The sequence below is a fragment of the Acinetobacter seifertii genome, from assembly GCF_000368065.1.
Taxonomy (GTDB): Bacteria; Pseudomonadota; Gammaproteobacteria; order Pseudomonadales; family Moraxellaceae; genus Acinetobacter; species Acinetobacter seifertii.
Map to the genome: position 1 here is coordinate 97,083 of NZ_KB851199.1, position 115,343 is coordinate 212,425.

Annotated in this window: 104 protein-coding genes and 3 pseudogenes (1 of these 107 only partly in view); 53 read left to right on the forward strand and 54 right to left on the reverse strand. The window is 39.5% G+C overall.

Features of this window, described 5'->3' with window-relative positions:
• Positions 1–1,197 (reverse strand): multicopper oxidase domain-containing protein (locus tag F985_RS26050; RefSeq protein WP_004698669.1); only part of this gene is annotated, 1,197 nt, incomplete at its 3' end.
• A gap of 83 nt (positions 1,198–1,280) precedes the next feature.
• Entirely contained in the window at positions 1,281–1,622 is a 342-nt protein-coding gene (locus F985_RS05435; RefSeq protein WP_000853608.1) for a hypothetical protein, read from the reverse strand.
• Positions 1,623–1,771: 149 nt separating this feature from the next.
• On the opposite strand from F985_RS05435, the gene F985_RS05440 reads away from it, so the two are divergent.
• A complete protein-coding gene (locus F985_RS05440; protein ID WP_001221580.1) occupies positions 1,772–2,455 on the forward strand; it encodes a heavy metal response regulator transcription factor in 684 nt (227 codons plus the stop codon).
• On the forward strand, positions 2,445–3,821 hold the full coding sequence (locus F985_RS05445) for a heavy metal sensor histidine kinase (protein ID WP_000149039.1): 1,377 nt from the start codon (positions 2,445–2,447) through the stop codon (positions 3,819–3,821). The genes F985_RS05440 and F985_RS05445 overlap by 11 nt, the downstream gene beginning before the upstream one ends.
• Positions 3,822–3,898: 77 nt before the next feature.
• Here F985_RS05445 and F985_RS05450 read toward each other — a convergent pair whose 3' ends face one another.
• Entirely contained in the window at positions 3,899–6,238 is a 2,340-nt protein-coding gene (locus tag F985_RS05450; RefSeq protein WP_004698673.1) for a heavy metal translocating P-type ATPase, read from the reverse strand.
• A 281-nt stretch (positions 6,239–6,519) separates the two neighbouring features.
• On the opposite strand from F985_RS05450, the gene F985_RS05455 reads away from it, so the two are divergent.
• Together F985_RS05455 and F985_RS05460 are read left to right on the forward strand one after the other, a co-directional pair.
• Complete coding sequence (locus tag F985_RS05455; protein ID WP_000689221.1) at positions 6,520–6,900, forward strand: copper resistance CopC family protein; 381 nt, start codon at positions 6,520–6,522, stop codon at positions 6,898–6,900.
• 67 nt (positions 6,901–6,967) lie between these two features.
• Positions 6,968–7,849, forward strand: coding sequence for a copper resistance D family protein (locus tag F985_RS05460; RefSeq protein WP_002035490.1), 882 nt, complete (start codon positions 6,968–6,970; stop codon positions 7,847–7,849).
• 265 nt (positions 7,850–8,114) lie between these two features.
• Here F985_RS05460 and F985_RS05465 read toward each other — a convergent pair whose 3' ends face one another.
• The 7 genes from F985_RS05465 to F985_RS05490 form a co-directional block, all read right to left on the reverse strand.
• Positions 8,115–9,164, reverse strand: coding sequence for a DUF932 domain-containing protein (locus F985_RS05465; RefSeq protein ID WP_000951143.1), 1,050 nt, complete (start codon positions 9,162–9,164; stop codon positions 8,115–8,117).
• 54 nt (positions 9,165–9,218) lie between these two features.
• On the reverse strand, positions 9,219–9,515 hold the full coding sequence (locus F985_RS05470) for a hypothetical protein (RefSeq protein ID WP_000553831.1): 297 nt from the start codon (positions 9,513–9,515) through the stop codon (positions 9,219–9,221).
• Between the two features lie 91 nt (positions 9,516–9,606).
• On the reverse strand, positions 9,607–9,936 hold the full coding sequence (locus tag F985_RS05475) for a hypothetical protein (protein ID WP_001068164.1): 330 nt from the start codon (positions 9,934–9,936) through the stop codon (positions 9,607–9,609).
• A gap of 58 nt (positions 9,937–9,994) precedes the next feature.
• On the reverse strand, positions 9,995–10,693 hold the full coding sequence (locus F985_RS05480; protein ID WP_001985473.1) for a hypothetical protein: 699 nt from the start codon (positions 10,691–10,693) through the stop codon (positions 9,995–9,997).
• Positions 10,694–10,774: 81 nt separating this feature from the next.
• Positions 10,775–11,800: a J domain-containing protein gene (locus F985_RS05485; RefSeq protein ID WP_000942646.1), complete on the reverse strand. Its 1,026-nt coding sequence runs from the start codon at positions 11,798–11,800 to the stop codon at positions 10,775–10,777.
• Between the two features lie 70 nt (positions 11,801–11,870).
• A complete protein-coding gene (locus F985_RS25845; protein WP_000682545.1) occupies positions 11,871–12,017 on the reverse strand; it encodes a hypothetical protein in 147 nt (48 codons plus the stop codon).
• Between the two features lie 100 nt (positions 12,018–12,117).
• Positions 12,118–12,381, reverse strand: coding sequence for a hypothetical protein (locus tag F985_RS05490; RefSeq protein ID WP_000790976.1), 264 nt, complete (start codon positions 12,379–12,381; stop codon positions 12,118–12,120).
• Positions 12,382–12,927: 546 nt separating this feature from the next.
• Here F985_RS05490 and F985_RS05495 point away from each other — a divergent pair.
• The 6 genes and pseudogenes from F985_RS05495 (at position 12,928) to F985_RS05515 (ending at position 19,137) form a co-directional block, all read left to right on the forward strand.
• Positions 12,928–13,143, forward strand: coding sequence for a hypothetical protein (locus tag F985_RS05495; RefSeq protein ID WP_000489165.1), 216 nt, complete (start codon positions 12,928–12,930; stop codon positions 13,141–13,143).
• Positions 13,144–13,504: 361 nt separating this feature from the next.
• Positions 13,505–14,617: a hypothetical protein gene (locus F985_RS05500; protein WP_000235770.1), complete on the forward strand. Its 1,113-nt coding sequence runs from the start codon at positions 13,505–13,507 to the stop codon at positions 14,615–14,617.
• A 749-nt stretch (positions 14,618–15,366) separates the two neighbouring features.
• A pseudogene (locus tag F985_RS0104140) lies at positions 15,367–16,601 on the forward strand (hypothetical protein).
• Between the two features lies 1 nt (position 16,602).
• Entirely contained in the window at positions 16,603–17,583 is a 981-nt protein-coding gene (locus tag F985_RS05505) for a hypothetical protein (protein ID WP_000170392.1), read from the forward strand.
• 18 nt (positions 17,584–17,601) lie between these two features.
• A complete protein-coding gene (locus F985_RS05510; protein ID WP_004698687.1) occupies positions 17,602–17,877 on the forward strand; it encodes a pyocin activator PrtN family protein in 276 nt (91 codons plus the stop codon).
• A gap of 51 nt (positions 17,878–17,928) precedes the next feature.
• Positions 17,929–19,137, forward strand: a complete 1,209-nt coding sequence (locus F985_RS05515) for an IS256-like element ISAba26 family transposase (protein ID WP_000343018.1) — start codon at positions 17,929–17,931, stop codon at positions 19,135–19,137.
• A 46-nt stretch (positions 19,138–19,183) separates the two neighbouring features.
• On the opposite strand, the gene F985_RS05520 is transcribed toward F985_RS05515, so the two are convergent.
• Positions 19,184–20,332, reverse strand: a complete 1,149-nt coding sequence (locus F985_RS05520) for a tyrosine-type recombinase/integrase (RefSeq protein ID WP_000534873.1) — start codon at positions 20,330–20,332, stop codon at positions 19,184–19,186.
• A gap of 134 nt (positions 20,333–20,466) precedes the next feature.
• On the opposite strand from F985_RS05520, the gene dusA reads away from it, so the two are divergent.
• Both dusA and F985_RS05530 read left to right on the forward strand, forming a co-directional pair.
• On the forward strand, positions 20,467–21,483 hold the full coding sequence (gene dusA / locus F985_RS05525) for a tRNA dihydrouridine(20/20a) synthase DusA (RefSeq protein WP_004698689.1): 1,017 nt from the start codon (positions 20,467–20,469) through the stop codon (positions 21,481–21,483).
• 335 nt (positions 21,484–21,818) lie between these two features.
• Positions 21,819–22,328: a hypothetical protein gene (locus tag F985_RS05530; RefSeq protein ID WP_004698691.1), complete on the forward strand. Its 510-nt coding sequence runs from the start codon at positions 21,819–21,821 to the stop codon at positions 22,326–22,328.
• 1 nt (position 22,329) lies between these two features.
• On the opposite strand, the gene F985_RS05535 is transcribed toward F985_RS05530, so the two are convergent.
• The gene (locus F985_RS05535) at positions 22,330–23,235 is read right to left on the reverse strand and encodes a LysR family transcriptional regulator (protein WP_081401236.1); all 906 of its coding nucleotides are present in this window, start codon (positions 23,233–23,235) and stop codon (positions 22,330–22,332) included.
• Positions 23,236–23,368: 133 nt separating this feature from the next.
• Here F985_RS05535 and F985_RS26295 point away from each other — a divergent pair, with 133 nt between their 5' ends.
• Positions 23,369–23,440, forward strand: coding sequence for a hypothetical protein (locus tag F985_RS26295; protein ID WP_223848716.1), 72 nt, complete (start codon positions 23,369–23,371; stop codon positions 23,438–23,440).
• Between the two features lie 77 nt (positions 23,441–23,517).
• On the opposite strand, the gene F985_RS05540 is transcribed toward F985_RS26295, so the two are convergent.
• From F985_RS05540 to F985_RS05570, 7 genes are all read right to left on the reverse strand, one after another.
• Positions 23,518–24,279 (reverse strand): tRNA threonylcarbamoyladenosine dehydratase, encoded by a 762-nt coding sequence (locus F985_RS05540; protein ID WP_004698695.1) that lies wholly within the window; start codon positions 24,277–24,279, stop codon positions 23,518–23,520.
• Between the two features lie 329 nt (positions 24,280–24,608).
• Positions 24,609–27,365: an aconitate hydratase AcnA gene (gene acnA / locus F985_RS05545; protein WP_004698696.1), complete on the reverse strand. Its 2,757-nt coding sequence runs from the start codon at positions 27,363–27,365 to the stop codon at positions 24,609–24,611.
• 124 nt (positions 27,366–27,489) lie between these two features.
• Positions 27,490–28,302, reverse strand: coding sequence for a TatD family hydrolase (locus F985_RS05550; protein ID WP_004698697.1), 813 nt, complete (start codon positions 28,300–28,302; stop codon positions 27,490–27,492).
• Positions 28,302–29,243, reverse strand: coding sequence for an RsiV family protein (locus F985_RS05555; protein WP_025469054.1), 942 nt, complete (start codon positions 29,241–29,243; stop codon positions 28,302–28,304). The genes F985_RS05550 and F985_RS05555 overlap by 1 nt, the downstream gene beginning before the upstream one ends.
• A gap of 87 nt (positions 29,244–29,330) precedes the next feature.
• Positions 29,331–30,173, reverse strand: a complete 843-nt coding sequence (locus F985_RS05560) for a hypothetical protein (RefSeq protein WP_004698703.1) — start codon at positions 30,171–30,173, stop codon at positions 29,331–29,333.
• 69 nt (positions 30,174–30,242) lie between these two features.
• A complete protein-coding gene (locus tag F985_RS05565; protein ID WP_004698705.1) occupies positions 30,243–31,835 on the reverse strand; it encodes a peptide chain release factor 3 in 1,593 nt (530 codons plus the stop codon).
• A gap of 227 nt (positions 31,836–32,062) precedes the next feature.
• Positions 32,063–32,926 (reverse strand): heme oxygenase-like domain-containing protein, encoded by an 864-nt coding sequence (locus F985_RS05570; protein ID WP_004698707.1) that lies wholly within the window; start codon positions 32,924–32,926, stop codon positions 32,063–32,065.
• Positions 32,927–33,256: 330 nt separating this feature from the next.
• Here F985_RS05570 and F985_RS05575 point away from each other — a divergent pair, with 330 nt between their 5' ends.
• Positions 33,257–33,829, forward strand: a complete 573-nt coding sequence (locus F985_RS05575) for a TetR/AcrR family transcriptional regulator (RefSeq protein ID WP_025469055.1) — start codon at positions 33,257–33,259, stop codon at positions 33,827–33,829.
• Between the two features lie 170 nt (positions 33,830–33,999).
• Here F985_RS05575 and F985_RS05580 read toward each other — a convergent pair whose 3' ends face one another.
• The 5 genes from F985_RS05580 to F985_RS05600 all read right to left on the reverse strand — a co-directional run bounded on the left by F985_RS05580 (position 34,000) and on the right by F985_RS05600 (position 40,820).
• A complete protein-coding gene (locus F985_RS05580; RefSeq protein WP_004698713.1) occupies positions 34,000–34,563 on the reverse strand; it encodes a TetR/AcrR family transcriptional regulator in 564 nt (187 codons plus the stop codon).
• A 607-nt stretch (positions 34,564–35,170) separates the two neighbouring features.
• Positions 35,171–37,225: a bifunctional diguanylate cyclase/phosphodiesterase gene (locus F985_RS05585; RefSeq protein ID WP_004698714.1), complete on the reverse strand. Its 2,055-nt coding sequence runs from the start codon at positions 37,223–37,225 to the stop codon at positions 35,171–35,173.
• A 330-nt stretch (positions 37,226–37,555) separates the two neighbouring features.
• Positions 37,556–38,572 carry a ketol-acid reductoisomerase gene (ilvC, locus tag F985_RS05590; protein ID WP_004698717.1) on the reverse strand — a complete coding sequence of 339 codons (1,017 nt, stop codon included), beginning with the start codon at positions 38,570–38,572 and terminating at the stop codon, positions 37,556–37,558.
• Between the two features lie 32 nt (positions 38,573–38,604).
• A complete protein-coding gene (gene ilvN / locus F985_RS05595; RefSeq protein WP_004698718.1) occupies positions 38,605–39,096 on the reverse strand; it encodes an acetolactate synthase small subunit in 492 nt (163 codons plus the stop codon).
• Positions 39,096–40,820, reverse strand: coding sequence for an acetolactate synthase 3 large subunit (locus F985_RS05600; protein ID WP_004698721.1), 1,725 nt, complete (start codon positions 40,818–40,820; stop codon positions 39,096–39,098). Before F985_RS05600 ends, ilvN begins: the two co-directional genes overlap by 1 nt.
• A 503-nt stretch (positions 40,821–41,323) precedes the next feature.
• On the opposite strand from F985_RS05600, the gene F985_RS05605 reads away from it, so the two are divergent.
• From F985_RS05605 to F985_RS05635, 7 genes are all read left to right on the forward strand, one after another.
• On the forward strand, positions 41,324–41,668 hold the full coding sequence (locus tag F985_RS05605; RefSeq protein ID WP_004698723.1) for a DUF4124 domain-containing protein: 345 nt from the start codon (positions 41,324–41,326) through the stop codon (positions 41,666–41,668).
• Positions 41,669–41,855: 187 nt separating this feature from the next.
• A complete protein-coding gene (gene leuS, locus F985_RS05610; RefSeq protein ID WP_004698724.1) occupies positions 41,856–44,480 on the forward strand; it encodes a leucine--tRNA ligase in 2,625 nt (874 codons plus the stop codon).
• A 27-nt stretch (positions 44,481–44,507) separates the two neighbouring features.
• Complete coding sequence (locus F985_RS05615) at positions 44,508–45,017, forward strand: LPS-assembly lipoprotein LptE (protein WP_004698727.1); 510 nt, start codon at positions 44,508–44,510, stop codon at positions 45,015–45,017.
• Between the two features lie 20 nt (positions 45,018–45,037).
• On the forward strand, positions 45,038–46,027 hold the full coding sequence (gene holA, locus F985_RS05620) for a DNA polymerase III subunit delta (RefSeq protein ID WP_004698728.1): 990 nt from the start codon (positions 45,038–45,040) through the stop codon (positions 46,025–46,027).
• A 108-nt stretch (positions 46,028–46,135) separates the two neighbouring features.
• Positions 46,136–47,473: a MacA family efflux pump subunit gene (locus F985_RS05625; protein ID WP_004698731.1), complete on the forward strand. Its 1,338-nt coding sequence runs from the start codon at positions 46,136–46,138 to the stop codon at positions 47,471–47,473.
• 2 nt (positions 47,474–47,475) lie between these two features.
• Positions 47,476–49,470, forward strand: a complete 1,995-nt coding sequence (locus F985_RS05630) for a MacB family efflux pump subunit (RefSeq protein WP_004698732.1) — start codon at positions 47,476–47,478, stop codon at positions 49,468–49,470.
• A 22-nt stretch (positions 49,471–49,492) separates the two neighbouring features.
• A complete protein-coding gene (locus tag F985_RS05635) occupies positions 49,493–50,887 on the forward strand; it encodes an efflux transporter outer membrane subunit (protein ID WP_081401244.1) in 1,395 nt (464 codons plus the stop codon).
• Positions 50,888–50,955: 68 nt separating this feature from the next.
• Here F985_RS05635 and F985_RS05640 read toward each other — a convergent pair whose 3' ends face one another.
• The 3 genes from F985_RS05640 to orn all read right to left on the reverse strand — a co-directional run bounded on the left by F985_RS05640 (position 50,956) and on the right by orn (position 53,350).
• Positions 50,956–51,759 (reverse strand): enoyl-ACP reductase FabI, encoded by an 804-nt coding sequence (locus F985_RS05640; protein WP_004698737.1) that lies wholly within the window; start codon positions 51,757–51,759, stop codon positions 50,956–50,958.
• Positions 51,760–51,895: 136 nt separating this feature from the next.
• Complete coding sequence (locus F985_RS05645) at positions 51,896–52,627, reverse strand: Bax inhibitor-1/YccA family protein (protein ID WP_004698738.1); 732 nt, start codon at positions 52,625–52,627, stop codon at positions 51,896–51,898.
• Positions 52,628–52,783: 156 nt separating this feature from the next.
• Positions 52,784–53,350 (reverse strand): oligoribonuclease, encoded by a 567-nt coding sequence (gene orn, locus F985_RS05650; RefSeq protein ID WP_004698740.1) that lies wholly within the window; start codon positions 53,348–53,350, stop codon positions 52,784–52,786.
• 125 nt (positions 53,351–53,475) lie between these two features.
• Here orn and rsgA point away from each other — a divergent pair, with 125 nt between their 5' ends.
• The 4 genes from rsgA to secB all read left to right on the forward strand — a co-directional run bounded on the left by rsgA (position 53,476) and on the right by secB (position 55,803).
• Positions 53,476–54,534 (forward strand): ribosome small subunit-dependent GTPase A, encoded by a 1,059-nt coding sequence (gene rsgA / locus F985_RS05655; protein WP_004698743.1) that lies wholly within the window; start codon positions 53,476–53,478, stop codon positions 54,532–54,534.
• Positions 54,535–54,631: 97 nt separating this feature from the next.
• Entirely contained in the window at positions 54,632–55,048 is a 417-nt protein-coding gene (locus F985_RS05660) for a rhodanese-like domain-containing protein (RefSeq protein ID WP_004698745.1), read from the forward strand.
• A gap of 11 nt (positions 55,049–55,059) precedes the next feature.
• Positions 55,060–55,317, forward strand: coding sequence for a glutaredoxin 3 (grxC, locus tag F985_RS05665; protein ID WP_002114715.1), 258 nt, complete (start codon positions 55,060–55,062; stop codon positions 55,315–55,317).
• 27 nt (positions 55,318–55,344) lie between these two features.
• Positions 55,345–55,803, forward strand: a complete 459-nt coding sequence (gene secB, locus F985_RS05670) for a protein-export chaperone SecB (RefSeq protein ID WP_004698753.1) — start codon at positions 55,345–55,347, stop codon at positions 55,801–55,803.
• Between the two features lie 67 nt (positions 55,804–55,870).
• Here secB and F985_RS05675 read toward each other — a convergent pair whose 3' ends face one another.
• The 13 genes and pseudogenes from F985_RS05675 to F985_RS05735 form a co-directional block, all read right to left on the reverse strand.
• Entirely contained in the window at positions 55,871–56,527 is a 657-nt protein-coding gene (locus F985_RS05675; RefSeq protein ID WP_004698754.1) for a 4'-phosphopantetheinyl transferase family protein, read from the reverse strand.
• Between the two features lie 112 nt (positions 56,528–56,639).
• Positions 56,640–58,049: a ribosome biogenesis GTPase Der gene (gene der / locus F985_RS05680; protein ID WP_004698756.1), complete on the reverse strand. Its 1,410-nt coding sequence runs from the start codon at positions 58,047–58,049 to the stop codon at positions 56,640–56,642.
• A 187-nt stretch (positions 58,050–58,236) separates the two neighbouring features.
• The gene (gene bamB, locus F985_RS05685) at positions 58,237–59,382 is read right to left on the reverse strand and encodes an outer membrane protein assembly factor BamB (RefSeq protein WP_004698758.1); all 1,146 of its coding nucleotides are present in this window, start codon (positions 59,380–59,382) and stop codon (positions 58,237–58,239) included.
• Complete coding sequence (locus F985_RS05690) at positions 59,382–60,080, reverse strand: YfgM family protein (protein ID WP_002053293.1); 699 nt, start codon at positions 60,078–60,080, stop codon at positions 59,382–59,384. The genes bamB and F985_RS05690 overlap by 1 nt, the downstream gene beginning before the upstream one ends.
• 28 nt (positions 60,081–60,108) lie before the next feature.
• Entirely contained in the window at positions 60,109–61,401 is a 1,293-nt protein-coding gene (gene hisS / locus F985_RS05695; protein ID WP_004698759.1) for a histidine--tRNA ligase, read from the reverse strand.
• Complete coding sequence (gene ispG / locus F985_RS05700; RefSeq protein WP_004698760.1) at positions 61,398–62,513, reverse strand: flavodoxin-dependent (E)-4-hydroxy-3-methylbut-2-enyl-diphosphate synthase; 1,116 nt, start codon at positions 62,511–62,513, stop codon at positions 61,398–61,400. The genes hisS and ispG overlap by 4 nt, the downstream gene beginning before the upstream one ends.
• A gap of 21 nt (positions 62,514–62,534) precedes the next feature.
• Entirely contained in the window at positions 62,535–63,326 is a 792-nt protein-coding gene (locus F985_RS05705; RefSeq protein ID WP_004698761.1) for a helix-turn-helix domain-containing protein, read from the reverse strand.
• Entirely contained in the window at positions 63,317–64,117 is an 801-nt protein-coding gene (pilW, locus tag F985_RS05710; protein ID WP_004698762.1) for a type IV pilus biogenesis/stability protein PilW, read from the reverse strand. Before pilW ends, F985_RS05705 begins: the two co-directional genes overlap by 10 nt.
• Positions 64,118–64,132: 15 nt before the next feature.
• Positions 64,133–65,365, reverse strand: coding sequence for a dual-specificity RNA methyltransferase RlmN (gene rlmN / locus F985_RS05715; protein WP_004698763.1), 1,233 nt, complete (start codon positions 65,363–65,365; stop codon positions 64,133–64,135).
• A 122-nt stretch (positions 65,366–65,487) separates the two neighbouring features.
• Positions 65,488–65,919 (reverse strand): nucleoside-diphosphate kinase, encoded by a 432-nt coding sequence (ndk, locus tag F985_RS05720; RefSeq protein WP_000963851.1) that lies wholly within the window; start codon positions 65,917–65,919, stop codon positions 65,488–65,490.
• Between the two features lie 113 nt (positions 65,920–66,032).
• Positions 66,033–66,233 (reverse strand): Fe-S cluster assembly protein IscX, encoded by a 201-nt coding sequence (gene iscX / locus F985_RS05725; RefSeq protein ID WP_004698764.1) that lies wholly within the window; start codon positions 66,231–66,233, stop codon positions 66,033–66,035.
• A gap of 99 nt (positions 66,234–66,332) precedes the next feature.
• Positions 66,333–66,884 carry a phosphatase PAP2 family protein gene (locus F985_RS05730; protein WP_004698765.1) on the reverse strand — a complete coding sequence of 184 codons (552 nt, stop codon included), beginning with the start codon at positions 66,882–66,884 and terminating at the stop codon, positions 66,333–66,335.
• A gap of 24 nt (positions 66,885–66,908) precedes the next feature.
• A pseudogene (locus F985_RS05735) lies at positions 66,909–67,337 on the reverse strand (glycosyltransferase); the annotation flags it as partial.
• Between the two features lie 75 nt (positions 67,338–67,412).
• Between F985_RS05735 and F985_RS05740 the strand changes: the two are divergent.
• The gene (locus F985_RS05740; protein ID WP_000343018.1) at positions 67,413–68,621 is read left to right on the forward strand and encodes an IS256-like element ISAba26 family transposase; all 1,209 of its coding nucleotides are present in this window, start codon (positions 67,413–67,415) and stop codon (positions 68,619–68,621) included.
• Positions 68,622–68,654: 33 nt separating this feature from the next.
• Here the strand turns inward: F985_RS05740 and F985_RS05745 are convergent.
• Together F985_RS05745 and F985_RS05750 are read right to left on the reverse strand one after the other, a co-directional pair.
• Positions 68,655–69,533, reverse strand: a pseudogene (locus F985_RS05745) (glycosyltransferase); the annotation flags it as partial.
• Positions 69,534–69,671: 138 nt separating this feature from the next.
• Entirely contained in the window at positions 69,672–71,855 is a 2,184-nt protein-coding gene (locus F985_RS05750; protein WP_004698768.1) for a carboxy terminal-processing peptidase, read from the reverse strand.
• 192 nt (positions 71,856–72,047) lie between these two features.
• On the opposite strand from F985_RS05750, the gene nagZ reads away from it, so the two are divergent.
• Together nagZ and F985_RS05760 are read left to right on the forward strand one after the other, a co-directional pair.
• The gene (gene nagZ / locus F985_RS05755) at positions 72,048–73,067 is read left to right on the forward strand and encodes a beta-N-acetylhexosaminidase (protein ID WP_004698769.1); all 1,020 of its coding nucleotides are present in this window, start codon (positions 72,048–72,050) and stop codon (positions 73,065–73,067) included.
• A 334-nt stretch (positions 73,068–73,401) separates the two neighbouring features.
• Entirely contained in the window at positions 73,402–74,244 is an 843-nt protein-coding gene (locus F985_RS05760) for a class I SAM-dependent methyltransferase (RefSeq protein ID WP_004698770.1), read from the forward strand.
• Positions 74,245–74,300: 56 nt separating this feature from the next.
• On the opposite strand, the gene F985_RS05765 is transcribed toward F985_RS05760, so the two are convergent.
• Complete coding sequence (locus tag F985_RS05765; protein WP_004698771.1) at positions 74,301–75,614, reverse strand: alpha/beta fold hydrolase; 1,314 nt, start codon at positions 75,612–75,614, stop codon at positions 74,301–74,303.
• A gap of 299 nt (positions 75,615–75,913) precedes the next feature.
• On the opposite strand from F985_RS05765, the gene F985_RS05770 reads away from it, so the two are divergent.
• Entirely contained in the window at positions 75,914–77,179 is a 1,266-nt protein-coding gene (locus F985_RS05770) for a glutamate-5-semialdehyde dehydrogenase (RefSeq protein ID WP_004698773.1), read from the forward strand.
• Positions 77,180–77,283: 104 nt separating this feature from the next.
• On the opposite strand, the gene F985_RS05775 is transcribed toward F985_RS05770, so the two are convergent.
• The 5 genes from F985_RS05775 to edd all read right to left on the reverse strand — a co-directional run bounded on the left by F985_RS05775 (position 77,284) and on the right by edd (position 83,635).
• Positions 77,284–78,912 (reverse strand): NADP-dependent glyceraldehyde-3-phosphate dehydrogenase, encoded by a 1,629-nt coding sequence (locus tag F985_RS05775; RefSeq protein WP_004698776.1) that lies wholly within the window; start codon positions 78,910–78,912, stop codon positions 77,284–77,286.
• A 144-nt stretch (positions 78,913–79,056) separates the two neighbouring features.
• The gene (locus F985_RS05780) at positions 79,057–79,569 is read right to left on the reverse strand and encodes a gluconokinase (protein WP_004698777.1); all 513 of its coding nucleotides are present in this window, start codon (positions 79,567–79,569) and stop codon (positions 79,057–79,059) included.
• Between the two features lie 17 nt (positions 79,570–79,586).
• Positions 79,587–80,945: a GntT/GntP/DsdX family permease gene (locus F985_RS05785; protein ID WP_004698779.1), complete on the reverse strand. Its 1,359-nt coding sequence runs from the start codon at positions 80,943–80,945 to the stop codon at positions 79,587–79,589.
• 186 nt (positions 80,946–81,131) lie between these two features.
• Positions 81,132–81,761 carry a bifunctional 4-hydroxy-2-oxoglutarate aldolase/2-dehydro-3-deoxy-phosphogluconate aldolase gene (gene eda, locus F985_RS05790; protein ID WP_004698780.1) on the reverse strand — a complete coding sequence of 210 codons (630 nt, stop codon included), beginning with the start codon at positions 81,759–81,761 and terminating at the stop codon, positions 81,132–81,134.
• A gap of 20 nt (positions 81,762–81,781) precedes the next feature.
• Entirely contained in the window at positions 81,782–83,635 is a 1,854-nt protein-coding gene (gene edd / locus F985_RS05795; RefSeq protein WP_004698783.1) for a phosphogluconate dehydratase, read from the reverse strand.
• A gap of 760 nt (positions 83,636–84,395) precedes the next feature.
• Here edd and F985_RS05800 point away from each other — a divergent pair.
• From F985_RS05800 to F985_RS05825, 6 genes are all read left to right on the forward strand, one after another.
• Positions 84,396–85,598, forward strand: a complete 1,203-nt coding sequence (locus F985_RS05800; RefSeq protein WP_025469058.1) for an acetate/propionate family kinase — start codon at positions 84,396–84,398, stop codon at positions 85,596–85,598.
• Positions 85,599–85,633: 35 nt separating this feature from the next.
• A complete protein-coding gene (gene pta, locus F985_RS05805; RefSeq protein ID WP_004698788.1) occupies positions 85,634–87,778 on the forward strand; it encodes a phosphate acetyltransferase in 2,145 nt (714 codons plus the stop codon).
• A gap of 225 nt (positions 87,779–88,003) precedes the next feature.
• The gene (locus F985_RS05810) at positions 88,004–89,527 is read left to right on the forward strand and encodes a fumarate hydratase (RefSeq protein WP_004698789.1); all 1,524 of its coding nucleotides are present in this window, start codon (positions 88,004–88,006) and stop codon (positions 89,525–89,527) included.
• An 82-nt stretch (positions 89,528–89,609) separates the two neighbouring features.
• Entirely contained in the window at positions 89,610–90,164 is a 555-nt protein-coding gene (locus F985_RS05815) for a hypothetical protein (RefSeq protein WP_004698791.1), read from the forward strand.
• A 4-nt stretch (positions 90,165–90,168) separates the two neighbouring features.
• Entirely contained in the window at positions 90,169–90,687 is a 519-nt protein-coding gene (locus F985_RS05820) for a hypothetical protein (RefSeq protein WP_004698793.1), read from the forward strand.
• A gap of 289 nt (positions 90,688–90,976) precedes the next feature.
• The gene (locus F985_RS05825; RefSeq protein ID WP_004698794.1) at positions 90,977–91,531 is read left to right on the forward strand and encodes a DUF2059 domain-containing protein; all 555 of its coding nucleotides are present in this window, start codon (positions 90,977–90,979) and stop codon (positions 91,529–91,531) included.
• A gap of 24 nt (positions 91,532–91,555) precedes the next feature.
• Here the strand turns inward: F985_RS05825 and F985_RS05830 are convergent, their stop codons facing one another.
• From F985_RS05830 to tig, 4 genes are all read right to left on the reverse strand, one after another.
• Entirely contained in the window at positions 91,556–92,272 is a 717-nt protein-coding gene (locus F985_RS05830) for a DUF2846 domain-containing protein (protein WP_004698797.1), read from the reverse strand.
• Positions 92,273–92,420: 148 nt separating this feature from the next.
• On the reverse strand, positions 92,421–93,734 hold the full coding sequence (clpX, locus tag F985_RS05835; RefSeq protein WP_004698798.1) for an ATP-dependent Clp protease ATP-binding subunit ClpX: 1,314 nt from the start codon (positions 93,732–93,734) through the stop codon (positions 92,421–92,423).
• 101 nt (positions 93,735–93,835) lie between these two features.
• Positions 93,836–94,441, reverse strand: coding sequence for an ATP-dependent Clp endopeptidase proteolytic subunit ClpP (clpP, locus tag F985_RS05840; RefSeq protein WP_000289452.1), 606 nt, complete (start codon positions 94,439–94,441; stop codon positions 93,836–93,838).
• A 193-nt stretch (positions 94,442–94,634) separates the two neighbouring features.
• Positions 94,635–95,969: a trigger factor gene (tig, locus tag F985_RS05845; RefSeq protein WP_004698800.1), complete on the reverse strand. Its 1,335-nt coding sequence runs from the start codon at positions 95,967–95,969 to the stop codon at positions 94,635–94,637.
• A gap of 415 nt (positions 95,970–96,384) precedes the next feature.
• Here tig and F985_RS05850 point away from each other — a divergent pair, with 415 nt between their 5' ends.
• From F985_RS05850 to rdgB, 7 genes are all read left to right on the forward strand, one after another.
• Positions 96,385–98,658, forward strand: a complete 2,274-nt coding sequence (locus tag F985_RS05850) for a TonB-dependent receptor (RefSeq protein ID WP_004698801.1) — start codon at positions 96,385–96,387, stop codon at positions 98,656–98,658.
• Positions 98,659–98,765: 107 nt separating this feature from the next.
• Complete coding sequence (locus F985_RS05855) at positions 98,766–99,449, forward strand: Fe2+-dependent dioxygenase (protein WP_004698804.1); 684 nt, start codon at positions 98,766–98,768, stop codon at positions 99,447–99,449.
• Positions 99,450–99,908: 459 nt separating this feature from the next.
• On the forward strand, positions 99,909–101,606 hold the full coding sequence (leuA, locus tag F985_RS05860) for a 2-isopropylmalate synthase (RefSeq protein WP_004698805.1): 1,698 nt from the start codon (positions 99,909–99,911) through the stop codon (positions 101,604–101,606).
• 83 nt (positions 101,607–101,689) lie between these two features.
• On the forward strand, positions 101,690–102,850 hold the full coding sequence (metX, locus tag F985_RS05865) for a homoserine O-succinyltransferase MetX (protein ID WP_025469059.1): 1,161 nt from the start codon (positions 101,690–101,692) through the stop codon (positions 102,848–102,850).
• Positions 102,850–103,443, forward strand: coding sequence for a methionine biosynthesis protein MetW (gene metW / locus F985_RS05870; protein WP_001217230.1), 594 nt, complete (start codon positions 102,850–102,852; stop codon positions 103,441–103,443). The genes metX and metW overlap by 1 nt, the downstream gene beginning before the upstream one ends.
• Positions 103,440–104,027 carry a tetratricopeptide repeat protein gene (locus F985_RS05875; protein ID WP_019458061.1) on the forward strand — a complete coding sequence of 196 codons (588 nt, stop codon included), beginning with the start codon at positions 103,440–103,442 and terminating at the stop codon, positions 104,025–104,027. Before metW ends, F985_RS05875 begins: the two co-directional genes overlap by 4 nt.
• Positions 104,028–104,188: 161 nt before the next feature.
• Positions 104,189–104,815, forward strand: a complete 627-nt coding sequence (rdgB, locus tag F985_RS05880) for an RdgB/HAM1 family non-canonical purine NTP pyrophosphatase (RefSeq protein WP_004698813.1) — start codon at positions 104,189–104,191, stop codon at positions 104,813–104,815.
• A 188-nt stretch (positions 104,816–105,003) separates the two neighbouring features.
• On the opposite strand, the gene F985_RS05885 is transcribed toward rdgB, so the two are convergent.
• Positions 105,004–105,879, reverse strand: coding sequence for an AEC family transporter (locus F985_RS05885; RefSeq protein WP_025469060.1), 876 nt, complete (start codon positions 105,877–105,879; stop codon positions 105,004–105,006).
• 253 nt (positions 105,880–106,132) lie between these two features.
• On the opposite strand from F985_RS05885, the gene F985_RS05890 reads away from it, so the two are divergent.
• The 4 genes from F985_RS05890 (at position 106,133) to F985_RS05905 (ending at position 109,731) form a co-directional block, all read left to right on the forward strand.
• Positions 106,133–106,351 (forward strand): Sec-independent protein translocase subunit TatA, encoded by a 219-nt coding sequence (locus tag F985_RS05890; RefSeq protein ID WP_004698818.1) that lies wholly within the window; start codon positions 106,133–106,135, stop codon positions 106,349–106,351.
• Between the two features lie 11 nt (positions 106,352–106,362).
• The gene (tatB, locus tag F985_RS05895; RefSeq protein ID WP_004698822.1) at positions 106,363–106,800 is read left to right on the forward strand and encodes a Sec-independent protein translocase protein TatB; all 438 of its coding nucleotides are present in this window, start codon (positions 106,363–106,365) and stop codon (positions 106,798–106,800) included.
• A complete protein-coding gene (tatC, locus tag F985_RS05900) occupies positions 106,797–107,567 on the forward strand; it encodes a twin-arginine translocase subunit TatC (protein WP_004698824.1) in 771 nt (256 codons plus the stop codon). The genes tatB and tatC overlap by 4 nt, the downstream gene beginning before the upstream one ends.
• 178 nt (positions 107,568–107,745) lie before the next feature.
• A complete protein-coding gene (locus tag F985_RS05905; protein ID WP_004698827.1) occupies positions 107,746–109,731 on the forward strand; it encodes a PhoX family protein in 1,986 nt (661 codons plus the stop codon).
• Between the two features lie 70 nt (positions 109,732–109,801).
• Here F985_RS05905 and F985_RS05910 read toward each other — a convergent pair whose 3' ends face one another.
• The gene (locus tag F985_RS05910) at positions 109,802–110,581 is read right to left on the reverse strand and encodes an NRDE family protein (RefSeq protein WP_004698828.1); all 780 of its coding nucleotides are present in this window, start codon (positions 110,579–110,581) and stop codon (positions 109,802–109,804) included.
• A gap of 93 nt (positions 110,582–110,674) precedes the next feature.
• Between F985_RS05910 and lgt the strand changes: the two genes are divergently transcribed.
• The 7 genes from lgt to msrA form a co-directional block, all read left to right on the forward strand.
• Positions 110,675–111,493, forward strand: a complete 819-nt coding sequence (gene lgt, locus F985_RS05915) for a prolipoprotein diacylglyceryl transferase (protein ID WP_004698831.1) — start codon at positions 110,675–110,677, stop codon at positions 111,491–111,493.
• 73 nt (positions 111,494–111,566) lie between these two features.
• The gene (locus tag F985_RS05920) at positions 111,567–111,926 is read left to right on the forward strand and encodes a hypothetical protein (protein ID WP_004698833.1); all 360 of its coding nucleotides are present in this window, start codon (positions 111,567–111,569) and stop codon (positions 111,924–111,926) included.
• An 11-nt stretch (positions 111,927–111,937) separates the two neighbouring features.
• Complete coding sequence (locus F985_RS05925; protein ID WP_004698836.1) at positions 111,938–112,300, forward strand: hypothetical protein; 363 nt, start codon at positions 111,938–111,940, stop codon at positions 112,298–112,300.
• 117 nt (positions 112,301–112,417) lie between these two features.
• Positions 112,418–113,260, forward strand: coding sequence for a thymidylate synthase (gene thyA / locus F985_RS05930; protein ID WP_004698837.1), 843 nt, complete (start codon positions 112,418–112,420; stop codon positions 113,258–113,260).
• A 44-nt stretch (positions 113,261–113,304) separates the two neighbouring features.
• Positions 113,305–113,814, forward strand: coding sequence for a dihydrofolate reductase (locus F985_RS05935; protein WP_004698840.1), 510 nt, complete (start codon positions 113,305–113,307; stop codon positions 113,812–113,814).
• A 14-nt stretch (positions 113,815–113,828) separates the two neighbouring features.
• On the forward strand, positions 113,829–114,884 hold the full coding sequence (locus F985_RS05940) for a DUF4105 domain-containing protein (protein ID WP_004698841.1): 1,056 nt from the start codon (positions 113,829–113,831) through the stop codon (positions 114,882–114,884).
• Positions 114,885–114,984: 100 nt separating this feature from the next.
• Positions 114,985–115,343 carry the 5' portion of a peptide-methionine (S)-S-oxide reductase MsrA gene (msrA, locus tag F985_RS05945; protein WP_004698848.1) on the forward strand. Its footprint extends 166 nt past the window's final position, so 359 of the gene's 525 nt are visible here — the first part of the coding sequence; it begins with the start codon at positions 114,985–114,987; the stop codon falls past the right edge of the window.

The window sequence follows — 115,343 nt, forward strand, 5'->3', positions numbered from 1 at the left end:
CATACCTTTCATTGAAGACATATCATGATCCATTCCTTTCATTGAAGACATATCATGATCCATTCCTTTCATTGAAGACATATCATGATCCATACCTTTCATTGAAGACATATCATGGTCCATTCCCATATCTTCCATCGTCAGTAAAGCACGGGGACGAGGTGTCGGCATCGTAGTACTTTTTACAAGTGAAGTATTTTCATCATGTAATGTACCAATAGAAAAACCACTTCGATCAATAGATTCAGCTTCAATCTGATAATTTGCTTGTTTCGGTTCTACAATAACATCATAAGTCTCAGCTGTTCCTATCCGGAATTCATCCACTGGCACGGGTTTTACTGGTTGTCCATCTGCGCTGACTACTGTCATTTTCAGATTAGGAATTCTTACATCGAACAAAGACATTGCCGAGGCATTAATAAACCGAAGACGTACTTTTTCTCTAGCTTTAAAATTTCCAGTCCAATTTTGTTCTGGAGTCTTACCATTCATTAAAAACGTATAGTTTGTTACATCAGACATATCTGTCTTAAGCATTCGCATCTGATTCCACATGGAACGATCTTTCCATGTTGCCTTTAAACCGTCTCTTTTAATCTGCCTAAAAACATCAAAAACTGTTTCTCTTCGATTCTGGTAGTAATCAGCTTCTTTCTTGAGATTACTCATAATCTGACCACTAGTAGAGTTGTGAAAATCAGAGAGTAAGACTACGTAATCTCTATCAGCTTTTTCTCCGGCCGTTAAAGGTACTTTATTTTTGGGATAAATGACTAAAGGGCCATACAGACCATCTTGCTCTTGACCTTTACTATGCGAGTGATACCAATAGGTTCCATTCTGACGAACCTTGAATTTATATTCATAGGTTTTATTTGGTGCAATACCATCAAACTGGTTGAACCCAGGTACTCCATCCATGATGCCAGGTAAAATTAAACCATGCCAATGAATTGAAGAATCTTGGTTTTTCAACTTGTTGTGTACACGAATAACGGCATCATCGCCTTCCTCAAACTCAAGAAGAGGCGCAACAAACTTACCATTTACAGTAATTCGTTTTAGAGGCTTTCCTGTAATATTCACCGTCTGTTCAGCAATTGTTAAATCATATTCTTTAACCGCTGCCATAACCCAAGTCGACGAAAACAATCCGACTCCTATTAAAAGGACATGACTTAATTTTCTAGACATTTATTTTCACCTATCTATAGTTAATTGAGGGCTAAGCAGGTGGATAAAATACTTTTCCCTCAATATCTTATTTCGCGTATTAATTATTTATTTGGCATATTCATTTGAGAATGGTCCATCTCACCCATTTTAGAATGATCCATATTCATCATCTTAGAATGGTCCATATTCATCATCTTAGAATGGTCCATTTGGGACATATCAGACATTTGGCTGTGATCATGCTGACTATGATTCTGTTGATTTTCCTTATCTTCTTTCATATCACAAGGTTTTTTGCATTTCTCTTGCGCTTTTGAATTTACTTTAACTTCTGTACTTAAAGTATTTTTCTGTTGAGCATCAGCAGCCCAAGATTGGCTTCCAGCAATTAAAGTCCCAACACACATAAAAGCAGTTAAGCCACGACGGAATAGAGTTTTCATTGATTGCTCCAAAAATAAATTTTATATAACTAACTTATAGGTTGGAACCGGACATCTATGTGACTTGAAAATGACATTTTTGTAATCTACATCGCATCCTGTATTTATAACGTTATTATGGTCTTAATATGCGATACGGGGCTTAATAAATGAGAATCTTACTAGTTGAAGATGAACAAAAAACTGGTGATTATCTAAAGCAAGGTCTTTCTGAAGCAGGATATATTACAGACTGGGTTACAGATGGCTTATCAGGTAAACATCAAGCTCTTTCAGAAGAATACGATCTAATTATACTAGATGTAATGTTACCGAAGTTAGATGGCTGGAATATCATTAATGATATTCGCAAAAGTGGCAAAACTATGCCTATCCTTTTTCTCTCAGCTCGTGATCAAATTGAAGATAGAGTTAAAGGCCTGGAACTAGGAGCTGATGATTATCTCGTTAAGCCTTTTGCTTTTGCAGAACTTCTTGCCCGAATTAAAACCTTACTTCGTCGCGGTCAACAAAAGGAAGATAGCAATATTATTACAATTGCTGATCTTGAACTTGATCTTCGTAAACGTCGCGTCACACGTGCTGGACAAAGAATTGACCTTACAGCTAAAGAGTTCGCATTGATGGAATTATTTATGCGTAGACGTGGAGAGATTCTACCTCGTGCTCTTATTGCTTCTCAAATATGGGATATGAATTTTGATAGTGATACCAATGTTGTAGAAGTCGCTATTAAACGTCTAAGAAATAAAATAGATAGTAATTTCAGTCCTAAGTTGATCCAAAACATCCGCGGAATGGGGTATGTCTTAGAGGTAGAAGATGACTCATAAACTGTTTAATGCGATCAGTTTCCGTATTGCGATCATTTTTTCATTATCTACCATTATTATCTTAATGATTATGGGGCTGGTCATTCATCAGCTTGTTATGCATCATTTTGAAACTCAGGACCGCACTCAGCTAGAAGGGAAAATTCAGCTTTTAGAAAATTTACTGGAACAGAATCCGAAAAACACCGATGAACTAAAGATATATTTAAAAGATGCTTTAGTTGGTCATCATGATCTAATTGTCCAGATTGAACGCCCAACTGGCCAAATCATTTTTAGTTCAGCACCTGCCGTTATAAAGGCTCAAACATTAGTAAAGTCTAAACATATCCCTTGGATAGAGTGGGAAATTCAAAATAAAACATACCGTGGCTTAGTTTATAAAAAATCGTTTGATAAAAATATGAGTGTTCCAACTGCTCAAATTATTGTTGGAATCGATACCTCCGAACATCAACATTTTTTAAACGACTTTAGACGACAATTGTTATATATCGGAGTTGTGGGCACAATTTGTTTAATGTTTTTAGGTTGGTTTGCCGCATGGAGGGGCTTACGTCCAGTTCAGAAAATGGCAAAAGTTGCAGAAGGCATTTCAGCTCAGCATCTATCTGAACGATTAGCGGTCGATAATACACGCACTGAACTAAAATCATTAGCCATAGCCTTTAACGATATGTTAGATCGGCTAGAAACGGCTGTAGAAAAACTCTCAGATTTTTCATCTGATCTGGCCCATGAAATTAGAACACCTATTAATAATTTAATGACTCAAACTCAAGTATGTTTATCTCGTAGTCGGGATATTAATACTTATCAGGAAGTCCTCTTTTCTAATCTGGAAGAGTTTGAACGTTTGGCTCGAATGGTTTCAGATATGTTATTTCTTGCAAAGGCAGAGCATGGCCTACACTTACCAAACCTACAACAGGTCAGCCTAGTAAAAGAGATTTCTGCTTTATTTGACTTCTATGATGCTATCGCTGCTGAAAAGGGAATGTCCCTAGAACAAAGTGGACAAGGATACGTAAAAGGCGATCCCTCAATGTTACGTCGTGCACTGAGTAATTTACTATCAAATGCGATCAAATATGGTAAACCTGATTCAATAATTAAGATTAATTGCCGACAAAATATTGATACCACTATATTCACAATCGAAAATGAAAGCTCACCAATAACATCTGAACAGCTGAATCGATTATTTGACCGTTTTTACCGTACGGATGCATCCAGACAAAGAGTTGAGGAAGGCACAGGTTTAGGTCTAGCAATTACCAAGTCAATTCTTGATGTACATGGCGCAACGATTCAAGCAGACTATAACAACGGTCGGATAGTTTTTAAAATAACTTTTAAAAACTAATTTTTGTAAATAAAAGACAACTGACTACTCATTTCCAGTATCTAAAAAATTATGAGTAGTCAGAAAATGATCCTTTCTTAACTACGTAGCCTTAAAGCATTACCAATAACCGATGCTGAACTTAGGCTCATTGCTAAAGCTGCGATCATAGGAGAAAGTAGCCAACCAGTAAATGGATATAAAATACCCGCGGCTAAAGGGATGCCTAATGCATTATAAAGGAATGCAAACATCAGGTTTTGCTTCATATTTTTAATAGTGGCCTCTGACAGGGAGCGAGCGATCTCTATACCTCGTAAATCACCTTTGACTAAAGTGACTTGAGCACTATTCATAGCCACATCTGTTCCAGTCCCCATTGCAATACCAATATCCGCTTGAGCTAAAGCTGGGGCATCATTGATACCGTCACCTGCCATTGCAACCATTCTTCCTTCTTTTTGTAATTTATTAACCAGTTCCAGTTTATCTGCTGGTTTAACTTCTCCGTAAACTTCATCAATACCTAATTTAGCTCCAACTGATTTTGCAGTAGTTAAACCATCTCCTGTGGCCATTATAATTCTTAATCCAGAATTCTTCAGAGCATGCACAGCTTCAGGTGTACTGACTTTGATTGGATCTGAAACAGCCAATAGTCCTACGAGCGTCCCATCAACAGCCAAATGCATAACACTTGCGCCTTCTGCTCTTAATTGCTCAGCTTGAGGGATATATGTATCAACTGATATGCCGAGTTGTTCCATTAAAGCTGTATTGCCTAATGATAATTGTTGTCCATCTAACTCACCCTTAACACCAATTCCAGAACCTGACTCAAAAGATGTTGGTGTTGTTAGTACAAGATTTCTTTCACGGGCAGCCTGTACAATTGCATCCGCTAATGGATGTTCACTACCTTGATCCAAGCTGGCAGCTAATCTGAGAACTTCATTTTCTTCATATCCAGATAAAGCAATGACCTTATCAAATGAGGGGCGACCTTCTGTTAAGGTCCCTGTTTTATCAATAATTAATGTATCAATCTTACGTAAATTTTCTATTGCTGCAGCATCACGGAAGAGTACGCCATTGGATGCACCACGACCCGTTGCCACCATGATTGACATTGGTGTGGCTAATCCTAAAGCACACGGACAAGCAATAATTAAAACTGCGACAGCATTGATTAGTCCGTATACCCAACTCGGTTCTGGTCCAAATATTCCCCACCCAAAAAAGGTAAGGATAGATATACCGATCACCACCAGTACAAACCAGCCAGCTACCTGATCTGCCATTCTTTGCATAGGGGCTTTAGAACGCTGAGCTTGCGCTACCATTTGAACTATCTGTGAAAGTACTGTTGAAGAACCGACCTTTTCCGAACGTATCACTAATGAACCGTTCATATTCATTGTCGCACCGATTACTTGGTCACCTATACGTTTTGTTACTGGAACTGGCTCTCCCGTTAACATTGATTCATCAATAGAACTTGAACCTTCTGTAATTATTCCATCAACGGGGACCTTCTCACCTGGTCGTACTCTCAGTAAATCTCCAACATGTACATGGGAAAGTGGGATATCTTCCTCTGTGCCATCTTCATTAATTTTTCTTGCGGTTTTCGGTGCCAACCCAAGTAAAGATTTTATTGCTGACGAAGTTTGCGAACGTGCCTTTAACTCAAGAACTTGACCTAATAAGGTCAGTGAAATAATTGCGGCTGTTGCCTCAAAATATACAGCAACACGCCCCATAGAGATGAAAGACGCTGGGAAAACTTGTGGGGCTAGGGTTCCAACGACACTATAAATAAATGCAGCTCCAGTCCCAATTCCAATTAAAGTCCACATATTCGGACTACGATTTAAAATTGAATGCCAACATCTAACAAAAAATGGCCAACCTGCCCAAAAGACGATAGGTAAAGTAAGAACAAGTTCAATCCAGCTTTGTACCTTCATCTCAAACCAGTTCAACTGATGACCAAACATCGCCAAAAATATGATAATGAGGGTTAACGGTAAGGTGTACCAAAATCTTCTTTTGAAATCTTTAAGTTCAGGATTATCATCGGCTTCATCTAGATTGGGAAGTAATGGTTCTAGTGACATACCGCAAATCGGACAGTTACCAGGATGATTTTGTCGGATCTCCGGATGCATTGGGCAAGTATAAATTGATGAGGTATTTACACTATCTGAGTGTGTATCCATCTTATTTAGGGAGACATTTTCGGAAACAGATCTATCTTCTTTAGCAATGTAAAAAGTAGGATCATGCTTAAATTTTATCTGACATTTTTCACTACAAAAGTAAAAAGTCTTATTGCCAACTTGTTCATGAAATTTAGATTCTTCTGTTACAGCCATGCCGCAGACAGGATCCTTTAGTACGTTATTTATAGTTTTCTTTTCATGATGATGGTACATATAGAAACCTCCTTCATATTTGATTTTAAAAAATTAATTACCTTCGTGCAGAAATACATTTCTGATTATTTGAGTATTTAATGAACATTATTCTTGATAAAGTCAGTGTAACACTTGTGAGTTTTTAATTCTAAAAATGACAAAAATGTAATTTTGGAGTCATCAAGACGTTGCTCTCTTTCTTAAATAATAAGCATACAAAGAGTGATGACCAACTCGATCAATTTAGGAATTTCACTGGGTCATTACTTAGCACGTACTAATTTTTAAAAGGTGATGAAATGAAAATTTTCCAAAATAAAGTGTCAGCTCTACGTAATGTACTAGTAGGTGCGACTATGGTTGTAGCTGCTTCAAGCGCATTTGCTCATGTCAAACTTGAAAGTGCCACTCCAGCTATTAATGCATCTGTAGCAAGTCAGCCAAAAAATATAACTTTAAATTTTGGTGAAGAAGTCATGTTAATGAATGTCAAATTACTTGATGCTCAACGTAAAGACATCCCTTTAACTTATCAGATAACTCATGATTTAAAAAAATCATTTGAAGTAGCAGTACCTAAACTTAAGAAAGGTAAATACACAGTGGTTTGGACCACAATGGGTACTGATGGCCATAACATGAATGGCGAATATAGCTTCACTATTAAATCAGCGAAATAACTATAGAGCATCAATAGTCTATATGCCAGCAGCTTGCTGGCATATTGCTATCGCAGGGAGGAAAAATATGAATCCTGAAACTTGGATATATGCAACGTGGCTGATTAAAGTCGTTTTATATTTAGGAATAGCATTTGTTGTTGGTGGTGCCTTTAGCTATTTTCTACTGGGACGTTATGTAGAAATCAGGGAAACTCTTCTAAAGTACATTACTATTGGTGCAGGATTAGGCTTTATTTCAAGCACTTTAGGCTTCTTTGTTCTTATAGGAAGTTTTGCCAATACAGGTCTTTCAGGAATGTGGGACAGTAACTACATTAATATCTTAATAAATACTCCCACTGGGCATATCCATATCATCCGCTCAGTTAGTTTTGCACTTTTATTGTTATTTATGATTGTAAAGCTTAGTAAAGGGACTATCCAAGTTTCCAAAGTAGAAGGAACAATTTTTACCATCCTACTTATCCCCATGGTTTTTAGTTTTTCACAATTAGGCCATGTCACAAACTTGCCCTTTTTCGCTCAATTCTTATTATCAATACATGTCCTTGTAATGTCCTTATGGATGGGATCACTTTTTCCTTTATGGAAAACAAGTAAAAAAATTACTGGTCTTCCATTAAAAGATCGCATGCACTTATTTGGGAGAATCGCAGCATTTGTTGTGGGAATACTACTCGCTTGTGGTGCTAGTATTGCTCTGTTACTCATTAAAGATTTCAATACTCTACTAAATACTCCTTATGGGCATGGTTTTATTATTAAGATCGCATTTGTTCTAAGCATTTTATTATTAGCTGCTTTCAACAAATGGTATTTTACCCCTCGCTTACAAGACCCGAAATTTGCCAGACAGTTGGGCTATGCCATTTTATTTGAAATGTCATTAGGCCTAATGATCCTTTTAACGACTGGATATATTACAACTGTAGTGGGAATTGATTAAATAGGTATATAGTAATTTAAAAAAGTAAAATGAAAAAAATTATCTGATTCTGCTTGATTTCATCATTGGTTCAATCCTTGATATTTTTTCTAACTCCATAAGCTTTACTATTGTAAGTAGAGTGTAGTGTAAGACTGTAGAGTCTCAGATCTTTTAAAATATAGGGGTAAAATTACTTACCCCATAATCTGCCCATGTTTTTATAAATTAATTACATGATTTTCTGTAATTCATGTATAAATAAACTTAAACAAATAATCATAACTTATACAACCATTCTTAGTGCCTGTTCCAGCCCGCGTTGTTTAAGGTTGGCTCCTACCCCAAACCATGCTGAATCTAATCGGTGATCTTTTGAGATCGCACGTCGCTCATGATCAACAAACTCGGTAATACTACAAAGCAGTCCATACGCCGTATCTTTAGCTGAAGCTAACTCGGCACCACGACCATGCCCGTTAAACATGGTCATGACCTTAGACATCGCACGTCCATTTGGCTCAGTTTTATTGTCGGTTTTGGATGAGTTGATTTGTTTAGGCGTAGCTACATTACGGTAGAACTGAATGATACTTTCATCTTGTTCAGCAATATTCAGGTTTGTATTATTGAACACTGCATCGAAGTAAGCTGCTGCTTCCTGCTGGGTGACTTTACGCTGGCTGAGCTGCTTCATTTCATACATGTGCTCGTCCCATGCATGAACCGAAATACCCAATTGCTGTTTAATCTTTTCAGCATCAAACTTGGTACTGTGTGGAACTTTCACCACACCTGCACTACTATTCTGCCCACGTAAGGCAATCGCTAAGGTGTTATTACACACCACACGTACACTTGTAAATTGCGCCGTGGTGGCTAATGTCCCATCACATGCTGTTGCCAGAAGGATATAACCATTACTCACATCCTTTCCTTTCAGTGCTGTTGATTGTCCAGTCGTAGCCAGTGCCCAGAACTTACGACCACCTTTCAATACCCCTGCTGTTTCCAGTTCAAAGCCTGATTGTTCTGTCAGGTCTTTATAGAAGTTTAATATCTCCATCGGTTGCACCTCCTGATAACGCTGACTTACCACTGATAGCGGCGCATGAGTATCTGAACGATAAAGGACTCTCTGATCTTCATACGGCATGATGATGTTTTGTCCACGTTCATTTTTTGTCATATAGCTGACATTGGATGATTCAATTCGCCAATCCATCCCTGCTTGTTGTGCCCATACTTCTAAAGGTTGATTTCTAGTGAGTTGATTGCCCAAACCATGCCAAGGGGTTTGACCTACAAAAGCCATTGTTTCAACTTGATGTGCCATGATGTTTTTCCTATTAAGTGATTTAAATAATTTGATTAAGAGTTTGGGATGAAGTTAAGAAAAGCTTGATTGCTGGATTTCAAAATGTTGCAGACACTGCTCACACTGATAATGCAAGGACACTGTATTGTCTTGATGCTGGACGTAGAGCAGAAACATGCCCCCTACAACTAAACCAACAAAGCCACCGACTAGTGGGTGAATAGGACTACGTTTTGACAATTGCATACAGGCTGCTGCCAGAGACATGGGGGAGAATGATGAAAGTTTTGCAAATACACCTTGATGGCTTTGTTCTGACTGCCGTAGTAATTTCAGATGTCTCGAATGGCAGTAAGGACATTGATGCATAGTCGTCTCCTCTCAATAAAAGGCATAAAAAAAACCACAAGCAAATGCTTGTGGTTTGATTGAGCTTTATGTCGTTTTAGATTAAGTCAAATTAACGAGTTACTTTTGGAGTCGCTAAACCTTTCTTGCTACAAGGTTGGATACTTTCAATATATTGACCATCTCCAGTGTCTTTAAAGAAACCATGTTTTGATTTGATTTCTAAACATTGCCCCTTCTTAAAAGGTTTAACTTGTGGAACGACTTTAGCTGGTATAGCGTAGCTATTTAAAATGACTTCGCCTTTAGTAGTTGGAAAAACCACCGATTCTTCGCCGTAATAGACATTGGCTTTAAGTGTAATCTGCTCAGTTTTAGCAAAAGCAATAGAACTGAGTGAAAGACTTAAAATTCCACATGCGATAAGTTTGATTGGGTTCATGGTATTTTCTCTGATTAAGTAAAGTAATAATTAAACGAATGCTACAGACCAGCTTTAATTAGTGACCAAAGCATGGCTGGTATCCTTCGTGAAGGACTTGATTGCTGTTCTTATCCCAACTCACCACATACCAAGTACATTGGTAACGGTCAGAGTCCCATGCAGTACGATAGGTCATGGTATTACCTTGCTGGCTCCATCCTTCAACTCGTTTACTCACCTGATCTGGACTTGAGCGGCCCCATACATTCATGAGATGTGACGCTAACATTTGATCAATATTCGGGATGGTTGACTTTAAATCAGCTGGAGCAGATTTGATTGGCTTTAATCCATAGCGAGAAGCATTGGAACTTAAGGTTTTCCCTTCATGGTACTCACCATCAACTTCTGAACTGAGATTACCTAGACTTGTATCTTGTGCTTTTGCCTGATCAACCGCGGCTATTGCCCCCGCAACAACCTCATCTTCAGCTTGTGAATGAGCAGATTCTGATTCCGGGTTTTCCACCATACTTTCAATTCCAGTGAAACCTGATTCAACGGGTTCCGATGCTGCTTGTGTTGTGGCAGATTGATTTTGTACCTTAGATTGTTCTAAAGCGAGTTGTGCTAACTGAAGTTCAGTTTGTCGTTTTTGATGTTGATTAAATAAAATACCGCCTGCAATTAACACCGCCATCATGACTACAGTTAACAACCAATATAACGGTGGTATCTTTTTAGTTGAGTTAGTGCTGTTCTTTATCATATTCATATCATTACCTTGAAATAGAGGATATACGGCGCTTTAGGGCTGCCTTCACTGGGGTAATATGTAAGTAAAAATTCTTTATTTTCAGTTATTGTCCAAATAGCTTTTTAATAAAGCTCTTGCTTCATTCAGTTGCTGTGCCTGACTTTCAATCAACTGACGAACAGATTCAGGTAAGTTCTGGTATTTATCGGGATGGAACTCAGCCATCTTTTTTCGGTAAGCAGATTGTAAGTTCTGCTCAGTCAGTGAATTAGGCTGAATATCAAGAAGTTTGCACGCTTGAAGTTGTCCACCGTTGAAAGTAGAAGTAGTAGACTGATTCATTTCATCAGCCAGACATTGATAGATAATTTTGACCAGATCAGGAAATACGGCTTTAGAAACATTGGATACACGACATAAATGGGTCATGAAGAGATCCGCCTGATTCTGCTCAACCTGACCCAGTGCCATGGCATAAACCAGTTGTTCGATCATCTCCGTACGAAGCTTGTAAGCCAGCACATCTTTCAGTTCTGCAAAGCGATGTAATAATTCTTCATATTCAAAGTTGGGATGTTCAGTCAGTAACCTTTTAATATAGTGCTGTGATGCTTCATCATTCAGCTTTACAAAATGTTTAGATATTGCATGACTAGATTCAGGATTCCACTTACCCATATTGAATGTGATGAAATAAGCAAACAGATCAATAATTACCTTCAGTTCTGCATCAATCTGTGGTGGAGCCCGATCGGTTTCTGTTTCACCCTGACAAACTTCATTTAGAAATGAAGCCAATGTTCGTACTGTGCCCTTATCCAGTTGGGTAAAGGTCAGGGTTTCTATACGATTCAGTACGATGCCATGATTAATGACGCCAATATCTGCCTCGACATGATGAATACTTTTAAAGAGATAAACCGCTTCATCTCCAAAGCTTTCTTTATAAAAGAGTCCTGTCGCCGTCACACAAAGTCCAGCTTTAGCACTGCCAAATACCGTATCGTCAATTAGCATAAGGATTTCATCTGGATGAATTCCTTGAGGGAGATAACTCATAGCCCCTTGCAATTTTTTATAAGGAATAGCGGGTGCAAAATAAATATTGTCACTCGCTCTTAACATCAACATCCAACGGCTTTTCTGGAGTGATTCTCTCGATATGATTGTCATGGCAACTTCCCCAATTTAGCGACTAAAACAACCAACGTAGAAAATCAGCAGGCCAAACAAGTGCCCGACCCAAAGAATATGAACCAGAATAAATAGGGTACTGCCAAATCAAATACAGCCAATAACCAATCACAATGGTGAAATAAAGGCCAATCAATGGATGTTTCATTGTAAATTCCTCATTTTTTTAGGTAAGCCTATCCAACCCACTGCTCTATGGCAGCAGGTGAGATCAAAAGACAAACTAAGATTTAATGTGAATACGAGCTCTAAAGTTTATGTGCACATTGCTGACCAGACTTAAAAGACACCTCTTCGAAATCCTCTGGCATCCTGACTTGCATCATGCCAATCGCCTCCAGCTTTTCTTCACCATAATGTTCTTCCATCCTGTCGTAGAAGCAGGAACAGAAACTGCGACTTCCTCCCGTATTCCTACAGCTTTGTTTCATACCCTTTTCGAAATCAGAAGAACAACCAGTAACCAACAAAATACTGACACCTACCAAACCCATCAAAATTTTATTTTTCATCATTTTATCCAGTGACGTCGTCATGGAGCTTAGGCTTTTTTAGGCAACACGAAGCCTTGCCATGGTGTAGCTCACATGACATTTTTTTAAGTAAATTTTTAGACGAAAAGATCTAAAGCTTGAGAAACTAGAAGTTCATCAAATCCTATTAAAACTAATCAGGCGTTATAAAAAGAATATGCATAGCCAACTCCTTTATATTGGGAGTTCTGCCAAAGCATTAGAGAATTATGGTGGCAGAACGAGAAAGGGTTGACAGACCGGATTGGATTGACACCAGCACACTCGAAAGTGTCCCTCTCCCGTCCTACCGCAACGGGAGGAGACGAGATGTACCCTCAAAATTATTCCTCAGAAGGAATAACTCTGATGCAACCCAATAAAACGGTCTGTCAAAACCGACTGGCAATGTGGCCAGCAAGCAAAGGATAATGTGCAATATTTAAGGTGTCAATGATCTATCGACTAAGTCGTAAAGTGATTGTTATTGTTTTTCATTAGATTAATTCTTTAAACTAACCATTAGGTAAATTTAAGGATGATTCAGTGTTTCGGTTAAAGTGTCTTGGTGGTCCACTGTATGGACAAGAATATTCTCATGCTCAGGATGAGTTTATTTTTAAAGACAAACAGACAGGAAAGCAGACGCGTTATCGAAAGCAGGCTTTAAACTTCACCCCACCCCAAGAGTTCTTTATAGCAGAGTCAATTTCTACAACCGTAGCCTACAATCTTGCATTGCAATTAATGAAACGCTATTGAGACCTTTTAGTAATACAAAGACATACTATTAACTAACCAATAATGAGTGATTTTCTAGCACTTGATTCAGTCCATAATAAATTTATAATCCAGTAGAATGCTTCACAGTACTACAAGTTTAGTCCAACAATTATAACTCTAAGCTACATTTTGATTTTGACTACTTTTCACCCAAAACATCGCAAGTCGGTACAGAATCATCATAAGTCGGTACATAAATGGAGTGCAGTTTAACACCTAACACCCCTCTACAAATGCTCATAATTCACTCTCAAGTTAAGCTAAATCATTTTTAAATTATAAGTAGTTACGACTTATAATATATGCACTTCTTTTAAAATGAATAAGTGAACTTGATTACATGGCAACTTCAGCTAAAAAAAATGCTAAGGCTAAACAAGAAACCACATCTACGAGTAACATCAAAAAACTTATTGGCTTAATTGACCAACTTGAAGAACATATTATTAAAAGACATAAATTTCCCTATGGTTTGCCATCAGCCTATGCCGAACACTACAAAGCTTATTTACCCGAACAAATGGAACCTATCAGTGAAGAAATGACGGATAATGACCGAAAGTGGTTTTATGAACAGCTTGATCAAGGCTTATTAAAAGAATCGCCAGAACAAAAGGCTCTCCGTCAACAGGCATGGAGATTACCCCCACCATTACTTCGAGGTAAATCGGAAATTTACATCTACATTCCCGAAGAGGACCGACTTGCCCGACACTATGGCGAAATCGCGACTGAAATTCGTAAATTCAAAAACTTGGTATCAACTAAAACCAGAATATTCAAAAAAACAGCACAACAAGCTGAGAAACATTTTGAAGAAGCATTTCGTCTCTACTCCAAACATTATGATTGTTCTTTCTATATCTACACGCTACCAGAAGATATCTATAAACAGATTAGGCAATCTCAATTAGCCCGAAACAGCCATAAAAAATCCCAGAGGGTAAAAAAAACTTACCTCTCACTTGTTCAACGTTTTATTACCAGTAATCAAAAAACTTACTCAAGTATGGATACGGTTCTAGGAGCCATTGAGCAGCAAGCTATCTCAAAAATTCCAGAATACCTCACTCAAGAATACAATGCTGAAATAGAACATTGTTTACGAAAAAAAGAAGAAGCTGAATATTTTCTTTTTGCAGCTCGAAATGATCTATCTACAGCTGAAGTCAAAGAAATTGAAGAATATGGTAAAAAAACTGTAATCATACAAGCTCAGAACCGTGATCAACCCCTAACTTCTTTTGCAGGTCGCCCTATCGAACGTTATAAGGAAATAAGAGTATTTTATCAGAAAAAGATTTCTGCCTTAGAAACTCAAAAAAGTAAAATTAGAACCGACGATCAGAGAATGAAGTTACTGAATAGCGCTAAATCTTGGTTAAAGGAAAGCGAGCCAAGCCTATATGATGCGCTGAACATTTTTATAGAAAAGAAAGGTAGAAAACTTTAGAATTCCCCTCCCACCCCAATAAAAATCCGATCACTCACATAATTTATTTAGAGCCTGTTAGTTCTACACTGACATGCTCTTAAAAAAAATTAATAAATTTTTAAAAGAGTAATAATTACAATGAAATTTCTATATTTTAAAGATTTTAAATACATATATATCAGTAGCTTAAATAAATTCTTCGCAGATTTTTAGAGGGTGCTTAATTTTTTTCTAGAATTTCCCTTATGCAATCAAGCATACAAAACTTGCTACATAAGGAACCAATATGACCAACTCAAACCTAAGCCAGCAACACATCAAATTAATAAGTACATTCAATTGGAAGCTTAGCAATTTACGGGTGTGGGTCACCCGAAGAATAGCTCAACGAAGCCATTTAAATGCTGCATAACGCAGGACATCACAACTTTTAAAAAGTCCTCGTATTACCGTCATTTTTTGGTAGAGCATTCTCGAAGTAAAGTGCAATCGGCTTTTCGGTTTAAATACAATTGTAATAAGTAATATTAGATATATGTAATTAATCTACTAGATACTTATTGTCATAAGCAGTGTGCCTTAGCAAATACTGCTTATAGATTAGATTGATTTAATTGTGTATCCATTTGAGATGAATACACTCCAGATAGATTAGCCAATATCCACTCTACGCCTACCCTAATGGACATTTCTAAACGATGTCCATAGGGAGAGCATTTACCTCATGACGCCTGATACGTAATTAATTATTTGTATGTAGGTATACTATGAAATCTCTGAACAACACAGCTAAACCAATTCTTCCACCTATCGCACAGTTCTCAGTTGCAGATAGAGATGCATTCCTAGAACAGCTCAAGGAAGATTTTTCAACTCATGAGTACATGACAGAAAACGGTAAGATTAAAGTATTCAAAACGAGTATAAACCCTGAAGTTGAAAAAATGCTCAGTCGTGTTGAGTTCATCAAGTATTTTGAGAAAGAGCGCCCAATCGCTACTCTTAAATCTGTTCAAAGTTTTAAGGGCAAAGAGCAACTACGTGTTGAATATGCGAAGGATATTCCACTTTTGCTTAAGTGCCAGCTTACAACAATCTTTGTGTCTGCTCACTCTGGCAATTACAAGATGGGCATAGAGTTACAGGCCTTTAAGGATTCATTCTTAGAACTTTCAAAGGAAGAACAATATACCCTTTATGAATTTTCTCTGATCAATCAGTGTTACACATCTGAACAGGCTCAGGCTTATGTTGCAGCTTTAATTAAATTTCAGAAGTTGTTTGCAATAAGAATGAGCAGTGCCTCAATTCGTAAACAACTTTCGAATCGTGCTAGTAATCGACGCCGTTCTAAAGAGCGTTGTGTTGAGCTTGTAGAGACTCTACTCAAGATCCATTCTCGAATCCTTGTTGTTCGAGTAGACCTAGGATTAATACGCGATCCAGCTAAGCTTCAACAGCTTGCTATCTCAACTGATTTTGCTCAGGCTGAACATGATAGTGAGTTTATGCAAGAGTCTTTTATTCGGTTCTATGATGCATCTAAGCATAATCAGCTTAAGCAAGCGCTCGGGTATATCCTGCGTATTGAACACACCCCAACCAAGGGATTCCATGGACATCTTTATTACTTCTTCAATGCCAATGACCATCGTGAGGACATCACGTGGGGCAATATATTGCTGAGAAATGGAGGGTTGCTACAAACAATCTTGGGACTGCTTTTATCTGCAATATGAAGAAAGATGAGTACCGCTATCGTGCCTTAGGCATTTTGGAGTATACCGACCATGAAATGCTTAAGAATCTCAAGGCTACGTTTGACTACATATGCAAAAATGATCAGTACTTCGCCTTTACTAATGGAGAACAAATTCGGAGCTTCCGAACAAGCCAAATACCAAAAGTTCCTGCTACCAAACTTGGCCGTCCACGCAAGTTCGAGCAACTTAACCTACTAGACTCTGATCAGTCAGATGATGCTCAAGTAGGAGGACAGTAACATGACTAAGTACGCATCAGATGCTTTACTTGCAGCTACACATTCGTCATGCAGCATTCAACCTATTTGGGCTTACGATCTGATTGGTTCTGAGAAGTCAGCAAAAGCTCTTGGGAGATCAAAAACTACAAGCATGTTTGCAAAACAAAATTCTCAAAATAGTAATCAGGCATTATCTCTCAGTAAACCTGTTGAGTTGATTAGATCAGCATATCCATTAGTGACAGGCTCCCCTGTCACTAATGGGATGTTATCTGTTCGACTAAAGCCAGAGAACGAATTGTTTATTCAGTTTATTAAACATATGGGGCCTATGCTTAATGGGGGGATTTACTGCCACGATCAGTATTTTTCTAATCAAATTACGGGCTACCAATATATGCTCAACACTAGGCAGTTTAGTGAGGATTTAACAGCTTGGAATACAGAACAAAGTCGTGCTGAAGAGTTATTTGATTCGACAATGAAGGTTCTATTCAGAGACTACGCAGGCTTCGAAACACATGAGCTATATTTGCCAATGCTATTTACGCTTTCAGCGAATACTCCAATGTATTCGAAACAACAATATTTAGATCAGCAGAAAAAAGAGATGATCGCCATTTTCCTTAATGAAGGTGGAAATAATGAAATTATTGCCGTATTTTCGAAATGGGAACTTACACCCCAAGGACAATTAGCACTTAGGCTGGTGTTTTTACTGGAACGCCAGTTCATAGATGATCCTGTTGGTTCTTCTGATGAAAATGCTTTCATTGCCTTACGAGGTAATCTGGAAGGCCTATTTAATTGCAAAGCATATCCTGTATCTATGCCATTAAACGGGTTTATGCAAACTAATCATTTTTTTAAAAGTGATCCAAGGTGCAAAGATCTTATTAAGCTGCTCAAAACGTACCTGATAGGCAGTGATGCAGTCCTTCGAATTTGGGATACACAGTCCAATTTTGATGTGTTGTATTCAAAGTTTAAAACTAACTAGTTAAGAGGCTATTTCACAATGGGTGCATTCCAGTTAAACACCGCTGATTACCTATTTATGAAATATCGCTCTATGACTGTCGAATTAATGAGCATAGTACAAGACTACTATCCTCACTTAAGCAAGGCAGAGGCGCTGAGAAAGGCAAATAATCAAGAGTTTCCTTTCTCTGTCTTTAAAATAGATTCAAGCAAACGCGCACCATTTCTGGTGCACGTTAAAGACTTGGCTGATATCTTAGATAAGAAGTATTCTGAAGCTGCTAAAGAAGGGACTGTTCTAAATTTTGTGTAAGTACTTAATTTTCATTTATCCTTCAGAGGATAATTACAAAAGGTACTTCACATGGATGAAGCAACAATCAAAAGTATGGCTGCCGAATTGGCTAAAGGTCTAAAAACACCAGAAGACTTAAACCAAATGACAGCAGTCTTTAAAAAATTCATGATTGAAACTGCACTCAATACTGAACTTTCAGACCATCTCGGTTATGAAAAGCATCAGCCCAAGAAAGGCTCAAATAGCCGTAATGGGTTTAGTTCTAAAACCATTACAACTCAAGATGGACAACTGGCTTTAGATATTCCCCGTGATCGAGAAGGTTCATTTGAGCCACAAATTATCAAAAAGCACCAAACACGCATCACCAGTATGGATGACCAAATCCTCTCACTGTATGCAAAAGGAATGACTAATAGGGAAATTGTAGCCTTCTTCAAAGAAATGTACGATGCCGATGTGTCAGCATCTCTCATCAGCAAAGTTACCGATGCTGTGATTGAGCAAGTGACTGAGTGGCAAAATAGAGCCTTAGATAGCCTTTATCCTGTTGTCTATCTTGACTGTATTGTTGTCAAAGTCCGTCAGCACTCCAATGTGATTAACAAGTCCGTATACCTTGCTTTAGGCATCAATATGGATGGGCAAAAAGAATTACTGGGTATGTGGATTGCTCAGACAGAAGGTGCCAAATTCTGGCTGTCAGTCATGACAGAGCTAAAAAATCGAGGAGTACAGGACATTCTTGTTGCCTGTGTAGATGGATTAAAAGGCTTCCCTGACGCGATAGCCTCTGTTTACCCTCATACTGATATTCAACTGTGTATCGTGCATGTTGTACGCAATAGCCTGAGATTTGTAAGCTGGAAAGACTACAAAGCTGTTACGTCGGGTCTGAAAGCGATTTATCAGGCAAGTACAGAGGAAAATGCTTTAAAATCCCTAGACATCTTCTGTGATCAATGGAATCACCAGTATCCCAAAATTGGAGAATCCTGGCGGGCCAATTGGGAAAATATCCGAACGATCTTTAGCTATCCAGCCGAAATACGTCATGCAATTTATACAACAAATGCGATTGAGTCGTTGAATAGCGTAATACGCCATTCAACGAAGAAAAGGAAAATCTTTTCATCTGATGACTCAGTAAAGAAGGTCATTTACTTAGCAACATCAAATGCTGCGAAGAAATGGACGATGCCAATTCAAAATTGGCGTTTAGCAATGAATTGGTTTACGATTCAGTTCGATGATCGATTAAAAGATCATTTATAAAAAATGGAACTTACACAAAATAATTTACAGGCTCCTAAAGACTTTGCTACGTTTCATCAATGAGGCGTAGCACCTCTTCCAATTGAATTACATTTCGCCTTGACTTCACAGAAACATACCGCTGTAAGCTCCCCCAAGAATCATGCAAACTTACTTTCTGAATTTCAGGAATAGTAAAACTTTGTTCTGCAAGTCTCGTACAACCTTCATGTCTCAAATCATGAAAATGTAAATCCTCTATTCCCAATATTTTACATGCTTCGCGAAACTCTTTTCCTATGCTTTTGGGATTCAAAGGTAATAAGAGTTGTTCATCATATCCTAATCGAAGCATACGACTCCGCACTTCATTATCTAATAAAAGTTCAATTATTGTTTTACAAGGTTCCAACACATCAAAAGACTTGTGATTACCTTTAGAACCGTTCGGATTTTTCAAATCATGAACTTTCCATGAAGAGTTGTAAGAATCATAATCTTGCAGCCATAAGCGTGTTAACTCTGCTTCACGTCTACATGAAAAAATTGCGAACCAAATAATTAAATGCATTGGATACTTAGTACCGTATTTATTTAACTTCCAACGCTCAGCAAAAAGTTTTGTTAAAGCAATTAACTCTTCCTTTGTAGGAAGCCTATCTCTCACTTTACTAGACGAGATTTGACGAGTTTTTCTAAGCTGTGCTGTAGCTTTATCGAAGTTACTTAAATCAACTTCCATACCCCACATAACAGATGCATGAGATAGAACACCTCTAATATGTAAAAGCTCATGCTGCTGTGTACTTGTTGCAATAGGTTCTAAACCAAGATTAGGCACGCCTCTTCGTCTTAGAGCCACATGCTCAGCCAAATGTATCGAATGTATTTTTGTGATAATATTGCGCGCAATTGGCAACTTCTTAATTAAGAGTAGAGAATAGCGTTTCGTCCTGCCGTACTCGCTCCCAACTTCATCCAAATATTTATCTATGGCATCTGACAAAGTTAGATCAATCAGTTGTTCTTTGCCAAGTAAAATGTCTGGATTTTCTTGAATCTCAACTTCTCTTTTTTTAAGCCAGTTTTCTGCCACTTTTTTTGAATAAAATGTTTTGCTTTCAGAATAAGCAGGATAACCTTTTTTGTTGATCCGGATAGCAGCTCGGTAACTAACACTTCCATCTGCACTTTTTCTGGCAGTAATTGACCCCATAATTTTACACCATGAACCATTTTTTTCATTATGGTGTAAATTCTGGTGTAAATGCAAACCGATTAACGCAGCTAAACATGAGTTCCCACAGATTCAAACAGGTTGCAAAACACTGATTAAAGGTATGATTTTTAATGACTATTAACAAAACCATTGAAACTATTAAATCTCCAAGAATCAGTGTAGCCCCAATGATGGACTGGACTACAAAGGATTACCGATTCTTTGCAAGGTTGTTTAACCCAAACGTTGTGCTGTATACCGAAATGGTAACGACAGGCGCGATTTTATTTGGCGATGCAAAACGCCACTTGGACTATAACGCTCAAGAACACCCGATCGTACTGCAACTCGGTGGTTCAAACCCACAAGAACTTGCCACTTGTACAAAAATGGCTGAAGACTGGGGGTATGACGAAGTCAACCTGAATGTAGGTTGCCCAAGTGACCGTGTACAGAATAATAAAATCGGTGCATGTTTAATGGCAGAACCAGACTTGGTCGCTGAATGTATTCATAGCATGCAAAAAGCCGTGAATATTCCAGTAACGGTAAAGCACCGTATCGGTATTGATGATATGCAGTCTTATGAAGAAATGCTGCACTTTGTAGATACTGTTGCGGCAACGGGCTGCACGCACTTTGTCGTCCATGCCCGTATTGCCATATTGAAAGGTTTGTCTCCGAAAGAAAACCGCGAAGTACCACCTCTACGCTATGAAGATGTTTACCGTTTAAAGCAAGAACGCCCACATCTAACTATTGAAATTAATGGTGGTATTAAAACTTTTGCTGAAACTCAAGCTCATTTACAGCATGTTGACGGCGTGATGATTGGCCGTGAAGCCTATCACAACCCTTACCTACTTGCTGAGCTCGGCCAACTCTGGAACTTAGAAGCACCAGACCGTTTCGATATTATGGAACAAATGCTGCCTTATATCGAGCAACGCATGGCTGAAGGTGCACCACTCTCTATTATTACCCGTCATATTTTAGGTTTATTTCAAAACTTACCGGGTGCACGTAAATGGCGTCAGGCATTGAGCGGTGGAAATGCGAAAACTTTAGCTGATGTAGAGAATGCAATTCGAAACATGCAAGCTGCCATCATTCGTACTGAAGAATATGTAAAAGAGCATCAGGTTTAAGCGCGCTCAGCGCCTTTAAATTGTAAGAAAATGTGGCATTTTAAATCAGAGACTTAGATTTTGAGTATATTCGCAAATGTCGGCTCAAAATATTTAAATTTAAGCTCTGATTAATTATTTAAAATGAATAATATCAAGTAATTAAATTTGACTGATTTCAGCCATCCTTTTAACTAGGCTTTTTTTCTTAGTCAGAAATAAAAACTGGAAAAAAGATACGTTATTACATAACATAAACAAAACTTTTAAGTTTGGGCAATTAGTATCTCTGAACGCCACAGGTAGGTGGTGATTTTCTAAATACGGATATAGGTAGTACGGGTAGAGATTTCACGATGATTATTTATGACGGACAAGTAGCTGATAACTATATGTATCAGGATTCAAATCAGGCAGCGATTGTTGTATCACACAGCACACCAAGCCTTCCTTATCCCTTCACCATGAAACCCAATAATCACCGCACTGAAAGCAACACCCCTCCAGCCATAGATGTAGAAAAATTCGTAGCAAAATTAGAAAGTGTTACCTCTAGACGCAGTAAAGCTCGTTGTGCACGTAGCATTCGTCTTGCACTTGAGTCTGCTGGTGCCGATGTTGAAAACCATCCAATTGCAGCATCTGATTGGGGTGATACCCTGAAAAAGATCGGCTATAAAGAAATTGATCCAGCTTTTGATGAGCCGCAAGAAGGCGACATTTACATCATTCATAGAACCCGCAATCACGTTTATGGGCATATTGCTGGTTACACAGGTAGTGAATGGGTTTCTGACTTTAAACAAAGCAGTTATGACGTCTATAAAGATGATAGCGTTACTTATACTTACTACAGATTAGGCTAATTCATTTTTTAAGATAAAACATTTGATGAATTTGCTCGGCACAGCGTTGAATCATTTCATCATGATCTTTTCTATAGACCAACTGAACTTCTGAAAGTGACAAATAATCTGCCAAAGGTAATAGCTTGACCTGATGGGGCAATATTTTCTCAAACTCTTGGGGAACAATGCTAATACCCAAATTTTCAGCGACTAACTGTAATTGGCTTAACTTACGTGATTGGATCATTGCTGCTTTAGGCCAGAAGCCAGCCCCTACACACAAGTTTGAAACCAAATAGCTTAAACCGCCTCGTTTAGAATGTGGTGTAGAAACAAAATACTCATCTTTTAGGTCTTTGACTTGAATCTCTTGTTTACTTGCAAATTTAGCATGATCAACATGCACAGCCACCATTAAAGGTTCTTCATATAGCTTAATAATACTAAGCTCATCTAAAGTGTGCCGAACGGGCGGCCGAATAAAACCAATATCAATTTCTCCACTCATTAAAGCTAGAATTTGATGCTCAGACGACAAAGTATTTATCTCAAAATTTATATGATTGGCTAAGCTAATTTCTTTTAATATATGAATCTTTCTCTCATCCATAATAATACTGCTCGAGTGAGCAATTTTAATCTGGCGATTTTTTCCTTCAGCAATATTCTTAGAAACTCCAATGATTTCATTTAAATAGTGCATATTATTTTTTATTTTTTTATAGAAAACCTCTCCTGCCGTTGTAAGCTTTACTTTCTTATCAGTGCGATCAAATAGCTGAAAGTCAATTTCTTCTTCTAATAGCTTCATTTGTCGACTTAAAGCAGACTGAGCAATAAAGAGCTTTTCTGAAGCAGCAGTAAAACTCCCTTCTTCTACAATTTTTATAAAATATTGGAATTGTTTTAATGTGAGCATTACCATCTCAAAATTAGATTATTAGGTCTATTTTCTATATTAGATTAGATAGATTGCCTTCGCTAGAATTTTATCAAGACCACTCACTTGATTGAATTATTCATGAAGTATTTTAAAGGTTTCACCATCTTTACTGTCGTTGTTCTACTTTTATGGTGTTTTAAATTTTACGATCAGCAGCTTCCAACACAGCCCAAACACGACACTATAGAGCTATATGATTAAATAGCTTTTCTCAAAAATAAAAGGCATGCACTCATATAAGCGCATGCCTTTTCAATATTTAAATTAGGCTTTCTTTAAATCAAGCTTTTTCAAAACTTCAGCCACAGCAATCATGGCAAAACTTGAAGTCACCACTACTGCGGAACCATAACCACCACAGCGGAGGCCAGCTGATGGGCAGACGTCTGCACTAGAAAATGGGTTGTCGATAGAATAAACACAAGTAATACCAAATTTCTCTTTTGGCTTTTTGCAGATGCCACGAGCACGAAGTTGACTACGTAGCTTAGCTAACATTGGGTCTTGTTCTGTTTTTGATAAATCAGCCACACGAATTTTAAGTGGATCAAGCTTACCACCCGCTCCGCCCGACACAATCAAAGGTATTTTATTAAAACGACAATGCAGCATTAAAGCGAGTTTTGCTTTAACGTCATCGATGCAGTCCAACACAATGTCTGGTACAGGGTTTAAAAGCTCTGTGACATTTTCAGGTGTTAAGAAATCATCAATAATATTAACTTTAATACGCGGGTTAATTTGACGACAACGCTCCGCCATAATTTCAACTTTTTCACAGCCCAAAGTTGATGTCATTGCCGGTAGCTGACGGTTCACATTTGATGCTGCAACCACGTCCATATCTACCAGCGTGATCTCGCCAATACCTGTACGCGCTAAAGCTTCTACCGCCCAACTACCAACACCACCAATACCAATCACCATCACATGACTTTTTTCATAGTGCTGGAACGATGAATCACCATAAATTTTGGCTACACCTGCAAAACGGCGGTCATATTCATCTTGTTGGAGATCGGTCATTGCTACTCTTTGAGGGGATATAAAACACGGGGAGTATTTTACTGCTTTTCAAAACCAAATTGCTACTTGGCACTAGCCAGCTATCTGATTGGTGCCAAAGCCATTCACAGCCTGTCGAGCATCGACAAGATACTGTTTTTGCAAAACGTAAGATACTAATTAATATTGAACAGGTTCTGTGAATGGCAATGGTTTTGCCTACTTTTGCCGAAACAAAAGTAGGGTTATGAGCTACTGCTATTAGAATTTTTTACGGGAGGACCCCGTCGTGATAATTCTTCCAATACCAACCAATAAAAATATTGATTGGTATTAATCTCAAGACAACATTAACCAGCAATCAAATTCCGCAGTACATAATGCAAAATACCACCAGCCTTAAAGTACTCCACCTCATTTAACGTATCAATTCGACATAACACATTAAAATGGCTGGCTACTCCATTTGGCCCTTTCACATCAACTTCAAGAATTTGATGAGGCTGAATACCATCCGATAAACTACGGATTGAGATGACCTCATGACCAGTTAAGTTGAGGGACTGTCTAGTTTGTCCATCAACAAACTGGAGTGGCAACACCCCCATACCCACCAAGTTTGAACGGTGAATACGCTCAAAACTTTCGGCAATCACGGCTTTTACACCTAACAAGTTCGTTCCTTTGGCAGCCCAGTCACGTGAAGAACCCGTTCCATATTCTTTACCAGCAATAATCACAAGCGGCGTATTCTCTTGTTGATAACGCATTGCTGCATCATAAATGGCAAGCTTCTCACCACTTGGTACATGAATAGTATTACCGCCTTCTTCACCGCCGAGCATTTCGTTTTTAATACGAATGTTGGCAAAGGTACCTCGCATCATGACTTCATGATTACCACGTCGCGAACCATAAGAGTTGAAGTCTTTTGGCTCAACACCTTGCTCTTGTAAATATCGGCCTGCCGGACTGTCTTTTTTGATATTACCTGCTGGCGAAATATGGTCAGTTGTTACCGAATCACCTAGCACTGCCAAAATACGTGCCTGTTCAATATTTTTAATCGGTTTTGGCGGTTCACCAATCCCTTCAAAGAACGGCGGATGGCGAATATAAGTCGAGTCATCAGCCCATTCGTAAGTTTTACTTTTTGGAATCTGAATCGATTGCCAGCTTTCATCACCATCAAATACTGCAGCATATTCTTTGTGGAACATGTCAGTATTTACTTTTTGCAGCACTTCATCAATTTCTGCTTGGCTTGGCCAGATATCTTTTAAGTAAACAGGTTGTCCATCTTTACCTTCCCCGATGGGTTGCGTCGTTAAGTCGGTACGAATATTACCAACTAAACCGTAAGCAACTACCAAAGGTGGCGAAGCAAGCCAGTTTGTTTTAACTAATGGGTGTACACGCCCTTCAAAGTTACGGTTACCAGAAAGTACAGACGCTACGTTTAAATCATGACACTGAATTGCATCTTCAATAGGTTCAGGTAGAGGACCTGAGTTACCAATACACGTTGTACAACCATAACCCACCAAGTTATAGCCCAACTCATCTAAATATGGCGTAAGCCCAGCAGCCAACAAATAGTCCGTCACAACTTTAGAGCCGGGTGCAAGTGAGCTTTTTACCCATGGTTTACGCTGCAAGCCTTTTTCAATGGCTTTTTTAGCAAGTAGACCTGCTGCCAGCATGACACTTGGATTAGAAGTATTGGTACATGAAGTAATTGCTGAAATAACGACATCGCCATGATTTAAAGGATACTTTTCTCCATCAATTACACAAGACGGGCTTTCATGCTGAATATTGGCTTTGGTCGCTTCTACAGCCGTACCACCACCGCCTTCATTTTCCAAACGCTCTTTAGCTTCTTTTACAGGCTTTAGATTTAACTCCATTAAGGCATTAAATGTTTTAGGCACTTCTGACAACAATACACGGTCTTGTGGGCGTTTTGGACCAGCTAGACTTGCCTGAACCGTACTCATATCTAAACTTAACGTATCGGTGAAAACTGGTTCATCGCCAGCATTACGCCATAAGCCTTGCGCTTTGCTGTACGCTTCAACCAATTCAATACGGTCACTTTGACGACCAGTTAATTTCAAATAGCCCAAAGTCACTTCATCGATTGGGAAGAAACCACAAGTCGCACCATATTCAGGTGCCATATTGGCAATAGTTGCGCGGTCAGCAAGTGGTAAGTCGGCTAAACCGTCTCCATAAAATTCTACAAATTTACCCACCACACCTTTTTGGCGAAGCATTTGAGTAATAGTGAGCACCAAGTCGGTCGCTGTAATCCCTTCTTGTAATTTACCTGTGAGTTTAAAACCAATCACCTCAGGAATAAGCATAGAAATAGGTTGGCCTAGCATGGCAGCTTCTGCTTCAATACCACCAACGCCCCAACCCAATACACCTAAACCATTAATCATCGTGGTATGCGAGTCTGTACCGACCAAGGTGTCAGGGAAAGCAAAAGTTTGGCCGTTATCTTCACCGAGCCATACTGCTTGAGCTAAATATTCTAAATTGACCTGATGACAAATACCTGTACCCGGAGGCACGACACTAAAGTTATTAAATGCAGATTGTCCCCAACGCAAAAATTGATATCGCTCACCATTACGTTGCATTTCAATTTGAACGTTTTCTTCAAAAGCCTGATCATCGGCAAAATGGTCAACCATCACAGAGTGGTCAATGACTAAGTCTACAGGTGATAACGGATTAATTTTTTCAGGGTCTCCACCCGCTTGTGCCATTGCTGCTCGCATGGCAGCCAAGTCAACCACAGCCGGAACACCAGTAAAATCCTGCATTAAAACCCGTGCAGGTCGGTACTGAATTTCTTGATCTGAACTACGGGTTTTTAACCACTCTGCTAAAGCATGAATGTGTTCGGTTTTAACGCTATGCTGATCTTCAAACCTTAATAAGTTTTCCAACAGTACTTTTAATGATTTCGGCAGTTTGGCAATCTCACCTAGCTTTTTCTCGGCTTGGCTTAAGCTAAAAATCTGATAATTGCTGGAACCTACTGTTAGCGTCTGTAGAGCATTAAAACTATTGATATTGCTATACTTAGCCATTGGGTTATCCTCCCATGTCTGGCAATGTTATTTTTCACGTTTTTACATGTTGTTTTCTTACTTTAAGCTTCTTTTCTAATCGCTGTGTTTTGTTTTAGTTAATATTTTTAATCTTTGATTTTTATTACGATAATTTCAAAGCAGATAAAGAGTTTTTCCACAGTTTTTCGGCTAAATCTGACTCAGCCATATTTAAATTTTCGGCCAAACTTTTGAGTACAAACGGTAAGTTTACAGGAGTATTGCGAGTACGCTGCTCAGCAGAGGTTTGACAGCAAAGTGGTGTCATATCCGGGCAGTCCGTTTCTATTACCAAATGCTCGGCACCTATAGCTTGCACAACGGTATGAAGCTTTTTCGCATTTGGGTTAGTCACTTGTCCCGTTACACCAATTTTAAAACCGAGTTTAATTAGCCCTTTTGCCTCTTCTACACCACCACTAAAGGCATGTGCAATTCCACCGAGTTTAAACTTATGCGCTTTTAATAATGCAAGCACATCGCCATGTGCTTTTCGAATATGAAGCAGCACTGGTTTTTGGTATTGCGTTGCCATTTCTAACTGGTCAGCAAAATACTGCTTTTGCTTAGCATATATATCGGGCTGCTTATGTTCTTTCAAGAAAGTATCTAAGCCAATTTCACCTACGGCTACACACTCTTCTTGCTGTAAAATTTGTTCAAGATGAGAAAGATGCTCTGGCCTATGCTGCTCGATATAAAATGGATGCAACCCCGGTGCTAAATAAGAAGTCGGCACATTATCCCACTGCTTAAGCTGGTGATGGGTTTGCAATAATTCATCAAAGCGTGACTGCAAAAAGCCAATTAACACCAAAGCATCTACACCCACTTTCTTAGCCTCAAGGGCTAACTGTTGCCGATCTTCATCAAAATCGGCAACATCAAAATGAGTATGGGTATCAAACAAATGCATTAGCTAGTACTTTTTGCAACGGGAGCCGAAGCTGGTTTGGCTTTAGGCTGTGGCAAATATTCTTCTTTCAACACATCTTGCAATTGGTCATATGGAATGACTAAACGAGGCAACCCAACCACGTAAGGCCCAATTTCGTACTCACCATATTGAAGAATCAAACCCTGATCACCTAACAAGAAGTTCTCTGTAAGTTTAAATGGCCAAGCTTGTTCATATTCACTCACACTATTGGCAAGCTTTGAGTCGGTCACCCAAACTTTAAATACTTCATGGGCTAACTTTTCTAAAGCCGCTTTTTTCTGCGGGCGTAATAAGTCTTCAAGCTTGATGTGCTTTTGTTCTTTTAAATCAAAATTATAATATTGCTGTGCTGCCGAACCATGTGCACCACCTAAATAGCTACTGCTATTAACGACAACGGTTACCACTTTACCTTGTGACTGTATAATTTTAGGTTTCACTAAAAGGTTAATTTGATGATTATTACTTAGCGCTTTTAATTCGTTGTCTAAGCCAACAAATGAATTTGCATAGCGCTGAACTTCAACATCAAAACTATCTTGTTGGTTAGCAGCAGCAACCGCAGAGGCCTCTGTATTTTTATCAGTTTTTTCTGCTTTTTGATCTGGCTTCGCAATTTCAAGAATCTGACCAAGTGCTTTTAAAACTTGTTGGTCAATAATCTTATCAATGAAAGGATAGTTACTTTGCAGGCGCTCTACTCTAAAGTCTGGGCAAGTTTTACCACTACAGTCTGGCAAAATCACCTTGCTAGGAACTGTTTCCCCTTTTAAAGTCAGCTCTACAGGCTTTTGCTCAACCACGGCGGGTTTTTGCTGATCTTCCGATTCTTTAGGATCACTTTTAGGCTGACATGCCACTAAAAATAATGCAGAAGCAAGTAGCGTTAAACGGAACGAGGCCTTAGAAGTTAACATCATATTTTGCCTTTATTCTGAGAAGATTATGCATAACTGATATGAAGTTAGCGCATCTATAAGTAGGTTGCAAATTCTGCTACCAACTTAGAACATTTGTTCATAAACCTCAGGTTGTAATATTTTTTTAGTTTGCTCTGTCGTTAAATAAATATCGAGCTGAGGAGCATCTTTGGTAATCTGATTTGCCTGATAATGCAAACCTACACCTTCACCATCAAAGAACCAGTCTGCTTGTCCCCAATATAAGGTTTTTGGGGCGTCTTTTTTAACATCAGCGCTTTGCTTTTTGAGCCAGTCTTGATAAGCAGTTTGCACGATTTGATGCACAGTGGCTTGTTGGTCTTTTTGAAGTACATCAAGCAAAGTTAAACTTTTATGCAACTTACGGTCAGCCACGAAAAAATAATAACGATCTTTTATCGTGACTTCTTCCTGTTTACTATCCAACCCTAATTGCAATAAAACATACTGATTACGCTGTGAAGCAATGCGCGTATGAATGTGTAACTCATAGGCACGGTTTTTAGAATATTTATCTTGCCATTCATCAGACTTTTTGACGTAAGCATTTACTGCTTGTTGCAAGCTCAAATCTTTTTTCAAATCAATTTGAGTCTGAATGACTTTCGCCTGATTTTTTTCAATCCAGCTATTTAACCAAGTATCTTGAGTTTTTATCGTTTGAATATCGACATCAATACAGTTTTTCTTTTCACAAAAAGGCACTGCATAATTCGCTTTAGTTTCGGTCAAATTTAAATAAGGTAGTACCTCTGCTTTCTCAGCAGAGTGATCTTTAGTAGAAGCTACATTTTTTTGAGAGGATGATGAGGACTGAGTACCCTTCCAGACAAATACAGAAATAGCAGAAATTAATGCTATGGCTGTAACTACAAGCGTAATAATTGCTTTTTTACTCAAATTCATTTCATCATCCTTTCTTATTTTTCAAAACAAAACAGCTTCTATTCGAAGCTGTTTGTTATATTTACATGATTAGTGTTCACGAGTGTTACGGAACTGAATGTCAGGCCAACGCTCTTGCATAATCTGCAAGTTCACTCGGCTTGGAGCAAGATACGTTAAGTGACCGCCACCATCAATTGAAAGCTGGTCGTGTGCTTTTTTCTTGAACTCATTAAGAATCTTGTCGTCATCACAATGAATCCAACGCACAGTATTTACACTTACTGGCTCGTAAACACAGTCAACTTTATATTCTTCTTTCAAGCGGTAAGCAACAACGTCGAACTGAAGCACACCAACTGCACCCACAATCAAATCATTGCTAATTTGCGGCATAAACACCTGAGTTGCACCTTCTTCAGACAACTCTTTCAAACCTTTTTGCAACTGTTTTGACTTTAATGGGTCTTTCAAACGTACACGGCGGAACATTTCTGGCGCGAAGTGTGGAATACCAGTGAAGTGCAAGTTTTCGCCACTAGTGAAAGTATCACCAATCTGGATAGTACCGTGGTTGTGTAAACCAATAATATCGCCCGGCCATGCTTCTTCTAAATGCTCACGCTCACCAGCCAAGAAAGTCAATGCATCACTAATGCGGACTTCTTTACCAATACGCACGTGGTTCATTTTCAGGCCTTTCTCGTATTTACCTGAACAAATACGCATGAACGCAATACGGTCACGGTGTTTAGGGTCCATGTTGGCTTGGATTTTAAATACAAAACCAGAGAAACCTTCTTCTTTCGCTTCAACCACACGCTCTTGCGTTGGGTGAGCTTTAGGTTCAGGTGCCCAGTGCATAAATGCATCTAGAACGTGGTCAACACCAAAGTTACCTAATGCTGTACCAAATAGAACAGGTGTTTGTTTACCTTGTAAGAAAAGTTCGCGGTCTAATGGCTCATTTGCCATTTGTACAAGCTCAAGCGACTCTTCAAATGAAGCCCAAGCTAACTCACCTACTTTTTCACGAATATCGGCATGGTCATAACCATCACGCACTTCAATATCTGTAATCGTTGAACCAAAACCTGCTTTGTACACATACAATTTATTTTCAAGAATATTGTATACACCAGCAAAGTCACGACCCATACCAAGTGGCCATGTAATTGGTACACAACGAATGTTTAAAACGTTTTCGATTTCGTCTAACAACTCAAGTGGTTCTCGAATTTCGCGGTCCATTTTGTTGACGAAAGAAATAATTGGTGTGTCACGCATACGACACACTTCCATCAATTTGATGGTACGCTCTTCGACACCTTTTGCACCGTCAATTACCATGAGTGCAGAGTCAACTGCGGTAAGCGTACGATAAGTATCTTCCGAAAAGTCTTCGTGCCCCGGTGTATCGAGTAAGTTAATCGTGTGACCTTTATATGGGAACTGCATAACAGACGTGGTGATCGAAATACCACGTTCTTTTTCCATTTCCATCCAGTCAGATGTAGCTGCACGGTCAGATTTACGGCTTTTTACCATCCCTGCAACCTGAATCGCTTTACCCCATAACAACAGTTTTTCTGTCATGGTGGTTTTACCGGCATCGGGGTGGGAAATAATAGCAAATGTGCGTCGTTGAGCGACCTGTGCCGCTAACTCATCTTTAAAACTCATGAAATACACCTACTGCGGAGATTGCAGTGCCAAAGATCTAAAGTCGATCAAAATAAAAATTGGCGTAATTGTAGCAGATTTATAGGTACTGTTTAGAGATTGTTGAGTTGTCTGCCCGTGTTTTCATGTCGGGAATATTTTTCGTGAAGCCCTAAAGAACTCATAGCATTCACCATTAAAAAAGCCTGTTCAATATAAACAGGCTTTTTATGAATAAACTTAGAAACTTATGCCAATTTCTTTTCTTCAATAAATTGAACATCGGCAATTTGGGCATCCCAAAATTCAGTCCACAATGCACAATAATCAAGACATAGTTTGGTTAAACTTTCATAGTCACTTGGAGTAATCGCTTGTGCTAATGCAAACCACAAGTCGTCTTGATGGTCATCATCAGCAGCTTCAGCCGTTTCATCTGTTGAAACACCATGTACGTGATAATATCCCCCACCCTCAACATCAATATTTACAAACTTGGTTGCTTGTCTTAATGGTGGGCTAAAAAGAATGACTTCTTCTTCTGCTACGGCCAATAAAGCCACAACTTTCATATAGCTATCATAAGAATCTTCTAAGAATGTTCTTACCTGATCTGAAATTTTAGAAGGTTTATAATTACGGCGGTCTGCCTCAGTCAAACCATAATCATTTAATAAATCTTCATATAAAGGATAATGTGCATATTCAGGGTTCCCTAAATAATAATTATCTTTACCTAAACCCGGTCTAAAACCGAATTCATCCAATATATTTAAGCTTAATAACACCCTAGGAAACATTTTAGCGCCAGAGTGAAGCTTTGGTTCCAACTGCTTCGTGAGAAACTGTGCCTGTAATAAAGCATCAGTAAAAATTTGTACGATGGCATGACGATATTCTAAATGAATACGTGTCAGGGTTTGTTTATCAAGATAACCGTTATTTAATATTTCAATGGCTGGATGATGACTTACTGGTAAATGTGCAATTCTATTCCTTAACTGTTTGAGAAATTGTAAGTTTTCTTCCCACTGTTGGGCAGAAATACTGTTTTTCATACCTTGTAATGCTTTTTGTCTTGGATTATCAAAGTCTTCAAATTTTTTTGACATAATCATTCTCAATAAAAAGTTTTTCTTATAGTTAAGCTGTGGGTCATCCCTCTATTTCCATTTTGCACTCATTTGCTAAAAGGATAAATTCCGTATACCCATACTTAACGATCCGATATTATGTTCATTATCTCAACAAATCAATGGATTAATTAATATTATTTAAAAAAGTAAACTATTGCCAATAAAATATAAAAATTCATAATTTTTAAAATAAACCAAACTATTGAATAAATATGATTTTTTAAATATCATAAAATAAGTTTTATTTAAGCTTTCATACTTTACAATAGCAAAGTTAATCAAAAAATATCTATGACGGGGCAACCAATGTCAAAAAGAGAAACGATTATAACAACAGCAATGACCCTTTTTAATCAAAAAAGTTATACCTCTATTGGTATTGACAAAATTATTGCTGAATCCAATGTTGCAAAAATGACGTTCTATAAGTACTTCTCTTCTAAAGAGATTTTAATTGAAGAATGTCTTCAACGACGGATTTTAGAGGTTCAGGCGTCTTTATTAGACAAAGTTAACAGTGTAAACAACCCATTAAATAAACTTAAAAGTGTTTTTAATTGGTATATCGACTGGATTAATACTGAAGATTTTAATGGATGCTTATTTAAAAAAGCGACCATTGAAGTACTACAAATGTATCCATCTGTTAAAGTTCAAGTTAATAAATACCGAAACTGGATTTACAATGTAGTCTTTGAAATATTTTCAGATTTAGAAATTGAAGATCCAAAAGTTCTAAGTAGCCTTTTTCTTAATATTATAGATGGACTTATTATTGATGCCACCATTAATAAACCAGAAATTAACCCTGAAGAAACATGGTCTTATATAAACAAACTAATTGAACTCGAAACAACTCTGAGATGTGCAGCTGCTTAAATAAACTTAATAATTTAGTTTATTTATATAAGCAGACTTGCTTCTTCTCTTAATCAATATAAATTAGGCCGATATGTACTTGCTACATAACGGCCTTAACTTTATATAACTTTAATCCTTTAAATATTCCTTAATAAAAATATAGTGTTAGGTAAGCTTATTTATTTTAATTAATCACTCATAAAAATACTCTTTAAAATATACACCAGTAACATATCTCGCGTATCTCCCCTGTTTGCATCGAGTAATTGCATAATCACCCCATCGATTACAAACAAAAACATATAAGCATCTTGTTGGGTGGCTTCTTTCTTTAGGGTTAAAAGCAAATTACAGATTTCATTAATGAGCCAATATCTATACTGCACCACCACTTGATAAGCTGTCGGGTAGATTTTTTCAATTTCAAAAATAGCTCTAAATAATAAGTAATAGTTGCCATTTAAATTGGTATGTAAAAAGAAAATCTTCTTGAGCTTTTCACGTAAGGCTAAATCTTTTTGTATGTAAATGATTGAGTGTACTTGCTCTTTTAAGGAATCTTTTTGAAAGTTTAGGCACATTTCAACCAGCCGCTGTTTAGAGTGGAAATAGTTATAAAATGAGGCTTTCGGGACCTCTGCCTCTCTCGCAAGTCGATCGACACCGACGTTGTGAAAACCATGTTGACTAAAAAGATAGCGAGACTTATGCAGCGCACTTAACGCGCGAAATGAGAGATCTGAATATGGCATATATGTACCGTTATAAATTAATTTGTTGTTGTGTCTAAATGAGAGAAAGCGGCTGCAACTTTTGCTTTAGGCAAAAAAAGCATGCAAAAGCCCCAAAGATGGCCCTAACGCATCTCAAGTTTTATTGTTCATATGATTTTTTAGTCGTGACGAACTAAAGTCTGAAAACTCAAAAGTAATCAAACCTTGTTAAAGACTAATCTGGTGGTATAAAAATAGTATGCATAGCCAACTCCTTATATTTGGAGTTCTGCCAAAGCATTAATTTAGAATTATGGTGGCAGAACGAGCAAGGGTTCGCAGACTGATAGTAAAGAATCAGCACACCCGAAGGTGTCCCTCACTCGTCCTACCGCAACGAGCGAGGGACGATTTACACACAAGACTACTCCTCAGAGGGAATAATCTGATGCCTTTACTAATCGGTCTGCGACAACCGGCTGGCAATGTAGGCCAGCAGGCAAAGGATAATCTGAGAGTTTAGAAGTGTCAATGTGGAATTTATGCCAAGATTTTAAATTTCTTATTGTTTTTCATTAGATTAACTAAATTATTATTTTAGATATTATATATAAAAGTATTTTTTAATTTTAAGCGAATGTCTAGATTAAACAAAATGAGCGCCTTGTGACTGGATCAGTTGCCCTACATTTACAGGCATACCCAACAAATAACCTTGGAACTGCTGACAGCCTAAACGCGTTAAAATTTCGACTTGCTGCTGAGTTTCTACCCCTTCGGCTGTTACGGTTAAACCTAACTTTTTTGCCAAGTGAATAATACTTTCTAAAATGACTTCTTCTTTTGAACCCGGTTTTAAATCGACAATAAAACCACGGTCAATTTTAAGCTTATCGACTGGTAAATCTTTTAAATATAAGAAGCTTGAATGCCCTGTTCCAAAGTCATCAATGGCCACTCGAATACCCATATCACGTAGTCGCTCACAAGCACGAATGCTTAAGTCGATATGTCGCATTGCTGTTGATTCGGTAATTTCAACAGTAAGGTGATGAGGCTTAATTTGGTATTTTTTTAACAGGCTTTCGAGGGTACTAAAGAGCTTTTTATTTTCAAACTGTAAGGCCGATAAATTGACTGCAACTGGATAAAAATGAGTATTATTGCGTTCCCATTCCTGAATTTGCTGGCAAGCTTGTTCAAGCGCCCAATATCCCATTGGAATAATTAAACCTGTCTTTTCTGCACCGCCAATAAACATGTGTGGTGTAAGCATACCTAACGTTGGATGGTTCCAGCGAATGAGTGCCTCTACCCCGCAAATTTCAAGATTGGTATTAAACTTCGGCTGGTAATAAAGAACAAATTGCTTTTCGTCGACTGCTTTGTATAAATCGTTGATCAGTTTTGACTGACTTCTTGTTTCTTGTTGATGAGTAGAATAACTAAAGACGGTATAAGTGTTGCGGCCTTGCTCTTTAGACATCAGCATTGCTGCATCGGCATTCATAAGTAAGTCTTGAACATTTTGCCCATGTTCAGGAAACAGTGCGATACCAAGACTCGCTGAAATGTTAATTTCTTTACCGGAAATTTGATAACTTTCTTGAATGAGCTGCAATACTTTTTCAGCTAAATACACCGCTCCATCGGTATCGGTATTTTCAGCTATTAATAAAAACTCATCACCACCAATTCTTAGCAACTTGCATTTTTCACTAAGCTGCCAATGTAAACGGTTCGCCATCTGAATAAGGAGTTGATCTCCAATATGATGTCCAAATGCATCATTTACCGATTTAAAACGATCTAAGTCTATATAAAGAAAAGCAATTTTTTGATCTTTATAACGATGATCTGAAAGGAGAACTTCGGCGTAGTCAACTAAATATAGTCTGTTTGGTAGCTTAGTTAGATTGTCTTGAATGGAAAGATTGGCGAGTTCTTTATTGGCTTTTCGGAGTTCCAAATTTCTCTGATTGAGTCGTTGTTCCAGTACAGCAACAATAAAACTCGCGACCAGCACCAAACAGGTGACTAAAATAATGGTAAACAGCAGCAAATCATGTTCAGCCTGATACTGGCTTACAAATTTATCGGTAATATTTGTCGCAATAAGTGCCGTATAGTGCATTCCCATAATGCTTAAAGTCATCATGACTGCAAAAGCTAGTTTTAAACTTACGCGATTACGGTCACTTTCTTTTAACTTATAGGCTAGTAAGAAAGCCAAGCCCGAGCCACTCATGGCAATTAATACAGAAAATAGAATTAGGAATGAGGTGTAATCTTTCTTATAAAGATCAATATTCCAACCCAACATACTCACATAGTACGAAGCGGAAATACCAATTCCCATAATGACTGAACTTAAAATCAGTCTCACTAAAGGTAAGGTATAACGAGAAGTCAACCAAATTGAGATACACGAAAGTAAGGCACTAATACCATAAGAAAGTGTAATTAATGGAACATTCGAGGCTGAAGTTTCAAATATGTGGTAAGCATTCATACCAACAATATGGACAATACTAATGGCTGCTCCGAGCAATAAACCATTCAGTATTAAAATAAGAGGCTCAACTTTCCTATAAGCTTGCTTAAATATTAACTGCTCCATGGAAATCACAATATAGCAAATAACGCCAGCCGCAATAAAAGAGCCGACGATCAATGTGCTATCGTAATCAACATGACCCATACTGGACTTCCATGATTATTCAATACTTTTTTTTATTTTGTTCAATTCATTGCACAAAATACAATTAAACACGTTAAAGAAATATTAGTAAATTTGACTTTTTTAGTCAGTTATAAACAATAACATTATCTAACATTTGGTCAAGTATTTTTTACTTTAGAAATCAATAAACTAAACAAAAATTAAGCATCCAATTATATGAAAAATATAGGATTTCTTGAGTCTAGTTCAGCTGACCTTAATGATGATTTTTTAAGCTTGGTTTTTAGCTGAATTAAAATAAAAAACCCTGCATTAAGCAGGGTTTTTTAGAAACACTAGAAAAGAGACTTAGTTTTTCTCTTTATCTACGATTTTGTTTGCTTGAATCCAAGGCATCATCGCACGTAACTTATTACCAGTTACTTCAATACCATGTGCAGCATTTTGACGACGACGAGCTGTCATAGATGGGTAGTTCAAGGCACCTTCTTGAATGAACATCTTCGCGTATTCGCCAGATTGAATACGTTTTAATGCATTACGCATTGCTTCACGAGATTGTTCGTTAATTACTTCAACGCCAGTTACGTATTCACCATATTCAGCGTTGTTAGACACTGAGTAGTTCATGTCAGCGATACCGCCTTCGAACATCAAGTCAACGATTAACTTAAGTTCGTGTAAGCACTCGAAGTAAGCCATTTCAGGAGCATAACCAGCTTCAACTAAAGTTTCGAAGCCCATTTTAACAAGTTCAACTGCACCACCACAAAGAACTGCTTGCTCACCGAATAAGTCAGTTTCAGTTTCTTCACGGAATGAAGTTTCGATAATACCTGTACGACCACCACCTACGCCAGAAGCATAAGAAAGTGCAACGTTACGCGCATTACCAGAAGCGTCTTGGTGAATTGCGATTAAGTCAGGAACACCTGAACCACGTTGGAATTCTGAACGTACTGTGTGACCAGGAGCTTTAGGCGCAACCATGATTACATCTAAGTCTTTACGTGGAACAACTTGGTTATATAGAACAGAGAAACCATGAGCAAATGCTAAAGTCGCGCCTTCTTTGATGTTTGGCTCAATCACGTCACGGTAAAGTTGTGATTGGAATTCATCTGGAGTCAAAATCATTACGAGGTCAGCTTGCTTAACTGCTGCTGGAACTTCAGCAACTTTAAGACCCGCATTTTCAGCTTTCTTCCAAGAAGCTGAACCAGCACGTAAACCTACAGTTACGTCTACGCCTGAGTCTTTAAGGTTAAGTGCATGTGCATGACCTTGAGAACCGTAACCAATAATCGCTACTTTCTTGCCTTGGATGATTGATAAGTCACAGTCTTTGTCGTAAAAAATTTGCATTTGTGTTCTCCGCTAAAATACTTTTTAAAAAATTAAATGGCTAAAACTTTTTCGCCACGGGCGATACCAGATACCCCTGAACGAACGACTTCTAGAATGGTGTTTTCTGAAAGCGCATCAATAAAACCATCTAATTTTTCAGTTGTCCCTGCTATTTGAATGGTATAGGTTGTTGATGTCACGTCTACAATTTGCGCACGGAAAATATCCGCTGTACGCTTAATTTCAGCACGTGAAGCACCTAACGCTTTTACTTTAATCAACATCAGTTCACGTTCAATGTGTGAACCTTCCGATAAATCTACTACTTTTACAACTTCAACAAGTTTGTTGAGTTGTTTCGTAATCTGTTCAATTTTATGGTCATCACCATAAGTGGTTAACGTTAAACGTGATAACGTAGGATCTTCGGTTGGGGCAACATTCAACGTCTCAATGTTGTAGTTACGTTGACTGAATAAACCCACCAAACGAGAAAGCGCACCAGCTTCGTTTTCAACGAGTACAGAAATAATATGTCTCATTATGTACGCTCCCCTTTACCTAACCACATATCCTTCATGGACTGACCTGCGATCAACATTGGATATACATGTTCTGTGCGATCAACCATAACGTTGATGAATACACATTTATCATTAATCGCCATTGCTTCAGCAAGCTTTGACTCTAATTCATCAGCATGATCAATTTGAATACCAACATGGCCATAAGCTTCCATCAACTTGCCAAAATCAGGCAATGATTCAACATATGAGCTTGAGTGACGGCCTTCATAGTTCATATCTTGCCACTGTTTAACCATACCTAAAGCACGGTTATTCAAGCATAAGATCTTCACATTCATGCCGTATTGCTTACAAGTTGAAAGCTCTTGAATACACATTTGAATTGAAGCTTCACCCGTAATACAAACAACTTGTTGATCTGGGAAAGCAAGCTTCGCAGCCATGGCATAAGGTAAACCAACACCCATGGTGCCAAGACCACCAGAGTTGATCCATTGACGTGGACGTTTGTACTTGTAGTACAACGCACCAAACATTTGATGCTGACCAACGTCTGAAGTAATGATGGCATCACCATTCGTTACTTTATATAAAGCTTCAACAACTTGCTGAGGCTTCATTGTGCCATCAGTCGGTGTTTCAAACTTCAAGCCATGAACTTTACGCCATTCATTAATTTGATCCCACCATGCAGCAATCGCTTCAGGGTTTGGCTTAGACACATTCAATTGTTTCAACTGGGTCAACATTTCCTGAAGTACAGGCTCAACTGCCCCTACAATTGGAATGTGCGCCATAATTGTTTTTGAAATGCTTGCCGGGTCAATATCAATATGAATAACTTTGGCATTTAAACAGAATTTTGCAGGATTATTAGTTACTCGGTCATCAAAACGAGCACCTACCGCAAGAATGACATCAGCATTATGCATTGTCATATTTGCTTCATAAGTACCATGCATACCTAACATACCCACGAACTGTGGATCGTCGCCCGGGAAGCCACCAAGGCCCATAAGCGTGTTAGTTACTGGATAACCTAATAAATGAGCGAGTTCAGTTAATAATGCTGAGGCATTACCTTGAACAACACCACCACCCGTATAAATGATAGGGCGCTTTGCACTTAAAAGTTCATCAATCGCTTTACGAATTTGACCAGAGTGACCACGTGAAGGTGGTTGATAAGAACGCATCTTCACTTTTTCAGGATATTCGTATGCAAATTTTTCTGCTGGATTAGTCGCATCTTTAGGAATATCGACTACAACTGGACCAGGGCGACCACTTGATGCGATATAAAATGCTTTTTTGATAATTGCAGGAATTTCACTTGCGTGACGAACTTGGAAACTGTGTTTCACGATAGGACGTGAAATACCCACCATATCAGTTTCTTGGAAAGCGTCTTCACCAATAAGATGTGATGCAACTTGGCCAGACAAAATCACCATTGGGATTGAGTCCATATAAGCTGTTGCAATTGGAGTTACTGTATTGGTTGCGCCAGGTCCTGAAGTGACCAGTACTACGCCAGTCTTACCTGTAGCACGTGAGTAAGCATCTGCCATATGACCGGCAGCTTGTTCATGACGTACGAGGTAATGATTGATTTTGTCTTGTTGAAATAGCGCATCATAAATATGTAATACAGCGCCGCCTGGATAACCAAAAACATGTTCAACGCCTTCGTCCGCAAGAGCACGAACGAGCATTTCACCACCAGATAAAAGTTCCAACGTGATTCACCCTAAATTCTTTATCACTATTTATGGAAGGCACAAATAGTGTTTCATTCATTGAATTGTCTGCACTGTTATAGCACACATATTGTCTAGTTTTCGTTGCAATAGAAAAATTTCTGTTTTTCAGCCGTATAAGCTTTTTTAACATTAATAAAGCATGTCTGGATATACATACTTTAGTAAAATCAATCTCTCGGCTAGAGAGAATGTCTATTACAAAACATGACGGTTATTCGAAGGGTGATCAAATAATCGCATATAAAACTAAAGAAAGCATTTTTGTTGTTTAATTCACTAAAGTCAAGATTAAAGGAAAGGTTTTTCCATAAAAAAAACTAGCTGACGTTTTTTTAATCTAATATCGAATCGTAAATTTGATCACCCTGCCCCATTATTTATATAAAAAACACTCTTTTTGATATAAAACCACTCATTCTAAATTGCTTATTTATGAACTTTATTTAAATATAGTCAGTATTTTTTGGGGAACATCTAATATGAACCTATCTTATTTAAAAACAAGCTTATATACAGCAGTCGCAACAGCGATTTTAGTTTGCTCAAGTCAGAGTCAGGCAGAGCAATATTACAAATGGGTAGATAAAAGTGGCTCGACACACTACACCACGACACCACCGCCTAAAGGCGCGAAACATTTGAACACAGTTTCGACTTATGGCACCCAGCCACCTGTAAAGAATTCGACACCAACACCAGAACAACAAACTCAAGATAAAACAGATAAAGTAGTACCAGCAGCTAACGCGGTACAGGAAAAAAATACAACCGTAGCAGCAGCTCCACCTGCGGCGCCGGCTCCATCTGCTACAGCACCACGTTAAGTAAAAGAAGAGTGGTGAATACTTTCAACACTCTTCCATGATTTAAAATAAAGAAGAATGAGTTGGGAAATTTTTATAGCTCATATTAAAAGATAAAATCGTGATCTAAAAACTGACATTTTCCTGTATTTTGCGCTATGCTGTGCAGCAATCTTTCATTTCAATTTTCGTTGTATAGCTTACGTCTATGACTATTTCTCACATTGACCCAGAATATCAAGCAAACACGATTGAACCATCAGTCCAACAAGATTGGGAAAATCGTAAAGTCTTTAAAGTTGCCGACACTGTCGAAGGTAAACATCGTTACATCCTGTCAATGTTCCCTTACCCAAGTGGCAAACTGCACATGGGTCATGTGCGTAACTATACAATTGGCGACGTAATTAGCCGTTTTTACCGTCTAAAAGGCGAAACCGTGCTACAACCAATGGGTTGGGACGCATTTGGTTTACCTGCGGAAAACGCTGCAATTGCCCATAAAGTTGCTCCGGCAAAATGGACATTTGAAAACATCGCTTACATGCGTGACCAATTAAAAAAATTAGGTCTATCTGTAGATTGGGACCGTGAATTTGCAACTTGTACACCAGAGTACTACCACTGGGAACAATGGTTGTTCGTTCAACTTTATAAAAAAGGCTTAATCTACCGTAAACTTTCAACAGTAAACTGGGACCCGGTTGACCAAACAGTTTTAGCTAACGAACAAGTTGAAAATGGTCGCGGATGGCGTTCTGGTGCATTGGTTGAAAAACGCGATATTCCAATGTACTACTTCCGTATTACGGACTATGCACAAGAATTATTAGACGACCTAGACACTTTACAAGACGGCTGGCCTCAACAAGTGTTGACCATGCAACGTAACTGGATTGGTCGCTCTACTGGTATGGAAATTACTTTCCCATCTGCCAATACCGAAATTTATGCTGACGGCTTAACTGTTTATACAACACGTGCTGACACGCTTATGGGCGTGACATATGTTGCTGTTGCAGCAGAACACCCTCTTGCGCTTAAAGCTGCTGAAAACAACCCTGAATTGGCTGCATTTATTGAAGAATGCCGCATGGGTTCAGTTGCAGAAGCTGACTTGGCAACAGCCGAGAAAAAAGGCATGGCAACAGGCTTGTTTGTAAAACACCCTGTAACTGGTGAACAGCTTCCTGTCTGGATCGCAAACTACGTATTAATGTCTTATGGTTCTGGTGCAGTGATGGCTGTACCAGCACATGACGAACGTGACTTTGAATTTGCGAATAAGTTCAGCTTACCAATTAAGCAAGTGATTGATGCCAAAGGCGCTGACGATGCAGACTACTCTGCAACTGAGTGGCAAGAATGGTACGGTTCTAAAGAAGGTAAACTTGTTAACTCTGGCGAGTTTGATGGTTTAGAATTCCAAGCTGCGTTTGACGCATTCCTTGCGAAATTAGAACCACAAGGTTTAGCAAACTCTAAAGTTCAATTCCGTTTACGTGACTGGGGTGTTTCTCGTCAACGTTACTGGGGTTGTCCAATTCCAATGATTAACTGTGATACTTGTGGTCAAGTCACAGTTCCAGAAGACCAACTTCCAGTTGTATTACCAACTGACGTTGTTCCAGATGGTTCAGGTAACCCGCTTAATAAAATGCCTGAATTCTATGAAACGAAATGTCCTTGCTGTGGTGGCGATGCACGCCGTGAAACAGATACATTGGATACATTCGTAGAGTCATCTTGGTACTATGCACGTTATGCGTCTCCAGACTTCACTGGCGGTATGGTGAAACCTGAAGCAGCTCAAAACTGGCTTCCTGTAAACCAATACATTGGTGGTGTTGAACACGCGATTCTTCACTTACTTTATGCACGTTTCTTCCACAAATTAATGCGTGATGAAGGCGTTGTACAAGGTAATGAACCATTTACTAACTTGTTAACTCAAGGCATGGTGCTTGCAGATACATTCTATCGTGAAGCAGAAAATGGCAAGAAAACTTGGTTCAACCCTGCTGACATCGAATTAGAACGCGATGAAAAAGGTCGTATTCTTTCTGCAAAATATTCAGGTGACGGTCAAGAAGTGATTATCGGCGGACAAGAAAAAATGTCTAAGTCGAAAAATAACGGTATTGACCCACAAGCAATTATTGACCAATACGGCGCAGATACCGCACGTGTATTCATGATGTTTGCTGCTCCACCAGATCAATCTTTAGAATGGTCTGATGCAGGTGTTGAAGGTGCTAACCGTTTCTTGAAACGTGTATGGCGTCTGGTAGCAAGCTTCCTTGAAAAAGGAAACGCTGCAACTGCAATCGATACAGCAAACTTGTCTAAAGATGCTCAAGATTTACGTCGTAAGACTCACGAAACGATTCAAAAAGTAAGTGATGATATTGAACGTCGTCATGCATTCAATACTGCTATTGCTGCTTTGATGGAATTGTTAAACGCAAGCAACAAGTTTGAAGCAAAAGATGACAATGATGTTGCTGTAGAACGTGAAGCAATCACCACATTGTTAACGTTACTTGCTCCATTTGCACCGCATTTAAGTCAAACTTTATTGACTCAGTTTGGTACAGACTTAACAGCAGCAATCTTCCCTGAGGTTGATGCTTCTGCATTAACACGTAATACCCAAACGATTGTTGTACAAGTAAATGGTAAACTTCGCGGTAAACTTGAAGTTTCTGTCGATATTTCTAAAGATGACTTATTAGCTCAGGCTAAAGCATTACCAGAAGTTCAACAGTTCTTAACAGGATCAACCAAAAAAGAAATTGTGGTTCCAAACAAATTGGTTAACCTCGTGGTTTAATTACAGGTATTAATGAGAGGATCAAGCATGCACTTAGCCAAACGTTTAGCCGCTGTTGTTTTAACCTTAGGCCTTAGTGCAGGCTTAGTCGGGTGTGGTTTCCATTTAAAAGGAACTAACCCGACTGCGACTCCACTTGTTTATAAAAAGTTAAGCCTTGAGTTACCGGCAAAAACCGATGACCTAGAAACACAATTAAAAGTGTATTTAGCTGCAAATGGCGTTCAGTTCAGTAATGATAACGATGCGTATGTTCTTCATGTTTTAGAGTACACACCGCGTCGTCAACTTCTAAATGGTAAGCTTACAGAAGTGTTGTTACGCTTGACTGTGACTTTCCAAATTGAAGACCGTCAAGGTAACAAAATTACCGAGCCACGTACTTTAACTGCATCTCGTAGTTATCAATACGACTTGGCAACGGTTAACACTGAGAACCAGCAAGAAGGTTACTTACAACGTATTGTGATTGATGACATTGCACAGCAAATTACTCGTCAAATTTCAGCAAACCGCTTACCAAAAGCTCAACCATAAGATTTAATTGTTCTTAAGTAATGAAACTTGACTATTTACAAGCTCTTAAACGCATTCCGGAAGCCCGGGGTGCGTGGATTCTGCATGGACAGGAACCATTACTTGAACAAAACTTATTAGATACTTTCCGCAAAAGCTGGCAGCAGCAAGACATTGAAAGACAGCGCTATGACATTAGTAGTGTGAGTGACTGGAAAAATGTTTTTAATGCACTGAACAGCTTGTCTTTATTTTCGCAGCAACTTGCGATTGAAGTTCATGGCAATATCAAGCCCGATGCAAATGGTCTAAAACAGCTTAAAAGCTATATCCAGCACAATGAAACGAACTTACTGTTAATTGTTTTACCTAAACAAGACAGTAGCAGTTTAAAGTCTGCTTTTTTCCAAGTTGTTGAAGCAAACGGCGTTGTGGTTGCTTTAACTGCCAACTACCCGCAAGACCGTCAAAGAATTTTAACTGCCGAAGCAGACAAGCTTGAAATTCAACTCGACAATGACGCTTGGCAGTGGCTCATGCAGCATCATGAGCACAACTTACTCGCTGCTAAAAATAGCTTAATGCGCGTACGAGATACTTTCCCTGACCAAAAGCTGATTCAAATTGAACAGTTATATGCATGTCTACAAGATCAATCTCGTTACACCACTTACGATTTAAGTGATGCTTTATTAGAAGGTAATCTTGCCCAGTCGATTAAGATTTTCCAGTATTTAATTGGTTCTGGTGAACCTGAAAGCCTGATCTTATGGACATTAAGTAAAGAAATGCGTTTACTGATGCAGTTGTTTGAACAACCGCATAATGCATTGCAACTAGGAATCTGGAAAACAAAAGTTAGCTTATATCAACAAGCTTTGAGAAGACTCAATCCACAACAGTTTTTAGGCTGGTCTACTCTACTCTTGCAAATCGATGCAGCGATCAAAGGCATGTCGAATGAAAATGCCGAACATTTAATGCAACAGGCCATTGCCGAGTTGTGTGGGAAAACATTATTTATACAATAGCGCTTAGAAATTGGGCGGCTGCTTTTGTTGAAATATCATAAAAATTCACGTTTTATCCTCATTTGACTTTTATACTAAGTGAAATTTTAGACTTTTCGACCTCTTGCCATGCCAAAAATAAAGCCAATTAAACTCGTTATTATTGTCGTCTGTATAGCAGTTATTGCTGCGCTAGCTTGGAAATTTTTAAAGCCTAAACAGCAGCAGCCTCAATATATTACCGCAGAGGTAACTCGCGGAGACATTGAAAATAATGTACTTGCCACAGGTACACTTGATGCAACCAAACTGATTAGTGTCGGTGCTCAGGTGTCTGGTCAGGTTAAAAAAATGTATGTGCAACTTGGTGATCATGTAAAACAGGGCCAACTGATTGCACAAATTGACTCAACTACCCAAGAAAACAGTTTAAAAACATCTGATGCCAACATTAAAAACTTAGAAGCTCAGCGACTTCAACAAGTGGCATCTTTAAATGAAAAACAACTTGAGTATCGTCGTCAGCAACAAATGTATGCTCAAGATGCGACACCTCGTGCCGACTTAGAATCAGCTGAAGCTGCTTATAAAACAGCTCAGGCACAAGTTAAAGCATTAGATGCACAAATTGAGTCTGCGAAAGTTACTCGTTCAACAGCACAAACAAATATTGGCTATACACGTATTGTTGCACCAACTGATGGTACGGTTGTTGCGATTGTGACTGAAGAAGGTCAAACCGTAAACGCAAATCAAAGTGCTCCAACGATCGTTAAAATTGCAAAACTACAAAATATGACGATTAAAGCACAGGTAAGTGAAGCCGATATTATGCGAGTAGAAAAAGGCCAACAAGTCTACTTCACTACTCTAGGCGATGAAACTAAACGCTATGCGACATTGCGTCAGATTGAACCAGCTCCAGATTCAATTTCTAGTGAAACAACAAGTACGACAAGCTCAACTACAAGTTCAGCCGTTTATTACAACGCTTTATTTGACGTTCCAAATACAGATGGCAAATTACGTATTGATATGACTGCTCAAGTTTATATCGTACTAGATTCAGCAAAGAATGCTTTACTGGTTCCATCTTCTGCTTTAAGTAATAAACAATTTTCTGGTCAGAAAAAATCTGGTCAGGCTACAGACAAAGCTGCTTCAACTCCAAGTGCGGAAAGAAAACAGACAGGTAATGGTGCTCGTTTAGAACGCTTAAATTTAACTGCTGAACAAAAACAACTGGTTGAACAAGGTAAGGCAACGCTTAGTGTAGTGCGTATTTTACAAGCAGATGGAACAACTAAACCGACTCAAATATTGGTAGGTATTAACAACCGTGTAAATGCTCAAGTACTTGCCGGATTAAAACAAGGTGACCAAGTTGTGATTGCAGACAGTTCAGATACTTCTGCTGCTTCTGCAAATAGTGGTAATAATCGCCGCCGTGGCCCAATGGGAATGTAAGCATGACAAAACAAGCTTTGCTTGAAGTCAGCAATCTGGTCCGGGAATTCCCTGCTGGCGAAAGCACGATACAAATTTTAAAAGGCATTGACCTTACTATTTATGAAGGTGAACTTGTTGCCATTGTCGGTCAGTCCGGTTCTGGTAAATCAACACTCATGAATATTTTAGGCTGTCTGGACCGCCCAACGAGTGGTAGCTATAAAGTTAATGGCCAAGAAACAGGTAAACTTGAACCCGACCAGTTAGCGCAGTTACGCCGTGAATATTTTGGTTTTATTTTCCAGCGCTATCATTTACTCGGTGACTTATCTGCCGAAGGTAACGTTGAAGTCCCAGCTGTTTATGCAGGTGTTACACCTTCTGATCGTAAACAGCGTGCAACCGCCCTACTCACTGAATTAGGTCTGGGCACAAAAACTCAAAACCGACCAAGCCAGCTTTCGGGTGGTCAACAGCAACGTGTTTCAATTGCACGTGCCCTCATGAATGGTGGTGATGTGATCTTGGCCGATGAGCCAACGGGTGCGCTCGATTCACATAGCGGTGTTGAGGTCATGCGAATTTTGCGTGAACTTAATGCCGCTGGTCATACCATTATTTTGGTTACACACGATATGCAAGTTGCAAAAAATGCAACGCGTATTATTGAAATTAGTGACGGAGAAATTATTAGTGACCGTCCTAATGCTCCAGACCAATCTACAGAAGAAGTTAAATCTGACCCAGATGCAGCCCCTGCTCTACAAAACAAGCAGAAAAAAGGTAAAAGTATTTCGGCTTGGCGCTCAACTTTAGACCGCTTATCTGAAGCTTTCCAAATGGCTTTACTGTCCATGAATGCCCACCGTATGCGTACCTTCCTCACCATGTTAGGTATTATTATCGGGATTGCTTCCGTGGTAACGGTTGTCGCACTGGGTAATGGCTCGCAAAAGCAGATTTTAGAAAATATTAGCGGTCTCGGTACCAATACCATTACAGTGTTTCAGGGTAAAGGTTTTGGTGACAACTCCAAAACAGCCAGTTTTAAAACTCTGGTCCCTGCCGATGCTGATGCATTAATGACCCAGCCTTATGTAAGTGCGGTCAGTCCAATGGTTAGTACATCAAAAACAATGCGTTATCAGCAAAATGAAGCAAACGCGACTATTAACGGTGTGAGCAACGATTATTTTGATGTAAAGGGTTTGGTTTTTAAAGATGGACAAACCTTTGATCAGCGTAGTGTACGTGACCGTTCACAAGATGTTGTAATTGATACCAATACACAAAAGCAGTTCTTTAGTGATGGTACTAACCCAATTGGGCAAGTGGTATTACTCGGTAGTGTACCGGCTCGTATTATCGGGATTGTAGAGCCCCAAACTAGCGGTATGGGTTCAGATGACACACTCAATGTATATATGCCCTATACCACAGTCATGAGCCGCATGTTGGGACAAGCCAATGTCCGTAATATTGTGGTTCGTATTAATGATCAATACTCAACTAGTGCAGCCGAAAATGCGATTGTTAACTTACTAACACAAAGACATGGCGCTCAAGATATTTTCACCATGAACAGTGACAGTATCCGTCAAACCATTGAGAAAACAACCAGTACTATGACGCTTCTAGTTTCAGCAATTGCTGTCATTTCTCTTGTAGTTGGTGGTATCGGTGTAATGAATATTATGTTGGTTTCGGTGACTGAACGTACACAAGAAATTGGGGTACGTATGGCTGTCGGCGCTCGACAAAGTGATATTTTGCAGCAGTTCCTAATCGAAGCAATTTTAGTGTGTTTAATTGGTGGTGTACTCGGCGTATTGCTTTCGCTGGGTCTAGGGCAGCTCATTAACAAAGTAGCCGCAGGTAATTTCGCAGTGGCATATTCGACGACTTCGATTGTGGCTGCATTTGTTTGCTCAACATTAATTGGCGTCGTATTCGGTTTCTTGCCTGCCAAAAATGCCGCAAAACTCGATCCTGTTGCAGCACTATCACGAGAATAAGGAAAATTGCATGTCTTTTTCAATGACTAAACTTAGCGCAGCACTTCTCCTCACCAGTTCTCTTGTGGGATGTGCAGCAATGGTGAAAACACCTTACCAAGCGCCGTCTGTACAGGTTCCGGGTAGCTTCCAATACGATGCAACTAAAACAAAAACAGCATCAGTCGAGCAATATTCTGACCGTTGGTGGAGGCTTTTTAACGATGCACAGCTTAATCAGCTTGTAAACAACGTATTAGAGCGTAATAGCGATTTAGCTGTTGCAGGAATCACCTTAAAGCAAGCTCGTTTAAAAGCTGATTTAACTGCAAATCAACAAGGCTTACGTACCAGTTCAAGTGTTTCTACAGGTCATACTTTTGATTTAAATTCAGGTGATGACAGCTCTAAAGGCTTATCAATGAGTGCGGGCGTAAGCTATGAGCTTGATTTGTTTGGCAAGCTTGCTCGTCAAACCGAAGCGAGCAAATGGGAAGCCTTGGCAACTGAACAAGATTTGCAGTCTACAGGGCAAAGTCTGATTGCTACTACAGCGAAACTCTACTGGCAACTCGGCTATTTAAATGAACGTTATGCAACTGCGCAGCAAAGCTTAGCCACTTCACAAAAGCTTTATCAGTTGGTTCAAACCCAATATAAAGCTGGCGCAGTTTCAGGCTTAGACCTCACGCAAGCCGAACAGTCTGTTCAAAGCCAGAAAGCAAGTTTAAGTCAAATTGAACAACAGCTTGTTGAAACCCGTACAGCCATTGCAGTGTTATTGCATCAACCTGTACAACAGCTCAACATTCAAGAACCACAACGTTTACCGCGCACTGCACTCCCTGCTATTGGTGCTGGTTTACCAGCGGATATTTTGTCACGTCGTCCAGACTTGCAAGCAGCCGAGCTTCGCTTACGAGAAACTCTAGCAACCAAAGATGCAACAAAAGCAAGCTACTATCCATCAATTAGCTTAACCAGTAGTTTAGGTTCAAGTAGCACGTCGTTAACGGAGTTATTACGTAACCCTGCCCTCACACTTGGGGCGAGTTTAAGCTTACCGTTTTTGCAATATAACGATATGAAAAAAAATATTGCGATTAGCGACCTAGACTATGAAAAAGCGATTATTCAATATCGCCAAACGCTTTATCAAGCTTTTGCTGATGTAGAAAATGCGTTATCAAGTCGTACTGAACTCGACAAACAAGTAGAGTTTCAAGCACGTAATGTTGAACTTGCAGAAAAAACCGAACGTTTAACTGAAGTGCGTTATCGTTATGGTGCTGTTGCATTGAAAACACTTCTCGATGCTCAGCAAACTACACGCACTGCGCGCTTGAGTCTTGTTGAAACCAAGCAAAGCCAATACAACGCTTATGTTACCCTTATGCAGGCGTTAGGTGGTTCGCCTGTAAAAGAGTTGCCGCAATAACTTGCGCCCACTAAAAAAGCCGTAGTCATTCAACTACGGCTTTTTTATGTCTGAATAAATTTTAAAACTTATTCATCATCCATCATAGATTGGCTCATACCTACAGTATTGAAACCACCATCTACATATAGAATTTCACCAGTAATACCTGAAGCCCAAGGTGAGCATAGGAATAACGCGGCATTACCTACTTCTTCAATCGTTACGTTACGCTTTAATGGTGCAACTTTTTCGTTAGCATCTAACATTTTACGGAAAGATTTAATACCAGAAGCAGCTAAAGTACGGATTGGACCTGCAGAAATCGCGTTTACACGGATACCATCAACACCTAAGCTTGATGCCAAGTAACGAACACCAGCTTCTAAAGATGCTTTCGCCATACCCATTACATTGTAGTTAGGCATAACGCGCTCAGAACCTTGGTAAGTCAAAGTTAATAAACAACCTTGGCGAGCTTGTAATAAAGGTTTTGCAGCACGTGCCATTGCAACAAAGCTGTATGCGCTAATGTCATGAGCAATTTTAAAACCGTCACGGTCAGTCACGTCAGTGAAGTCACCGTCAAGTGTGTGTGCAGGTGCAAAGCCAATTGAGTGCACAACACCGTCTAGGCCATCCCAATGTTTTGCAAGTTCCGCAAATGCATTATCAATTTCAGCATCAACTGCAACATCACATGGAAACACAAGCTTAGAACCGAATTGCTCAGCAAACTCATCTACACGTTTTTTTAATTTTTCGTTCGGATAAGTAAATGCAAGCTCAGCACCTTCACGGTGTAATGCTTGGGCAATACCAAAAGCAATTGATAATTTACTAGCAACGCCTGCAATCAAAAAGCGCTTACCTGCTAAAAGTCCTTGTGTCATGCCGATCTCACTCAAAACAATTTTCAGCATAATGCCAATATTCATCAGTTTTCGAAATTGCATAATGCATCTTTTTTCAAAAATCGCACGAAAAAAAATCGCCCCTATAGCGGAGCGACTTTTTATGATCTAAATTTTAGTCATCAGACAATAAGCCAAGTAGACGTAAGAACGAGATATACATCCAGACTAAAGTTGCAAGCAACGCAATACCACACAACCATTCCATGAATTTTGGAGCACGATATGCTGCGTTAGTTTCAATTAAATCAAAATCTAAAATTAGGTTAAGTGAAGCAATAACTGCAACGAATGCAGCAAAACCAATTCCTAACCAGTTACTTTCAAAAATATAAGGAACGCTTGAGCCAAACGCTAAGCGCATCACCATCTGCACGATAAATACAATAAAGATCGCTAAAGATGCAGAGATCACAACTGATTTGAACTTTTCAGTAGCGCGTATAATTTGAAACTTATATAAGCCAAACATCACTAAAGTGGTTACGAAGGTTGCCAATAAAGCTTGAAGAGGAACGCCAGGATATTTCAACTGGAAAGTAAACGAAATACCACCTAGAAACGCCCCTTCAAATAAGGCATACGGAATTGCCAATGTTGGCGCAGTTGTTGGTTTAAACGTTGTAATTAAAGCTAAAACCAAGCCACCAATTGCACCCACAATTGAAGCTGCATAAGCAATACCAACATTTGCAGTAAAGGCTGCATAGAAAAATAAAGCGACACCCACTGCGGCAGCAATGATGGTCAACATCACAGATTTTTGAATCGCACCTTGCACGGTCATCGGTTGACTATAGTCACTGACCGTTTCAACGCGAGTCAGTATCGGGTTATTACTTTGCATAAATGCTCTCTTTTTATAATAAATAAACTTAAAACATCATTTTAAGCAAAATGAATATGAAAGCCAAATTAGCCATTGGCATTATTGTAACAAGGTCCTAGCAGCAACAAAAAAGGAGGCTACTGCCCCCTTTTCATTTTTACTTGAACAACGTCATTAATCTTTACCATCAGTATTCATAATGAAAAAGTATTCACGGTAATATTTAAGTTCAGAAATTGAGTCACGAATATCATCCATTGCCAAATGCGATGCATTCTTTTTCAGACCGCTCATAATTTCAGGGCGCCAGCGTTTTGAGAGTTCTTTGATCGTAGATACATCAAGATTACGATAGTGGAAATACTGCTCAAGCTCAGGCATTAAACGATGTAAGAAACGGCGATCCTGACAAATCGAGTTACCACACATTGGTGAAATTTTTGGATTGACCCATTTTTTTAGGAATTCTAAAGTCTGTAACTCAGCATCACGGGCCGTCAACTTACTACGACGAACTCGTTCAATTAAACCTGACTGGCCATGCTGGCGAGTGTTCCACTCATCCATTGCATTTAAAATACGATCAGGTTGATGAATAGCCAAAACCGGACCTTCGGCAAGTACATTTAAATGATCATCTGTAATAATTGTTGCGATTTCAATAATCTGGTCGTTGTCGGTATCTAAACCGGTCATTTCCAGATCAATCCAAATTAATCGTGTATTTAAAGTACTGCTCATGTATGTACGTTCTAAAATGCCGTAAAAACATCAATAGTAGCAAATTTCTTGCTTCTGCGCTGTAATTCCATACCAGCTTCGTGCTATTTTTGCGGTCTTCAAACAATGGTTTTTTTGGGATATGAATGGCTCTAATTCGTAAGCGTCGTTTAACTGAGCAACAGCAACGTCGTATTGAAAAACAGCATAAAACTCGCCAAGAAGAAGTCGATACTTCACAAGATCTAGATGGGCTGGTTGTACAGCACTATGGCCGTCAACTTGAAGTACAGGCACTTTCTGTACCCGAGCATCACCCAGAAAAACCTCAAGTTGCCGAAGGCGAACCAGAACCATTCTGGAAACCAATTGAGCTCAAAAGCGTATGGCGTTGCCATACTCGAACTAATCTTGAGTTACTTGTAACTGGTGATCGTGTTAAATGGCAGGCAGACCCAAATACGGGTTTAGGCATTATTACAGCCATTCACCCACGTACTTCATTGCTTACTCGTCCAGATCGCTATCACAAAGTAAAACCTGTGGCAGCCAATATCAGTTTAATCGTTATTGTTTTTGCTCCACTTCCAGAACCAGCACCTACTTTGATTGACCGCTACTTAGTGGCATGTGCAGATGCAAATATTCCTGCTCTTTTAGTGCTGAATAAATCAGATTTACTCACTGAAAACGATCCGATTCTCGACATGCTCAAAGAGTATGAAGATTTAGGTTATGAAAGCATGATTTGTCATTCTAAAGGTGATATTTCAACATTATCTCAACGACTTGATGGTGAAACCGTTGCCTTTGTTGGTCAGTCAGGTGTTGGTAAAAGCTCGCTTATTAATGTGCTTATTCCAGATGCTGAGCAGAAAACCAATATCATTTCTGAAAACTCTGCACTTGGCCAACACACCACGACTTCTACGCGCTTAATCAACTTTGGTAAAAATGGTGCCTTAATTGATTCGCCAGGAATTCGTGAGTTTGGGCTTTGGCATCTCGATTTAGAAAAAATTCGTATGGGTTTTCCTGAAATTGAAGCGCATTTAGGTTCGTGTCAGTTCCGTAATTGCACGCATACTCATGAAAAGAACTGTGGCTTAAAGCAGGCCGTTGAAGCGGGTGAAATTTTGCCACGACGCTTAGACAGCTTCTTACGTTTAATCGATGAGATTCAAGAAGCGCAGCAAAAAAACTAATTTTCTACCCCTTTTGCCCTTGAAGTGGTGATTTTGATCACCATCTATATACGCTATACTCTAGGTCAATTTTGTTTTTAATTTTTTTAGGTGACTTGTGGAACGCTGGTTAGAGTTTATGGGGAATCACCCCATTTTGTTTGGTACACTCGGAGTCTTGATCGTATTGTTCTTCATTTTTGAAGGTCAACGTAACGGTCGTAAAATTTCTCCACAGTCGCTTGGTATTTTAGTGAAAGCGAAGAATGCTATTTTAATTGACTTACGCGATAGCAAAGACTTCCGCGAAGGTCACATTAGTGGTAGTCGCAATATTCCTTATAGCCAAATTGCAAGTCATGCTGATGAATTAAAAGCAAGTGACCGTCCATTGGTATTTATTTGCAACCTAGGGCAAGTTGCTGGTAGTGCTTTACAAAAAGTCGCTCACCATGACAGCTATCGCCTCGATGGTGGTATCAGTAACTGGAAAGCTCAAGGCTTACCTCTCGTTAAAAGCAAACCAAAAGCTTAAGGAGAATTGTCATGGCAGCAAATGTCATTGTTTACTCAACTTCTGTATGCCCATATTGCGTTCGCGCGAAACAATTACTTGAGCGTAAAGGTGTTGCTTACAAAGAAGTAAATCTTTCTGTTGAAGCACCAGAAGTACGTGTTGAATTAATGCAACGTACCAATCACCGTACTGTTCCACAAATTTTTATTAATGATCAGTTTATCGGTGGTTTTGACCAACTTTATGCTTTAGAGCGTGAAGGTAAACTCGACGAATTATTGGCTTAACCTCGCATCCATATTAAGGAAAAAACAATGAGCGAAGAACAACAAGTTCAACCACAATTAGCTTTAGAGCGTATTTATACAAAAGATATTTCTTTTGAGGTTCCAGGGGCACAAGTTTTTACTAAACAATGGCAACCTGAACTTAACATCAATCTTTCTTCTGCTGCAGAAAAGATTGACCCAACTCACTTTGAAGTATCTTTAAAAGTTGTGGTTGAAGCCAATAATGACAATGAAACAGCGTTCATCGTAGATGTAACTCAATCTGGTATTTTCTTAATCGATAACATCGAAGAAGATCGCTTACCTTACATTTTGGGTGCATACTGCCCGAACATTTTATTCCCGTTCTTACGTGAAGCTGTAAATGACCTAGTCACTAAAGGTAGCTTCCCTCAATTACTTCTTACTCCTATCAATTTTGATGCAGAGTTCGAAGCAAATATGGAACGTGCTCAAGCTGCTGCTGTTGAAGGTCAAGCTTAATTTATAGCTTGCTCTAAACAAAAAAACCGCGTAATTCGCGGTTTTTTTATATCTACTGTTTCGTTTGTTAGCCATCAAGCGAATGAAGCTGAATAGAAGGAAACTGAAACCCACGGCAAGACTGCTCGGAACGCCATGCGACCGTTAAAATCATGTTACCTAAGATAAAGTTTTGATAAGCAAACGTTCCAATAAGTTCATGCGAACATAATCCACCATGATTGGTAGGATGCGCTTGAGTATTTAAAGTATTTAAATCCAAACGTATACCAAGACCTGAAGCTTTTAAAACAGCTTCTTTAGTGGTCCAGACCTTAAACCAAAACTCTCTATCTTGTTCTAGATTTTGCCATGTTACATATTCATCAGCGTGAAAAGCATGTTGTGCCAGACAATCTAAACGTACTTTACGATCCAGTTCTTCAACATCTATACCAATATCTTTAACACGTTCACTTAATGCCAAAGCATAATATTGCTGACTATGCGAATGGTTAAAATGCAAAGTATGATCCAATAAATAAGGTTTGCCATATTCATGTTTTGCAAATTGCAAATCTTTTGGGTTTACACTTAACTTTTGAGCTAATAACTTATTTTTAATGTGCTTTATTTGCTGCTTTTTATAATCATTAAATGTACGAAAGTCGGGAAAGTCTTTTTGTTGTTGTTTTAAAAATGTATCTAGCTTTCCTGTATAGACTTCAATATTTCTCTCAATCATTTTTAAATCCATTCTATCTGGGAGTAAAGCTAATATAAAAGCAACAATAACTTATTAAACCATATAATAAAAAGCCCAAAGAATACTTTGGGCTTTTTTACATTCATACAAATTAACGGTTAAATTTCTTTTCCGCTTTCTTGAATTTCTGAATATAACGACGACGACGCGCAGCTGTACGCTCATCAACCTGACTCTTACGACCTTCAAACGGGTTTTCAGAAGTTTTAAAGTCAATACGAACTGGCGTACCTTCAAGTTTATATACTTTACGGAACACGTTCTCTAAGTAACGGCGGTAGTCCGCAGGTGTTTTATCAACCTTGTTACCATGAATCACAATAGTCGGTGGGTTTTGTCCGCCCATGTGCGCATAACGCATTTTAATACGTTTTCCACTAATCATTGGTGGTTGGTGAGCTTCTGTTGCATCACTCAAAATTTGAGTTAATTTTGCTGGTGATACTTTTAAGTTCGCAGACTCATAGGCACGATGGATAGAAGGATATAAATCACCTACCCCTGTTCCATGCAGTGCAGAAATTAAATGAATTTTTGCCCAAGGGATAAAGTCAAAACGACGTTCAACATCAAGCTTACATTGTTTACGGTCGTACTCGCTCATGTTATCCCATTTGTTAATGGCGATTACCATGGCACGACCAGCTTCAAGCGCATAGCCAATTAAATGTAAGTCTTGCTCAACAATACCTTCACGTGCATCGACCACAACTACGACAACGTGTGCATCTTTCATTGCCTGTAAAGTTTTAACAATTGAGAACTTCTCAATCATTTCATCAACTTTACCTTTACGACGCACACCCGCTGTATCAATTAAGGTGTATTTACGGCCTTCACGCTCAAACGGAATATAAATAGAATCACGAGTTGTACCCGGTTGGTCAAATGCGACTACACGGTCTTCACCAAGTAAACGGTTTACCAGCGTTGATTTACCTACGTTTGGACGACCAATAATGGCTAAACGTAAGCCAGTGTCTTTGTCATGTTCATCTGGGTTTTCATCTTCTGGAACTTCTGCAAGTACATCTTCAAGCATTTGCTGTACGCCACGACCATGGCTCGCTGCAACTTGTAATGGTTCACCCATACCAAGTTTATAAAACTCAACTAAAGCAGCTTCAGCATGAACACCATCTACCTTGTTCGCAACAAGATAAATTTTCTTACCTAAAGTACGAAGTTCACGAGCAATTTGCTCATCAGAAGCTAACAAACCGGCACGCGCATCAACTACAAAAATAATAATATTTGCTTCGTTGATGGCTGTTTTTGACTGCTCGGCCATGTAGTTATCGATACCGCCTTCACTTTCACCGATACCCCCAGTATCAACAACAATGAAAGACTTATTTTGATAAGTCGCATCACCATATTTACGGTCACGAGTCAGACCCGCGAAGTCGGCTACAAGTGCATCACGACTCTTGGTAATCTGGTTAAATAACGTTGATTTTCCGACATTCGGACGACCAATGAGCGCAATAACGGGTTTCATACAATAACCTTAATCAAGACCAGCCATATCTCATGGCATGAGCATTAGAAACAATACAGGAGATATATTTTAAGGTCAGATATGACCATAATAAAAGACGGGGCTTTGAACTGATTTAATTCAAACACCCCGATATTTTTTAACAGCGTAATTTGTTAAGCGGCTATTTTAGCACAAGCGAACAAAATTAACGATTCTGCCAAATACTTAAATCGCCTTTTTGGGTCGAAACGTAGAGTTGATTCTCAATAACACGTAATGTATTGACCTCACCACTTGTTTTAGAACGTCCTACCAATTTACCTGTTGTTGGGTCGATCAAGTGTAAAACACCATCCAAATCACCGACTATTAAATTTTGGCCTAATACAACAGGATTACTTAAATGACGATTCAATAAGCTGTCATTTTGCCAAAGCTGCTCGCCTGTCGTTAAATCATAAGCAGTCAGCTTGCCATCAGTTGACGAAACAAATACTTTATTGTCATAAACTTCTGGACGTTTGGTACTGCTTGAATCTTCACTCCAGACTACACGTTGAGAAGCCAAATCAGTCACTGTGACTTGCCCTTGGAAGCTTGTTGTCACCATAAGCTGGCCTGCAACAACTGGATCACCATCAATATCGATCAGGCGTTGAACATCAGAACGACCTTCACTTACCGCAACACGACGTTGGAAACGTGGAATACCGCTAATGATATCAATTGCATAAACATAAGCATTTGCTGAAGCAATTAAAACAGTGCGTGAATCAAGGCTCACTGGCGATGGCTGACCGCGCAGACTAAACTGAACGTTTGGCAATTTGTACGCCCAGACTTGTTGTCCTGATGATGCATCATGTGCAAAAACAGTACCGTCATTTGCAATCGTAATCACACGTCCAGACTGAACTAAAGAAGGACTTAATAATGCACCAGATAATTGTGCAGTCCATTTTTGTTCACCTGTTGCTTGATCTAAAGCAAATAGCTGACCTTTGCTGTTACCCACAACAACAATACCTTCAGCCGCTTCAACACCAGAGCTTAAGCCCAATTTACTTACTTTTTTCTCCCAAAGACGTTGTTTGCCGCGATATGCTGCAACTTCACCTTTAGGATCAAGTGTAAAGACAACGCCTTCATTAGCGTCAAGTTGTAAACGTAATGGATCTGCCTTATTCGTAGAAGAAACACTGCGTGAAAACACCGGTACTAGAGCCTTTGTCGACTCAGTCAATTTCGGTAGTGGATTTGGTTTTGCTTCTTTTACTTTGTTGCTAGAACATCCCACCAATACAGCTGATGCGATTGCAATTGCCAAAGGCAGTTTGAATTTCTGATTCATTAAGACTCTTCCACCTGTGTTTCCAAAATTGGGCGCTCAATCTGTGGATCTTCAACTAAAACGCCAACACTTTCGAGTTTAATTTGTAAAATTTGTCGCTCTTGTTTACGTTCCAGTAACGAATCCCATGCAGCTTGATACGCTTTTTTAGCAGAATCAATATCTTTCTTCGCAACAAAGATATCACCACGTAACTCTTCTACTGTTGCTTTAAATGCCGGATCGACATTACCAGACAAAGTTTTTAGAGCTTCATCATATTTGTTTTGCGCCAATTGTGCATCTGCTAAACGCAATTTTACAACCTGAATCAGTCCTTCATCTTTTACTTTTGAGTTTTCAACTTTTTTCAAAGCTTTTTCAGCAGCCGCATAATCTTGTTTTTCATATGCAAGCTTTGCCAATACAAATTGAGTTTGTATTGCCTGAACTGAATCAATATCATCTTTTACAAGTTTATCTGCCGAAGCTGTTATTGAAGCTAAAGCATTTGGATTATCGGCTGTTGCATTTGCCTCATCCATTAACTGCTGTACTTTCGCAGTTTCAGTCTGACTCGTTGCAAGATTTCTTTTTTGCCAATATTCCCACCCAAAAAAGGCAATCAATGCAATGAGAATCCCGCTAATCATGGCAGAACCATATTTTTTGGCGAACGACTTTAAGCTGTCGAATTGTTCTTCATCACTTAAGCTCATGTGATTGTCCTTTTCCAGATGTTTCAGTTTATTTTGTAAATTTTTCAATTAAGAATGGTACGAGTTCAGCTATTGCAACTTGTGTCTGCTCAGCTGTTGCTAACTCTTTGATAGCAAGCTGCTGTGCTTCCCATTCACGCTCGCCTAAAATCATGGCGTAAACAGCCCCAGCCTGATCAGCTTTTTTCATCTGACTCTTCATGCTGCCTTGTGAACCCGTTTTAATGCGAACATTGCTATTCGCTGCTTCTAGCTGATCGCGTAATTGCTCTGCCAAAACCAATGCTTTAGCTTGGTAAGCAGGCTCTGCAACCAAGAACACTTCACAATCACGTACCGTTTCAGCTTGTTCAACTTGCTCAAGTAGAAGCAATAAACGCTCCATCCCCATTGCAAAACCAACAGCTGGTACAGATTGATCTGCCTTACCTTTCAGCTGACCAACTAAACCATCATAGCGTCCACCTGCACATACTGTACCTTGCGAACCTAACGATGTTGTTGTCCATTCAAAAACAGTTTTATTGTAGTAATCTAAACCACGTACCAATTTTTGGTTAATTACAAATTTAACACCAGCAGCAGTCAAATAATCTTGTAATTGTTGAAAGTGGCTTAAGCTATCTTCTTTTAAGAAATCATGTAATTTCGGCGCATTTTCCAAAATTTTCTGAGTCGATTCAATTTTAGAATCTAAAATACGTAATGGGTTTGTCGTTAAACGACGCTGTGAATCTTCATCCAAAGCATCTTTATGCTCATTTAAGAAAGCAACCAAAGCATTACGATATTCTGTACGCTCATCTGTTTCACCTAACGTATTCAACTCAAGCTGAACCATGTGATCAACGCCCATGCGTTTCCACAAACGAGCTGTCAACAGAATCAATTCAGCATCAATATCAGGAGTTGCCACACCAAAAGTTTCAACACCGAACTGGTGGAACTGACGGTAACGGCCTTTTTGTGGTTTTTCATAACGGAACATAGGTCCCATATACCACACACGCGGCGTAGCACCACGCAATAAGTTATGTTCAACCAACGCACGTACACAACCCGCTGTCCCTTCTGGACGCAAAGTTAATGATTCAGGTGGGTTTCCTTTATCGAAGAATGTGTACATTTCTTTTTCAACGATATCGGTTGCATCACCAATAGCACGTTTAAACAGTCCCGTTTGTTCAACGATCGGCAAACGAATTTGTTGGTAACCATAAGCATCCATTAACGATGCTAAATGCTGCTCGAGACGTCTCCACGCTGATGTTTGCGTTGGTAAGACGTCATTAAAACCTTTGATTGCGACTATTGAACTCATGATGAACTACGAATAATTTCTTTAGATTTAGCTTCTTCAAGCTCTTGAACACGTTGACGAACCATTGTTTCGATTTCATCAACCAATTGATCGGTATCGATTAAATGGCTTTTCTCACCATTACGATAAACCAGTGAGCGAGGCGCAGCCCCAACAACCCCGATATCTGCTTCTTTTGCTTCACCCGGGCCATTTACCTTACAACCAATCACTGACACATCCATTGGCGTACGGATATCTTCTAAACGCTCTTCTAAGGCTTGCATCACCTGAATCACGTTAAATTCTTGACGAGAACAACTTGGACAAGCAATAAAATTAATCCCGTTAGAACGTAGACCAAGCGATTTTAAGATATCAAAACCAATCTTAATTTCGTCTTCAGGTTCAGCAGCAAGCGAAATACGCATGGTATCGCCAATGCCTTCCATCAATAACCCGCCAAGAGCAATCGCTGATTTCACAGTACCTGTACGGTAAATACCAGCCTCGGTTACACCTAAGTGCAATGGATTATCAATTTGTTGAGAAAGCAAACGATAAGCATCCATGGTCAAAAATACATTTGATGCTTTTACGCTGACTTTAAACTCATGGAAATCTAGACGGTCTAAAATATCAATATGACGTAAAGCTGACTCAAGCAGTGCCTGCCCTGTAGGCTCGCCATATTTTTTCTGTAAATCTTTTTCTAGAGAACCCGCATTCACACCAATACGCATAGAAATGCCGTGATGACGTGCAGCAGCAACAACTTCACGAACTTTCTGGTCTGAACCGATATTGCCCGGGTTAATACGCAAACAGTCTGCACCATAGTCTGCAACTGCCAAAGCAATTCTATGGTCAAAGTGAATATCAGCCACTAGTGGAACTGAAACACGTTTACGGATTGCACCAAAAGCCTCAGCTGCTTCCATAGAAGGAACTGAAACACGCATAATATCTGCACCTGCGTCAACACAACGCTCAATCTGAGCCACTGTTGCATCGACATCGCAAGTTTCGGTATTTGTCATACTTTGCACACTAATAGGTGCATCGCCACCGACATAGACCGAACCAACACGAATTTTACGTGTTGGTCGACGTTTAATTGGGTTCTCTATCATTGTATCGCTCAACTCATGGTATTAGCGGGATAAACGGAATTCAGCTTTACCGTTTACCGTATATGGAGACAATGAAATCTGTTCTTGGTTTAGACTTAATGACACAGCTGTTGCATCATCAAGACGAATCTGGAATGGAGACTCCCCATTTAAGGTTAAAGTCGATGCCTGACGACCTGTCGCTAAAACCTTACCTGTTGCATCTACAATATGAACAGAAGTTGGACGGTTAAAGTTTAACACCAATTGATCGCCTGCTGTTGCAGAGCCATTTCCTTTCATAGGTAAAACTTCAACATTAGACTGATTTGCTTTTGGCACTTCAGTCTCACCTTTGTTTGAAGTCCATTTTTGAACGCCCATCACGATCAATGACACTACAGCAATAATCAAAATCGCAAGCAATGCACGCTTTAACCATTTTTTATTACGATCACTATTAGAACCCGGTAATTTACCCATGATTTTAATTGGTGAGTTGTTTAAAGCATGATTTGGCAAAAGGCCTGTATCATTTGCATAAATCTCATCAAAACGCTGAATAATTGCAGTTGCATCAGCATTTAAATATTTTGCATAAGAACGATAATAACCTTTGATAAAAGTTGCTTCTGGCAAAGATTTATAATCGTCTTGCTCTAACGCACTTAGCGTTTTCAGCGGCATATTTAAGTCTGAAGATACTTGCTCTAATTCTTTTTTCTGAGAAACACGAATTTGACGTAAATACTCACCAGGACGTTGAATATTTCCTAAAGCAGAAGTCGGTAAGCTTGAGCCAGTTGGCTGCTGTGAATTAGGATTTATTTCCATACGGCCTCAGTACTATACTGTAATTGCAAATAACGTTGATATTCTGGACTTTCCGGGAATAAAGCACGTAATTGATTTACTAAAACTTGCATTCCCATTTTATCCGCATTGGCTCGAGCCACTCTTAAACCAATCCAAAGTGCACGAGCACCCTGATTTTTCTGCCCCACTGTACGAACATATTGCTCATACATTTGTGTAGCAGCCGGAATCTGCTGCTGCAAATAAAAAATTTCTGCTAACTCTAACATTGAAATGTAAGAGTCACGGTTAGCAAGGAGCGCTTGTTTGAATGTTTTTTCAGCACTCGCAATATCACCTAATTTTAAATAAATCCGCCCCAGATTTTCTAAGGCTTGGTAACGTTGGTCATAACCTAATGTTGCACCAGCAATACGGAACTGCTCGACAGCATCATTATAACGTTCCATTTGGTACAAATACGTACCATAATTATTACGCGCCTGAGCATTATCTGGCTCAGAAGAAATTGCACGTTTAAAATAATGTTCTGCTTTTTCTAAATTGGGTTTACTGCCTTCTTGTTGCAATAAAATACCCATCATCATATTTGCCGTTGCGTCACGACTCTCAATACTTAGAGCTTGGTCGAGGGAACGTTTTGCTGAGTCCAAGTCACCAGAACGAATGTATTCTGCAGCAAGCTGCGTACGCACCTTAACTGCTTTTTCCGGGTCCTTTTTTAGTGTTGGCGACGTCTGACAACCACTTGCCAGAAATGCAACTGCAACCCCCATACATAACATGATCTTTAACTTCGGAGTACTCAAAGTCTTCCCTCAACTTTATCCTTGTGTACGTAAAATCTCTTGACGCTGTGTCACTTTTTTCTGCCACTGTTCAGCACGGCGGGTTCTATCAGCTACTTGACCCACTAACTGTCCACATGCAGCGTCAATATCATCACCACGTGTTTGACGAATCGTACACACAAATCCGGCATCAGACAAAGTTTTTTGGAACGAGATAATACGATTTCGACTTGAGCGACCATATGGCGCGTGCGGGAATGGGTTAAATGGAATCAAGTTAATTTTACTTGGTAAATTTTTTAATAATTTAATCATTTGCTGTGCATGTTCAGGCTGATCATTCACGCCTTCTAACATCACATATTCAATGGTCACATGTTTACGCGTACTTTCATTACCATCTTTGGCAATATAGCGCTGACATGCTGCAATCAACTGAGCCAATGGATATTTTTTATTAATAGGCACAAGTTCATTACGCAACTCATCGTTTGGTGCATGTAAAGAAATTGCTAATGCAACATCAATATCTTGCGCAAGTTGGTCAATTTTCGGTACAACACCTGAAGTTGATAAGGTCACACGACGTTTTGACATACCATAAGCAAAGTCATCAAGCATAATCTGCATTGAGCTTAATACGGCATCATAGTTGAGCAAAGGCTCACCCATACCCATCATCACGACATTGGTCACTGAACGCTCACGGTCAGCAACAGGCACTTCTTCCATGTAAGAATAGTTTGCCATCCAGAGTTGCCCAATAATTTCATCTGGCGTTAAATCGCGTTGGAAACCTTGCTTACCTGTTGAACAAAATGAGCAGTCCAATGCACAGCCTACTTGTGATGAAATACACAAAGTTTTGCGTAAGCCTGTTTTATCTTCGGCAGGAATTAATACAGTTTCAACTAAAGAACCTGCACCCTCACCTACGCGAAACACCCATTTACGTGTGCCATCTTTTGAATAGTGACGATGCACAACCTCAGGAGCTTTAATCTCACAAATTTGTTCAAGTTTTGCACGCAACTTTCCTGAAATATTCGTCATTTCAGCAAAATCAGTAACAAAGTACTGATGAATCCATTTCATGACCTGTCCGGCACGAAACTTTTTCTCACCAATATCTTCAAAGAATTTTTCTAATTGCGCGCGTGACATGCCGAGTAAATTCACTTTTTCGGCAGCAGGCGATGCTGGCGTGGACGAAGATTGCTGCTGTCCATCAAGATTTTCAGATGAAACGACCACTGCAGAACTCATGTGTATTTACCTAAACCATGTCAAAAACAGAAGATATTGTTCAAGAATCAAACAATATGCTCTTGAGAGAATAAAAAAACCAGATAAGTAGTATACCACTTATCTGGTTTGAATGCTTTCGATTAACGAGTGCGTGGGCAGATCTCGTTGTCAGCAAAGAAGTAAGCAATTTCACGCTCTGCAGAAGCAACTGAGTCAGAACCGTGAGCAGCGTTTTCGTCGATGCTTACAGCGAAATCAGCACGGATAGTACCAGGAGCCGCTTCTTTAGGATTTGTAGCGCCTAAAATTTCACGGTGAGCAAGAACTGCGTTTTCGCCTTCAAGAACAGATACTACAACTGGACCAGAAGTCATGAATGCAACTAAGTCACCAAAGAAACCGCGTTCTTTGTGCTCTGCATAGAAACCTTCAGCATCAGCTTGAGAAAGGTGTTTCATTTTAGTCGCAACAATTTTTAAACCCGCTTTTTCGAAACGAGCAAAAATTTCACCGATGTGGTTTTTAGACACAGCATCAGGCTTTACGATAGACAAAGTACGTTCAATAGCCATGAGTGGCTCCTTTATTTTAAGATTTAAACTTTAAAAAATTTGCAGCATTATACCGATGTCATAGGTAATAATCAGCTTTGAATGTATAAAAGTTGCGATTTTTTCTACTGTTTTTAGCGAACTTCGTCTATCCAAGCCATTTGGATACCTTCTAACAATCCTTCGGTTGATTTATTTGGGTCATCACTGAAGTCTGGTAATGCACATACCCATGCATGTAAATCGGTAAAACGGATCCATTGCGGATCAACTTCTGGATGTGCTTCTGACAATTCAATGGCAATATCAATCGTATCTGTCCAACGTAAGCCCATAGCGGCTCCTATCTGTTTAATCTGCTAAATCACGAACTGCGTACTTTAGCAAATCCACAAACCTAATCGATAGCTTAAGCTGATAAAAATTACTGTACGTTATAAAGCAATGTTTAATAATGGCGCTACAAATATAATGATGCTTGCCACTGATGCACCAATAAGTGCCCCCACAATCACATCACTTGGATAATGAAGTCCAAGCACCATACGAGACAAAGCAACAAGTACCATGAACGGTAACATAGCGGCTAGCAACACAGGTTGGATATACCCCAACACAATTGTCACCATCACTGCATGTAGCGTATGACCTGATGGAAAACTAAAGTGATCAAGTGGTCTTTCACCAAGCACAATCACTTGATGGACTTGGTAAGGGCGTGGACGCGTCGTTTTATGTTTTAAGAATTTATAAATTGCCGTTCCTATCGAGCCACCAATTAACAAATAGATAATTTGCAAACTATAGGTAATGCCATGAATTCCCCATACAATTGCTAGCATGAGGTACCAAAATGGCCCATCGCCCGCACGGCTAATAATTTTGAAGAATAAAGCCACACGTTGTGAGTGAGAAAAATGATTGAGATATAAACAGCCTCTCAAATCGAGATCGAGTATTTTTATTTTTGCATTCTTTAATTTCATGGTCGTTCTCCTATTTTAGGATACTTAGGTGAAGTCCACCGAGGATTCCTTCACTACCTGATAAAATGCCTGTTCTAATTGCTGTACCGGAAGTTGCCAACCGCTTTGCTGTACTTTACGACAGGCTTGTATGCCCATTTCTCTAAGTTGTTGTACTGAAGGGAGTTGATAAATTTGTTGTATAAAATGGTCTTTCTGTCCAAGTGGACTTAACCAGCCACTTACGTTATGGACTAAATATTGATGTGCACATGCATAATCATACGCGATAACTGGCAAACCGCTTGCCATTGCCTCTAAAACTACGTTACCAAACGTTTCAACTTGACTCGCAAACACAAATACGTCTGCGCTTGCATAGGCAGTCGCCAACTCATGTCCACGCAAACTACCAGTAAAAACAACATTTCTCACTTCTGGCAGTGCTTTTAGTCGAGCAAGATCTGGGCCATCGGGACTGTTCTAAATTTTGTGTAAGTACTTAATTTTCATTTATCCTTCAGAGGATAATTACAAAAGGTACTTCACATGGATGAAGCAACAATCAAAAGTATGGCTGCCGAATTGGCTAAAGGTCTAAAAACACCAGAAGACTTAAACCAAATGACAGCAGTCTTTAAAAAATTCATGATTGAAACTGCACTCAATACTGAACTTTCAGACCATCTCGGTTATGAAAAGCATCAGCCCAAGAAAGGCTCAAATAGCCGTAATGGGTTTAGTTCTAAAACCATTACAACTCAAGATGGACAACTGGCTTTAGATATTCCCCGTGATCGAGAAGGTTCATTTGAGCCACAAATTATCAAAAAGCACCAAACACGCATCACCAGTATGGATGACCAAATCCTCTCACTGTATGCAAAAGGAATGACTAATAGGGAAATTGTAGCCTTCTTCAAAGAAATGTACGATGCCGATGTGTCAGCATCTCTCATCAGCAAAGTTACCGATGCTGTGATTGAGCAAGTGACTGAGTGGCAAAATAGAGCCTTAGATAGCCTTTATCCTGTTGTCTATCTTGACTGTATTGTTGTCAAAGTCCGTCAGCACTCCAATGTGATTAACAAGTCCGTATACCTTGCTTTAGGCATCAATATGGATGGGCAAAAAGAATTACTGGGTATGTGGATTGCTCAGACAGAAGGTGCCAAATTCTGGCTGTCAGTCATGACAGAGCTAAAAAATCGAGGAGTACAGGACATTCTTGTTGCCTGTGTAGATGGATTAAAAGGCTTCCCTGACGCGATAGCCTCTGTTTACCCTCATACTGATATTCAACTGTGTATCGTGCATGTTGTACGCAATAGCCTGAGATTTGTAAGCTGGAAAGACTACAAAGCTGTTACGTCGGGTCTGAAAGCGATTTATCAGGCAAGTACAGAGGAAAATGCTTTAAAATCCCTAGACATCTTCTGTGATCAATGGAATCACCAGTATCCCAAAATTGGAGAATCCTGGCGGGCCAATTGGGAAAATATCCGAACGATCTTTAGCTATCCAGCCGAAATACGTCATGCAATTTATACAACAAATGCGATTGAGTCGTTGAATAGCGTAATACGCCATTCAACGAAGAAAAGGAAAATCTTTTCATCTGATGACTCAGTAAAGAAGGTCATTTACTTAGCAACATCAAATGCTGCGAAGAAATGGACGATGCCAATTCAAAATTGGCGTTTAGCAATGAATTGGTTTACGATTCAGTTCGATGATCGATTAAAAGATCATTTATAAAAAATGGAACTTACACAAAATAATTTACAGGCTCGGGCCATCTCCTACTACCACCAATTTAGTTTTATGTTGCTGCATGTTTTGCATGGCTGCATAACTTTCAACAATCAATTGCACTTCTTTTTCTGGTGATAAACGCCCTACATACAGCATGACACGAGTATCGGCATCGACACCCCATTGCTGACGTAAACTTTCTGAACGATGCTTGGGCGAAAAGCGCATGGTATCGACCCCTCGTCCAACCACAATAAGTGGGCAGGCAATACCAAAACCACGTAAGGCTTCCTCTGTATCTTTACTCGGCACACAGGTCACTTGAGTATTGTTATGAAACCAGCAAAGGTATTTTTGGATTGGCTTAACCAAGAAAGCCAAATCAAAGAATCGACTAAAATCTTGAAATGGTGAATGAAAGCCACTAGAAACTGGAATCGATTTTGCTTTTGCTGCCTGCATCGCTGTTAAGCCTAATGGCCCTTCAGTCACAATGTGCACGACATCTGGTGCAAATTTTTCAAATGCTTTAGATACTTTTAAATATTGTGGCCAGCCGAACTGCAAAGTCGGATATTTTGGTATAGCCTGTGACATCACCAGACACTCTTGCTCTGGTAAAAAGTCATAGCATTTTGCTTTTTGTTCTGGTCGAACAAGTAAAATTTTATGCCCTTGTTTTTGAAGACCTTGGCATAACTGCAATAACGAGAGTGCTACACCATTAATCTCTGGTGGCCATGTCTCTGTGACAATCGCAATTTTTAAGCGTGGACGAACCAACTCATGGAGTTGGTGCAATTCCTGAGTATTAGACAACTGCTGTTTTTGTTTAAAATAGAATTGGAAGCTTTCAGGGAGTTGCTGTTGTTTTAATAGTGCTGTCGCGAATGAGCCTTGCATAGCGCCATCCATCAATGTATTTATTTTCATGCTTAAAGATTAAGCAACTTTCTTGACACTTTGATGATAAATGCATGACAGTTTACTGACATAAAAAATTAAAAAAGCACGCTGAGAACAGCATGCTTTTTTATAAACAATCAATAGAACTTAACGGTTCTGTAGTTTTGCATAATCCATAAGTACATTTGCCGCTTCAGTCACGAACGTTTCTTCTTCTGGCAATGCAGGACGTTGATTAGCTTTCATTTTGGCACGAGATTCAGCTAGAGCATCTAAAGAAGCTTGGTAGCTTTCCCAATTTACAAAAGGTTTTTGACCTGTTGCTGCCCGACGTTCATTTTCAGCATCTAAAGTTTGCTTTTCTAAACCAAGAAGCTCAGCACGGCGCTTATCAATATCAAGTACAACCTGCTTTTGGTCACTTGTAACCTTCGCAATAGCCGTACGTTTATTTAAATATTTAAACTGTGGGTCAACGGCTACACGCTGTTCTGAAAGTTGAGATAACTTCGCAACATATGGCTGAACAGAACCTTCACGTTTAAATGGTGCAGTCGGAATGGTATCCCACTTCAACGCATTCTTCGATTTACGCTCACCAAACTCTTCGTTATAGATGTCGACAAGTTTAATATCTGGCACTACACCTTTGTTTTGCGTACTACCACCAGTAACACGGTAGAATTTACGCTGAGTTAAGGTCGCTTGACCGTATGCCAAAGTATCAAGTTGAACTTGAGCTGTACCTTTACCTGTGGTTGTACTACCAATGATAATGCCACGCTCATAGTCTTGAATTGCCGCAGAGTAAATCTCACTTGCAGACGCTGATGCTAAGTTCACCAATACAGCAAGTGGACCTGTATAGATTTGCTGTCCGCCATCGTTGTCTTCAAATACACTGACATTACCATTGCCGTCACGAATTTGCACAACTGGACCTGACTTAATTACCTGTCCAAGCATACGTGCAACTTCTTCTAATGAACCGCCTGGGTCATTACGTAAGTCAATAATAATACCTTCTACTTTCTTAGCTTTTAATGCCTCAAAAGCATTTGCAGTGTCTTCAGAAACTGAACGATATTGCTGACCAGCTCGACGTGAACGATAGTCAAAATAGAACGATGGGATTTCAATGACACCTAATAAGTGCTTTTTACCGTCGCGTGTTACTTCTACTGTACGTGAACGAACACCAGCATCTTCTTCTTGAATAACATCACGCACTAAAGTCACATTACGTGCCTGACTCATTGATGCACCCGCACCAAGAAGCTTAAGCGTTACTTTAGTGCCACGTTTACCACGAATAAGTCCAACAATTTCCGAACTTGACCAACCCACCACATCGATCATTTTACCGCCCTCTTGAGCGACTCCAACGATTCGATCTCCTGATTTCACTTGACCAGACTTACTTGCAGGACCACCTTCTACAATGGTTTCAATCTTGGTGTAATCTTCATTGCCACGCTCTGGACGAATCGATACCCCAATACCTTCAAGTTGTAAGGTCGTTTGGCGATTTAGTTCTATCGCATCAATTGGCGGATAATAATTACTGTGCGGATCATAAGTCGCTAGCATTGCGTTTAATGTTTTATCTAAAACATCATCGCTTTTCACACGGCTAATTCTTTCAAGCTGACGTGTATAACGTTTAGTCAGAGTCTGAGCTGGTGTTAAATCTTCTGGGCCTGTTAAATCTTGACCATCAGCAAGTGATGGGTTTTCTTTAAGCGCCTTTTGTTTTGCTTGTTCCTCTTCACGGCTAATCGTCAAATTGATTAACTGTGATACCAGCATTTTACGCCAGTGATTTTGCTGCTCAGCCGTTGTTTTAAAATACGGCGCTTTTTCGCGATCTACTTCAATATAGCTATTTGGCTGTTTTAAATTTTGTGGTTGTTTTAACTCAGCCAGCATGAACTCGTAAAATTGTTTTAAGCGTTCACGATATTGCTGGTGAATTGCAAACGGTCCAGTTAAATTCCCCGCTTTTAATGAAGCACCAAAATTTGAACCATAGAGTTTTTTATAATTTTGAACTTCAGCGTCTAAAAATAATGAGTGATCTGGATCAAGACTGTCTAAGTACATATCGAGAATACGGTTAGATGTATTCGCATCTAGTCGCATATTTAAATAATGTTGGCGATCAACTAAAGTTGCCAGTTGACGAGCCACCAAGGCCTGCTCTTGCGTTGGCTGGATCGATTGAGAAACAGCAGCAGTATTAGTTGCTGCTCTTGCTTCGTTCATCGTATGAGAGAAGAATAAACCGCCAGTCGCGATTGCTACTGCACAAGCTATAGTTTGAAGTTTCATAAATTCTTAATACTTCCTTGGGTGTTCGTATCTTACACGCTCTGTTTTCGATATGAACTAAGCAGATTCAACATCTTAACCAACTAAATTGTTTATACCGTGTAGTTTTATCATATTCTGTACTGACAAAATGTAGCAAATCATTGCAAAATTCGCTTATTGTTTTTCAATCAAAATTCAAATGGAACCAATATGATTGGCGCGTTGATGCTGGACATTGCCGGCACAGAACTTACTAAAGAAGATATTGAACTATTACAAGCTCCGCAAGTCGGTGGCATGATTTTATTTGCACGAAATATTGAATCACCACAACAAGTCCGTGCTTTAACCGACCATATGCGCCAAGTTCGCCCAGATATTTTGATTGCTGTCGATCAAGAAGGTGGTCGAGTTCAACGTTTAAAATCTGGCTTTACGCTATTGCCAGCGATGGGCCGCTTTGGCGAACTCTATATCACTCAACCACAAAAGGCGCTTGAACTGGCTGAACAGTGTGGCTGGTTAATGGCAACTGAAGTCTTGGCTGTGGGGATCGATTTTAGTTTTGCACCAGTTTTAGACCTTAATGCAATTAGTGATGTGATTGGTGACCGTGGCTTCTCTAAAAACATTGAGGATATTGCCCCACTTGCTGGCGCATTTATGTGCGGTATGAAAAAAGCTGGAATGGCAAATACCGGTAAGCACTTCCCTGGTCACGGTTCAGTAAAAGCAGACTCTCATGTTGCTGCTGCAATTGATAGCCGCAGTTATGACGAAATTTATAACCATGACATGCAAAGCTTCATTAAGCTTATGCCTGAGCTTGATGCACTCATGCCTGCACATGTGATTTATGATCAGGTTGACCCAAATCCGGCAGGTTTCTCACCTTTCTGGATTCAAGAAGTTCTACGCAACCGTTTGAAATTTAATGGCGTACTTTTCTCTGATGACTTAAGCATGCAGGCTGCATGTGTAGCAGGTGGCGCAGATGCACGTATTCAGGCCGCTCTGGCAGCGGGTTGTGATATGGGGCTGGTATGTAATGACCGTAGTGCAGCATGTACAGCACTTGAAGGTATTGCGAACTTAGAGCTACCAAACCAAGAACGCCTTGAACGCATGCGTGGCCAAATTCCACAAATTCAGATTGATGAAACTTTATCGCTTGGAAATGAGTGGCAAGCTGTCAAAACAGCCATTGAAGAGTTTAAAAGCTCACTCTAAAGTATGGATACGTGGAAGCGTCATCTGCAACCTGAGCAATGCAAAAGCGTTAGCGCTTTCGCATTGCGCAAGACAAACGAAGTGCGTAGCATTTACTCAAGCATAGCTTTCGTTTTACGGTACGGCAAAGATAATTAATCTTTGCTATTCGTACCTCAGGTTTTGGTTACTTTTCCCGAAAGAAAAGTAACTCCAACTGAAAGTTCATCCCAGAATGCCAACCTAATTGACAGGACTCCGTCATGCAGGTTCATTCACCATCAATGCATTAGAACCTCTTCATTGTTATTAATAATGAAGATCACACAAAAACAATAAATCGAGTTCAGGACGAATGACACAACAACTTTCAAAACACCGCCACATCTCTTTTACAGCCCACTATACGGGTTATATCTGGTATCAAATGGGGATCTCACATGAAGCACTTGCCACTACCAAAGGCAAATCACTGGCGTATTTAGTTCATCCAATAGAATCTTGGGCTGAGAAATATATCGGCGGTAGCATGCGCACGACGCTTAAACAACGCCATACCATGCTCGATCATGATTTAGAGAAGTTAATTCAAGAAAACCCTGATTTACAGGTGCTTGAAATTGCTTGTGGTTTATCACCACGTGGCTGGTGGTTTAGACAGCATTATCCTTCGATTACCTATCGAGAGCTTGATTTACCCGATATGGCTCAGACAAAGCAAAATGCATTACAACAAATTGAAAAAAATGCACCTGAGATTTTATCAGTCGATTTATTTACCAAAGCCTTTGCTCAAGCATTTGAAGTGTTTGACCCGAACCGCCCACTGGTTGTGATCAGTGAAGGTTTGATTAACTATTTTGATAAAGACTTATTAAAACAACTGATCCAGTCGATTGCTCACTACGGAACTTCTTTTAAAAAGTTCCATTACTTAACCGACCTCTACCCTGAACCCGTTAAAAACAAACTTGCCAGCATTATCTGGAACAGCAGTAAATTATTGAAACTCATGTCTCGAAGCTCTTTTAGTTTTCATTTTAAAACGCCACTTGAGGTGAAAGACTTTTTTAAAGATGTAGGATTTAGTCAAGTGAGTGTTGAACAACCACAAATATTCTTTGGACAAGTTTCTAAAGAGAGCGATGAAGAACATTTAGGTGACTTAGTTTGGACCATTCACGCCCAAATAAAATAATAAATATAAAAAAATGGAAGCTCGAAATAAACGAACTTCCATTTATAAAAACCTAATTAAGCAGTTTGTTTTTGACGGACAATAAAACGACTTAAACGATCAGCAAGCTCAAAACTGCCATGCTTAAATAAAGCACGGATTCCGTGTTCAGTAGCTTCAAAGATTAAACATTCAATCGAGAAAGGGCCTTCCTCATCTTCTAGATGCAGAGCCAGATCCCGTGGGTGTTCATTTACAAAGTCGAGCTGTGTCACATCATCTAACTTCAAGTACATCCCAAAGAAAGTCACGTCAACAATCGTCACTGACACTTCCGTTTTACATTCACGGTGGCTCAGTTTCGTTTTAGGTTGAAGAACTGAAATCCGCTCTTCACCACGGCGCTCCATGTTTTGCATTTGTTCACGTGTCATAGGAATAATGCCATCCAAATTTTGGATAGATTCACCTTTTAAAAATGAAGTGAACAAACTCATGGTTTCTTTACGACGCTGCAACTGAGGTACATGGTCCGCATTTGCAATAAGGGCAAATTCCATATCTGGACATTGCAAAGCAAAATTGGCATTTTCATGAGGCAGAGTAAAACTGTCATACTGCCCTGCTGCAACCAGTGTTTTACATTCTGGAATTGGCACATTTGTTAACCGTAGAAGGCGATTACAGTTAATGTCATAACGTTCGCGCTCGGTACCTGTGAACTCAGCCATTTGCCTAAAAAATAATTTTTTAGCTGTAGGTGACATACGGGTTTTATCTAACTTGGCATGATTGACCAAATATAAAATTACCGCTTGCCCAAACTCTTCCATACGGTTTTCTTGCATGAGTTTGAGCGATTCTTCCAAAATCATTCGCCAGCTTTTACGGGTCTTTTGCATAACACCCATCAAAATCATACGATCCATCAAATCTGGACGGTGATAGGCAAAACAAGAAGCAACGACTGAACCCAACGACATTCCCATTACAGAAACTTTTTGTAGTCCGACAATATCTAACCAGCGACCTAACATTTCTGATAAATCAGGTAGTTCTAATGTTCCAGCAGAAATTCCAGTATCCCGATTGGTAATTTGTTGATTTGCACCCATAGATGGCAAGTCAATTAGAATGACCGGACCACTTTCAAACAGTTGCTCAACACAATATTTATAAGAGTTAAAATTTTGAAAAGCACCACCAACAATCACAATCGGTGTTTTGTGAATGGTTTTTGGGTCTGCAATCGCCATGTATTCAATTTTCCAGCCGTCAATCCATGTGGTACGAGCTGGTTGTTTAAAACTATCTCTATGGTAGATATCGAAAAACCCAAAACCGGCATAAGCTTGGTTTATCTCCGAATCCATTTGAATAATGGAATTCATATCCTTGCTTCCTCCTTGCTGTAATTTTTTTATGCTGCAAGAGTTCCTTCTTGAACATGTAATCTTTTATGCACAAATCTTTAAAATTTGTATTAGTTTGTATTGCACAAGTCCATTCTAAACAATTGTCTGAAATATACGCAATCGCTGAAATGACCGCTCATCTTGTTTAAGCCGCTAATAGTTTTCAAAATATTTAAATGTTTTTTTATAGCGGTCACATTTTTGAAAAAAAGCCATTCATTGTTCCGCATTTGACTGCTACTATCGTAGTCATTGGTAAATGATTAAAAACTGCTATGCAAGATTCAATTGAACAATACATGCAAAAAGTTGGGCAACAAGCACGTGAGGCTTCACGCGTTTTGATAAGTGCTTCAACTTCGCTTAAAAATCATGCACTCTCTGCTATTTATACTGCTTTAGAAAATAATCAGGCAGCAATCTTGGCGGCGAATCAACTCGACATGGAAAAAGGCCGTAACAACAAGCTTGATAGCGCCTTACTTGATCGTCTTGAGCTTACGCCCGCACGCTTTAAAGGGATGTTGCAAGGTTTAAAAGATGTGATCGCGCTTGTCGATCCAATTGGGGAAATTACGGATCTTGCATATCGCCCCACAGGTATTCAAATTGGAAAAATGCGTGTGCCTTTGGGTGTCGTTGGTATGATTTACGAATCACGTCCAAACGTAACACTTGAAGCTGCATCTTTAGCAATTAAATCGGGCAATGCCATTATTTTACGTGGTGGTTCAGAAGCACTTGAGTCAAACAAAGCAATCGCAGAAGCGATTAAACATGGTTTAAAAGTTGCTGGTTTACCTGAGCATTCGGTACAAGTGATTGAAACTTCTGATCGTGCAGCGGTTGGTCACCTCATTACCATGGCTGAATATGTAGATGTAATTGTTCCACGTGGTGGCAAGAGCCTAATTGAACGTGTAACCAATGAAGCTCGTATTCCTGTCATTAAGCATCTTGATGGTAACTGTCATGTGTTTGTAGAAGCTCAAGCCGACTTACAAAAAGCATTACCAATTACATTGAATGCCAAAACACATCGTTATGGCGTTTGTAATGCGATGGAAACACTGCTTGTTGACGAAAAAATTGCAGACGTTTTCTTACCACGTATTGCTGAACTTTATGCTGAAAAACAAGTCGAACTCCGTGGCTGTCCAGAAACACGTCGTATTTTAGGCGCTTCTGTAAAACCTGCGACAGAAGAAGATTGGTATACCGAATATTTAGGACCAATTCTTGCTGTTAAAGTGGTTAGTGGTATTGATGAAGCAATTGACCATATCAATAAATATGGCTCGCATCATACCGATGCAATTGTGACTGAAAACTATACTTTAGCTCGTCAGTTCTTGGCTCGTGTAGACTCAAGTTCAGTCGTGATTAACGCTTCAACTCGTTTCGCTGATGGCTTTGAATATGGTTTAGGTGCTGAAATTGGTATCTCAACAGATAAAATTCATGCACGTGGTCCAGTTGGTTTAGAAGGCTTAACTTCTCAAAAATGGATTGTGTTAGGTGACGGTCAAATTCGTCAATAAGTCCTCTCTTATTTAAATAAAACGCCAGATCAATATCAGGCGTTTTATTTTGTTAGCTCCAATAAAAAACCAGCCCAAAGGCTGGTTTTTTAATCATATGTTCATTAGAAAATAAAATCGGTATTCACAAATTTAGAATAGTGCTCAGACACCATAGAGGCCAGCATGCCTTTGCTATCATCGGTCTGTTTAGCAGCAATCATAGCGCGGATAGAGAATGCACGTAACGCATCATGCACAGACAGTGTACCTTCCGCAGAATCTTTACGGCCACCGAATGGAAACACATCTGGACCACGTTGACACTGACAGTTGATATTTACACGACAAACTTGATGTACAAGTGTATCGACTAAATGACCAATTTGCTCAGGGTCGCTACCAAAAATACTCACCTGCTGACCATGATCAGAAGTCGTAACATATTCCAGCACAGTTTCAATGTCATCATAAACAGAGACAGGCACCACTGGACCAAACTGTTCTTCGCGATACAGTCTCATCCCCTCTGTTACTGGATAAACTACAGCTGGATAAAACATGGTTTTGCAGAATTCGCCACCTTCCGGATTAACAACTTTAGCTCCTTTAGCCACGGCATCTTCAATGACTTCAGTCATATAGGTCGTACGGTGCATACCTGGCAATGGAGTAATAAATACACCTTTTTCCCATGGCATACCCACTTTTAGTTTAGTCAGTTCAGCCGTTAAGCGCTTAACAAATTCGTCAGCTATTGACCGATGTACCATCAGCATTTTGAGCGCAGTACAACGCTGACCATTAAAAGACAATGCCCCCAACAGGCACTCTTTCACTGTCAAATCCAAATCAGCATCTGGCAGAATAATGGCTGCGTTCTTTGCATCCAGTCCCAGAATCGCACGCAGACGGTGAGATTTTGGATGTTGTTTTTTCAAGTGATCGGCCACTTTACTAGAACCAATCAATGCCAATACATTAATTTTTCCAGATGCCAACAGATGTGGCACCACCAATGAACCTGGCGCATAAATGGTATTGATCACACCTTTTGGAAATGAGTCACGGAATGCTTCTAACAATGGTTCAAACAGCAAGGTCCCAAATTGAGGCGGTTTGAAGATGATTGTATTGCCCATCAGCATGGCAGGAATCAAGGTGGCAAAGGTTTCGTTCAGCGGGTAGTTGTATGGCCCCATACACAACACGACACCTAATGGAGTACGACGGATTTGACCAATCGTACCTTCAGCAATCACAAAGCGGGAGTTGGCATTATCCAGATCTTTCAGGGCATCAATCGTTTGACGCATATAGGTGACAGTACGGTCGAACTCTTTCTCGGAGTCCGCCAAGCTCTTACCAATTTCCCACATGATCAGTTTAACAATGAGGTCTCGCTGTTCCACCATACGCTGAATGAAATTCTGCATACAAGCGATGCGCTCACCAACTTTCATCATTGGCCATTCACCACGACCATTATTGTAGGCGCGTACTGCCGCTTCTAACGCTTCGTCACTTTCTTTCTCACCCATGACTGGATAACTACCAAGCTCAACTTGCTGCAAGCTAACGTCAGGCTGCTGAATCCAGATTGGAGAGAATGTCTTCTTGGTTGAACCAGCCCATAACTTCAACTCACCATCCACTAACGAGATACGCTGATGAATCTGAGATGGCAGACGTACGCTGTCAGGAATACTATCTACTGGGGGAAATTTATGTTGTAAATTATTTGAATGGCTCATTATTCTTATCTCCAATTATTTATAGATTTAAACCTAGCCCGTTATGAACAGGTCTAGTTTGTGTGAATACCAGTACTGTTACCGGTATTCACCTTGCTTGGGCCTCAGGCTATAGAGCCATCAAGATGTGAGTTTTAAATGAGGTTATCCTCGACACACACTATCAGTCACCCCTAGCTTCTGGATGACTTGTTCAATGATCTGTTCTGGTGTGAGCGCAATATCAATAGCAATTGCTTCATTCACATCTGGTTCCTCTAATGTATCTAGCTGAGTTTGTAGCAATGATGGGTCAAAGAAATGGCCTGCTCGCTCAGCAAGACGTTGCTGCAACAGCTCATAAGAACCTTTTAAGTATATAAACTTAATATTCTGGTCCTGCCCTCTTAAAATATCGCGATACATCCGCTTTAAAGATGAGCATGTAAATACAGCTGTTTCACCATCTCTTTGTTTTGTTTCAATCGCCTGACGAATGGCTTGTAACCATGGCAAACGGTCTTCATCAGTTAAAGGAATACCTTGGCTCATCTTGCTTTTATTCGCAGCCGAATGAAGCGTATCGCCATCGAGGAACTCACAAGCCAAACGCTCTGATAACAACTCGCCGATTAGGGTTTTACCTGTTCCACAGACACCCATTGCAATCACAATCATGGATTACTCACCTTTAATTATAAAATAGTGCTAAGCAGTAGCGTGAAAGATAAACCCAACACCGAAATGATCGTTTCTAATACTGACCAAGTTTTGAGTGTCTGCCCTACTGTCATACCAAAATATTCTTTGATTAGCCAAAATCCTGCGTCATTTACATGTGAGAACACCAATGAACCTGAACCCGTCGCAAGGACTAAGAGTTCCGGTCTAACAGCAACGCCAGCTGTAGCTGCAATTGGGGCAACAATGCTACAAGCGGTAGCCATAGCAACCGTTGCAGAACCTGTAGCCAAACGAATCAATGCTGCAACAAACCAGCCCAACAATAACGGCGATAAATTTGCCTTTAAAGCTGTAGATACAATCTCATCAGAAATACCGGTGTCACGCAAAATACCACCAAAACCGCCACCAGCACCTACAATCAACATAATCCCGGCAATAGAAGCTAAACACCCGCCACAGAATTTTTCAATTTGTTCACGGTTAAAGCCCTGCATCGTACCAAAGGTAATGAAGCTGACCAGTACGGCAATAAGCAACGCGATATCAGAAGTACCAATGAAACGTAGTACATCATTTGCAAAAGTTTTTGGTGCAAAGAACAGATCAGCCCAACTTCCGATTAACATGAGTACAACAGGCAACATTATCGTAAATAAGGTAATCCCAAAGCTTGGTAACTCACGGGTCTTAGTCGTATCTGCATCAACAAACTGCTTTGCTAAAGGGTTATTTTCAGGCAATTTGACGTATTTATTAATCCAGAGTGCGTACAAAGGCCCAGCCACAATAGCTGTTGGAACACCGACTATTAAACTGTAAGCAATCGTTTTACCAATATCAGCATGATATGCCTGCACTGCCAGCAAAGCTGCTGGATGTGGCGGAATTAAACCATGTACGACCGACAAACCAGCAACCATCGGCAAGCCAACAACCAGTAAGGACTTGCCTGTCCGTTTAGCAATGTTAAATGCAATTGGAATGAGTAGAACAAAACCGACTTCGAAAAATACGGGAAGACCAACAATAAGGGCAATAAACATCATGGCCCAGTGAATATTTTTCTCACCAAACCATTTAATTAAAGTAATTGCTATTCGTTCAGCACCACCCGACTCGGCCATCATTTTGCCGAGCATCGTTCCGAGTGCGATTACAATCGCAAGGTGGCCCAAGGTTTTACCAGTACCAGCTTCATATGACTTAACAATATCGCCCATTGGCATGCCAACAGCTAAAGCTAAACCAAGTGAAACAATGATAAGAACTAAAAAGGGATAAATTCTGAACTTCGCGATCATAACAACCAATGCAATAATCGCGATTACAGTGTAGATCAGCAACATGCCACCCTGAACCGTCTCCATGGGACACTTCTCCTTGGAATTATTATTTAGGCACACTGCCTAAACAAAGGTCTTCAACCACAGTAATTCCTACTGTTAAGACATTAATTTTTTATATTTAGGTGTGACCAGCACAAACTGGTCACATCAATACAGCCTTTAAAGCACATAGAATGCACTTCATTTTTTTATAAATATTGACTACATTTACAATGCTCTCAACTGACTCGCAATTTGAGCTAAACGCGTAATTTCAGCCCAGTCTTGTGCAGCAACAGCAGCTTTAGGCGTCAACCATGAACCACCTACACAAACTACGTTAGGTTGCTTCAAGAAATCTGGTGCTGACTCTGCTGTAATTCCACCTGTTGGGCAAAAACGCAAGTTTGGAAATGGACCATAAAATGCTTTGAGCATCTCGACTCCACCTGCTTGCTGCGCTGGGAAAAATTTCACAATGTCATAGCCCAACTCAATCGCCTGAATCAGATCACTTGGTGTCATAACTCCTGGTAATAAAGGTAAGCCAGCATCTTGCGCAGCCAAATGTAAGTCTTTAGTTAAACCAGGAGATACACCAAACTTAGCGCCTGCTTTTTTAGCTTGGGCGCAATGCTCAGGCTTGGTAATTGTTCCCACACCCACCACAATGTCATCTGCCAACTGGCTTGCACGCTCAATAGCAGCCAAACCAGCAGCGGTACGTAAAGTAATTTCCAGTACTTTTACACCACCAGCATGCAACGCACGTGATACATGTTCACCTTGTTCGGCGGAGTCAAAAGCCAACACGGGAATTACTGGGCCTAATTTGACCACATCTTCAATCTTGCTCATTACTTTGTAATTCCTTTGTCTCAAATATGCGCTTGTGGCTCTTCACCAACAAGTGAACCAAACACAGATGCACCATGTTCAGCAGGCGCTGCTGCTGCACGGAATACACCAAATAATTCACGCCCAAAACCGACTTCGTTTTCTGCCTGATGTTCTGGCTGTGCAACAGGGCGTGATTGCCAAGTTTGTTCATCTAACTCAATATCGAGTACACCAGCCTCAGCATCAATAACCAACATATCTCCGGTTTGGACTTTGCCAATCGGCCCATTTAGTAAGGCTTCTGGAGATAAGTGAATCACCGCAGGAACTTTGCCTGAAGCACCAGACATACGTCCATCAGTAACTAAGGCAACATGGAAACCTTGATCTTGTAAAACACCCAACACAGGCGTCAAACGATGTAACTCAGGCATACCATTCGCACGAGCACCTTGGAAACGAACGACCGCAATAAAGTCTCGGTGTAATTCGCCACGATCAAACGCTGCTTGTACCGCTTCTTGAGAGTCAAACACAATTGCTGGAGCTTTAACTTTACGGTGCTCTGGCGCAACAGCAGAAATCTTGATAACACCACGACCAAGACGACCTTGCATTAAGCGCAAGCCACCATCTGGCTGAAACGGCGCATCAATGCTACGAAGTACTTTGTCATCAAGGCTCTGAACCACACCGTCAACCCAAGTGAGCTTACCGTCAATCAATTTCGGTTCTTTGGTGTAGTGCTGTAAACCCTTACCAGCGACTGTCGTTACATCGTTATGGAGTAACCCTGCCTCAAGTAAGTTACGAATAAGGAATGCCACCCCACCCGCAGCTTGGAAATGGTTTACATCGGCCTTACCATTTGGATAGATTTTTGCGAGCAATGGAACAACAGCAGACAACTCATCAAAGTCATCCCAGTCAATCAAGACGCCAGCGGCGCGAGCAATCGCAATCAAATGCAAAGTATGGTTGGTTGAACCACCTGTAGCGAGTAACGCCACGATGCCGTTTATAATGGCTTTTTCATCGACAACATGACCGATTGGTGTGTAGTTGCCTCGCTCAGCAGTTAAGTCAAGTACACGCTTAGCAGCTTCGGCAGTGAGAGCATCACGTAATGGCGTATGAGGGTGAACAAATGCAGCGCTTGGCAAATGTAAACCCATGACTTCCATCAGCATTTGGTTGCTGTTGGCAGTACCATAGAAGGTACATGTGCCCTGACCATGATAGGCAGCCGATTCAGCTTCAAGTAAGGCATCACGGCCCACTTGACCAGTCGCAAATTGTTGACGGATTTTGGCTTTATCATCATTCGATAAACCGCTACTCATTGGACCCGCAGGCACAAAAATAGTTGGTAGATAACCAAACTGTAACGCACCAATCAGTAAGCCCGGCACAATCTTATCGCATACGCCGAGACACAATGCAGCATCAAACATATTATGAGAAAGTGCAATTGCTGTACTCATCGCAATTGTTTCACGTGAAAACAATGACAATTCCATACCAGCATTACCTTGAGTAATGCCATCACACATTGCTGGGACACCACCAGCAAACTGAGCAACACCACCATTTTCACGGGCAGCTGTTTTTATAATGTCTGGGAAGGTTTTATAAGGGGCATGTGCTGAAAGCATTTCATTATATGAAGACACAATGCCAATATTTGGTTCACGGCCAACTTTAATAATTAATTTTTCATTATCTTCCATGCTGGCAAAACCATGTGCGAGATTGGCACATGAGAGTGCTCCACGAGCAGGAAATTTACCTTGGGCATGTTCAATGCGTTGTAAATATGCAGAACGAGTTTTTTGGCTACGCGCGATTACACGCTTGGTAACTTTTGCCAATATTGGGTTCGGCAAGTCCATGCTGGACGCTCCTGTACAACCGGATAAGCCGGAAAAACAAAATAGACCAAACGATATATTTAACGATCATTTGGCAGAAGGATGAATAATATTATTAAGGCAAAAAGCGACATGCAAGTCCTTATAACTCCGAGCAATACTCTAGGCCTTAGCATTAAAGACAAATAATGTTTAAGTTTTAAACAAGAAAATGATTTTATTTTTGACTACCTTTACGGGTAAATTAAATATTAATAACTATGAGAAATTTCTCATAATATCAAAGCAATAAAATATCTTTATAAATGGGTGAGCACTGACTTTTTTATACTTATTTTGATATTAAAAATGTTTATAATTTATTCTTTTTATCCTATGTATAAACTATTAAAACTTAATTTCAATTACGTATATTATTTGTAATACTCCCCTGTGGTTTGATTAAAATAACAACACTTATTTTTTCTTAAAAAATTTATACCAAATAGTTGAAAATTACATTGATTCAAAATTTACTTTTCATAAATATATACAAAAAACTGTTTAATTCTTCTACAAAAAAACAATAAATACAGTGGTTAAGCTTTATACTCAACGAATATTAGTTATAAAAAATTTGATGGTCGATAGTGCTTAAGTCTAATGGGCTAAAGTCTATCTTGGACAGAAAAACAACACATGTTAAAACATCACAACCTGCTCTTAATGCATGTTGCAATTAATGCCTTTTGATCAGGAAGTTAGGAAAACTATTTTTAAATCAGGACTTGGGTATTTCAACGTGGCTACATCAGTATTAGTTATTAATTGCGGTTCTTCATCTATTAAATACGCGCTGGTTTCAGACCGTCGTGAAGATCGTATTTATGGTTTAGCAGAAAACTTAGGGGCGGCTGATGCTCGTATTAAAGGAATTACAGTCGGTGGAGAACCACTAGAGCTCTCAATTCCTTATGCTGACCACGCCAAAGCTTTAGAAACTTTACTTGCACGTCTTGCAAACTATAAACCTCAAGCAATCGGTCACCGTGTCGTACATGGTGGAAGCCTCACTAAAGCTGAATTACTTACTTCTGAAATTATAGAACGTATTCGTGCAGCCACCCCTCTTGCACCGCTTCATAACCCAGCCCACTTAATCGGGATTGAAGCAACGATGCGCCTATTTCCTGAATTACCTCAAGTTGCCGTATTCGACACTGCATTCCACCAAACCATGCCTGCGCATGCATACCGTTATGCAATCCCTAAATTTTTATATACAGACCATAACGTTCGCCGCTATGGCTTCCATGGCACAAGTCATGCTTATGTGTCTGACCGAGGTAGTGAACTGGCTGGTAATTTCCAAAAAGGCGGTTGGTTAACAGCACACTTGGGCAATGGTAGTTCGACTTGTGCAGTATGGAATGGACAAAGTGTTGATACTTCTATGGGCCTTACCCCGCTTGAAGGTGTTGTAATGGGAACCCGTAGTGGGGATGTCGATCCAAGCTTACACAGTTTCCTTGCAAAAAATCTTGGTTGGGACTTGGCGAAAATAGACAAAGTCTTAAATAACGAAAGTGGCTTACTTGGCTTATCACAACTCTCTAACGATATGCGCACAGTGATTGAAGCCTCTGAAAATGGCAACGAAGATGCGCGTCTTGCAATTGAAGTATTTAGCTACCGCCTTGCAAAATCACTTGCTGCACTAAGCTGTGGTTTACCAAGTATTGATGGCCTGATCTTCACAGGTGGTATTGGTGAAAACTCAGCTTATATTCGTGAAAAAACTTTAGCTTATTTACCTCACTTTGGTTTACAGCTCGATAAAGACCAGAACAACAATTTAAAACGTGGCACAGAAGGCCGTATCGATAGCGGTACAGGACCACAAATCTGGGTGATTCCAACCGATGAAGAAGGCCGTATTGCCAAAGAAACGCGTCAGGTTGTAGACGTTGCACAAAATACATCTCCTGAAATTAGCCTTGCTTAATTACAGAAGTCAAAGAACGTTATTTATAGGTTTATATGAATACAATTTTATTAATTCCTACAGGTGAAGGGGTTGGTTTAACCTCTGCCTGCTTAGGTATGATTTATGCACTTGATTGTAATGGGATTAAAGCAGGCTTTTTAAAACCGTTTTCTCAGGTAGATCAAGAAACTTTAGACCGAACTACATCTTTATTTGGTCATTTATTTCAAGGTAAAACTGTTCAATCCATTTCTCATGAAAAGTTAACCCAACGCATTGCGTCAGGTGAAGTTGATGAGCTACTTGAAGAAGCAGTGAGTCTTCATCGTAGTATTGCCGCAGACAATAATGTGATTATTGTTGAAGGCTTATTGCCAAATGGACAAGACCATTTTGCCAGTGAGCTTAATGCCAGCCTTGCCCAAGCGCTTGATGCAGAAGTAGTTTTAGTGAGCACGGCTGACATTCAAAACCCACGTAAAACAGCCGAGAAAGTTGAAGCTCACTTACGTCAATTTGGCGGTGCAACTTCTAACCGAACAGCAGGTGTACTCTTCATGCGTACACGCGGCTTATCTGAAGAAACAGCTCAGATTCCTGTCGCATTTGACCCATCGCTACGCCCAACTGAAGACATCGCAAAATTTACGACAGAACTGCAAAAATACAATCGCTACTTCGGATCGAACGATTTACCGATTATTGGTTTAGTTCCATTTAGTAATACCTTAAGTGTACCTAGAACTTTAGACATCGCGACTGTGATTGATGGCCAATGGGTACATCAAGGCGAAGCGAAAACACGTCGTATTTTGCACTCAAGTTTAATTGCCTCAAGCATTGAATATGAATTGAATAAATTCATTGCTGGCGAGTTGATTATTAGCGCATCTGAACGCACCGATGTGTTACTTGCAGGTAGCTTGGCAACCAGTAACGGTATTCCTTTGGCAGGCTTGGTACTGACCGAACGTGAAGCACCTGCCCCTGAGCTTTTAGAGTTTTGCCAAAGCGCTATCAAACAAGGCTTACCAATTTTACACACCCGTTTAAACACACTGGAAACGGCACAGCGCTTATCTGATTTTGGTAATGAAATTCCAATCGATGATACTGAACGTGCCGAGCAAGTGACTCGTTTTGTTTCAAGTCATATCGATGTCGAATGGCTTAAACAGCACAGTAATAACGGTGCAACTCCACGCCTTTCTCCTTCTGCATTCCGTCATGAGTTAGTGCAAAAATCAATTGCAGCTAAAAAACGAATTGTGCTTCCAGAAGGCGACGAGCCACGTACTATTGAAGCAGCTGCTATATGTCAGGCTCGTGGTATTGCACATTGTATTTTGCTAGCAAAACCAGATGCAGTTCAAGACGTTGCAAAAGCACGCGGTATTGAACTACCCGCTGACTTGGAAATTATTGATCCAGACAGTATTCGCAACCAATATGTTGCACCAATGGTTGAACTGCGCAAAGGTAAACTCAACGAGTTACAAGCCAAAGATCAATTACAAGACACTGTGGTTCTCGGCACCATGATGCTGGCGCTAGATCATGTAGATGGTTTGGTTTCTGGTGCAGTTCACACAACCGCGAACACCGTGCGCCCTGCTTTTCAGCTCATTAAAACCGCACCGTCTTACTCTTTAGTTTCGTCCATATTCTTTATGCTTTTACCAGATGAAGTATATGTTTACGGTGATTGTGCAATTAACCCAGACCCTACAGCCGACCAGCTTGCTGAAATTGCGATTCAGTCTGCTGACTCTGCAAAAGCGTTTGGAATTGACCCACGTATTGCCATGATCAGCTATTCGACTGGTACGTCTGGCACTGGTGCTGATGTTGAGAAAGTACAGCAAGCAACTCAAATTGCACAGCAACGCCGCCCTGATTTACTGATTGATGGCCCACTACAATACGATGCAGCTTCTGTTGAAAGTGTAGGACGCCAAAAGGCACCAGACTCACGCGTAGCTGGCCGTGCCAATGTATTTATTTTCCCAGACTTAAATACGGGTAACACGACCTATAAAGCAGTACAACGTGCAGCAAATGTAGTCAGCGTTGGACCAATGCTGCAAGGCTTAAACAAGCCAGTCAATGACTTGTCTCGTGGTGCTTTAGTAGATGACATTGTCTTTACTATTGCATTAACAGCAATTCAGGCTGAACAACAGGCTGCTGCGAAATAATTAATATCATTTAATTTTTCTACCTCTCGCCATTTGATGTCCGCTCAAATGGCTTTTTTTACTCTTAAATAACTGCCTTAGCAGTTGGTTGTTCTTAGTTTTAAATCACTTAGCACTGGTCTTATTCGACTTTCGGTCAAAAGATCAACCAATCCCCCACAAGTTTGTGTTTTTGTCATATAATTTAGCCCGCTAGCTAACAGCCCGCTCAAGAGATTTTCTGGTATGACAACGATTATCAAACAAGATGACTTGATTACATCAATCAAGGACGCCCTACAGTTTATTTCGTACTATCACCCGCAAGACTTTATCCAAGCGATGAGCCGTGCTTATGATCGCGAAGAAAACAAAGCTGCAAAGGATGCAATTGCACAGATTTTAATTAACTCTCGCATGTGTGCGGAAGGTCATCGTCCAATTTGCCAAGATACTGGTATTGTTAACGTTTTCCTTGAAGTGGGCTTAGATGTTAAATTCGATTTAACAATGAGCTTAGACGATGCAGTAAATGAAGGTGTTCGCCAAGGTTACCTTGAAAACAGCAACGTTCTTCGTGCATCTGTACTTGCTGACCCTGCATTTGGTCGTAAAAATACAAAAGACAACACCCCTGCTGTTATTCACTACAAACTCGTACCGGGTAATAAAGTAGATATTACTGTTGCTGCTAAAGGTGGCGGTTCAGAAAACAAATCTAAACTTGCGATGCTTAACCCATCTGACTCAATCGTTGACTGGGTACTTAAAACTGTTCCGACTATGGGTGCGGGCTGGTGTCCGCCTGGTATGCTCGGTATCGGTATTGGTGGTACTGCTGAAAAAGCCATGATGCTTGCTAAAGAAGCACTCATGGAAGAAATCAACATGGACGAATTACTTCGCCGTGGACCAGAGAACAAAATCGAAGAACTTCGTATCGAAATCTTTGAGAAAGTAAACGCTCTTGGTATTGGTGCTCAAGGTCTTGGCGGTTTAACCACTGTTCTTGATATTAAAATCAAAGATTACCCATGTCACGCTGCTGGTAAACCAGTAGGCATGATTCCGAACTGTGCTGCGACTCGTCATGCTCACTTCCAGCTTGATGGTACAGGTGTAGCTCATATTCAAGCACCAAAACTTGAAGACTACCCTTCAGTAACTTGGGACTCTTCACAGTCTAAACGTGTAAACCTTGATACCATTACTCAAGAAGAAATGGATTCTTGGAAACCGGGCGACACATTACTTCTTAGCGGTACAATGTACACAGGTCGTGATGCTGCGCACAAACGTATGGTTGAAATGATCGACAATGGTGAAGAATTACCAGTTGATCTTAAAGGTAAATTCATTTACTACGTTGGCCCAGTTGATCCTGTGGGTGATGAAGTCGTTGGCCCTGCTGGTCCTACAACTGCAACACGTATGGACAAATTCACGCGTAAAGTACTCGAGCATACTGGTCTATTCGGTATGATTGGTAAAGCTGACCGTGGTCCAACAGCAATTGAAGCGATCAAAGACAACAAAGCAACTTACCTTATGGCAGTTGGTGGTGCAGCTTACCTCGTATCTAAAGCTGTTCGTGAAGCTGAAGTTGTTGCCTTCGCTGACTTAGGTATGGAAGCAATCTACAAATTCGTAGTTGAAGATATGCCTGTATCTGTAGCGGTTGATGTAAACGGTACTTCAATTCACGCAGTAGCTCCAAAAATCTGGCAAGCGAAAATTGGAAAAATTCCAGTGACTGATGCAACTGCATAAATAATGAAAAAGGAACATCAATGTGATGTTCCTTTTTACTTCAATGATTATACTCTTAAATAAAAAAATTTATTGAGCTCGCATGGATTATAAATATACGTTATCTTTATTTTTTGGATTATTCTTCTTTAGCTTAACAAGTGCTTGCGCAAAACCCGCAAAACCAGAAACTATTAATAAATATCTTGAAGTGACTCATTCAAGAGAAACTTTTGAACTATTACATGAAATAAGAAAAGCTTATTATTTAGAACTTGCTACTCAACGCGTTCTTTACCACATTCAAGCACCCACTCTTGATGCACGTTTACTTACACCCCAGCAATATCAAGTCGCTGAAAGAATTGCAGCCTTATATCTCAAAGAAGACCCTATTTTTAGCTCATCAGAAAAACAATATCAACTTGTATTTAAACAACTTCAACAATATGTTTCAGAAGAGAGTCTTCTCTATTTTATTGAACACTATCAAACTGAGTCTGGACAAATACTTGTTAAAAAAAATCTTTTAAAAGAATTATATTTAGCAGATCATCTCCCTAAACTTTTAACTAATTATTTAGATGAAAGTAAGTTCATGCTTTATATTTTTCGAGATATTTTGACGTATAAAAAGCCGTATACAGGGGAACAATAAAAAAATGTCTTTTAATATTAATCTATCATTATCAATGTCTAGCATCTTATTAGGTATTATAACCACTACAAGCTTTGCAATGCCCCCAACTCAAGAGACAGCAATAGAAGTATTAAAAACAAGTTTATTTGATCAGACTATACAACACTATCAAACTGAACGTTTGGCACAGAGCTATAGCAAAAACCTTTTACAAGGTATTCCTTCAAAAGATTTAGTTGAAGATAAAGCGTATTATGCGCCTAAAATAGAAAGACAATTATTAGAGCGAATGCAAAGTGATGATTTTAAAAATTATTATATCCAACAGCTAATTCAACCTTATTTAAAATTTTTTGAGGAGGAAGAGTTAGTTTATTTACTACACATATATGAACATCCTTTAGCCCAAGAGTTTTTCAAACAAAATCAAAAGGTCATAAAAAACCAACAAGATGAAAATTATAAACCTGAGCAAATAGTAAAATACTATCAACAAGAGCAACAAGTACTTAAAATACTAAAAACATTGACTCCTGAATAAAAAAGCAGGCTAATACCGGCTCACTTTTAACAAAGTTAAAGAATTCCATAATTTAGTTGATGTAAACGGTACTTCAATTCACGCAGTAGCTCCAAAAATCTGGTAAACGAAAATTGGAAAAATTCCAGTAATCGATGCCGCAGCAGGCTAATCAAAAAAAGTACTGGATTCGGTGCTTTTTTATGCCTTAGAATTTTTTTGAAATTGAAAAGAATTGTAACAATTAGTTCTCCAATCTGTGCTATTAATAAGTACACCCACCCGCCATAAACTGCATATAGGTCATTTCATGACTATCCGCCCTATTCTTAAAAATCTCTCAATCAGCCTCTGCCTAAGCTGTATTACAACAAGCTTATTTGCTTCTCCTGCCAAATTAAGTTCAGTAAAAGAACTCATGCAAATGAGCCAAATTGATTATTTGCTTAAAGAATCAATTAATGAATTAACGCCTTATTATGATCAACAAGCTGAACAGATCATCACTAATATTACGGGCATCAAAACTTTAGGTCCGAAAGAAAAAGAGGCCGCAAAAAAGTTAGGCTTACTTTTAAAAGATTCGAGTAACCAGCTCATTAGTAGCCCAAAAACTACGCAAGCCTTACAAGATATTTATTTAAAGACATATACTGAAGAAGAAATTCAGGCAAATCTGAAATTTTTAAAAACCCCAGAAGGTCAATCGATTACACGTAAAAACGTACAGATTATGGGACAAATTTCAGAATATATGATGGAGCTGGGTCAACAAACCTTTAATGACCCTAAAGCACGTGATCACATGCAAGAAGAGATGCTTAAAATTATTGCGCCACTCATGAAAGATAAAGAAAAGTCTTAACTTTTCTTTATCTTTTGTAGACCATTACCACGTTAAAGGATTCCACAATTTAAATGGTTTAATCAGATGGACATCTGATTTTTCATCATATTTGGCTGGTTTTAGCTCTTGTGGTTTATGTCGAATTTTTCCTGAAGCATCTTCAGCAACAAAATTGTAGCTAGAAGATTTAAGCTCGGTAAAAGCAATCTCTCTACGTCCGATATTGTCTTGCATTAACATAAATGGGCCAGTGTGTTCACCGCGGTCCATTTTGTTTTCTTCATCGTATTTTAAATAATAAGATGTTCCTGCATCGACCGTAATATCAATATATTTTGGCTCTTGAAAATGAATACCTAATAAAGGCCGACTTGCAGAAATACGATAACTTCCTGCTGGCAGTTCAATCCAGTAATAATGGTTATGCAATAAGCTTGGAATTCGTTTGCCATTTACAAATAAATTAATTGCTGCAATTTCCTGACGGTTCCATTTGGTATCTGGCCGATAGAGATAGACTACTGCTGCATGTTCATTTTGCGGTTTAATCGGTACAAATGTCTGACCTAGTTTTTGGTTGACCCATCCCCCCATGCTAAAACCACCCACATGGTATTGATCAAATACACCAGGTGCTTTATCAACATCAACTTTAGGTAAAGTCGCAGTCAGCTCAGCTGGATTCTTTGCCAAGTGTGATGAACTCTGGCAACCCGCAAGTAATGCGGTACAACTTAATGCAATAATTAAATAACGCATGACATCCCTCAAAGCGTTTTCTTTTGATTTTTCTATATCGCAAAACTATGCGTATTTTGTTTTTTTAGATTAACACCACCTACATGAATTGAAAACAAAAAAAAGCATGAATCACTCGCGCGATTCATGCTTTTTAGATGAATGAAATCTAAGCAGACTTCGAATCAATTACTTTTAAATCTGCCTTAGCAACACTTTCATGAGTTGCTGTTTCTTTAGGCTGACGTTCTGGCTTGTAAACAGGTTCAGCTTCACCATTAATCACTGCTTCATTAATGAAAACTGTTCCTACATCTGTACGGCTTGGTAAGTCATACATTGTTTCAAGTAAAACATTTTCCAAAATCGAACGTAGACCACGAGCTCCAGTATTACGCTCAAGCGCTCGCTTAGCAACTGCACGTAAAGCTGAATCTTCAAATACAAGGTCAACATTTTCCATGTTGAACAAGTATTGATATTGGCGAGTTAATGCATTTTTTGGTTCTGTCAAAATTTGCATTAATGCTTCTTCATCAAGCTCTTCAAGCGTCGCAATAACTGGTAAACGGCCAATAAACTCTGGAATTAAACCAAATTTCACTAAGTCAGTTGGCTCAACTTGACGGAACAATTCAGCAATTTTCTTGCTTTCATCTTTTTTCTTCACGTCAGCTGTAAAGCCAATTCCGCCTTTTTCTTGGCGCTGTTGTACAATTTTTTCCAGTCCAGCAAATGCGCCACCACAAATAAATAAAATATTTGAGGTATCAATTTGAATGAACTCTTGCTGCGGATGTTTACGTCCACCTTGTGGTGGAATTGAAGCTACAGTACCCTCAATCATCTTAAGCAATGCTTGTTGTACACCTTCACCAGAAACGTCACGCGTAATCGACGGATTTTCAGATTTACGTGTAATCTTGTCGATTTCATCGATATAGATAATGCCCTTTTGAGCTTTTTCTACGTCGTAATCTGCTTTTTGCAAAAGCTTTTGTACAATATTTTCAACGTCTTCGCCGACATAACCCGCTTCGGTTAAAGTTGTCGCATCTGCCATCGCAAATGGAACATCTAGCAAACGAGCCAATGTTTGAGCAAGTAATGTTTTACCTGAACCGGTAGGTCCAATCAGTAGAATGTTACTTTTAGCAATTTCCACATTTTTAGACACATGACCAGATTGCCCGACTTTTAAACGTTTATAATGGTTATAAACGGCAACAGATAATGTCTTTTTGGCAAGATCCTGACCAATCACATATTGATCAAGCGCAGCACGTATTTCATGCGGTTTTGGCAATGCCTTGCTCGCCCAGTCACCTGCTTCAACCTGTTGGCTGGTTTGTACAAGGTCTAAGCAGACATCTACACACTCATTACAAATATATGCGTCCTCGCCCGCAATCAGTTTCCCGACTTCAGACTGCGTTTTACCGCAAAATGAACAATGTTTTTGTCCTTGAGGATGTTCGGACATATTCTCTCCACAAATAGAATCTTAAATATGAGGGCAAGCGATAGAGCTAAATGACTATATGGAGGCGTTTTCCAACAACTCAAGCCACTTAAAAACTCCCCTTATGGACGCTTACTTAATACCTGATCGACTAAGCCATATTCTTTTGCTGCTTGTGCAGTCATAAAGTTATCACGATCGGTATCACGGGCAATCGTGTCATAGTCTTGACCACTGTGTTCTGCCATCAAACGGTTCAAGCGTTCTTTAATAAATAGAATTTCACGAGCGTGAATTTCAATGTCTGATGCCTGACCACGGAACCCACCCAATGGTTGGTGAATCATTACACGTGCATTTTCAAGGCAATAGCGTTTACCTTTAGCACCAGCATTTAATAAAAATGCGCCCATAGATGCAGCCTGCCCCATACAGTATGTTACTACATCAGGTTTGATAAATTGCATCGTGTCATAAATCGCCATACCAGCAGTTACCGAACCACCTGGCGAGTTAATATAAAGATGGATATCTTTATCTGGGTTTTCAGCTTCTAAGAACAACATTTGAGCAACAATCAAATTTGCCATGTTGTCTTCAACTTCACCAGTTAAAAAAATGACGCGCTCACGTAAAAGTCGTGAATAAATATCAAAAGAACGTTCGCCGCGAGAAGATTGTTCAACCACAACAGGAACTAAAGCATTTTCAATTGTTGGAACATACATACGTTATTTATTCCTAAATTTTTTGTGACTTAACCTATGGCAACAATATGCGGGATAATTTCTCAAATTGCAAAAGGTTCGCACTGAAATATTATATTATTTATACCTAAGTACTGCATGGCGTACTCAAATTAACCACATACCCAAAAATGAAAAAGGCGCCTAAAGCGCCTTTTCCAGATTTCTCAAAAGATTAGCCCATACGGCGAGCTTGTTGTTCTTTCAATAAATCTTCGTAAGATACTGCTTTGTCAGACACTTTAGCTGCAGCTAAGATGTGATCAACAACTTGATCTTCTAACACAACAGCTTCAATTTGTTGACGTTGTTGAGCATCATTTTTGAAGTATTCGATCACTTCAGTTGGATCTTCATAAGAAGAAGCCATGTCGTCGATGTAAGCATCAACACGTGATTGGTCAACTTCAAGTTTAGCATCAGCTAATACTTTGCTTACTAAGATACCAAGCTTAACTGAACGCTCTGCTTGCTCTTTGAACAATTCGTCAGGAAGCATGCTCTTGTCGAAAGATTGAGCGCCAGCACCGCCAAATTGTTGAGTGAACTGTTGAACCATTTGTTGACGTTGACGGTCAATTTCTTGAGCAACCATTGCAGTTGGGACTTCAACTTCGTTAGCAGCAACAAGAGCATCAAATGCAGCTTGTTTAACTTGGTTACGTAAACCATTGCGAACTTCACGTTCCATGTTTTTACGAACGTCAGCTTTTAATTTTTCAACGCCTTCTTCTTCAGTAACACCGAAGATTTTCAAGAATTCAGCATCAATCTCTGGAAGTTTAGGTTTTTCAACTTGCTTCACAGTGATTTTGAATTGAGCTGCTTTACCAGCTAAGTTCTCAGCTTGGTAATCTTCAGGGAAAGTCACATCAATTACTTTCTCTTCACCAGCTTTCATGCCAACGATGCCGTCTTCGAAGCCAGGAATCATACGACCTGAACCTAACACAAGTTTAAAGTCTTCAGCAGAACCGCCTTCGAACTTTTCACCGTCGATAGAACCTTCGAAGTCAAAAGTCACTTGCATGTCTTTTTTCGCCATACCCTTGGTCACAGCCCAAGTTTGACGTTGTTTTTGCAAGTTTTCGATCATAGTGTCAACGTCAGCGTCTTTAATTTCAGCTGTTTTACGTTCAACTTCTAAACCGTCAAATGCTTTTACTTCAACTTCAGGATAAACTTCTACAGTTGCTTCAAAAACTAAAGCATCTTCTTTATGTTCAACTTTCTCAATGTTCGGCATACCTACCGCATTGATTTTTTCTTGTTGAATCGCTTCAAATACGCTGTCACGAATGATGTCATTCACAACTTCTTGATAAATACTTGCACCGTATTCGCGACGAACAACGTTTGCAGGTACTTTGCCTGGACGGAAGCCGTTGATCTTCACAGTTTTGGCAGTGCGCTTCAAACGAGCTTCAAATTGCTCGTTAACACGGCTCGTCGGTACAGAAACATTTAAACGACGGGCAACGCCCGAAACCGCTTCAGTCGTTACTTGCATGGCTTCCTCGATAAAAATTAGTTAGTAGGAACAGTTTTTAAAAAAGTGCTGTATTATATGACAACTTTCAAGATATACAAAATTAACCGATCAGATCAGTAAATTGAAGGCCGTTTTTTCAGTAAATTTCACAATAATTTTATGATTTTTTAATTTTTTTTAACTCAACCTTAAGCCAAAGTAATTTTTTAGTTATTCTTCATAAATCTAAAATTACAATTAATCTGTCAATAATTATCGTTTTCATTAAAAATTAATAATAATTAATTAATTAGCAATTTTTAGCGACAAAAACCGATTAAATCTTTCATATTTTCTTCACAATCCTATCGGCAAATCCAATTAACACAAACTATACATATAAATAAGAATTATTATTATTCGCATAACGTTTTGTATTTAAGTCCTGAAAGTCATGTCATTGATTAGAACACGTAAAAAAATTGTTTCATCTGCAATCGCATCATCCCTTTCTATGATTGCAACAACTGCAATGGCGCAAGAAACTATTTCTCAACTACCAACTATTCATACTCAAGCAACTCACGAAGAATCTTTAAAAGTAGATGAGTCGGCAAATTCAAAATTAGTTGCTCCCCTTTTAGATACTCCAAAATCCGTTTCTATTCTTTCTCAAAAATTAATTAAAGATTCAAACTCTAACACCCTACTCGAAGCTTTACGCTATGAACCAGGTATTACATTAGGTGCAGGTGAAGGCGGTACTCCATTTACCGATATGCCATATATTCGTGGCTATAGCGCTCAATCCTCTGTTTATGTCGATGGTGTTCGTAATTCAACTTCTCAAAATCGCGACATGTTCGCTATTGAGCAAGTTGAAGTCATTAAAGGTTCTTCTTCTGCGCTTGGCGGCGGTGGTAGTGTTGGGGGTAGTATTAACCTAATCCCTAAAGTCGCCCATGAAGGTGATGTTTACCAAGGTAGTGTTCAAGGTGGCACCGACAACTATCGCCATATCCAGCTTGATGCAAACAAAGACTTTGGTAATGGCGTTGCTGGTCGTGTTGTTGTTATGGGCCATGAAAACGAAAAAGCTGGTTCAAATAACGGTGCGGAATATGCTCGCGCTGGTATTGCTTCAAGTCTTGCATTTGGCCTAGATACAGCAACTCGTGGAACACTGAGTTACTACTATTTACGTAGTAATGATGAACCAGATGCAGGTATTCCCTTCCTTCCTGTTGGCGGGAAACCAATTGATGTAAAACAAGGCACATACTACGGTTGGAAAGCTCGTGATTTTGATAAACGTGAAAACCATATCGGCACGTTTAAATTAGAACAAGATCTTACTGATGATTTAACATTATCAAATACGATGTCTTATACAAAATCTAAATCAGATTACATCTATACCAATGCCGATGATTCAAAAGGCAATGTAACGAAAAATGGTACTATTTCGCGTCGTGCTTTAAGTCGTATTGTAGACACAGATGGTTATAGCGATCAGCTTGCATTAAAAGGTAAATTCAATACAGGTGCGCTTAAACACTCTTTTAATACAGGTGCCGAGTGGAGCTACCAACAATCAAATCAAGGTGTTTATACGTTTACTGATGCCTCTGGCACCACATCAACAGTACATAACACCAGTTGTCCTGTAAGCAGTGCGCTTTCAAATGGCTGGTGTACTTCAGTAGACAATCCAATGAATGGAGCATTTACTGATACTTTAGGTACTATTAAAAATCAGTATACAACTCGCAGCCGTACTGTTTCTCTTTATGCATTGGATAGTATCGAGTTTAATCCGCAATGGCTTTTAAATTTGGGCGTACGTTGGGATAAATTCGAAACTGAGCGTAAATATAATAAAAATATTTATAAAACTGTGGGAGGAACTAACGGTAATTACTCAAATGACATCAGTATTGCAGCTGGTCAGAAATTCGAAAATGATAGTGACTATTTCTCTTATCAAGCTGGCTTAGTCTACAAACCAACTGAAAATGGTAGTATCTATGCAAGTTTCGCAACTTCTGCAAACCCAGTTGGGGTAGACCAAGGCGATGGTGCAGATGCCTTATCCACTTCTTCTCAACAAGCAAATGATTTATCTCCAGAAAAAGCACGTACTTTCGAAGTTGGTACTAAATGGGATCTCTTCAATAATCGTGCAAACTTAACGGCTGCTATTTTCCGTACCGAGAAACAAAATACTCGTATCGCTATTGATGCCAATACCACAACCAATGCTGGTGAAAGTAAAGTTGATGGCTTCGAAGTCGGGTTCAACGGTAAAGTAACTGACAAATGGGAAGTTTCTGCGGGTTATAGCTATTTAGATAGTGAACTGACAAAAGCGGCTTATAACGCGGTTGCACAAGAAGGTAAACCTCTCCCATTCGTCGCTAAAAATAGTGCGACATTGTGGTCTACTTATCGAGTACTACCTAAGTTAACTCTAGGTGCTGGTGCCGAATACCGTGATAAAGTATTTACCAATACAAATACTGGCACAACAATGCTTGAAGACAAATATTTGCCAACATATACCATTTACAATGCTATGGCTAAATACGATGTCAACAAGAACGTAAACTTACAGCTTAATATCAATAACATTTCTGATAAACGCTATTTTACAAGTGCTCACCCAGCTCACTATGCATTTGAAGGCAATGGTCGTAACGCCGTTTTAGCCATTAACTTTAAATACTAAAGCTTAATTCCATAATTTATTTATGGTATTAATTAAAGCAGATATAAAGATAGCCTCGTAACGAGGCTATCTTTATAAATAAAGTATCTACTTAAAAGGTGTTTGCTGTGATTCATCATATCCCCAATGTTTTAAGCAAAGAGCAAGTTGCAGAGTTTCGCAAGCTCATGAAAGAGGCAAATTGGGTAGGTGGTAAAGTAACTGCCGGCACTTTGTCTGCCTCTGTTAAAAGAAATCAACAACTCTCTGAACAAGACCCGCTTACACATCACTTAAGTGATATTGTCATTAAAGCAATTTGGCAAAATCCTGTGTTTCAAGCAGCAGCCCTTCCCCACAAAATTATTCCACCACTGTTTAACCGTTATGACGAGTATGAAAGTTTTGGTTTCCATGTAGATAACTCCATTCGTCTTATACGTGGGACTTCAGAACAACTACGTACCGATTTATCTTGTACCTTATTTCTAAGCGAACCTGATGAATATGAAGGCGGTGATCTGGTCATTGAAGATACTTATGGCTATCACGAAGTTAAATTACCAGCGGGCGACGTCGTACTCTACCCGTCTACTAGCCTGCATGAAGTCAGTAGTATTACATCAGGTACTCGCTTTGCCTCTTTTTTCTGGGTGCAAAGTTTGGTTCGCGATGATAGTAAACGCCATCTTTTATTTAACTTAGATGAAAGCATACGTGAACTACGTAAATCACATGGCGATAGTTATTCTGAAGTGATGAAACTGACTAATATTTATCACAATCTCATCCGTATGTGGTCAGAACTGTAACTCTATTTATTTTTGCCTTATTTAGTCTAATCAATTATTTTTATCTCAATAAGGCAAAATAGTGAAAATTATTTTCCATAAAAAATCAAACAACGCAAAATTAGAAAATTATTTTCTGAACACTGAAATTAAAATGAGTATAAGACTTTTGCACAACGTGTAATCATTGTTCAGATGTGGTATATCTAGACAAAGAGCATATTCGCAAACCACTAAACTTACTATTTCATGGTCTATAGATGAAAACGAATTACTTGTTTGCCCCGCCTATCCAAGCAAGACATCATCTCGAACTCCTGATGCTGCGCCTCGCGCGCGTATAAATTTTTGTCTGCATTTTAGAGCAGACCTTTTCAAATTCGCTTTAATTTTTCTGTATTAGATACCATATATAACTGTAGAACGTTGCCTTTCACACGATACCTAGAGCAACCGCGCTACGAGATAAGGAGTTTTCTCATGATGTTGGCTGACCCAAGCAAAAAATACCGCCGTATGTACCAGCGAGTCGATTTACCAGACCGCCAATGGCCAAATAATGAAATTACAAAAGCACCGATTTGGATGAGCACGGACTTACGTGACGGTAACCAAGCAATTTTTGAACCAATGAACATGGAACAAAAATTCAAAATGTTCAAAATGCTTGTAAAAATCGGTTTTAAGCATATTGAAATTGGCTTCCCTTCTGCATCTCAAATTGACTTCGATTTTACTCGTATGTTGATCGAAGAAAATCATATTCCTGATGACGTATACATTGAAGTTTTGGTTCAAGCACGTGATCATTTAATTGAACGCACTTTTGAATCTTTAGTAGGTGCTAAACGCGCAATCGTACATATTTATAACTCGAACTCTCCAACTTTCCGTCAGAAAGTATTGAATGTAGATGTAAATGGTGCAAAACAATTAGCAATTAATGCAGCTCAAAAAGTGAAAGAGTATGCAGCGCAATATCCTCAAACTGACTGGATTTTCCAATACAGTCCAGAATGTTTCTCTGCAACCGAATTAGAAGTTGCTAAAGATGTTTGTGATGCTGTGACAGAAATCTGGGATGCTCGTCCAGAACATAAAGTGATTTTAAACTTACCTGCGACTGTCGAAGTTTCAACTCCAAATGTTTATGCAGACCAAATTGAATGGATGCATCGCAATTTGGCACGTCGTGATGGCGTGATCATTTCTGTTCACTGTCACAATGACCGCGGCTGTGGTATTGCAGCATCGGAACTTGCCATTATGGCGGGTGCTGACCGTGTCGAAGGTTGTGTGTTTGGTAACGGCGAACGTACTGGTAACGTTGACGTTGCAGCCATTGCATTGAACATGTATACCCAAGGTGTAGCGCCAGAGTTAGATTTCTCTAACATTAATGAAGTCATTGCAACAGTTGAAGAATGTACTGGCTTACCTGTACACCCTCGTCATCCATATGCAGGTGACTTGGTATTTACTGCATTCTCTGGTTCACATCAGGATGCAATCAAAAAAGGCTTCGAGTACCAGAAAAACGAAGAAATCTGGGATATGCCTTACTTGCCAATCGACCCGAAAGACTTGGGCCGCGACTATGACGCAGTTATTCGTGTAAACAGTCAGTCTGGTAAAGGCGGTATCGCTTACTTATTGGAATCAAACTACAACGTTGTGTTGCCACGTCGTTTACAAATCGAATTCAGCCAAGTTGTTCAACAATACGCTGATGAAAATGGTACAGAAATTAATGCCAAAGAAATCTGGACATTATTTAAAGACACATATGTTGATGTGAAAAACCAACATTACACAGTCAAACACTACAAGTTATCAGACATTAACGGTACTCAAATTATCGAACTTGATGTTGATGTCGAGGGTGAAACACAACAACTTCGTGGCGAAGGTAATGGTCCTATCTCTGCATTCTTAAATGCACTTCAATTACCAATTGACGTATTGAACTATGAAGAACGTAGTATTAGTTCAGGTGCAAATGCCAAAGCATTAACCTTAATTGAACTTCAAGTGAAAGGTACTGGTAGAGGCTCGTTTGGTGCAGGTGTTCATGACAACACAGTTACCTCATCAATTGAAGCTATTATTGCATGTACCAACCGTTTGATTGATCAAGGTGTTCTAAGTACAGATCAGGTTGTTGCCGCCGCTGTTTAATTTAAAAAAACTCTTTTGAAAGGATACCTAGCTTGGTATCCTTTCTTTTTATTCCTGAAAGATTTAAAAGGCGAAATGTTCCCGTGTCTTTTCCAGCTGATTCAGTGGGGTTAGTCACTCCGCAAAAGTTCCAATTTGAAGAACCATTACATCTTGAATGTGGGCGTGTTTTGCCACGTTTTGAATTAATGGTTGAAACTTACGGCACTTTAAATGCAGATAAATCAAATGCCATTTTAATCTGTCACGCCCTTTCCGGACATCATCATGCAGCGGGTTATCACCACGAAGATGATAAAAAAGCTGGATGGTGGGATAGCTGTATTGGCCCGGGTAAAGCAATTGATACGAATAAGTTCTTTGTAGTTTCGCTCAATAATATTGGTGGTTGTAGTGGCTCAACTGGCCCAACTTCACCAAACCCTGAAAATGACAATCGCCCTTATGGACCAGATTTTCCATTAGTAACGGTACGCGACTGGGTTAAGACTCAGGCCATGCTTTCCGACCGTTTGGGTGTAGATGTCTGGTATGCAGTTGTTGGTGGATCATTAGGGGGCATGCAAGCACTACAATGGTCTGTAGACTACCCTGACCGCCTGCAAAAATGTGTGATTATTGCCAGCGCACCAAAACTTTCAGCACAAAATATTGCATTTAACGAAGTAGCACGTCAGTCGATCTTGTCTGATCCAGACTTCCATCATGGTCGTTACTTAGAAAATGATAGCTATCCGAAACGCGGACTAATTCTGGCTCGTATGGTCGGCCATATCACCTATCTTTCTGAAGAAGCGATGAAACAAAAATTTGGCCGTGATTTAAAATCAGGCAAATTTATGTACGGTTTTGATGTCGAGTTTCAGGTTGAAAGCTATCTGCGTTATCAAGGTGAACAGTTCAGCCGTAACTTTGATGCCAATACTTACCTCATTATGACCAAAGCTTTGGATTATTTCGATCCTTCACGCGAATACGGTCATTCACTTACAGAAGCAATGGGTAAAACCAAATGTCAGTTCCTCATCGTTTCATTCACAACTGACTGGCGTTTTGCACCAAGCCGCTCTCAAGAAATAGTAGACGCACTTATTACCAATCATAAGCCGGTCAGTTACCTCGATATTGATGCTGAACAAGGTCATGATTCATTCTTATTTCCGATTCCACTGTATGTCAAAACCATGCGCGCTTTCCTAGGCGGTGAAGAACATTTAAAATCGACATCACTGGAGGCAAGCTAATGCGTATTGATCAACAACTGGCAGAAAAGTGGATTAAACCCGGCTCAAGCGTTCTCGATTTAGGGTGTGGTGACGGTGAATTACTCGCTCATATGAGCCAAAAACATCAAATTCGTGCTTATGGTTTAGAAATTGATCAAGAAAAGATTGCAATTGCCGTCAGTCGCGGGTTAAATATTATTCAACAAGATTTGAATCTCGGTTTAAGCCGCTTTGCTGACCAGTCTTTTGACTATGTGGTAATGGCACAAGCTTTGCAAGCCGTAGATGCACCCGATGTTTTATTAAGAGACATGGTGCGTGTGGGTAAACAGGCAATTATTACTTTTCCAAACTTCGCGCATTGGAAGACTCGCTCTTTTCTTGCATTAAAAGGAATGATGCCTGTGTCGGATGCTTTACCATATATGTGGTATAACACCCCGAACATTCATTTATGTACATTTAAAGATTTTGAAGCACTCTGTGCTGAAAATCAGATACAAATTATTAATCGACTCGCCGTCAATGGAAACCAGCAGGGAAGCCTGTTAAGCAAACATGTTCCGAATTTGTTTGGTGAAGTCGCTATTTATCGAGTGAGTGCACTATGAAAAAGACATTATTTAGCACACTATTTGCAGGACTGCTAAGTATGCAGGCTCATGCAGATTATATCGCCCAGCCACAATCGGTTGCGAGTCAGGCTGCACGCTTTTCAACAATGGGGGTAAGTGACCTTCAGAAAGCTGCAAAATCTGGTCAAGCAGGCGCACAGTTTTACCTAGGTACACACTACCAATATGGTAAAGATGTAGAAAAAGATGAGAAGCAAGCTTTCGCATGGTTTAAAGCTGCTGCTGACCAAGGTTTATCACCAGCACAGTTAAATGTAGGTCGTATGTACGCCGATGGTATTGGCGTTAAGAAAGATGAGTCTATGGCTCGTAAATACTTCGAAAAAGCAGCAAGCAACGGTGATAACCGTGCAAGCTATAATCTTGCGATGATGGAAGAGCAAAAGAAAAACTACGTTGGTGCTTACCAGTGGTATGAGCTTTCAACTCGTGATGGCATGCTAGACAATAAAGTAATTAGTTTATCTGAAGGCAAGAAAACTGCGCTTGCAGCTAACTTAACACAAGAACAAATTCGTACAGCACGTGACCGCGCTGACAAATGGATCCAAGCACAATAATAAAGGTTCATCCGTAAAAAACCTTACTCGACTAAAACCACCTTGTATGCTGTACAAGGTGGTTTTAGTTTTTATATTCTATTTATTTTCCTCTATATCCCCTCTTAAAAAACACGTAACATAACTCATGTTCGATATTAGCTATAAAGTTTGGTTTTATTATGTCTACCCCACATTGGTTTGATCAGGGCAGTTTAGTTCTTGCCAGCAATAACAAAGGTAAGGTCGCAGAGTTTGAAAAACTTTTTGAACAACTTAAGTTACCTGTAGAAATTATTCCTCAAGGTCGCCTTAATATTCCTGATGCCATTGAAGACGGCTTAAGCTTTATTGAAAATGCGATTATTAAAGCACGTCATGCCTCTAAAATTTCAGGCAAACCTGCTATGGCTGATGACTCTGGTATTTGTGTTCCAGTTTTAGGTGGTGCACCTGGTATTTACTCTGCACGCTATGCTGGAGAACACGGTGACGATGCAGCGAACAATGCCAAATTATTAAATGATCTTTTACCATACCGTAAAAATGGTGAAGTGATTGAAGGCATGTTTGTGTGTGTACTTGCTCTAGTAACGCATGCGGAAGATCCATTACCACAAATTTTCCAAGGTATCTGGCACGGCGAAATTTTAGAAGCTGCACGTGGTGAAAATGGTTTTGGTTATGACCCATTGTTCTGGTTACCTGAACTACAAGTTTCTAGCGCTGAGTTGTCTAAAGAAGATAAGAATAAGATTAGTCATCGTGGACAAGCGATGCAGTTATTTAGAGAAAGTTTGCAGAAGTAAAACTTTATATAGCATTTATTTATTCTAACGTTAAAGCCATTTGCTATCGTGCTAGGCGACATCAAGGATGTGTCGTCAGTTCGACAAATGGTTTTGTTACTTTTGACGAAACAAAAGTAAATATTGCCTATATACACAAAATAAGCATATAACCATTATTAAAAGGCAGTCTGATCTAATCATCTTACTTAGAAATAAAGATGTAAAAACACTGCATAAATCGCAATACACACACAACTCACAATCGTCCCTGAGGCGATATAAGCCGCAGATCTCCCCGTTCCTTGATAATGTGTTTCAAGCGCTACAATATTGGCTGCTGGCGGCAGGCAGAACATTAAAAACATCACACCAATATACTGATTTACATTGGGAATAGGTAAAAATCTATACGCTACCCCACACAAAATGGCTCCACAAGTAATTTTAAAAATTTGAGCTTTTATACTGTAAATTAAATCCTTTGTATAAACTCTAGTACGACGTAGCCACATTCCAAGCACACACATACCGGCAAAAGTCATTACGAATTTGGCAACCTCATACACCCAATGTATAGCTGGATGTTCAATATGCTGAGCACCTAATAGTCTAAATACAAGCGCACAAAATATTGAAACACATGGTGGAGATGACAGAACTTTTTTTAAGATGCTGAGTTTACTTTGTGGTGTAGTCGTTACAGCATTTACCGCCCACGAATTACCAAAAATTGATACACCAATATATAAAGCAACCATTGGAGCAGTTGCTTTAGGGCCAAATAAAGCCATGGCAAAAGGAAAACCTAGCCAACTCATATTGGTATAACTTACGCAAAGTGCCAATAGGCGATCTTTAAATAACGCTAAATAAGTAAAAAAAACAATAAAAGCCGACCCAAAGCTAAAGAGCATTAAACTCAAGCTTCCAGATTGATAAAATACGATGTTGTAAATAATCACAATCGGAATAAGGAGGCGCGCAAGCCAAGCTGAAAGAATAGGTTTGATAGTTTCAGAGATAGAAGTTTGGGCAAGTAATAGTCCAGTGATAAATGCCAATATTGGCAATAGTAATGCCACGCTCTCCCCCACTTACACATCAAAAACAGTTTGTTATGCTACACCTTTTAATTTTGAAATGTATGACCGATTTCACCTAAATTTTCCTTGAAATTAAACGAACTGAACAGCAAATAACTTTGTAAGAAATACTTTTAAAAATCTTATCTTGTCTAATTTACTTTAGATACTGTCTTAAAAATGAAATATAAGTGTCACATTCTTGTCATAGCAACCTGTTGAGATAAAGCGAACTAAAAAGAGGTATAAAATTATGGCCGGTTTATCTATTTGGCATGTGGTTATTTTCGCAATTGTCGTTATTTTATTGTTCGGTACATCTAAATTAAAAAATATCGGTAAAGATGTAGGCGGTGCAGTAAAAGACTTCAAAAAATCAGTTCGTGAAGAGGATGATGCTACATCTTTAAATACTCCTCGTACGATCGATGCACAAGTTAAAACATCTGAAAGCACTTCAGTGAAAAGCTAAAGGTTTCCCCCATGCTTGATGTAGGAATGACAGAGCTACTCTGTTTTGCAATTATCGCAATTTTAGTTTTAGGTCCAGATAAGCTTCCAGAGGCTGCACGTTTTGCTGGTCGCTGGTATGTTCGACTAAAACGATATATTACCAATTTGCAAAATGAGATTGATCAGGAGTTGCGTCTTTCTGAGTTCCGTAAAGAAATGCAAGAGGAACTTAATCGCATCGAAGCATTGGAACGGAAAGTACAACAACAGCTTGAAGAAATACAAAAACAGCAGACTTCTGAGCATTTAGAAGTTACTGAAAAACCGAAAACAACACAAAAGCCTATTCGGAAATGTATTCCTATATCAGACCAATACAAGGTACCGTATGTTGCAAAAATTACGCCTTTCGTTCCTCAAACTGATATAGCCGAAACATCTCCTGTTGAATTGAAGATTGCCGTATGAACCAACTGCCTTCAACCACTGTAAATAGTCAAGAAAACCTAGACCAAATGCCAATCATGAATCATTTGGTCGTTTTAAGACGCCATTTATTCAGGATTGTAGGGGTAACATTATTCTTATTTTTTTGTTTACTACCCTTTCGAAATAATACTTACCAATTACTATCTGAGCCTTTAAGGTTACAACTTCCTGCATCATCGTCAATGATTGCAACAGATGTGACAGCAACCTTTATGGCACCTTTTAAATTAAATTTATTTGTCGCACTTGTGTTAGCCATGCCATTTATTCTTTATGAAATATGGTCTTTTGTTCGCCCAGCACTCTATCAAAAAGAACGCCATTTAGCACTTCCATTACTGGTTGGCAGTATTGTCCTATTTTATGCAGGGGTAGCTTTTGCTTATTACATTACCCTGCCTGCAATACTACATTTCTTTATTAGCGTTTCACCTGAAACAGTAGCACCAATGACCGACATTAATAGTTATTTAAGTTTCTGTTTAAAGCTATTTTTAGTGTTTGGTGTAACTTTTGAAATTCCTATCGCTACCTTATTACTGATTTTAATTGGCGTAGTAAATACTCAAAGTCTTGCTGAAAAGAGACGTTTTATTATTGTGGGATGCTTTTTTGTTGCCATGTTTATTACCCCACCAGATGCGATTTCAATGGTGATGTTAGCGATTCCGATGTGGTTACTTTTCGAAATAGGCTTACTCTTTGGAAGAATTCTTGAAAAGAGAAAAAGCCAGACTGCTGAATGATTTACAACTTTTCTTTAAAAGCCCAGATATTAAAATTTGGGCTTTTTATTTTTGAACATTTGTTTAAATCATCAAACTGTAAACTGTCTTCAAAGTGACTTAAAAATGTAAGAAAAGTGTCATTTCCAATCCATAGAATCAACTCAACAAATATACACACAAAAGTTACGGATTTATTATGACAACTGCTTCTAACCACCCAACACGTCGCGATATTTTAAAATGGTTTACGGGGATTCCTTTTCTTCCATTAGGTGCGATGGCTACGGCAGCAACGTTAGCAGGCTGTAATGACAGCAATAATGATTCAAATGTTGTTACTCCACCGCCAACAGTAAATTTTAAAAATGCAACCTTTACCTCAATGGCTGCACCTTCTTTAGCTAGCCCAGCAGCAATGGCAACCACAACTGTCGGTTCAACCCTTTCAATCAGTTGGGAAGATGGCTCAAAAACTGACTACACATTAGCGTATAAGCCTTTCTTTACAACTGGCGATCTTGTTGCAGATGGTAAAGGTGGAAAAATTCTAGCGGGTGGTTATGTTGATATTAATAACCAGCCGATTATCGATAAATCAAAACCTGGTCAAGAACGTCAGTTCTTCTCTGACTGTCCAGATGGAAGCTCTTTAATTAGCTTTAAACAAGCAACAGGTCGTGATTTTACCGATGCAGACAAACAAGCTTTAGGTGTTACGGGTAACCCTGTATTTCACGTTGTTCAATTTGAATATACGACTCGTGACCAAAGCTTAACGTCTATGTATGGCTTACTACCATCTCCAATTGCGATTTTAACTTTAGACCAAGACCCTAAAACTGGTCATTTAACGCTCATTAAATACCACAATGTCGATACTTCTAAAGTAAACGGTTTATGGATTACTTGTGGTGCAAGCTTATCTCCATGGGGAACTCACCTTTCTAGTGAAGAATATGAACCAGATGCAAACAACGTTGCTGGAAGCTATTTACCAGTATTTAGCAAAAACTTATTTGGTGATAGTACTAAAGGCAACCCTTACCACTACGGTCATTTACCAGAAGTAACTGTAAATACAGATGGTACGGGTTCAATCAAAAAACATTACTGTTTAGGTCGTATTTCACACGAACTTATTCAAGTTATGCCAGATAACCGCACTGCATTGATGGGTGACGATGCAACCAATGGCGGCTTATTCATGTTTGTTGCCGACAAAGAAAAAGACTTGTCTGCTGGTACACTCTATGTGGCTAAATGGAAGCAAACCTCAAGCGTAGGTGCTGGTGCCGGTGATATTTCTTGGATTAACCTTGGTCATGCAACAAGTGCCGAAGTAAAAAGTTGGGCAGATCAATACAAGATTTCTGACTTGATGGATGTAAAAACATCTGATCCAAAAGATGCAAGCTATACCAAAATCCGTTTTAGCGGCAAAGATAACTGGATCAAACTTGTATCAGGTAAAGAACGTGAAGCAGCTTTCCTAGAAACGCATCGTTACGCAGCTTTAGTTGGCGCAAGTATGGGTTTCACCAAGATGGAAGGTACAACTGTTAACATTAAAGACAAAATTGCATACTCTGCAATGTCTTATGTACAGTCTTCTATGATTGATAAAACCACTGATATTCAAGTGCAAGGTCCAAAAGCTGGTGCAGTTTATGCTCATACGTTAAAAGGCAGCCAAGTCGATAACAAAGGCCAGCTCATTAACAGTGAATGGGTATCAACTCATATGGAACCACCAGCAGCTTTAGTAGGTGAAGACCTCACCACTGCTGACGCTTTGGGTAACACTGCAAACGCAGATAAAGTTGCCAACCCAGATAACATTAAGTTCTCTGAAAACTTACGTACGCTCTTCATTGGTGAAGACAGTGGTATGCACGTAAATAACTTCTTATGGGCATATAACGTAGACACCAAACAATTAAGCCGTATTCTATCAACACCTGCTGGTGCTGAATCGACAGGTCTTCACGCGGTAGATGCAGTGAATGGTTGGACTTACATTATGAGTAACTTCCAGCACCCAGGTGACTGGGAATCTCCATTACACGATAAAGTAAAAGCAACGCTTGATCCTCTTGTTCGTGCAAACTACAAAGACCGTTTTGCTGCTGCGGTAGGTTATATTACAGCTGACCCTCTTGCACCATCTGTTGTGAAGAAATAACTCTTCAATCAACTTAAAAGAAACCTGCTTTATGCAGGTTTCTTTTATTGTATTTAAAGTTAATTTATTTCTAAAAGTTTAGAGGCACCTGCTGCTGTACAATTTGACCGCTATGTTCACCTTGCTGGGTCTTTTCCAACCAGATCCATTCATTATTGGTCATTCTTAAAAAATTTGAACACCGTGTTCCATATACTGGGCTTTGGATAAAAGTCGATGATAGCAACTCTTCCATTTCTGGTTGAATACCCGTATTTGGCAACAATGCTGTGGTGACTTTACGCTCATCTTCTAAAATATCCCACGCTGCATGTTGCAAGCTTAGCTCTTCTGTTTTGTGCTGATGCATAGGTAGGAACTCTTGCGTAAAACGTGTGCGTAAATGTCTGGTTTTCTCCCAGTGATCGGACATCAAACCATTTGAAACCACATACACGCCATTAGCTAATACTTGAGGTGCTTCTCCGCGGTTACTCATATAAACCGCTTGATCAGCCGTTCCCATAAACAGGTTAAAACCAGCAAAGCTCTGTTGCTGTTGTTCTAATTGCTGAGCAAAACGAATCGGTAATAACTCAGACTCTAAAAAAGCCTGAACTAAATGACCACGAGAAGTCTCGTATTGTTGTTTATCACGTCCATCACGGAAATTAGTTAACACAGCCCATCGGCCCTGCGGCGTAACCCCCATCCAAGTACCACCTGACTGTAAGTCTTGCCCTGCAATGATGGGTGTATGTTCCCATTGATGCAACAATGCAGTTGGCCGATGATAAAACTCATCACGGTTTGAAATAAGACACAAGGGCATATCATCCAGAACATGCCATGCTAAAGCCACAATACACATTGATTCTTGTTCCCTATGTTTACACATTGAATGTACAACATTTTTCACATCATTCCGCTACAATCTGTCAAAACGTAAGATCAAGGAGCAGCAATGCTGACCTATCCTAATATCGATCCGGTCGCAATACATCTAGGACCTCTTCAAGTCCATTGGTATGGACTCATGTATTTATTGGCATTTTTATGTGCTTGGGGACTCGCTTCCTACCGTGCCAAACAGCGTGATGGCTGGACATCGGACATGGTTTCCGATCTGGTGTTTTACGGCGCTCTAGGTGTTGTACTCGGCGGACGTATCGGCTATGTGCTTTTCTATGAGTTTGATAAATTCCTTGAAAACCCAATTTGGCTATTCCAAGTCTGGACTGGTGGTATGAGCTTCCACGGCGGCTTCTTAGGCGTCATGATTGCAATGCTATTCTGGTGTAAAAAATATCAAAAAACATGGTTCCAAACACTCGACTTTATTGCTCCTTGTGTACCGACAGGCTTAATGTTCGGACGCTTCGGTAACTTTATTGGTGGAGAGTTATATGGTCGTGCGGTTACAGATCCGAACTATCCATTTGGAATGATCTTCCCAACCGATCCATTACACTTGGTTCGCCACCCTTCTCAAATTTATCAAGCGCTTTGTGAAGGTCTAATTCTATTCATTATCTTATGGTGGTTTAGTTCAAAACCTCGCCCACGTATGGCCGTTTCATCACTATTCTTGATGGGTTATGGCGTTGCACGTTTTGTAATGGAATTCTTCCGTCAACCAGATGCCGACCAAGGTTTCATTTTATTTGGCTGGATGACTAAAGGTCAGATCCTTACCGTTCCAATGCTACTCATTGGCCTTTGGATGATGTGGTATGCCTATCAAAAGAAAATTTATGACTGGGGCCCACAAAAGAACAGTTAACATCTAAATCAGAGGAGTTTCGACTCCTCTTTTTTATGCTACAGTTTTTATCTCCCAAGAAAGAAGATACACCATGCTGGAATTCTGGTTTAACAAGCAAGTCCCGTCTTTTAAAAAATTAATGATCTTAATTATTACCCTCTTAATCTGTATTGGGTTATATCAATATCAACCATTACCGTTAGATACTATTTTAATGTTTACGGGAACTGGGGTTATTTTTTTAATCTGCCGTTACTTTAAATTACATTTTGCACAAAGTAACCCAACCGGTTTACTTTACCGTCTATTTACATGGGTCCCTATTGCCCTCTTGTTTGCACTTATTTTTGTGAAAGCCATGCCTAACTTACTTATTTGGGGCATTCAAGGCATTGCATTTATGGCGCTTGCTGCTTTTATTTTTTCACCACAATCGTTATTTAACAAATAGGCTCCCGTTTTATGTTGGCTTATTGGTACAACGCACCGCGTCACATTAAACTCATCTTCATCATTGTCGTTTGTGCTGCAATTTATGCAGCCAATCAAGTTCAGCCTTTATCATCGACTTACACTGTTCTTAGCCTCGTGTTAGGGTTCGGGCTTCATTTCGGGCAATATTTACAAACAAAAATTCCAGCTCGTAGTTCATATAAATCTAACTTCCAGTTTCTGCTTAGGATTTACCCTTTCATTATTGTTGCTATTGTGGTGTGGATATTGCCCCCTCAACACAATTGGATCGTAACGATACAAGCTTTAGGCTTTGTACTGGTTGGATTTTTTCTTGTTTCAATTTATCAAAATCGTGCCAAGCGTTTTTAAGCATAAAGTTTAGTTCGTTTTTACTATTCCCAAAGCATGCTATTATCTTCCACGGTTTATTGATCCATGAACCGTCTCCCTTTTATTTGATGGAATTAATCCGAACTCGAGAGTGTTATGCGTGCATATTTAGACCTACTACAACATATCCTTGATAATGGCGGTGACAAAGGCGACCGTACAGGCACAGGAACCCGTTCTGTATTTGGTCATCAAATGCGTTTTGATCTCTCTAAAGGTTTTCCTTTACTCACCACAAAAAAAGTTCACTTCCGTTCTATTGTGATTGAGTTACTTTGGTTTTTAAAAGGCGACACCAATGTCCAATATTTAAAAGACAATAAAGTTTCAATTTGGGACGAATGGGCAACAGCAGAACAAACGGCTCGTTTTGGCCGTCCAGAACATGAACTAGGCCCAGTTTATGGCCATCAATGGCGTAATTTCGGCGCAACTAAAAATGCTGATGGTACTTATAACCAAGATGGTTTTGACCAAATTAAATGGTTAATTAAAGAAATCAAAACTAACCCAAATTCACGCCGTTTAATCGTTTCTGGTTGGAACCCGAATGAAGCTGGACAAGTTGCATTGCCACCTTGCCACACACTCTTCCAATTTTTCGTACAAGACAACAAATTGTCATGCCAGCTTTATCAACGAAGTGCTGACGTATTCTTGGGCGTACCTTTTAACATTGCTAGTTATGCTCTACTCACTCATATGATTGCTCAAGTGTGCGGTTTAGGAGTCGGTGATTTTGTTTGGACTGGTGGCGATACACATCTTTATGCCAACCATTTTGAACAAGCACGACTACAATTAACGCGCGAACCATTACCACTTTGCCAATTAAAACTTAATCCGGAAGTTAAAGACCTTTTCGATTTCAAATTTGAAGATATCGAGATTGTAGGTTATGAGTCACATCCAGCAATTAAAGCACCAGTTGCAGTATAACAACGGCTTAAATTTCATTTGATTACGGTTTAGAGAATAAGATTATGGCATGGCAAAATGTAGAAGTTGTCCACGTTGTGGCAATGGATAAAAATCACTGTATTGGTAAAGGCAACGCGTTGCCATGGCATATCTCTGCCGATTTAAAACACTTTAAAGAAATCACTCAGGGTGGTGTGGTCATCATGGGCCGTAAAACCCTTGAGTCTATGGGCCGTGCTCTACCGAACCGTGTGAACTGGGTAATTACCCGTGACATTAACTGGCACTTTGATGGTGTAAAAATTGCGTATTCAATTGAAGATGCTTTAAATGCAGCTTTAGAAGATGCCAAAAATACTGAAAAGCAAGCTCTTTTCATCATTGGTGGTGGTGAAATATTTAAGCAAACCTTATCAATTGCAGACCGTCTTGAACTCACTCATGTTGACTTAGATGTCCAAGGTGATGCACATTATCCAACTATACCGAGTGAATTTCATAAAGTTGCGAGCGAGCAGCAAGTAGATGAAAAATCAGGAACTTCATTCGAGTTTGCAACTTATAAAAAATAATTTTATGGCCGCCTATGCACAATATCGGAACACGTGAATTTATTATCGCCCTCCTCTTCGGCGCTTTACATGGTCTATTCACGTTGTTTATTGTGCTTTCCAGCATTTGGGTGTGTTTAGCACTTTGGGTGCAACAACCTTTTGGCTGGTTAGGCAGCCGCATTATTATTGGCATATGGATTGCCTTTGCTTTAAGTATGGCTGGCTTATATTTCAATGGCCATATCATTAGCCGTCGTACAGACATTTTGATCTATCTGTTAGCTTTGGCTTGTTCTTTGGCTTGGTATTTCTCGATTACAGCACGTCAAGACCGTGACTGGAATCCTGAAGTTGCCAATATGCTAAGTTACGAAAAACACGGCGATGTAATTACCTTGCATAATATCCGTAACTTCAACTGGCACCCTGATGGCACTTATGATGTCCGCTGGGAAACCCGTACTTTTGATCTAAACCAGTTAAATGGCATAAATATTATTACCTCTTACTGGATGGGACCACAAATTGCCCATACTCTGGTCAGTTTTGAGTTTAAAAAGCAACAACCCTTGGTTTTTTCAATCGAAATTCGAAAAGAAAAGAACGAAGAGTTTTCGGCAGTGGGTGGTTTTTTTAGAAAATACGAACTGAGCTTAATTGCGTCCGATGAAAAAGATATTGTCTACACACGCAGTAACATTCGTAAAGAGCAAGTTTATAATTTCCCAATTAATATGCCCCGTTCTGAACAGAAAGCGCTATTTTTAGAATATCTTAAAAAGTCAGATGAGCTACGTGCTCAACCAAAATGGTATAATACGCTCACAAGTAATTGTACAACCTTGATTTTCGATATGGTTCAAGCGATTAATCCATATCAACTTCCTAAAGATTATCGTTTAATAGCCTCAGGTTATTTACCTAATTATTTATATGATCTTAAAGCTCTTAATCAAAATATTAGTTTAAAGCAGTGGTATCAAATCGCACATATCAATCCACGTACTGAACATTTTGAACAACTTTCAGATCAGAGTAGTGAACACTTCTCTCAAATCGTTCGACAAGGTTTACCTAAAGCAAAATGAAATAAGTAATGCACTTTTCTTTACTTTTTTATACATGCTTTACTTTGTAATCTAAATAGATAGACCCTATTGTAATAGGCAGGAAATAGAGGGAAACACAATGCAACAGGCATTATTTGGCGGCGGCTGCTTTTGGTGTGTCGAAGCCGTATTTTTACAGATCCGTGGTGTAGAAAAAGTAACTAGTGGTTACGCAGGTGGACATACGATCAACCCTACCTACGAGCAAGTATGTCAAGGCGATACTCAGCATGCTGAAGTTATCTTGGTTGATTTTGATGACAAGCAAGTAACATATTCACAGTTACTCGATGTATTCTTTGCAACGCATGATCCAACGACTTTAAACCGCCAAGGTAATGATATTGGTACTCAGTACCGCTCTGTTATTTACTATTATAACGAAGAGCAAAAGCAGGCAGCGGAACACACGATTCAAACGCTAAAAGATGACGATCT

What these genes read in the sequence shown, in the direction of transcription:
- F985_RS05435 (WP_000853608.1), bottom strand. Translation starts at nt 1,622, where the DNA reads ATGAAAACTCTATTCCGTCGTGGCTTAACTGCTTTTATGTGTGTTGGG.
- F985_RS05440 (WP_001221580.1), top strand. Translation starts at nt 1,772, where the DNA reads ATGAGAATCTTACTAGTTGAAGATGAACAAAAAACTGGTGATTATCTA.
- F985_RS05445 (WP_000149039.1), top strand. Translation starts at nt 2,445, where the DNA reads ATGACTCATAAACTGTTTAATGCGATCAGTTTCCGTATTGCGATCATT.
- F985_RS05450 (WP_004698673.1), bottom strand. Translation starts at nt 6,238, where the DNA reads ATGTACCATCATCATGAAAAGAAAACTATAAATAACGTACTAAAGGAT.
- F985_RS05455 (WP_000689221.1), top strand. Translation starts at nt 6,520, where the DNA reads ATGAAAATTTTCCAAAATAAAGTGTCAGCTCTACGTAATGTACTAGTA.
- F985_RS05460 (WP_002035490.1), top strand. Translation starts at nt 6,968, where the DNA reads ATGAATCCTGAAACTTGGATATATGCAACGTGGCTGATTAAAGTCGTT.
- F985_RS05465 (WP_000951143.1), bottom strand. Translation starts at nt 9,164, where the DNA reads ATGGCACATCAAGTTGAAACAATGGCTTTTGTAGGTCAAACCCCTTGG.
- F985_RS05470 (WP_000553831.1), bottom strand. Translation starts at nt 9,515, where the DNA reads ATGCATCAATGTCCTTACTGCCATTCGAGACATCTGAAATTACTACGG.
- F985_RS05475 (WP_001068164.1), bottom strand. Translation starts at nt 9,936, where the DNA reads ATGAACCCAATCAAACTTATCGCATGTGGAATTTTAAGTCTTTCACTC.
- F985_RS05480 (WP_001985473.1), bottom strand. Translation starts at nt 10,693, where the DNA reads ATGAATATGATAAAGAACAGCACTAACTCAACTAAAAAGATACCACCG.
- F985_RS05485 (WP_000942646.1), bottom strand. Translation starts at nt 11,800, where the DNA reads ATGTTAAGAGCGAGTGACAATATTTATTTTGCACCCGCTATTCCTTAT.
- F985_RS25845 (WP_000682545.1), bottom strand. Translation starts at nt 12,017, where the DNA reads ATGAAACATCCATTGATTGGCCTTTATTTCACCATTGTGATTGGTTAT.
- F985_RS05490 (WP_000790976.1), bottom strand. Translation starts at nt 12,381, where the DNA reads ATGAAAAATAAAATTTTGATGGGTTTGGTAGGTGTCAGTATTTTGTTG.
- F985_RS05500 (WP_000235770.1), top strand. Translation starts at nt 13,505, where the DNA reads ATGGCAACTTCAGCTAAAAAAAATGCTAAGGCTAAACAAGAAACCACA.
- F985_RS05505 (WP_000170392.1), top strand. Translation starts at nt 16,603, where the DNA reads ATGACTAAGTACGCATCAGATGCTTTACTTGCAGCTACACATTCGTCA.
- F985_RS05510 (WP_004698687.1), top strand. Translation starts at nt 17,602, where the DNA reads ATGGGTGCATTCCAGTTAAACACCGCTGATTACCTATTTATGAAATAT.
- F985_RS05515 (WP_000343018.1), top strand. Translation starts at nt 17,929, where the DNA reads ATGGATGAAGCAACAATCAAAAGTATGGCTGCCGAATTGGCTAAAGGT.
- F985_RS05520 (WP_000534873.1), bottom strand. Translation starts at nt 20,332, where the DNA reads ATGGGGTCAATTACTGCCAGAAAAAGTGCAGATGGAAGTGTTAGTTAC.
- dusA (WP_004698689.1), top strand. Translation starts at nt 20,467, where the DNA reads ATGACTATTAACAAAACCATTGAAACTATTAAATCTCCAAGAATCAGT.
- F985_RS05530 (WP_004698691.1), top strand. Translation starts at nt 21,819, where the DNA reads ATGATTATTTATGACGGACAAGTAGCTGATAACTATATGTATCAGGAT.
- F985_RS05535 (WP_081401236.1), bottom strand. Translation starts at nt 23,235, where the DNA reads ATGGTAATGCTCACATTAAAACAATTCCAATATTTTATAAAAATTGTA.
- F985_RS05540 (WP_004698695.1), bottom strand. Translation starts at nt 24,279, where the DNA reads ATGACCGATCTCCAACAAGATGAATATGACCGCCGTTTTGCAGGTGTA.
- acnA (WP_004698696.1), bottom strand. Translation starts at nt 27,365, where the DNA reads ATGGCTAAGTATAGCAATATCAATAGTTTTAATGCTCTACAGACGCTA.
- F985_RS05550 (WP_004698697.1), bottom strand. Translation starts at nt 28,302, where the DNA reads ATGCATTTGTTTGATACCCATACTCATTTTGATGTTGCCGATTTTGAT.
- F985_RS05555 (WP_025469054.1), bottom strand. Translation starts at nt 29,243, where the DNA reads ATGTTAACTTCTAAGGCCTCGTTCCGTTTAACGCTACTTGCTTCTGCA.
- F985_RS05560 (WP_004698703.1), bottom strand. Translation starts at nt 30,173, where the DNA reads ATGAATTTGAGTAAAAAAGCAATTATTACGCTTGTAGTTACAGCCATA.
- F985_RS05565 (WP_004698705.1), bottom strand. Translation starts at nt 31,835, where the DNA reads ATGAGTTTTAAAGATGAGTTAGCGGCACAGGTCGCTCAACGACGCACA.
- F985_RS05570 (WP_004698707.1), bottom strand. Translation starts at nt 32,926, where the DNA reads ATGTCAAAAAAATTTGAAGACTTTGATAATCCAAGACAAAAAGCATTA.
- F985_RS05575 (WP_025469055.1), top strand. Translation starts at nt 33,257, where the DNA reads ATGTCAAAAAGAGAAACGATTATAACAACAGCAATGACCCTTTTTAAT.
- F985_RS05580 (WP_004698713.1), bottom strand. Translation starts at nt 34,563, where the DNA reads ATGCCATATTCAGATCTCTCATTTCGCGCGTTAAGTGCGCTGCATAAG.
- F985_RS05585 (WP_004698714.1), bottom strand. Translation starts at nt 37,225, where the DNA reads ATGGGTCATGTTGATTACGATAGCACATTGATCGTCGGCTCTTTTATT.
- ilvC (WP_004698717.1), bottom strand. Translation starts at nt 38,572, where the DNA reads ATGCAAATTTTTTACGACAAAGACTGTGACTTATCAATCATCCAAGGC.
- ilvN (WP_004698718.1), bottom strand. Translation starts at nt 39,096, where the DNA reads ATGAGACATATTATTTCTGTACTCGTTGAAAACGAAGCTGGTGCGCTT.
- F985_RS05605 (WP_004698723.1), top strand. Translation starts at nt 41,324, where the DNA reads ATGAACCTATCTTATTTAAAAACAAGCTTATATACAGCAGTCGCAACA.
- leuS (WP_004698724.1), top strand. Translation starts at nt 41,856, where the DNA reads ATGACTATTTCTCACATTGACCCAGAATATCAAGCAAACACGATTGAA.
- F985_RS05615 (WP_004698727.1), top strand. Translation starts at nt 44,508, where the DNA reads ATGCACTTAGCCAAACGTTTAGCCGCTGTTGTTTTAACCTTAGGCCTT.
- holA (WP_004698728.1), top strand. Translation starts at nt 45,038, where the DNA reads ATGAAACTTGACTATTTACAAGCTCTTAAACGCATTCCGGAAGCCCGG.
- F985_RS05625 (WP_004698731.1), top strand. Translation starts at nt 46,136, where the DNA reads ATGCCAAAAATAAAGCCAATTAAACTCGTTATTATTGTCGTCTGTATA.
- F985_RS05630 (WP_004698732.1), top strand. Translation starts at nt 47,476, where the DNA reads ATGACAAAACAAGCTTTGCTTGAAGTCAGCAATCTGGTCCGGGAATTC.
- F985_RS05635 (WP_081401244.1), top strand. Translation starts at nt 49,493, where the DNA reads ATGACTAAACTTAGCGCAGCACTTCTCCTCACCAGTTCTCTTGTGGGA.
- F985_RS05640 (WP_004698737.1), bottom strand. Translation starts at nt 51,759, where the DNA reads ATGACACAAGGACTTTTAGCAGGTAAGCGCTTTTTGATTGCAGGCGTT.
- F985_RS05645 (WP_004698738.1), bottom strand. Translation starts at nt 52,627, where the DNA reads ATGCAAAGTAATAACCCGATACTGACTCGCGTTGAAACGGTCAGTGAC.
- orn (WP_004698740.1), bottom strand. Translation starts at nt 53,350, where the DNA reads ATGAGCAGTACTTTAAATACACGATTAATTTGGATTGATCTGGAAATG.
- rsgA (WP_004698743.1), top strand. Translation starts at nt 53,476, where the DNA reads ATGGCTCTAATTCGTAAGCGTCGTTTAACTGAGCAACAGCAACGTCGT.
- grxC (WP_002114715.1), top strand. Translation starts at nt 55,060, where the DNA reads ATGGCAGCAAATGTCATTGTTTACTCAACTTCTGTATGCCCATATTGC.
- secB (WP_004698753.1), top strand. Translation starts at nt 55,345, where the DNA reads ATGAGCGAAGAACAACAAGTTCAACCACAATTAGCTTTAGAGCGTATT.
- F985_RS05675 (WP_004698754.1), bottom strand. Translation starts at nt 56,527, where the DNA reads ATGATTGAGAGAAATATTGAAGTCTATACAGGAAAGCTAGATACATTT.
- der (WP_004698756.1), bottom strand. Translation starts at nt 58,049, where the DNA reads ATGAAACCCGTTATTGCGCTCATTGGTCGTCCGAATGTCGGAAAATCA.
- bamB (WP_004698758.1), bottom strand. Translation starts at nt 59,382, where the DNA reads ATGAATCAGAAATTCAAACTGCCTTTGGCAATTGCAATCGCATCAGCT.
- F985_RS05690 (WP_002053293.1), bottom strand. Translation starts at nt 60,080, where the DNA reads ATGAGCTTAAGTGATGAAGAACAATTCGACAGCTTAAAGTCGTTCGCC.
- hisS (WP_004698759.1), bottom strand. Translation starts at nt 61,401, where the DNA reads ATGAGTTCAATAGTCGCAATCAAAGGTTTTAATGACGTCTTACCAACG.
- ispG (WP_004698760.1), bottom strand. Translation starts at nt 62,513, where the DNA reads ATGATAGAGAACCCAATTAAACGTCGACCAACACGTAAAATTCGTGTT.
- F985_RS05705 (WP_004698761.1), bottom strand. Translation starts at nt 63,326, where the DNA reads ATGGAAATAAATCCTAATTCACAGCAGCCAACTGGCTCAAGCTTACCG.
- rlmN (WP_004698763.1), bottom strand. Translation starts at nt 65,365, where the DNA reads ATGAGTTCTGCAGTGGTCGTTTCATCTGAAAATCTTGATGGACAGCAG.
- ndk (WP_000963851.1), bottom strand. Translation starts at nt 65,919, where the DNA reads ATGGCTATTGAACGTACTTTGTCTATCGTAAAGCCTGATGCTGTGTCT.
- iscX (WP_004698764.1), bottom strand. Translation starts at nt 66,233, where the DNA reads ATGGGCTTACGTTGGACAGATACGATTGATATTGCCATTGAATTGTCA.
- F985_RS05730 (WP_004698765.1), bottom strand. Translation starts at nt 66,884, where the DNA reads ATGAAATTAAAGAATGCAAAAATAAAAATACTCGATCTCGATTTGAGA.
- F985_RS05740 (WP_000343018.1), top strand. Translation starts at nt 67,413, where the DNA reads ATGGATGAAGCAACAATCAAAAGTATGGCTGCCGAATTGGCTAAAGGT.
- F985_RS05750 (WP_004698768.1), bottom strand. Translation starts at nt 71,855, where the DNA reads ATGAAACTTCAAACTATAGCTTGTGCAGTAGCAATCGCGACTGGCGGT.
- nagZ (WP_004698769.1), top strand. Translation starts at nt 72,048, where the DNA reads ATGATTGGCGCGTTGATGCTGGACATTGCCGGCACAGAACTTACTAAA.
- F985_RS05760 (WP_004698770.1), top strand. Translation starts at nt 73,402, where the DNA reads ATGACACAACAACTTTCAAAACACCGCCACATCTCTTTTACAGCCCAC.
- F985_RS05765 (WP_004698771.1), bottom strand. Translation starts at nt 75,614, where the DNA reads ATGAATTCCATTATTCAAATGGATTCGGAGATAAACCAAGCTTATGCC.
- F985_RS05770 (WP_004698773.1), top strand. Translation starts at nt 75,914, where the DNA reads ATGCAAGATTCAATTGAACAATACATGCAAAAAGTTGGGCAACAAGCA.
- F985_RS05775 (WP_004698776.1), bottom strand. Translation starts at nt 78,912, where the DNA reads ATGAGCCATTCAAATAATTTACAACATAAATTTCCCCCAGTAGATAGT.
- F985_RS05780 (WP_004698777.1), bottom strand. Translation starts at nt 79,569, where the DNA reads ATGATTGTGATTGCAATGGGTGTCTGTGGAACAGGTAAAACCCTAATC.
- F985_RS05785 (WP_004698779.1), bottom strand. Translation starts at nt 80,945, where the DNA reads ATGGAGACGGTTCAGGGTGGCATGTTGCTGATCTACACTGTAATCGCG.
- eda (WP_004698780.1), bottom strand. Translation starts at nt 81,761, where the DNA reads ATGAGCAAGATTGAAGATGTGGTCAAATTAGGCCCAGTAATTCCCGTG.
- edd (WP_004698783.1), bottom strand. Translation starts at nt 83,635, where the DNA reads ATGGACTTGCCGAACCCAATATTGGCAAAAGTTACCAAGCGTGTAATC.
- pta (WP_004698788.1), top strand. Translation starts at nt 85,634, where the DNA reads ATGAATACAATTTTATTAATTCCTACAGGTGAAGGGGTTGGTTTAACC.
- F985_RS05810 (WP_004698789.1), top strand. Translation starts at nt 88,004, where the DNA reads ATGACAACGATTATCAAACAAGATGACTTGATTACATCAATCAAGGAC.
- F985_RS05815 (WP_004698791.1), top strand. Translation starts at nt 89,610, where the DNA reads ATGGATTATAAATATACGTTATCTTTATTTTTTGGATTATTCTTCTTT.
- F985_RS05820 (WP_004698793.1), top strand. Translation starts at nt 90,169, where the DNA reads ATGTCTTTTAATATTAATCTATCATTATCAATGTCTAGCATCTTATTA.
- F985_RS05825 (WP_004698794.1), top strand. Translation starts at nt 90,977, where the DNA reads ATGACTATCCGCCCTATTCTTAAAAATCTCTCAATCAGCCTCTGCCTA.
- F985_RS05830 (WP_004698797.1), bottom strand. Translation starts at nt 92,272, where the DNA reads ATGCGTTATTTAATTATTGCATTAAGTTGTACCGCATTACTTGCGGGT.
- clpX (WP_004698798.1), bottom strand. Translation starts at nt 93,734, where the DNA reads ATGTCCGAACATCCTCAAGGACAAAAACATTGTTCATTTTGCGGTAAA.
- clpP (WP_000289452.1), bottom strand. Translation starts at nt 94,441, where the DNA reads ATGTATGTTCCAACAATTGAAAATGCTTTAGTTCCTGTTGTGGTTGAA.
- tig (WP_004698800.1), bottom strand. Translation starts at nt 95,969, where the DNA reads ATGCAAGTAACGACTGAAGCGGTTTCGGGCGTTGCCCGTCGTTTAAAT.
- F985_RS05850 (WP_004698801.1), top strand. Translation starts at nt 96,385, where the DNA reads ATGTCATTGATTAGAACACGTAAAAAAATTGTTTCATCTGCAATCGCA.
- leuA (WP_004698805.1), top strand. Translation starts at nt 99,909, where the DNA reads ATGATGTTGGCTGACCCAAGCAAAAAATACCGCCGTATGTACCAGCGA.
- metW (WP_001217230.1), top strand. Translation starts at nt 102,850, where the DNA reads ATGCGTATTGATCAACAACTGGCAGAAAAGTGGATTAAACCCGGCTCA.
- F985_RS05875 (WP_019458061.1), top strand. Translation starts at nt 103,440, where the DNA reads ATGAAAAAGACATTATTTAGCACACTATTTGCAGGACTGCTAAGTATG.
- rdgB (WP_004698813.1), top strand. Translation starts at nt 104,189, where the DNA reads ATGTCTACCCCACATTGGTTTGATCAGGGCAGTTTAGTTCTTGCCAGC.
- F985_RS05890 (WP_004698818.1), top strand. Translation starts at nt 106,133, where the DNA reads ATGGCCGGTTTATCTATTTGGCATGTGGTTATTTTCGCAATTGTCGTT.
- tatB (WP_004698822.1), top strand. Translation starts at nt 106,363, where the DNA reads ATGCTTGATGTAGGAATGACAGAGCTACTCTGTTTTGCAATTATCGCA.
- tatC (WP_004698824.1), top strand. Translation starts at nt 106,797, where the DNA reads ATGAACCAACTGCCTTCAACCACTGTAAATAGTCAAGAAAACCTAGAC.
- F985_RS05905 (WP_004698827.1), top strand. Translation starts at nt 107,746, where the DNA reads ATGACAACTGCTTCTAACCACCCAACACGTCGCGATATTTTAAAATGG.
- F985_RS05910 (WP_004698828.1), bottom strand. Translation starts at nt 110,581, where the DNA reads ATGTGTATTGTGGCTTTAGCATGGCATGTTCTGGATGATATGCCCTTG.
- lgt (WP_004698831.1), top strand. Translation starts at nt 110,675, where the DNA reads ATGCTGACCTATCCTAATATCGATCCGGTCGCAATACATCTAGGACCT.
- F985_RS05920 (WP_004698833.1), top strand. Translation starts at nt 111,567, where the DNA reads ATGCTGGAATTCTGGTTTAACAAGCAAGTCCCGTCTTTTAAAAAATTA.
- F985_RS05925 (WP_004698836.1), top strand. Translation starts at nt 111,938, where the DNA reads ATGTTGGCTTATTGGTACAACGCACCGCGTCACATTAAACTCATCTTC.
- thyA (WP_004698837.1), top strand. Translation starts at nt 112,418, where the DNA reads ATGCGTGCATATTTAGACCTACTACAACATATCCTTGATAATGGCGGT.
- F985_RS05935 (WP_004698840.1), top strand. Translation starts at nt 113,305, where the DNA reads ATGGCATGGCAAAATGTAGAAGTTGTCCACGTTGTGGCAATGGATAAA.
- F985_RS05940 (WP_004698841.1), top strand. Translation starts at nt 113,829, where the DNA reads ATGCACAATATCGGAACACGTGAATTTATTATCGCCCTCCTCTTCGGC.